The organism is Klebsiella sp. K-Nf6 (genome assembly GCF_002806655.1).
In the GTDB taxonomy this organism is placed as follows: domain Bacteria; phylum Pseudomonadota; class Gammaproteobacteria; order Enterobacterales; family Enterobacteriaceae; genus Klebsiella; species Klebsiella variicola.
This window is the reverse complement of record NZ_PIBN01000014.1, coordinates 1-113,771: the sequence shown is the minus strand read 5'-3', so window position 1 is coordinate 113,771 and position 113,771 is coordinate 1. Positions and strand designations below refer to the sequence as shown.

Annotated in this window: 102 protein-coding genes and 4 pseudogenes (1 of these 106 running past the window's edge); 69 read left to right on the top strand and 37 right to left on the bottom strand. The window is 57.7% G+C overall.

What is annotated here, in order from left to right; translation table 11 throughout:
- Window positions 1–1,141 carry the 5' portion of an NO-inducible flavohemoprotein gene (gene hmpA, locus CWM61_RS21050; protein WP_100631865.1) on the bottom strand. The gene continues 50 nt to the left of window position 1, outside the view, so only the first 1,141 of its 1,191 coding nucleotides appear in the window; its start codon is at window positions 1,139–1,141; its stop codon lies beyond the left edge, outside the window.
- Between the two features lie 325 nt (window positions 1,142–1,466).
- On the opposite strand from hmpA, the gene glyA reads away from it, so the two are divergent.
- Window positions 1,467–2,720, top strand: coding sequence for a serine hydroxymethyltransferase (gene glyA, locus CWM61_RS21045; protein ID WP_061153655.1), 1,254 nt, complete (start codon window positions 1,467–1,469; stop codon window positions 2,718–2,720).
- A 55-nt stretch (window positions 2,721–2,775) separates the two neighbouring features.
- On the opposite strand, the gene CWM61_RS21040 is transcribed toward glyA, so the two are convergent.
- The gene (locus tag CWM61_RS21040) at window positions 2,776–3,198 is read right to left on the bottom strand and encodes a DoxX family protein (protein WP_100631864.1); all 423 of its coding nucleotides are present in this window, start codon (window positions 3,196–3,198) and stop codon (window positions 2,776–2,778) included.
- A 299-nt stretch (window positions 3,199–3,497) separates the two neighbouring features.
- Here CWM61_RS21040 and CWM61_RS21035 point away from each other — a divergent pair, with 299 nt between their 5' ends.
- A complete protein-coding gene (locus tag CWM61_RS21035; RefSeq protein ID WP_100631863.1) occupies window positions 3,498–4,634 on the top strand; it encodes a 3-phenylpropionate MFS transporter in 1,137 nt (378 codons plus the stop codon).
- On the opposite strand, the gene csiE is transcribed toward CWM61_RS21035, so the two are convergent.
- Window positions 4,631–5,908 carry a stationary phase inducible protein CsiE gene (csiE, locus tag CWM61_RS21030; protein ID WP_074387851.1) on the bottom strand — a complete coding sequence of 426 codons (1,278 nt, stop codon included), beginning with the start codon at window positions 5,906–5,908 and terminating at the stop codon, window positions 4,631–4,633. The two genes, CWM61_RS21035 and csiE, sit on opposite strands and share 4 nt — an antisense overlap.
- Before the next feature lie 124 nt (window positions 5,909–6,032).
- Between csiE and CWM61_RS21025 the strand changes: the two genes are divergently transcribed.
- The 3 genes from CWM61_RS21025 to CWM61_RS21015 all read left to right on the top strand — a co-directional run bounded on the left by CWM61_RS21025 (window position 6,033) and on the right by CWM61_RS21015 (window position 8,578).
- Window positions 6,033–6,671: a DUF1007 family protein gene (locus CWM61_RS21025; protein ID WP_074387852.1), complete on the top strand. Its 639-nt coding sequence runs from the start codon at window positions 6,033–6,035 to the stop codon at window positions 6,669–6,671.
- The gene (locus CWM61_RS21020) at window positions 6,662–7,642 is read left to right on the top strand and encodes a nickel/cobalt transporter (RefSeq protein ID WP_100631862.1); all 981 of its coding nucleotides are present in this window, start codon (window positions 6,662–6,664) and stop codon (window positions 7,640–7,642) included. Before CWM61_RS21025 ends, CWM61_RS21020 begins: the two co-directional genes overlap by 10 nt.
- A gap of 99 nt (window positions 7,643–7,741) precedes the next feature.
- Window positions 7,742–8,578 (top strand): hypothetical protein, encoded by an 837-nt coding sequence (locus CWM61_RS21015; protein ID WP_100631861.1) that lies wholly within the window; start codon window positions 7,742–7,744, stop codon window positions 8,576–8,578.
- Between the two features lie 46 nt (window positions 8,579–8,624).
- On the opposite strand, the gene suhB is transcribed toward CWM61_RS21015, so the two are convergent.
- On the bottom strand, window positions 8,625–9,428 hold the full coding sequence (suhB, locus tag CWM61_RS21010; protein WP_074387855.1) for an inositol-1-monophosphatase: 804 nt from the start codon (window positions 9,426–9,428) through the stop codon (window positions 8,625–8,627).
- A 120-nt stretch (window positions 9,429–9,548) separates the two neighbouring features.
- Here suhB and trmJ point away from each other — a divergent pair, with 120 nt between their 5' ends.
- The 11 genes from trmJ to sseB all read left to right on the top strand — a co-directional run bounded on the left by trmJ (window position 9,549) and on the right by sseB (window position 18,415).
- Window positions 9,549–10,283 carry a tRNA (cytosine(32)/uridine(32)-2'-O)-methyltransferase TrmJ gene (trmJ, locus tag CWM61_RS21005; protein WP_032740250.1) on the top strand — a complete coding sequence of 245 codons (735 nt, stop codon included), beginning with the start codon at window positions 9,549–9,551 and terminating at the stop codon, window positions 10,281–10,283.
- Window positions 10,284–10,512: 229 nt separating this feature from the next.
- Window positions 10,513–11,004 (top strand): Fe-S cluster assembly transcriptional regulator IscR, encoded by a 492-nt coding sequence (gene iscR / locus CWM61_RS21000; protein ID WP_012540866.1) that lies wholly within the window; start codon window positions 10,513–10,515, stop codon window positions 11,002–11,004.
- A 179-nt stretch (window positions 11,005–11,183) separates the two neighbouring features.
- The gene (gene iscS, locus CWM61_RS20995; protein WP_061153662.1) at window positions 11,184–12,398 is read left to right on the top strand and encodes a cysteine desulfurase; all 1,215 of its coding nucleotides are present in this window, start codon (window positions 11,184–11,186) and stop codon (window positions 12,396–12,398) included.
- Between the two features lie 26 nt (window positions 12,399–12,424).
- On the top strand, window positions 12,425–12,811 hold the full coding sequence (iscU, locus tag CWM61_RS20990; RefSeq protein WP_002913991.1) for a Fe-S cluster assembly scaffold IscU: 387 nt from the start codon (window positions 12,425–12,427) through the stop codon (window positions 12,809–12,811).
- Window positions 12,812–12,828: 17 nt separating this feature from the next.
- Complete coding sequence (gene iscA / locus CWM61_RS20985) at window positions 12,829–13,152, top strand: iron-sulfur cluster assembly protein IscA (RefSeq protein WP_002913979.1); 324 nt, start codon at window positions 12,829–12,831, stop codon at window positions 13,150–13,152.
- 74 nt (window positions 13,153–13,226) lie between these two features.
- Entirely contained in the window at window positions 13,227–13,742 is a 516-nt protein-coding gene (gene hscB / locus CWM61_RS20980; RefSeq protein WP_074387856.1) for a co-chaperone HscB, read from the top strand.
- 15 nt (window positions 13,743–13,757) lie between these two features.
- Window positions 13,758–15,608 carry a Fe-S protein assembly chaperone HscA gene (hscA, locus tag CWM61_RS20975; protein WP_061153664.1) on the top strand — a complete coding sequence of 617 codons (1,851 nt, stop codon included), beginning with the start codon at window positions 13,758–13,760 and terminating at the stop codon, window positions 15,606–15,608.
- A gap of 1 nt (window position 15,609) precedes the next feature.
- Window positions 15,610–15,945 carry an ISC system 2Fe-2S type ferredoxin gene (fdx, locus tag CWM61_RS20970; protein WP_004201872.1) on the top strand — a complete coding sequence of 112 codons (336 nt, stop codon included), beginning with the start codon at window positions 15,610–15,612 and terminating at the stop codon, window positions 15,943–15,945.
- 1 nt (window position 15,946) lies between these two features.
- Window positions 15,947–16,147, top strand: a complete 201-nt coding sequence (gene iscX, locus CWM61_RS20965) for a Fe-S cluster assembly protein IscX (protein ID WP_002913954.1) — start codon at window positions 15,947–15,949, stop codon at window positions 16,145–16,147.
- Between the two features lie 106 nt (window positions 16,148–16,253).
- Window positions 16,254–17,540, top strand: coding sequence for an aminopeptidase PepB (pepB, locus tag CWM61_RS20960; protein ID WP_100631860.1), 1,287 nt, complete (start codon window positions 16,254–16,256; stop codon window positions 17,538–17,540).
- Window positions 17,541–17,638: 98 nt separating this feature from the next.
- Window positions 17,639–18,415 (top strand): enhanced serine sensitivity protein SseB, encoded by a 777-nt coding sequence (gene sseB, locus CWM61_RS20955; protein ID WP_012540874.1) that lies wholly within the window; start codon window positions 17,639–17,641, stop codon window positions 18,413–18,415.
- A gap of 70 nt (window positions 18,416–18,485) precedes the next feature.
- Here the strand turns inward: sseB and CWM61_RS20950 are convergent, their stop codons facing one another.
- The 3 genes from CWM61_RS20950 to sseA form a co-directional block, all read right to left on the bottom strand.
- Window positions 18,486–19,328 (bottom strand): hypothetical protein, encoded by an 843-nt coding sequence (locus tag CWM61_RS20950; RefSeq protein ID WP_074387859.1) that lies wholly within the window; start codon window positions 19,326–19,328, stop codon window positions 18,486–18,488.
- Window positions 19,329–19,430: 102 nt separating this feature from the next.
- A complete protein-coding gene (locus CWM61_RS20945; protein ID WP_074387860.1) occupies window positions 19,431–20,081 on the bottom strand; it encodes a DUF5066 family protein in 651 nt (216 codons plus the stop codon).
- A gap of 165 nt (window positions 20,082–20,246) precedes the next feature.
- Window positions 20,247–21,104 (bottom strand): 3-mercaptopyruvate sulfurtransferase, encoded by an 858-nt coding sequence (sseA, locus tag CWM61_RS20940; RefSeq protein WP_100631859.1) that lies wholly within the window; start codon window positions 21,102–21,104, stop codon window positions 20,247–20,249.
- 206 nt (window positions 21,105–21,310) lie between these two features.
- Here sseA and CWM61_RS20935 point away from each other — a divergent pair, with 206 nt between their 5' ends.
- The 14 genes from CWM61_RS20935 (at window position 21,311) to CWM61_RS20860 (ending at window position 41,166) form a co-directional block, all read left to right on the top strand.
- Window positions 21,311–26,260, top strand: a complete 4,950-nt coding sequence (locus CWM61_RS20935; protein ID WP_100631858.1) for an alpha-2-macroglobulin family protein — start codon at window positions 21,311–21,313, stop codon at window positions 26,258–26,260.
- Window positions 26,261–28,585 (top strand): peptidoglycan glycosyltransferase PbpC, encoded by a 2,325-nt coding sequence (gene pbpC / locus CWM61_RS20930; protein WP_100631857.1) that lies wholly within the window; start codon window positions 26,261–26,263, stop codon window positions 28,583–28,585.
- A 160-nt stretch (window positions 28,586–28,745) separates the two neighbouring features.
- Window positions 28,746–29,177: a nucleoside-diphosphate kinase gene (gene ndk / locus CWM61_RS20925; RefSeq protein ID WP_004114414.1), complete on the top strand. Its 432-nt coding sequence runs from the start codon at window positions 28,746–28,748 to the stop codon at window positions 29,175–29,177.
- A gap of 352 nt (window positions 29,178–29,529) precedes the next feature.
- Window positions 29,530–30,696, top strand: a complete 1,167-nt coding sequence (locus CWM61_RS20920) for a bifunctional tRNA (adenosine(37)-C2)-methyltransferase TrmG/ribosomal RNA large subunit methyltransferase RlmN (RefSeq protein WP_008803802.1) — start codon at window positions 29,530–29,532, stop codon at window positions 30,694–30,696.
- 276 nt (window positions 30,697–30,972) lie between these two features.
- Entirely contained in the window at window positions 30,973–31,965 is a 993-nt protein-coding gene (gene rodZ, locus CWM61_RS20915) for a cytoskeleton protein RodZ (protein ID WP_074387864.1), read from the top strand.
- 26 nt (window positions 31,966–31,991) lie between these two features.
- A complete protein-coding gene (gene ispG, locus CWM61_RS20910) occupies window positions 31,992–33,113 on the top strand; it encodes a flavodoxin-dependent (E)-4-hydroxy-3-methylbut-2-enyl-diphosphate synthase (RefSeq protein WP_074387865.1) in 1,122 nt (373 codons plus the stop codon).
- A gap of 91 nt (window positions 33,114–33,204) precedes the next feature.
- Window positions 33,205–34,479, top strand: a complete 1,275-nt coding sequence (gene hisS, locus CWM61_RS20905; RefSeq protein WP_074387866.1) for a histidine--tRNA ligase — start codon at window positions 33,205–33,207, stop codon at window positions 34,477–34,479.
- Window positions 34,480–34,513: 34 nt separating this feature from the next.
- Window positions 34,514–35,134 carry a YfgM family protein gene (locus tag CWM61_RS20900; protein WP_061153675.1) on the top strand — a complete coding sequence of 207 codons (621 nt, stop codon included), beginning with the start codon at window positions 34,514–34,516 and terminating at the stop codon, window positions 35,132–35,134.
- 10 nt (window positions 35,135–35,144) lie between these two features.
- Complete coding sequence (bamB, locus tag CWM61_RS20895; protein WP_002913889.1) at window positions 35,145–36,323, top strand: outer membrane protein assembly factor BamB; 1,179 nt, start codon at window positions 35,145–35,147, stop codon at window positions 36,321–36,323.
- Between the two features lie 113 nt (window positions 36,324–36,436).
- Entirely contained in the window at window positions 36,437–37,915 is a 1,479-nt protein-coding gene (gene der, locus CWM61_RS20890) for a ribosome biogenesis GTPase Der (protein ID WP_008803808.1), read from the top strand.
- A gap of 367 nt (window positions 37,916–38,282) precedes the next feature.
- A complete protein-coding gene (locus tag CWM61_RS20880) occupies window positions 38,283–38,975 on the top strand; it encodes a hypothetical protein (RefSeq protein WP_074387867.1) in 693 nt (230 codons plus the stop codon).
- 221 nt (window positions 38,976–39,196) lie between these two features.
- On the top strand, window positions 39,197–39,676 hold the full coding sequence (locus CWM61_RS20870; protein ID WP_048290000.1) for an Hcp family type VI secretion system effector: 480 nt from the start codon (window positions 39,197–39,199) through the stop codon (window positions 39,674–39,676).
- A 184-nt stretch (window positions 39,677–39,860) separates the two neighbouring features.
- Window positions 39,861–40,898, top strand: a complete 1,038-nt coding sequence (locus CWM61_RS20865; protein WP_100631856.1) for a Gfo/Idh/MocA family oxidoreductase — start codon at window positions 39,861–39,863, stop codon at window positions 40,896–40,898.
- A 49-nt stretch (window positions 40,899–40,947) separates the two neighbouring features.
- Entirely contained in the window at window positions 40,948–41,166 is a 219-nt protein-coding gene (locus CWM61_RS20860; protein WP_100631855.1) for a zinc ribbon domain-containing protein, read from the top strand.
- Here CWM61_RS20860 and xseA read toward each other — a convergent pair.
- Entirely contained in the window at window positions 41,150–42,541 is a 1,392-nt protein-coding gene (gene xseA, locus CWM61_RS20855; RefSeq protein ID WP_100631854.1) for an exodeoxyribonuclease VII large subunit, read from the bottom strand. The genes CWM61_RS20860 and xseA overlap by 17 nt on opposite strands.
- 158 nt (window positions 42,542–42,699) lie before the next feature.
- Here xseA and guaB point away from each other — a divergent pair, with 158 nt between their 5' ends.
- Both guaB and guaA read left to right on the top strand, forming a co-directional pair.
- The gene (guaB, locus tag CWM61_RS20850) at window positions 42,700–44,166 is read left to right on the top strand and encodes an IMP dehydrogenase (protein ID WP_061153681.1); all 1,467 of its coding nucleotides are present in this window, start codon (window positions 42,700–42,702) and stop codon (window positions 44,164–44,166) included.
- Window positions 44,167–44,233: 67 nt separating this feature from the next.
- Window positions 44,234–45,811, top strand: coding sequence for a glutamine-hydrolyzing GMP synthase (guaA, locus tag CWM61_RS20845; protein ID WP_008803811.1), 1,578 nt, complete (start codon window positions 44,234–44,236; stop codon window positions 45,809–45,811).
- A gap of 122 nt (window positions 45,812–45,933) precedes the next feature.
- Here guaA and CWM61_RS20840 read toward each other — a convergent pair whose 3' ends face one another.
- Window positions 45,934–47,163 carry an MFS transporter gene (locus tag CWM61_RS20840; protein WP_100631872.1) on the bottom strand — a complete coding sequence of 410 codons (1,230 nt, stop codon included), beginning with the start codon at window positions 47,161–47,163 and terminating at the stop codon, window positions 45,934–45,936.
- A 72-nt stretch (window positions 47,164–47,235) separates the two neighbouring features.
- On the opposite strand from CWM61_RS20840, the pseudogene CWM61_RS20835 reads away from it, so the two are divergent.
- Window positions 47,236–48,148: pseudogene (locus CWM61_RS20835) on the top strand (LysR family transcriptional regulator).
- Window positions 48,149–48,244: 96 nt separating this feature from the next.
- Here CWM61_RS20835 and CWM61_RS20830 read toward each other — a convergent pair.
- Entirely contained in the window at window positions 48,245–48,418 is a 174-nt protein-coding gene (locus CWM61_RS20830) for a YfgG family protein (RefSeq protein WP_064774528.1), read from the bottom strand.
- A gap of 370 nt (window positions 48,419–48,788) precedes the next feature.
- Between CWM61_RS20830 and CWM61_RS20825 the strand changes: the two genes are divergently transcribed.
- Entirely contained in the window at window positions 48,789–51,017 is a 2,229-nt protein-coding gene (locus CWM61_RS20825; RefSeq protein WP_100631852.1) for an EAL domain-containing protein, read from the top strand.
- Window positions 51,018–51,072: 55 nt separating this feature from the next.
- Here CWM61_RS20825 and ppx read toward each other — a convergent pair whose 3' ends face one another.
- The 4 genes from ppx to purM all read right to left on the bottom strand — a co-directional run bounded on the left by ppx (window position 51,073) and on the right by purM (window position 56,524).
- On the bottom strand, window positions 51,073–52,605 hold the full coding sequence (gene ppx, locus CWM61_RS20820; RefSeq protein ID WP_008803823.1) for an exopolyphosphatase: 1,533 nt from the start codon (window positions 52,603–52,605) through the stop codon (window positions 51,073–51,075).
- A gap of 3 nt (window positions 52,606–52,608) precedes the next feature.
- Complete coding sequence (gene ppk1, locus CWM61_RS20815) at window positions 52,609–54,669, bottom strand: polyphosphate kinase 1 (RefSeq protein WP_002913838.1); 2,061 nt, start codon at window positions 54,667–54,669, stop codon at window positions 52,609–52,611.
- Window positions 54,670–54,848: 179 nt separating this feature from the next.
- Window positions 54,849–55,490: a phosphoribosylglycinamide formyltransferase gene (gene purN / locus CWM61_RS20810; protein WP_012540904.1), complete on the bottom strand. Its 642-nt coding sequence runs from the start codon at window positions 55,488–55,490 to the stop codon at window positions 54,849–54,851.
- Window positions 55,487–56,524 (bottom strand): phosphoribosylformylglycinamidine cyclo-ligase, encoded by a 1,038-nt coding sequence (purM, locus tag CWM61_RS20805; RefSeq protein WP_008803825.1) that lies wholly within the window; start codon window positions 56,522–56,524, stop codon window positions 55,487–55,489. The genes purN and purM overlap by 4 nt, the downstream gene beginning before the upstream one ends.
- 263 nt (window positions 56,525–56,787) lie before the next feature.
- On the opposite strand from purM, the gene bglK reads away from it, so the two are divergent.
- The 5 genes from bglK to CWM61_RS20780 all read left to right on the top strand — a co-directional run bounded on the left by bglK (window position 56,788) and on the right by CWM61_RS20780 (window position 62,150).
- On the top strand, window positions 56,788–57,681 hold the full coding sequence (bglK, locus tag CWM61_RS20800; protein WP_100631851.1) for a beta-glucoside kinase BglK: 894 nt from the start codon (window positions 56,788–56,790) through the stop codon (window positions 57,679–57,681).
- A 9-nt stretch (window positions 57,682–57,690) separates the two neighbouring features.
- Window positions 57,691–59,145, top strand: coding sequence for a 6-phospho-beta-glucosidase (locus CWM61_RS20795; RefSeq protein WP_100631850.1), 1,455 nt, complete (start codon window positions 57,691–57,693; stop codon window positions 59,143–59,145).
- 196 nt (window positions 59,146–59,341) lie between these two features.
- Window positions 59,342–59,968, top strand: a complete 627-nt coding sequence (gene upp, locus CWM61_RS20790; RefSeq protein WP_061153688.1) for a uracil phosphoribosyltransferase — start codon at window positions 59,342–59,344, stop codon at window positions 59,966–59,968.
- Between the two features lie 95 nt (window positions 59,969–60,063).
- Window positions 60,064–61,350 carry a uracil permease gene (gene uraA, locus CWM61_RS20785; RefSeq protein ID WP_061153689.1) on the top strand — a complete coding sequence of 429 codons (1,287 nt, stop codon included), beginning with the start codon at window positions 60,064–60,066 and terminating at the stop codon, window positions 61,348–61,350.
- A 98-nt stretch (window positions 61,351–61,448) separates the two neighbouring features.
- A complete protein-coding gene (locus CWM61_RS20780) occupies window positions 61,449–62,150 on the top strand; it encodes a DnaA inactivator Hda (RefSeq protein WP_020947395.1) in 702 nt (233 codons plus the stop codon).
- Here CWM61_RS20780 and CWM61_RS20775 read toward each other — a convergent pair.
- The 3 genes from CWM61_RS20775 to bepA form a co-directional block, all read right to left on the bottom strand.
- Window positions 62,147–63,070, bottom strand: coding sequence for an Rpn family recombination-promoting nuclease/putative transposase (locus CWM61_RS20775; RefSeq protein WP_100631849.1), 924 nt, complete (start codon window positions 63,068–63,070; stop codon window positions 62,147–62,149). The two genes, CWM61_RS20780 and CWM61_RS20775, sit on opposite strands and share 4 nt — an antisense overlap.
- A gap of 127 nt (window positions 63,071–63,197) precedes the next feature.
- Window positions 63,198–63,557 carry an arsenate reductase (glutaredoxin) gene (gene arsC / locus CWM61_RS20770; protein ID WP_061153691.1) on the bottom strand — a complete coding sequence of 120 codons (360 nt, stop codon included), beginning with the start codon at window positions 63,555–63,557 and terminating at the stop codon, window positions 63,198–63,200.
- Window positions 63,558–63,566: 9 nt separating this feature from the next.
- A complete protein-coding gene (gene bepA, locus CWM61_RS20765; RefSeq protein ID WP_100631848.1) occupies window positions 63,567–65,030 on the bottom strand; it encodes a beta-barrel assembly-enhancing protease in 1,464 nt (487 codons plus the stop codon).
- 51 nt (window positions 65,031–65,081) lie between these two features.
- Here bepA and CWM61_RS29415 point away from each other — a divergent pair, with 51 nt between their 5' ends.
- Complete coding sequence (locus CWM61_RS29415) at window positions 65,082–65,198, top strand: hypothetical protein (RefSeq protein WP_012540910.1); 117 nt, start codon at window positions 65,082–65,084, stop codon at window positions 65,196–65,198.
- Window positions 65,199–65,252: 54 nt separating this feature from the next.
- The gene (locus CWM61_RS20760) at window positions 65,253–66,317 is read left to right on the top strand and encodes an AI-2E family transporter (RefSeq protein WP_012540911.1); all 1,065 of its coding nucleotides are present in this window, start codon (window positions 65,253–65,255) and stop codon (window positions 66,315–66,317) included.
- Window positions 66,318–66,378: 61 nt separating this feature from the next.
- On the opposite strand, the gene bcp is transcribed toward CWM61_RS20760, so the two are convergent.
- On the bottom strand, window positions 66,379–66,849 hold the full coding sequence (gene bcp / locus CWM61_RS20755; protein WP_002913805.1) for a thioredoxin-dependent thiol peroxidase: 471 nt from the start codon (window positions 66,847–66,849) through the stop codon (window positions 66,379–66,381).
- A 3-nt stretch (window positions 66,850–66,852) separates the two neighbouring features.
- Window positions 66,853–67,419: a glycine cleavage system transcriptional repressor gene (locus tag CWM61_RS20750; RefSeq protein WP_002913804.1), complete on the bottom strand. Its 567-nt coding sequence runs from the start codon at window positions 67,417–67,419 to the stop codon at window positions 66,853–66,855.
- Window positions 67,420–67,572: 153 nt separating this feature from the next.
- Here CWM61_RS20750 and dapA point away from each other — a divergent pair, with 153 nt between their 5' ends.
- From dapA to ypfH, 6 genes are all read left to right on the top strand, one after another.
- On the top strand, window positions 67,573–68,451 hold the full coding sequence (dapA, locus tag CWM61_RS20745; protein WP_100631847.1) for a 4-hydroxy-tetrahydrodipicolinate synthase: 879 nt from the start codon (window positions 67,573–67,575) through the stop codon (window positions 68,449–68,451).
- Between the two features lie 16 nt (window positions 68,452–68,467).
- Window positions 68,468–69,502 (top strand): outer membrane protein assembly factor BamC, encoded by a 1,035-nt coding sequence (gene bamC / locus CWM61_RS20740; RefSeq protein ID WP_061153694.1) that lies wholly within the window; start codon window positions 68,468–68,470, stop codon window positions 69,500–69,502.
- A 231-nt stretch (window positions 69,503–69,733) separates the two neighbouring features.
- A complete protein-coding gene (purC, locus tag CWM61_RS20730) occupies window positions 69,734–70,447 on the top strand; it encodes a phosphoribosylaminoimidazolesuccinocarboxamide synthase (protein WP_061153695.1) in 714 nt (237 codons plus the stop codon).
- 121 nt (window positions 70,448–70,568) lie between these two features.
- Window positions 70,569–71,444, top strand: coding sequence for a neutral zinc metallopeptidase (locus CWM61_RS20725; protein ID WP_061153696.1), 876 nt, complete (start codon window positions 70,569–70,571; stop codon window positions 71,442–71,444).
- A 9-nt stretch (window positions 71,445–71,453) separates the two neighbouring features.
- Complete coding sequence (locus tag CWM61_RS20720; RefSeq protein WP_100631846.1) at window positions 71,454–73,457, top strand: tRNA(Met) cytidine acetyltransferase TmcA; 2,004 nt, start codon at window positions 71,454–71,456, stop codon at window positions 73,455–73,457.
- Between the two features lie 76 nt (window positions 73,458–73,533).
- Window positions 73,534–74,229 carry an esterase gene (ypfH, locus tag CWM61_RS20715; RefSeq protein ID WP_074387881.1) on the top strand — a complete coding sequence of 232 codons (696 nt, stop codon included), beginning with the start codon at window positions 73,534–73,536 and terminating at the stop codon, window positions 74,227–74,229.
- A gap of 48 nt (window positions 74,230–74,277) precedes the next feature.
- Here ypfH and CWM61_RS20710 read toward each other — a convergent pair whose 3' ends face one another.
- The 3 genes from CWM61_RS20710 to CWM61_RS20700 are packed head-to-tail and all read right to left on the bottom strand — an operon-like array spanning window position 74,278 to window position 75,992.
- The gene (locus CWM61_RS20710; RefSeq protein WP_002913768.1) at window positions 74,278–74,481 is read right to left on the bottom strand and encodes a YpfN family protein; all 204 of its coding nucleotides are present in this window, start codon (window positions 74,479–74,481) and stop codon (window positions 74,278–74,280) included.
- A 26-nt stretch (window positions 74,482–74,507) separates the two neighbouring features.
- Window positions 74,508–75,635 (bottom strand): succinyl-diaminopimelate desuccinylase, encoded by a 1,128-nt coding sequence (gene dapE / locus CWM61_RS20705; RefSeq protein WP_061153699.1) that lies wholly within the window; start codon window positions 75,633–75,635, stop codon window positions 74,508–74,510.
- A gap of 3 nt (window positions 75,636–75,638) precedes the next feature.
- Window positions 75,639–75,992, bottom strand: coding sequence for an ArsC family reductase (locus CWM61_RS20700; protein WP_008803838.1), 354 nt, complete (start codon window positions 75,990–75,992; stop codon window positions 75,639–75,641).
- A 366-nt stretch (window positions 75,993–76,358) separates the two neighbouring features.
- Here CWM61_RS20700 and ypfM point away from each other — a divergent pair, with 366 nt between their 5' ends.
- Complete coding sequence (ypfM, locus tag CWM61_RS20695; protein ID WP_100181659.1) at window positions 76,359–76,418, top strand: protein YpfM; 60 nt, start codon at window positions 76,359–76,361, stop codon at window positions 76,416–76,418.
- Between the two features lie 127 nt (window positions 76,419–76,545).
- Here the strand turns inward: ypfM and acrD are convergent, their stop codons facing one another.
- Window positions 76,546–79,659, bottom strand: a complete 3,114-nt coding sequence (gene acrD, locus CWM61_RS20690; RefSeq protein WP_074387882.1) for a multidrug efflux RND transporter permease AcrD — start codon at window positions 79,657–79,659, stop codon at window positions 76,546–76,548.
- Between the two features lie 373 nt (window positions 79,660–80,032).
- Between acrD and aegA the strand changes: the two genes are divergently transcribed.
- The 3 genes from aegA (at window position 80,033) to CWM61_RS20675 (ending at window position 83,780) form a co-directional block, all read left to right on the top strand.
- A complete protein-coding gene (gene aegA / locus CWM61_RS20685; protein ID WP_074387883.1) occupies window positions 80,033–82,015 on the top strand; it encodes a formate-dependent uric acid utilization protein AegA in 1,983 nt (660 codons plus the stop codon).
- Between the two features lie 58 nt (window positions 82,016–82,073).
- Window positions 82,074–82,670, top strand: a complete 597-nt coding sequence (gene nudK, locus CWM61_RS20680) for a GDP-mannose pyrophosphatase NudK (RefSeq protein WP_074387884.1) — start codon at window positions 82,074–82,076, stop codon at window positions 82,668–82,670.
- A 63-nt stretch (window positions 82,671–82,733) separates the two neighbouring features.
- Window positions 82,734–83,780: a DUF1176 domain-containing protein gene (locus tag CWM61_RS20675; protein WP_100631845.1), complete on the top strand. Its 1,047-nt coding sequence runs from the start codon at window positions 82,734–82,736 to the stop codon at window positions 83,778–83,780.
- Here the strand turns inward: CWM61_RS20675 and tkt are convergent.
- On the bottom strand, window positions 83,770–85,764 hold the full coding sequence (gene tkt / locus CWM61_RS20670; RefSeq protein WP_100631844.1) for a transketolase: 1,995 nt from the start codon (window positions 85,762–85,764) through the stop codon (window positions 83,770–83,772). The two genes, CWM61_RS20675 and tkt, sit on opposite strands and share 11 nt — an antisense overlap.
- 16 nt (window positions 85,765–85,780) lie before the next feature.
- Window positions 85,781–86,737 carry a transaldolase gene (gene tal, locus CWM61_RS20665; RefSeq protein ID WP_061153706.1) on the bottom strand — a complete coding sequence of 319 codons (957 nt, stop codon included), beginning with the start codon at window positions 86,735–86,737 and terminating at the stop codon, window positions 85,781–85,783.
- A 294-nt stretch (window positions 86,738–87,031) separates the two neighbouring features.
- Between tal and maeB the strand changes: the two genes are divergently transcribed.
- From maeB to CWM61_RS20650, 3 genes and pseudogenes are all read left to right on the top strand, one after another.
- Window positions 87,032–89,311 carry an NADP-dependent oxaloacetate-decarboxylating malate dehydrogenase gene (gene maeB, locus CWM61_RS20660; RefSeq protein ID WP_074387886.1) on the top strand — a complete coding sequence of 760 codons (2,280 nt, stop codon included), beginning with the start codon at window positions 87,032–87,034 and terminating at the stop codon, window positions 89,309–89,311.
- A gap of 75 nt (window positions 89,312–89,386) precedes the next feature.
- Window positions 89,387–89,599: pseudogene (locus tag CWM61_RS20655) on the top strand (BMC domain-containing protein); the annotation flags it as partial.
- Window positions 89,592–89,831: pseudogene (locus CWM61_RS20650) on the top strand (helix-turn-helix domain-containing protein); the annotation flags it as partial. The pseudogenes CWM61_RS20655 and CWM61_RS20650, both read left to right, overlap by 8 nt.
- 30 nt (window positions 89,832–89,861) lie before the next feature.
- On the opposite strand, the gene hemF reads toward CWM61_RS20650, so the two are convergent.
- Window positions 89,862–90,761, bottom strand: a complete 900-nt coding sequence (hemF, locus tag CWM61_RS20645) for an oxygen-dependent coproporphyrinogen oxidase (RefSeq protein WP_074387898.1) — start codon at window positions 90,759–90,761, stop codon at window positions 89,862–89,864.
- The gene (gene amiA / locus CWM61_RS20640) at window positions 90,761–91,633 is read right to left on the bottom strand and encodes an N-acetylmuramoyl-L-alanine amidase AmiA (protein WP_008803861.1); all 873 of its coding nucleotides are present in this window, start codon (window positions 91,631–91,633) and stop codon (window positions 90,761–90,763) included. Before amiA ends, hemF begins: the two co-directional genes overlap by 1 nt.
- 211 nt (window positions 91,634–91,844) lie before the next feature.
- Here amiA and CWM61_RS20635 point away from each other — a divergent pair, with 211 nt between their 5' ends.
- The 4 genes from CWM61_RS20635 (at window position 91,845) to CWM61_RS20620 (ending at window position 94,337) form a co-directional block, all read left to right on the top strand.
- Window positions 91,845–92,270 carry a GNAT family acetyltransferase gene (locus tag CWM61_RS20635; protein ID WP_002913637.1) on the top strand — a complete coding sequence of 142 codons (426 nt, stop codon included), beginning with the start codon at window positions 91,845–91,847 and terminating at the stop codon, window positions 92,268–92,270.
- Complete coding sequence (locus CWM61_RS20630; RefSeq protein ID WP_061153720.1) at window positions 92,257–92,706, top strand: DUF2919 domain-containing protein; 450 nt, start codon at window positions 92,257–92,259, stop codon at window positions 92,704–92,706. The genes CWM61_RS20635 and CWM61_RS20630 overlap by 14 nt, the downstream gene beginning before the upstream one ends.
- A 61-nt stretch (window positions 92,707–92,767) precedes the next feature.
- On the top strand, window positions 92,768–93,343 hold the full coding sequence (locus CWM61_RS20625) for an RpoE-regulated lipoprotein (protein ID WP_100631843.1): 576 nt from the start codon (window positions 92,768–92,770) through the stop codon (window positions 93,341–93,343).
- 94 nt (window positions 93,344–93,437) lie between these two features.
- Window positions 93,438–94,337 carry a Dyp-type peroxidase gene (locus tag CWM61_RS20620; RefSeq protein ID WP_061153722.1) on the top strand — a complete coding sequence of 300 codons (900 nt, stop codon included), beginning with the start codon at window positions 93,438–93,440 and terminating at the stop codon, window positions 94,335–94,337.
- 95 nt (window positions 94,338–94,432) lie between these two features.
- Here CWM61_RS20620 and CWM61_RS30205 read toward each other — a convergent pair.
- Window positions 94,433–94,519 (bottom strand): annotated as a pseudogene (locus CWM61_RS30205) (DNA-cytosine methyltransferase); the annotation flags it as partial.
- Window positions 94,520–94,877: 358 nt separating this feature from the next.
- On the opposite strand from CWM61_RS30205, the gene cysP reads away from it, so the two are divergent.
- The 5 genes from cysP (at window position 94,878) to cysM (ending at window position 99,716) form a co-directional block, all read left to right on the top strand.
- Window positions 94,878–95,894 (top strand): thiosulfate/sulfate ABC transporter substrate-binding protein CysP, encoded by a 1,017-nt coding sequence (gene cysP / locus CWM61_RS20610; protein WP_100631842.1) that lies wholly within the window; start codon window positions 94,878–94,880, stop codon window positions 95,892–95,894.
- A complete protein-coding gene (cysT, locus tag CWM61_RS20605) occupies window positions 95,894–96,727 on the top strand; it encodes a sulfate/thiosulfate ABC transporter permease CysT (protein ID WP_074387901.1) in 834 nt (277 codons plus the stop codon). Before cysP ends, cysT begins: the two co-directional genes overlap by 1 nt.
- A complete protein-coding gene (cysW, locus tag CWM61_RS20600; protein WP_008803867.1) occupies window positions 96,727–97,602 on the top strand; it encodes a sulfate/thiosulfate ABC transporter permease CysW in 876 nt (291 codons plus the stop codon). The genes cysT and cysW overlap by 1 nt, the downstream gene beginning before the upstream one ends.
- Window positions 97,592–98,686 carry a sulfate/thiosulfate ABC transporter ATP-binding protein CysA gene (cysA, locus tag CWM61_RS20595; protein WP_100631841.1) on the top strand — a complete coding sequence of 365 codons (1,095 nt, stop codon included), beginning with the start codon at window positions 97,592–97,594 and terminating at the stop codon, window positions 98,684–98,686. The genes cysW and cysA overlap by 11 nt, the downstream gene beginning before the upstream one ends.
- A gap of 118 nt (window positions 98,687–98,804) precedes the next feature.
- Window positions 98,805–99,716, top strand: a complete 912-nt coding sequence (gene cysM / locus CWM61_RS20590) for a cysteine synthase CysM (protein WP_012540938.1) — start codon at window positions 98,805–98,807, stop codon at window positions 99,714–99,716.
- Here the strand turns inward: cysM and CWM61_RS20585 are convergent.
- From CWM61_RS20585 to ptsJ, 3 genes are all read right to left on the bottom strand, one after another.
- Window positions 99,713–100,108, bottom strand: coding sequence for a YybH family protein (locus CWM61_RS20585; RefSeq protein WP_100631840.1), 396 nt, complete (start codon window positions 100,106–100,108; stop codon window positions 99,713–99,715). The genes cysM and CWM61_RS20585 overlap by 4 nt on opposite strands.
- Window positions 100,095–100,505: a YfeK family protein gene (locus CWM61_RS20580; RefSeq protein ID WP_100631839.1), complete on the bottom strand. Its 411-nt coding sequence runs from the start codon at window positions 100,503–100,505 to the stop codon at window positions 100,095–100,097. The genes CWM61_RS20585 and CWM61_RS20580 overlap by 14 nt, the downstream gene beginning before the upstream one ends.
- Before the next feature lie 173 nt (window positions 100,506–100,678).
- The gene (gene ptsJ, locus CWM61_RS20575; RefSeq protein WP_100631838.1) at window positions 100,679–101,977 is read right to left on the bottom strand and encodes a transcriptional regulator PtsJ; all 1,299 of its coding nucleotides are present in this window, start codon (window positions 101,975–101,977) and stop codon (window positions 100,679–100,681) included.
- Between the two features lie 82 nt (window positions 101,978–102,059).
- On the opposite strand from ptsJ, the gene pdxK reads away from it, so the two are divergent.
- Both pdxK and CWM61_RS20565 read left to right on the top strand, forming a co-directional pair.
- On the top strand, window positions 102,060–102,926 hold the full coding sequence (gene pdxK, locus CWM61_RS20570) for a pyridoxine/pyridoxal/pyridoxamine kinase (protein WP_074387905.1): 867 nt from the start codon (window positions 102,060–102,062) through the stop codon (window positions 102,924–102,926).
- Window positions 102,923–103,162, top strand: a complete 240-nt coding sequence (locus CWM61_RS20565) for a hypothetical protein (RefSeq protein ID WP_012540941.1) — start codon at window positions 102,923–102,925, stop codon at window positions 103,160–103,162. The genes pdxK and CWM61_RS20565 overlap by 4 nt, the downstream gene beginning before the upstream one ends.
- Window positions 103,163–103,203: 41 nt before the next feature.
- On the opposite strand, the gene crr is transcribed toward CWM61_RS20565, so the two are convergent.
- The 5 genes from crr to cysZ all read right to left on the bottom strand — a co-directional run bounded on the left by crr (window position 103,204) and on the right by cysZ (window position 108,073).
- Window positions 103,204–103,713, bottom strand: a complete 510-nt coding sequence (gene crr, locus CWM61_RS20560; protein ID WP_008803873.1) for a PTS glucose transporter subunit IIA — start codon at window positions 103,711–103,713, stop codon at window positions 103,204–103,206.
- Window positions 103,714–103,755: 42 nt separating this feature from the next.
- Window positions 103,756–105,483, bottom strand: a complete 1,728-nt coding sequence (ptsI, locus tag CWM61_RS20555) for a phosphoenolpyruvate-protein phosphotransferase PtsI (protein WP_061153731.1) — start codon at window positions 105,481–105,483, stop codon at window positions 103,756–103,758.
- Window positions 105,484–105,527: 44 nt separating this feature from the next.
- Window positions 105,528–105,785 carry a phosphocarrier protein Hpr gene (ptsH, locus tag CWM61_RS20550; protein ID WP_002913505.1) on the bottom strand — a complete coding sequence of 86 codons (258 nt, stop codon included), beginning with the start codon at window positions 105,783–105,785 and terminating at the stop codon, window positions 105,528–105,530.
- 380 nt (window positions 105,786–106,165) lie between these two features.
- Window positions 106,166–107,137 (bottom strand): cysteine synthase A, encoded by a 972-nt coding sequence (gene cysK, locus CWM61_RS20545; RefSeq protein WP_012967478.1) that lies wholly within the window; start codon window positions 107,135–107,137, stop codon window positions 106,166–106,168.
- Window positions 107,138–107,311: 174 nt separating this feature from the next.
- Window positions 107,312–108,073 carry a sulfate transporter CysZ gene (gene cysZ / locus CWM61_RS20540; protein WP_061153732.1) on the bottom strand — a complete coding sequence of 254 codons (762 nt, stop codon included), beginning with the start codon at window positions 108,071–108,073 and terminating at the stop codon, window positions 107,312–107,314.
- A gap of 230 nt (window positions 108,074–108,303) precedes the next feature.
- Between cysZ and zipA the strand changes: the two genes are divergently transcribed.
- The 3 genes from zipA to CWM61_RS20525 all read left to right on the top strand — a co-directional run bounded on the left by zipA (window position 108,304) and on the right by CWM61_RS20525 (window position 111,658).
- The gene (gene zipA / locus CWM61_RS20535; RefSeq protein ID WP_064171320.1) at window positions 108,304–109,353 is read left to right on the top strand and encodes a cell division protein ZipA; all 1,050 of its coding nucleotides are present in this window, start codon (window positions 108,304–108,306) and stop codon (window positions 109,351–109,353) included.
- A gap of 69 nt (window positions 109,354–109,422) precedes the next feature.
- Complete coding sequence (gene ligA, locus CWM61_RS20530) at window positions 109,423–111,438, top strand: NAD-dependent DNA ligase LigA (RefSeq protein ID WP_100631837.1); 2,016 nt, start codon at window positions 109,423–109,425, stop codon at window positions 111,436–111,438.
- A 1-nt stretch (window position 111,439) separates the two neighbouring features.
- Window positions 111,440–111,658 carry a DUF3820 family protein gene (locus tag CWM61_RS20525; RefSeq protein WP_002913440.1) on the top strand — a complete coding sequence of 73 codons (219 nt, stop codon included), beginning with the start codon at window positions 111,440–111,442 and terminating at the stop codon, window positions 111,656–111,658.
- Here the strand turns inward: CWM61_RS20525 and CWM61_RS20520 are convergent.
- On the bottom strand, window positions 111,655–112,653 hold the full coding sequence (locus tag CWM61_RS20520; protein ID WP_074387906.1) for a bile acid:sodium symporter family protein: 999 nt from the start codon (window positions 112,651–112,653) through the stop codon (window positions 111,655–111,657). The genes CWM61_RS20525 and CWM61_RS20520 overlap by 4 nt on opposite strands.
- 88 nt (window positions 112,654–112,741) lie before the next feature.
- Here CWM61_RS20520 and CWM61_RS20515 point away from each other — a divergent pair, with 88 nt between their 5' ends.
- Window positions 112,742–113,668: a LysR family transcriptional regulator gene (locus CWM61_RS20515; protein WP_049152906.1), complete on the top strand. Its 927-nt coding sequence runs from the start codon at window positions 112,742–112,744 to the stop codon at window positions 113,666–113,668.
- Window positions 113,669–113,771: the final 103 nt, after the last annotated feature.

Sequence of the window (113,771 nt, the reverse complement as noted above, 5' to 3'; positions counted from 1 at the left end):
TGACCCCTAATTCTACCAGCTGCTTCGCTGCAAACTGCATAAACGCTACCGGGCCGCAGAGATAGAACTGCATCTGCGGGTCGCGAATATTGTCCGCCACTGCCGCTAAATCCATCAAACCTTCGCTATCAAAACGTCCTGCCTGACGGTCGGCTTCGCTCGGGTTGTGATACCACACGTGAGAGGTAAACGCCGGCAGCGCCGCGCCAAGCGCACTCACTTCATCGGCAAAGGCGTGAACGTCGCCATTTTCTGCCGCATGGAACCAGTTCACCTGACCTTGATGACCGCTCTTCGCCAGCGCATCCAGCATCGCCAGCATCGGCGTTTGCCCGACGCCGCCGGAGAGCAGGGTGACCGGTGTCTGCGGTTCAACGTTAAGGAAGAAGTCCCCCGCCGGCGCGGCTAAATAGACCACATCGCCTTCGCTGGCATGGTTATGCAGCCAGCTGGAAACCTGACCGCCGTCCTCACGTTTTACCGCGATGCGGTAGCCTTTGCCGTCTGCTTTGCGGGTTAAAGAGTATTGACGAATTTCCTGATAGTCGAAGCCTTCCGGTTTCAGCCAGATGGCCAGGTACTGCCCCGGCTGGTAATCGGCGACCGGCTGGCCGTCGACCGGCGCCAGTTCAAAGCTGGTGATGAGCTGGCTACGCGGGGTTTTCTTCACGATGCGGAACGCGCGGGTCCCTTCCCAGCCGCCGGTTTTACTGGCGTTTTGCTGATAAATCTCGGCTTCGCGGCCGATAAAGACGTTCGCCAGCACGCCGTAAGCTTTCCCCCAGGCATCAAGCACTTCCTGACCCGGGCTGAACATTTCATCGAGGGTCGCCAGCAGATGGCTGCCAACGATGTTGTACTGCTCCGGTTTGATCTGGAAGCTGGTGTGTTTCTGGGCGATTTTTTCCACCGCCGGCAGCAGGGCGGGCAGGTTATCGATATTGCTGGCGTAGGCGGCAATGGCGTTGAATAACGCTTCGCGCTGATCGCCGTTGCGCTGGTTGCTCATGTTGAAGATCTCTTTGAGCTCCGGATTATGCGCGAACATACGATCGTAGAAATGGGCGGTGAGCTTTGGGCCGGTCTCTACCAGCAGGGGGATGGTGGCTTTGACCGTGGCGATGGTTTGAGCGTCGAGCATAGCGTGCTTCCTTGTGTGTTATCTTATTGATGTATTTTAAATGCATCTTATAGAAATAACCCTGCTATGTAAATGGTTCTTTAACACTTAGCCCCGATGCCGTTACAACATGAAGAATTTGCATCACAAACCTGAAAAGAAATCCGTTGATAATGAGAGAGACGTTATTGCTCAAAGCCTTGTATCATGCGGAGCCAATCGTTTGCGTAAAATCCTTTGTCAAGACCTGTTATCACAGAATGATTAGGTTATACTGTGGGCCGTTGTCCAATCGGACCGCCTTTTTAGGCCGAAATTTTATTGTTAGCTGAGTCAGGAGATGCGGATGTTAAAGCGTGAAATGAACATTGCCGATTATGATGCCGAACTGTGGCAGGCTATGGAGCAGGAAAAAGTACGTCAGGAAGAGCACATCGAACTGATCGCCTCCGAAAACTACACCAGTCCGCGCGTCATGCAGGCGCAGGGCTCTCAGCTGACCAACAAATATGCTGAAGGGTATCCGGGCAAGCGTTACTACGGCGGCTGTGAATATGTCGACGTGGTTGAGCAACTGGCTATCGACCGCGCGAAAGAACTGTTCGGCGCTGACTATGCTAACGTCCAGCCGCACTCCGGCTCTCAGGCTAACTTTGCGGTCTACACCGCGCTGCTGCAGCCGGGCGATACCGTACTCGGTATGAACCTGGCGCAGGGCGGCCACCTGACTCACGGCTCCCCGGTTAACTTCTCCGGCAAACTGTACAACATCATCCCTTACGGTATTGATGAGTCCGGTAAAATTGACTATGACGACATGGCGAAGCAGGCTCAGGAACACAAACCGAAGATGATCATCGGTGGTTTCTCGGCTTACTCCGGTATCGTTGACTGGGCAAAAATGCGTGAAATCGCCGACAGCATCGGCGCCTACCTGTTCGTCGATATGGCGCACGTGGCTGGCCTGATTGCCGCGGGTGTGTATCCGAACCCGGTTCCGCATGCTCACGTTGTGACCACCACCACCCACAAAACCCTGGCGGGTCCGCGCGGCGGCCTGATTCTGGCGAAAGGCGGTAGCGAAGAGCTGTACAAAAAACTGAACTCTGCCGTGTTCCCAAGCGCGCAGGGCGGCCCGCTGATGCACGTTATCGCGGCGAAAGCGGTGGCGCTGAAAGAAGCGATGGAGCCAGAGTTCAAAGTTTACCAGCAGCAGGTTGCGAAAAACGCGAAAGCGATGGTGGAAGTGTTCCTGAGCCGCGGTTACAAAGTGGTTTCTGGCGGAACTGAGAACCACCTGTTCCTGCTGGACCTGGTGGATAAAAACCTGACCGGTAAAGAAGCTGACGCCGCCCTGGGCCGCGCCAACATCACCGTGAACAAAAACAGCGTGCCGAACGATCCGAAGAGCCCGTTCGTGACTTCCGGTATCCGTATCGGTTCTCCGGCTGTGACTCGCCGCGGCTTTAAAGAAGCGGAAGTCAAAGAGCTGGCTGGCTGGATGTGTGACGTGTTGGACAATATCAATGACGAAGCCGTCATTGAACGTGTGAAAGGCAAAGTGCTGGATATCTGCGCACGTTTCCCGGTTTATGCGTAAGCGTTAACGTTGCAATAAAAAAGGCCGCGATTGCGGCCTTTTTTGTGTCTGCCGATTAGCGGCGGTCGAGTGAAATCGCGCCGGGGCCGGTAATCGCCAGCAGCAGAAAAGCGCCGGCAATACTGACGTTTTTCCAGAAATTAATCATGTTCGGCAATACTGCATCACCGGTCATATCCCAGTAATGATGGCCAATCACCGCCGTACCCAGCGTATAAAAAATAAAGATGACCGCCAGCGGGCGGGTGAAAAAGCCCAGCACAATTAAGATCGCCGCAGGGACCTCCATAATCACAGCGATAATCGCCGCCAGCGTCGGCATTGGCGCGTCGGAGGCGGCCATGTACTGCACCGTGCCGCCAAAGCCCAACAGTTTCGGATAACCAAAAAGAATAAACAGGACCACCACGGCGATGCGGGCGATGAGCAGCAGCAAGGAGCGGGAAGCGCCAAAATCAAAATAGCGGAGTGTGTTCATAATCAGCTCGTTATGAGAGAAGTGTGATCTAAACGTAATACACAAATTTGCCCGCCGCCACGGTGAGAACATAATAATGTTGCGCTTCGTTTCATCAGGATTTGGCTGCGGGGTTGCTCGCACTTTGATGCCCGGTTATCGGATTTTATTTATACAACCGGCGATGGGATGGTGCTCGCTCTGTGATGTGCGTCACGATTTAAAGACAAATGTACTCAACTTCCATATAGAGAGTGAGACACCGGTTTACTCAAGATGGGGTTTATCGCCAGACTGTCGCCACCATTCGGGAGGAAATCATGGTCTTGCACTCCACGCGCTGGCTGGCGCTCAGTTATTTCACCTACTTTTTTAGCTACGGTATTTTTCTGCCCTTCTGGAGCGTCTGGCTGGCAGGCAACGGATTAACGCCGGAAACCATCGGCCTGTTGCTTGGCGCCGGCCTGGTGGCCCGTTTTCTTGGGAGCCTGCTGATTGCCCCGCGGGTCAGCGACCCCTCCCGGCTCATTGCCGCGTTGCGCGTGCTGGCCCTGTTAACCTTGCTTTTCGCGCTGGCCTTCTGGGCCGGCAGCCACGTGGCATGGCTGCTGGCGGTCATCATCGGCTTCAACCTGTTCTTTTCGCCGCTGGTGCCGCTGACGGATGCCCTGGCCAATACCTGGCAAAAGCAGATCACCATGGACTATGGCCGGGTGCGGCTATGGGGCTCCATTGCCTTCGTTATTGGTTCGGCGCTGACTGGCAAGCTGGTGAGTCTCTTTGACTACCGGGCGATCCTGCTGATATTAAGCCTGGGGACTGCCTCGATGCTGCTCGGTATGTTGCTTAAGCCGTCGGTGATGCCCCAGGGGGAGTCGCGCCAGCAGCAGGGGGCCGGACTGACGGCCTGGCTGACGCTGGTGCGCCAGAGCTGGCGCTTTCTCGCCTGCGTCTGTTTGCTGCAGGGGGCGCACGCCGCCTACTACGGCTTTAGCGCCATCTACTGGCAGCAGGCCGGCTATTCTGCCTCGGCGGTCGGTTATCTGTGGTCGTTAGGTGTGGTGGCGGAAGTGGTGATCTTCGCGTTGAGTAAAAAGGTGTTCCGCCGCTTCAGCGCGCGCGACCTGCTGCTGCTCTCCGCCGTCTGCGGACTGATCCGATGGACGCTAATGGGCTGGACCACGGCGCTGCCGGGACTCATCCTTGCGCAGATCCTTCACTGCGGCACCTTCACGGTGTGCCATCTGGCGGCGATGCGCTATATCGCCGCTCGTCAGGGCAGCGAAGTGATCCGCCTGCAGGCCGTCTACTCCGCGGTGGCGATGGGTGGGAGTATTGCCATCATGACCGTCTTCGCCGGTTTCCTCTATCAGCACCTGCACCAGGGCGTGTTCTGGGTGATGGCCCTGCTGACGATCCCGGCGCTGGTTATCCGGCCAAAAACAGTGGCGGCCTAGTCTTCGAGCATCGCGCAGATATGCTGCTGCTGGCGTTCAGTGAAGCAGTTTTCCGCGTGGATCAGCGGCGGCGAAAACAGCGGTAGCGCCGTCGCATAAGGGGTGACGATAAGCGTCACCCCTTTGGGCGCACCTTCTTTCTGAAAGCGCTGCACGCTCTGGTATTTGATATTCAGCGGCAGCAGCGTGAGTTCGCGCAATTGCTGTTCCAGGGCCTCTTCTATAGCCGGGTTGTCATCGGTCAGCAACAGCACCTGCTTCTCGTGCAGATCGCTTTTCTGCATCAGCCAGGCGCCAAAGATCACCGCGATTAAGCCGGTCTCTTCCTCATTAAAACGGATATGCCAGGCCTCCTCGAATTCGCTCAATGCCGCCTGGGTAGTGCGCAGTAAGCGAGGATAGAGTCGACTCACTTCCTCCGTGAGCGTGCTGTCGATGCCGATGGCAAACACGCTGCGGATCAACGCCTGCGATAAATGAATATAGAGTTGATCGCTCAGCCCCTGCTCATCACTGAAAGCCCTGCCGGCGATGACCTGGAAGCGATGGATCAGGCCGGAGATAGCCAGCCGCAGGCGGCGATCGTGCGGGTGACCGTCGCGGACCGGGTCGGGGGTTTTGAGCAACATAAACAGCAGCGAGAGGAAGAAGGGCTCCCCAACATGCGGCGGAGCGCCGACCCGACGCTGCCAGTGGCGGACAATCTCCTGCGCCAGGGTAAACTCGGCGGCGGTCTGGGCCCAGCGCTGCTGTTCATCATTGAAGTCCGGAGAGTATCCCCGGTGATGCTCGAGCAGACAGTACTGCAGATACAGGCGCAGAAACTGGACATCGCGGCAGTCAAACTGACGATTGAGTGCCCGCGCGCAGCGGTTCACCAGCGCCTGCAGGTTGGTATCATCGTATAAGGTGCGGGCAATGCCTTCCTGTTTAAGCTGCGTTTTCAGGGCCGGGGTAAAATGATGGTTAACGAATTGGGGGCAGAGGCGCAGCCCCCGCCGCAGCGCATGCAGCAGGCATAAACGTTGGTCGAGCGCGGCGCCTTCAATCCGATAGCTGCCGTCCACCTGTGACCGGAGAGTCAAACGGTGGTAACGCTGAATTTCGCGTCCGGTCTCCTCAATATCCTGCCGGGCCGTGGACTCATCAACGAGGTTGATCCTGCCAAGCCGTTCAGTCGTCACCGACTGCCCGGGCAGATAAAACATCAGGAGCACCTGGCTACGGCGCTGTGGACTGGAAAGCGCAGATGGTGGTTCAATGACGGTCATCATCTGGTAAGTTCCAGTTAGGGTTTTCGCTAAGAATAGACAATGGCAGAGGCGGGGGCAGGGCGAAACGCCCGCTTTAGCTCAGGATTGCTGGTGAAGTTCACAGAATTTTTCACGTGAGGAACAGATGAACAGAGTGAAACAATGCACCAGCGCGGCGTTTTTCATGGTTTTATCATTTTCAGCCGCCGCGCATCCGCATAGCTTCATTAGTTTGCAGAGCGAGCCGGTGGTCAAAGACGGTCTGCTGAGCGGGTTTAAAATGCGCTGGACCATGGATGAAATTACTTCATCGGATCTGCTCTATGATGCCGGTAACGCCAAACCGGGCAGCGAAGTATGGAAAAAGCTGGCGGCGGAGGTGATGGCCAACGTGCTCGGCCAGCACTATTTCAGCGAGCTGTGGCACAACGGCCAGCGGGTGAAATTTGAAAATCGTCCCGACGGCTATGGCCTCGAGCGTGACGGACTGCAGGCGGTACTGACCTTTATGCTGCCGCTGGCGACGCCGCAACCTGTTGCCGGGCAGACGTTTACCTTTTCCACCTTTGACCCGACCTACTACGTCGACATGTTTTATGACAAGGATAGCGATTTTTCCCTGCCCGCCGCGCTGCGGGCCGCCTGTAAGGCAACGGTGATGACGCCAAAACCGAACGACAAAATGCTCTCGTACGCCCAGTCGCTGGATAAAGCGGATGCGCCGCCGGAGGATATGGCGCTGGGCAGCTATTTTGCTCAGAAGGTGACCCTGACATGTCAGTAATTATTACCCCGCGCGCGCGATCCTCGCGCTGGAAAGCGCTGTGGCCGCTGGCGCTGTTGCTGGCTGTGAGCATCATCGGCGGCATGTGGCTGTGGCGGGCGTGGCCGCTGGTGCTGATGCAGAGCACGGTCTGGCAGCGCTCGTTGAATCTGGAACTCAGCCGCCTGCTGCAGGCGGTGGCGGAGAACCCGGCAGCGGCGGGCCTGTCGCTGCTCGGGTTCAGTTTCGTTTATGGTGTGCTGCATGCCTTAGGGCCCGGCCACGGCAAAATTGTCATAACTACCTGGCTCGCCACCCATCCCTCGAAGCTGAAATCGAGCATTAACCTGACGCTGGCCGCCTCTTTATTACAGGGGCTGGTGGCCATCGTGCTGGTGGTCGTGGTGCTGGCGCTGCTGCAGCTGCCGGCGCGCCAGCTGCATCTCAGCAGTTTCTGGCTGGAGAAGGGCAGCTATCTGCTGGTTGGCGCATTAGGCTTGCTGCTGTGCTGGCGGGCGTTGAAAAAGCTGTATCGGCTGCTGAGCCGGCCAAGGTTTACCGCTTTTACCCCGCATCATGTGCATCATGACCACTGCGGTTGCGGCCACCAGCATCTCCCGGCGCCGGATCAGCTTCAGAGCGGCGACGACTGGCGGGCACGCGCCGCGATCGTCCTGTCGATGGGCATGCGCCCCTGCTCGGGAGCGATCATGGTGCTGCTGTTCAGCAAGGTGATCGGGGTGTTCAGTTGGGGAATGGCGGCGGCGCTGGCGATGGCGGCGGGAACCTCATTAACCATCACCGCGCTGGCGTTGCTGGTGCACAGTTTTCGTCAGCTGGCGGTGAAGCTGGGTCAGCACCAGGCGCCGCCGCTGTGGCGTCAGGTGGGCTGGCTGACGCTGGCGCTGGCCGGCGGCGTGATTTTGCTGGCGGCGGCAGGAGTGATGTGGTTCACCGCGGTCCCGGCCGGCGGTGGGATCCGCCCGTTTTAGTCAGACGCCGGGCGCAAATCCGAAAGTGGGCGCCTGTGCTTGCCGCTGGTGAAGCGATGCTCTAGTTTTCCGCTTTTCGGCGGATGACAAGGAGTCGCTATGGCCGCAAATATCGTTTCTCCCGCGCAGAGCGGGCGGTTTTATTATGGCTGCGCCGGTGCCGCCGGGCTGCTGGCGGGGCTGGCGATCGTCTACTGGTTTCCGGTGCTGGCCAGCTGGTGGCCGTCAGATCTGGTGCGCGTCTACCACGCCATGTCGTATGTCATGGGATTCGGGGTGTCGCGCATCGGGGATATCCCGCTGGTGGCCTACGCCACCTTAACGCTGTCGGGTTTCGTCATGGCTTTTTGCCATCCCGGGCACAGTAAACTGCCCATTGTTGCCTGGGCCGTGCATAATCAGCCCTCGCCGCGGGAAATGGTCGACTGGATCCTGCGCAGCTGGATATTGCAGTTCGGTTTCCTGGTGATCATTTTCTGGCGTTTCGCTTTTATGGGGAAGTTGACCAGCTATCGGCTGATGCAGATCGTGGGCATCTTTAACGACGTCTGCTATCTGGCCACGCTGGTGCTGGCTGGAATACTGCTGCGCGATAGCTGGCGCGGCGTTAAAGGCGTTTCCGCATCGGCAAGCAATATTCGCATTCCGCTGATCTTTGCCCTGAGCTTTTATCTGCCGTTTCAGCTGGTGTGGATCTTACTCAGTGCGCAACAGTTCGAGTTGCCGCTGTGGGGATGGCTGCTGCTGATCCCGGCGATGGTCGGCGTGCTGTTAGCTCGACTGGCGACGGTGGGAATAGCGCTGTGCCTCCGGCACTGGCTGGGGCCGCAGGGCTGCCTGCGCTGGCGCGGACCGCTGGCCTTGTTTAGCGGCCTGACGGTGCTGTGCATCGGCGGCAATGCGGTGATTCGCCAGATCCTCAACATGATAAAATGACATAAAAAAAGGAAGCCGCGGCTTCCTTTTTGACATCAGTAAGAGATTAACGCTTCAGCGCATCGCTCAGCTGCTCACGCATATTCGCCAGCATCGCTTTCACCACGCGCGGGTTACCGGCAACGATGTTGCCTGTCAGCAGGTAGTTATGGCCACCGGTGAAGTCGCAAACGATAGCGCCTGCTTCACGAGCGATCAGCTCGCCTGCGGCGAAATCCCAGGGTTTCAGGGCGATTTCAAAGTAACCATCAACGCGGCCAGCGGCAACGTAGGCCAGATCCAGCGCGGCGGAGCCGGTGCGACGGAAGTCGGCGCACTCGGTAAACAGGTTGCCAAGAATATTCATGTAAGTGGTCGCGTGCTGCTTCGCTTTGAACGGGAAGCCGGTAGCGATGATGGTGCCGTCGAGGTCGCGAGCGTTGCTGCCGCGCAGACGGTAGCCGTTCAGCTGTGCGCCCTGGCCGCGGGTCGCGGTGAACAGTTCGTTACGCATGGGATCGTAAACCACCGCGACTTCAGTACGGCCTTTGATGCGTACGGCGATGGAAACAGAGAAGTGCGGCAGACGTTTAACGAAGTTGGTGGTGCCATCCAGTGGATCGATAACCCATTGAACATCCTGATCTTCACCAGCGTGTTCACCGCTTTCTTCGGTGATAATGGTGTGCTGCGGGTAAGATTTGCGAATGGTTTCGATAATAATCGCTTCGGCGGCTTTATCGACGTTGGTCACAAAATCATTGCTGCCTTTCTGGCTGGTTTCTACGGTGTCTGGCGTTTCGTAGTGCTTGGCAATTAAATTACCCGCCTTGCGCGCTGCGCGCACGGCGATGTTCAGCATCGGATGCATCGGTCTCTCTCACTGGATGTTAAAGAACGGGAAAAAACGGCGCATATAATAACAGCGAAATCTGCTTATGTCTCCGTTTTATGGTAGCATGCCCGAATAATCTTTAGCCGAAGAACCATAATGCTGCAAAATATTCGAATCGTACTGGTAGAAACCTCCCACACCGGCAATATGGGCTCTGTAGCCCGCGCGATGAAAACCATGGGCTTAACTAACCTGTGGCTGGTCAACCCGCTGGTCAAACCCGACTCACAGGCGATAGCCCTCGCCGCGGGTGCCAGCGATGTGATCGGCAATGCGCAGATCGTCGATACCCTTGATGAAGCCCTGGCGGGCTGCAGCCTGGTGGTGGGTACCAGCGCGCGCTCCCGCACACTGCCGTGGCCAATGCTCGATCCGCGCGAATGCGGCCTGAAAAGCGTCGCCGAGGGTCAGCATGCGCCGGTGGCGCTGGTCTTTGGCCGCGAACGCGTTGGCCTGACCAACGAAGAGCTGCAGAAGTGCCACTACCACGTGGCGATCGCCGCGAACCCGGAGTACAGCTCGTTGAACCTGGCGATGGCGGTGCAGGTTATTGCTTATGAAGTGCGGATGGCCTGGCTGGCGACGCAGGAGCAGGCGCAGCCGTCGGTTGACCATGAAGAGGCGCCGTACCCGCTGGTGGACGATCTGGAGCGTTTCTACGGCCATCTTGAGCAGACGCTGCTGGCGACGGGCTTCATCCGCCCGAATCATCCGGGGCAGGTGATGAACAAGCTGCGTCGTCTGTTCACCCGCGCGCGTCCGGAAAGCCAGGAGCTGAACATCCTGCGCGGGATGCTGGCGTCTATTGAGCAGCAGAATAAAGGTAAGTAAGCGTGTTAACGCCGGATGGCGTTTCGCTTATCCGGCCTACGAATCTACATCGCTGTTGTAGCCCGGGAGCGGCTCTAAATCAATAACGGCACGGAAAGCCAAATACCTGACTAAAACAGTCAAGTAAATAGTTGACCAAATTACTCGGGAATGTCAGACTTGCCCCTGCTATGCAATACCCATATTAATAAAAAGCCCGGCCAGGGGCGAGTTTGAGGTTAAGTAAGACATGAGACTGACATCTAAAGGGCGTTATGCCGTGACCGCGATGCTTGACGTTGCGCTCAACTCTGAAACGGGCCCGGTACCGTTGGCAGATATTTCTGAGCGTCAGGGAATTTCGCTTTCCTATCTGGAACAGCTGTTCTCTCGCCTGCGTAAAAATGGCCTGGTTTCCAGCGTTCGTGGTCCAGGCGGTGGTTATCTGTTAGGTAAAGATGCCAGCAGCATCGCCGTTGGCGAAGTGATCAGCGCGGTAGACGAATCCGTTGACGCGACCCGTTGCCAGGGCAAAGGCGGCTGTCAGGGCGGCGATAAATGCTTGACTCACGCGCTGTGGCGCGATTTGAGCGAACGCCTGACCGGCTTCCTGAACAATATCACCCTGGGTGAACTGGTGAATAACCAGGAAATCCTTGATGTGTCCGGTCGTCAGCATCAGCACGAAACCCAGCGCAATGCGCGCACCCAGGACGCGATCGACGTTAAACTGCGCGCCTGAGTGACCCGTCCCGTTTCGGACTGCCGCTGACAGGGCGAGGCAGCACGAAACGGTCGGGACAACGATTATAAAGAGCTTTCAGAATCAGGCCGGGATGCTCCAACATTCCGTGTACTCGGTCGTACATCAAGCCGGTTGCCTGATTCCTTGCATTGAGTGATGTACGGAGTTTAAGAGCAATGAAATTACCGATTTACCTCGATTACTCCGCAACCACGCCGGTGGACCCGCGTGTTGCCGAGAAAATGATGCAGTTCCTGACCATGGACGGGACCTTTGGTAACCCGGCCTCCCGTTCTCACCGTTTTGGCTGGCAGGCTGAAGAGGCGGTTGATATCGCCCGCAATCAGATTGCCGAGCTGGTCGGTGCCGACCCGCGCGAAATCGTCTTTACCTCTGGTGCGACTGAATCCGACAACCTGGCGATCAAGGGTGCAGCCAACTTTTATCAGAAAAAAGGCAAGCACATCATCACCAGCAAAACCGAGCATAAAGCGGTTCTGGATACCTGCCGTCAGCTGGAGCGTGAAGGCTTCGAGGTGACCTACCTGGCGCCGCAGCGCAACGGGATTATCGATCTCAAAGAGCTGGAAGCGGCGATGCGTGACGACACCATCCTGGTTTCCATCATGCATGTGAATAACGAAATCGGCGTGGTGCAGGATATCGCTACCATCGGCGAGATGTGTCGCGCCCGCGGTATCATTTACCACGTAGACGCCACCCAGAGCGTGGGCAAGCTGCCTATCGATCTGAGCCAGCTGAAGGTGGACCTGATGTCCTTCTCCGGCCACAAAATCTACGGTCCGAAAGGCATTGGCGCGCTGTATGTTCGCCGTAAGCCGCGTATTCGTATCGAAGCGCAAATCCACGGCGGCGGCCACGAGCGCGGTATGCGTTCTGGTACTCTGCCTGTTCACCAGATCGTCGGCATGGGTGAAGCTTACCGTATCGCCAAAGAAGAGATGGAAAGCGAAATGGCGCGTCTGCGCACCCTGCGCAACCGTCTGTGGAACGGCGTGAAGGATATGGAAGAAGTTTATCTCAACGGCGACCTCGAGCAGGGCGCGCCGAACATTCTTAACGTCAGCTTCAACTACGTTGAAGGTGAGTCGCTGATTATGGCGCTGAAAGACCTGGCGGTTTCCTCCGGTTCAGCCTGTACTTCCGCGAGCCTTGAGCCATCCTACGTGCTGCGCGCGTTAGGTATGACTGATGAACTGGCGCACAGCTCTATTCGTTTCTCTTTAGGTCGTTTCACTACCGAAGAAGAGATTGACTACACCATCAATCTGGTTCGCAACTCCATCGGCCGTCTGCGCGACCTTTCTCCGCTGTGGGAAATGTTCAAGCAGGGCGTGGATCTGAACAGTATTGAATGGTCACATCACTAATTCGGCACCGATAAGGAGAATTCAACATGGCATACAGCGAAAAAGTCATCGATCATTACGAAAACCCGCGCAACGTCGGCTCTTTTGACAACAGCGACGAGAACGTCGGCAGCGGCATGGTCGGTGCGCCGGCCTGTGGCGACGTGATGAAGTTGCAGATTAAAGTCAACAATGAAGGTATCATTGAAGACGCGCGCTTCAAGACCTACGGCTGTGGTTCCGCCATCGCTTCCAGCTCCCTGGTCACCGAGTGGGTGAAGGGCAAATCCCTGGACGAAGCGCAGGCGATCAAGAACACCGATATCGCCGATGAACTGGAACTGCCGCCGGTGAAAATTCACTGCTCTATTCTGGCGGAAGACGCGATTAAAGCCGCGATTGCGGATTACAAAAGCAAACGTGAAGCAAAATAATTAGTTGAGGTTTTGTTATGTCGATTACTCTTAGCGACAGTGCTGCAGCGCGAGTCAATGCCTTTCTGGCGAACCGTGGTAAAGGGTTTGGCCTGCGCCTGGGCGTGAGAACCTCCGGCTGCTCGGGTATGGCCTATGTACTGGAGTTTGTTGACGAGCCGGCGGCTGAAGACACCGTGTTTGAAGACAAAGGCGTGAAGGTCGTGATCGACGGCAAAAGTCTGCAATTCCTCGACGGCACTCAGCTGGACTTCGTCAAAGAAGGCCTCAACGAAGGGTTCAAGTTCACCAACCCTAACGTCAAAGACGAGTGCGGCTGCGGCGAAAGCTTTAACGTATAATCGGTCATCCCCAACCCCACCGCGGTCACGCCGCGCGTGGGGTTTTCATTTAGATGCATGACCCTGAGGTTACTATGGACTATTTCACCCTCTTCGGGTTACCAGCCAGCTATACCCTCTCGCTTGAACAACTGGCTGTCCGGTATCAGGATCTGCAGCGCCAGTACCATCCGGATAAATTTGCCAGCGCGCCTGCTGCGGAACAGCTGGTAGCGGTTCAGCACTCCGCCACCATTAACCAGGCCTGGCAAACTCTGCGCCATCCGCTGACCCGTGCGGAATATCTCCTTTCGCTGCACGGCTTCGACCTCGCCAGCGAGCAACATACCGTCCGCGATACCGCGTTCCTGATGGAACAGCTGGAACTGCGTGAAGAGCTCGATGAGATCGGTAAGGCGAAAGACGATGCGCGGCTGGAAGACTTTATCAAACGAGTGAAAGCGCTGTTTGATACCCGCCATCAACTGATGGTTGAACAATTGCATAATGAGAGCTGGGAGGCGGCGGCGGACACGGTACGTAAGCTCCGTTTTCTCGATAAACTGCGCAGCAGTGCTGAAGAACTCGAAGAAAAACTGCTCGATTTTTAATTTTCGGAAGCAATTATGGCCTTATTACAAATTAGTGAGCCCGGCCTGAGCGCCGCGCCGCACCAGCGTCGTCTGGCGGCCGGCATCGACCTGGGCACCACCAATTCTCTGGTGGCTACCGTGCGTAGCGGCCAGGCCGAAACCCTGCCCGATCATCAAGGTCGCTATCTGCTGCCGTCGGTGGTGAACTACCACGCCTCGGGACTGACTGTCGGCTATGAAGCCCGGCTGAATGCCGCTCAGGATCCGGTGAACACCATCAGCTCGGTGAAGCGAATGATGGGGCGCTCCCTCGCCGATATTCAAAACCGCTATCCGCATCTGCCGTATCAGCTGCAGGCCAGTGAAAACGGTCTGCCGATGATCCAGACCGCCGGCGGCCTGCTGAACCCGATTCGCGTCTCCGCCGATATCCTTAAAGCGCTGGCCGCCCGGGCGACCGAAGCGCTGGGCGGCGAACTTGATGGCGTGGTGATCACCGTTCCCGCTTACTTCGATGATGCTCAGCGTCAGGGGACCAAAGACGCGGCGCGTCTGGCGGGGCTGCACGTGCTGCGCCTGCTCAATGAGCCGACCGCGGCGGCTATCGCCTACGGCCTCGATTCCGGTCAGGAAGGGGTGATTGCGGTCTATGATCTCGGCGGCGGCACCTTTGATATCTCTATTCTGCGCTTAAGCCGCGGGGTGTTTGAAGTGCTGGCCACCGGCGGCGACTCGGCGCTCGGCGGCGATGATTTTGACCATCTGCTGGCGGACTACCTGCGTGAGCAGGCGGGCTTCAGCGACCGCAGCGATAACCGCCTGCAGCGCGAGCTGCTGGATGCCGCCATCGCGGCGAAAATCGCCCTCAGCGATGCTGAGGTGGCGCACGTCGAGGTTGGCGGCTGGCAGGGCGATATCACCCGTAGCCAGTTTAACGATCTGATTGCCTCCCTGGTAAAACGTACTTTACTGGCCTGCCGTCGTGCGCTGAAAGACGCCGGCGTTGAGGCGCAAGAGGTACTGGAAGTGGTGATGGTCGGTGGTTCCACTCGCGTGCCGCTGGTGCGCGAACGCGTTGGCGAATTCTTTGGCCGCACCCCGCTGACCTCCATCGATCCGGACAAAGTCGTTGCCATCGGCGCGGCGATTCAGGCGGATATTCTGGTCGGCAACAAGCCGGACAGCGAGCTGCTGCTGCTCGACGTTATCCCGCTGTCGTTAGGGCTGGAAACGATGGGCGGTCTGGTGGAGAAAGTCATCCCGCGTAATACCACTATTCCGGTGGCTCGCGCGCAGGAGTTTACCACCTTCAAAGATGGTCAGACGGCAATGTCTATTCACGTGATGCAGGGCGAGCGTGAGCTGGTGCAGGATTGCCGCTCGCTGGCGCGTTTTGCGCTGCGCGGTATCCCGGCGCTGCCGGCGGGCGGGGCGCATATTCGCGTCACCTTCCAGGTCGATGCCGACGGTTTGCTGAGCGTCACGGCGATGGAAAAATCGACCGGCGTGGAAGCCTCTATCCAGGTGAAACCGTCTTACGGTCTGACCGATGGCGAAATCGCCACCATGATCAAAGATTCGATGAGCTATGCCGAACAGGATGTCCAGGCGCGTATGCTGGCTGAGCAGAAAGTGGAAGCCGCCCGCGTTCTGGAAAGCCTGGTCAGCGCGCTGGCCGCCGATGCCGCGCTGTTAAGCGCCGCGGAGCGTCAGGCTATCGATGCCGCCGCGGAGCAAGTGCGCGCCGCTGCGGCAGGCGACGATGCCGACGCCATTAAAGAAGCGATTAAAAATATCGACACACAAACCCAGGAATTCGCCGCCCGCCGTATGGATCAGTCGGTCCGTATCGCGCTGAAAGGCCAATCCGTGGACGAGGTTTAAAATGCCAAAAATTGTATTTCTGCCGCACCAGGACCTGTGTCCGGATGGCATCGTTGTGGAAGCTGAGACCGGTGAAACCATTCTGGATGCGGCGCTGCGTAGCGGCATCGAGATTGAACACGCCTGCGAAAAATCCTGTGCCTGCACCACCTGCCACTGCATCGTGCGTGAAGGCTTTGACTCGCTGGCGGAAAGTACCGAAGATGAAGACGATATGCTGGATAAAGCCTGGGGACTGGAACCTGACAGCCGCCTGAGCTGCCAGGCGCGCGTCACCGACGAAGATCTGGTCGTTGAGATCCCGCGTTACACCATCAACCACGCACGCGAGCACTAATATGGCACTGAAATGGACCGACAGTCGTGAAATCGGCGAAGCCTTGTACGACGCTTACCCGGATCTCGACCCGAAAACCGTTCGCTTTACCGACATGCATCAGTGGATTTGCGATCTGGAAGAGTTTGATGACGACCCAAACGCATCCAATGAAAAAATTCTCGAGGCGATTCTGCTAGTCTGGTTAGACGAAGCCGAATAATTTTCGCGTCATGATTTATGCGGCAGTTTAAGTCGGATGAATCATCGAGTGAGAGAACTTTACGGGCTGCCATACGGTGGCCCGTTTGCTAAGAAGGATAATGATAATGACCGAAGCCATGAAGATTACGCTTTCTACTCAGCCAGCCGATGCGCGCTGGGGAGAAAAGGCGTCTTACAGCATTAATAACGACGGCATCGCCCTGCACCTCAACGGCAAAGACGACCTGGGCCTGATTCAGCGCGCGGCGCGTAAAATTGACGGTATGGGCATTAAACATGTCGCGTTAAGCGGCGAAGGCTGGGACACCGATCGTGCCTGGGCGTTCTGGGCCGGCTACAAAGGGCCGAAGGGGAAGCGCCAGGTCGAATGGCCGACGCTGGACGATGCGCAGCGCAGTGAGCTGGATCATCGCCTGACGATTATCGACTGGGTGCGCGACACCATCAATGCCCCGGCGGAAGAGCTGGGTCCTGAGCAGTTGGCGCAGCGCGCCGTCGACCTGCTGTGCAGTGTGGCGGGCGAGAAGATGAGCTATCGCATCACCAAAGGTGAAGATCTGCGTGAGCAGGGCTATCTTGGTCTGCACACCGTGGGCCGCGGCTCCGAGCGTCCGCCGGTCCTGCTGGCGCTGGACTATAACCCAACCGGCGATAAAGAAGCCCCGGTATACGCCTGCCTGGTGGGCAAAGGCATTACTTTTGATTCCGGCGGCTACAGCATCAAACAGAGCGCCTTTATGGATTCAATGAAATCCGATATGGGCGGTGCGGCGACCATCACCGGCGCGCTGGCTTTTGCCATTTCCCGCGGGCTGAACAAGCGCGTGAAGCTCTACCTGTGCTGCGCCGACAACCTCATCAGCGGTAACGCCTTTAAACTTGGCGATATTATTCATTATCGTAATGGCAAAACCGTTGAAGTGATGAACACTGACGCCGAAGGCCGCCTGGTGCTGGCGGATGGCCTGATTGACGCTTCGGCGCAGAAGCCGCAGCTGATCATCGATGCCGCCACTCTGACCGGCGCGGCGAAAACCGCCCTGGGTAATGACTACCATGCGCTGTTTAGCTTTGACGATGCGCTGGCGAATCGCCTGCTGGCGAGCGCGCAGGCGGAAAACGAAGCCTTCTGGCGTCTGCCGCTGGCCGAGTTCCACCGCAATCAGCTGCCGTCGAACTTCGCAGAACTGAACAATACCGGCAGCGCGGCCTATCCGGCTGGCGCCAGTACCGCGGCGGGTTTCCTGTCCCACTTCGTGGAAAACTACCATCAGGGCTGGCTGCATATCGACTGTTCGGCAACCTACCGTAAATCTGCCGTTGAGCAGTGGTCGGCGGGCGCGACGGGTCTTGGCGTGCGTACCATTGCTAACCTGCTGACGGCCGAGTAACGGCTTTGCCGGGTGGCGCTACGCTTACCCGGACTGGAAACTCGTATGCCCGCGTGGACGTAGCGCCGCCGGGCAATTCATTGTGAAGTAGCCAAACTATGTCTGATACGAAAAATGAATTAGAAACCTTGCTGGAAAAGGCGGCGACCGAGCCCGCCCACCGTCCGGCATTTTTCAGCGCGCTGCTTGAGGCGACCGTCTGGGTTCCGGGCAGTGCAGCCGATGGTGAGCAGATTGTCGAAGACAGCGCGCTGGATCTGCAGCACTGGGAAAAAGATGACGGCAGCTCGGTGATCCCGTTCTTTACCTCGCTGGAGGCGCTGCAGCAGGCGGTGGAAGACGAACAGGCTTTCGTGATGATGCCCGCCCGCACACTGATGGCGATGACGCTGGGCGAATCGCTGTTCCTCAACCCGAAGCTGCCGAGCGGCAAAGAGTTCACCCCGCGGGAGATCAGCCATCTGCTCGGTGAAGAGGGCAGCCCGCTCAGTACCCAGACGGTACTGGAAGGCGGCGAAGCGCTGCTGCTGTCTGAAGTCGCCGACCCGCCGGCGCAGATGGTGGATTCCCTGACCACGCTGTTCAAAACGCTGAAGACCGTCAAGCGGGCGTTTCTGTGCTCGATTAAAGAGAGCGCCGACGCGCCGGCCAACTTGCTGATCGGCATTGAAGCGGAAGGGGATATTGAATCCGTTATCCAGACCACCGGCAGCGTGGCCACCGATACCCTGCCAGGCGATGAGCCGATCGATATTTGCCAGGTGGTAGAAGGCGAGAAGGGCATCAGCCATTTTATGATTGCCCATATCACGCCGTTCTATGAAAAGCGCTGGGGCAGCTTCCTGCGCGATTTCAAACAAAACCGCATTATCTGACAGCGGGGGCGGCTGCCCCCGCTGTTTCTTTATGCTTCCAGTGTGAGGCTGAAAATCGGCTTTGCCAGGGTTAATGCAGCGCAGCAAAGATCCGCGGATAGGCTGACACCATGTTATAGAGGAGAAATCCCGTCACACACAGCGTGACAATGCCGTTGAAGAGCGCCATATCCCCACGCCATGCCCGACATCTCTCTTCGCCCAGCAGAGAACGTAGCGCTGCCACCAGCCCGCCGACCAGCATAAACGCCAGTAACACCCCTGCCATTTGCGCGATAACAATGTACCAGCCCAGCGGTGTATTCACGCCCCGAGCGCTCATCAGCGCGATCTGTGCAGGCAAGATCGTCTGGAACCCCAGAGTGAATATCATGAGAAGGTGCAGGTCCGCCAGCGGAGCGTCAAACGTGCGGGCCAGACGTCGGGCGTCACGCAGGAGCAGCACCCCTGACGCCACCGCCGCGGCAACGCTGACATGCTGGAGAATAAAAATATATAACGCCAGGGTTCCGGATCCGACCCGGGACAAAAAGAACAGATTGCAAAAGACGATGACCAGCAGGCCAAATTTTATGCCCCAGGCGCGGAGTATCTCGCCGGGCCAGCGCCGGCTTGACGCTGGGTTATGCACCATCCACGCGGCAAGGGTCGATTTTCCGTAACCGGGCGCGAGCAGCACCATCAGGAAACCCAGCAGCGCCTGATGGCCATAGGTGATCAGCGGAACCTCTTCCAGAGTGACCCCGAGAAACTGGGTATACACGGAGACCGGCGCAGGAACCACGCTTAACCATGCTCGGTTCCATTGCGGCCAAAAATAAAGGATCGCGCCGCCTGCCAGCAGGCCAGCTATGCCTCCCAGCCAGGGAAGGCGCGGCGAATAAGCAGAATGCGGGTTGGAGACTAATGCCATTTTCACTCCTTGTAGTGACATCAGGTTACGGATAAAACGCTCCCTCCTGGAGCAGGCCCCGGCGGCGCGCGTTTATCGCGCCATCCGGGGTGAGATGGTGAATTAGTCAGGGCAGCCTTCGAGCCTGGCGTAAAGATCCTCATGAATATATTCCAGCTCCAGCAAGGCGCCATCGCGTGCCTCATTGAGGGTCTGCTGATGCTGCCATTCGTCGTGGCTCTCCTCGCTGCCGGCAAAGATCCCCTGCAGATATTCTATCAGTGACGATTCCGCCAGCCAGAGATCATTCTCTTTACCTTCGAAGCGGACAACAGGATATTCACCTTGTTCATCACGTTCAGTGACATAGATAAATACCTGCTGATCTCCGGGATGGCAGAGGCGAATCAGGGCAGGAAGACGCGGATCGTCGTTCCAGATTGGCGTCAGCTCTTCAAAGTCCAGCCCGGCCATATCAAGACCATTCATGTAATAAGCATCTTCATCCAGCGAGTCGGAAAGCAGGACGCCATGTTGATCAATGGAGTCCAGAACCGATTCCAGCACCAGCTGTCCGTGGGGGCTTTTCAGTTGGCAATCGTAGGCCAACAGCGCTTTCAGACTCTCCGGAAGCGCCACGGTTTCGCTATTTTGCGGGTCACGATATTTCCGTACCCGCAGGCGATCCACTTCGTCTACGGACAATGGTTTCGGGGTGGGATTACGGTTGTGCTTGTGTACGACATCCATGAGATCCGGTAATGAAAATGCCATTATTCAATTTCCTTATATAGTGAGTGGCAGTAAAGCGAATACGGCAGGTACAAACCCTGCGGCAGCACAGAGTAACCGGTTTAGCGGCAGGCCGGAGAAAGAGGGAGGGAAAATCAGAAATTATTTAGTGACCGCGGGAGGGAACCACCCGCGGTCAGGCCGTGTTTACTGAGCGGCAGAGGCCAGTTCAATCGGCAGATCGGTCCGTGCGCCCCATTCGCTCCAGGAGCCGTCATACAGGCAGACGCCATTCACGCCAAGCGTGGTGAGGGCCAGCACGACCACCGCCGCCGTCACCCCTGAACCGCAGCTGGCGATGATTGGCCGTTCAAAATCGACACCCTGACGCAAAAAGATGTCGTTCAACTCGTCGACGGTTTTCAGTTCGCCGTTAATCACCAGCTCAGTCCACGGCACGTTAAGCGCGCCGGGGATATGCCCGCGACGCAGGCCCGGGCGCGGTTCGTCGGCCAGGCCGTTAAACCGGGCCGCCGGACGCGCATCGACAATCTGCGCCGAACCTTCATGGCTGACCAGCAGGACGTCGGTCAGGCGCTTAATTTGCTGGGGATCGAAACGCACGTCGAATTCCCCTTCAGCTACTTCCGGCACGCCTTGCTCCAGCGGCAGTTCGTCGCGCCGCCAGCCCTCCAGCCCACCGGCCAGTATGGACACCTTCTCCACGCCAAAGGTGCGCAGCATCCACCAGGCGCGAGGCGCGGAAAACAGATTGCCTTCGTCATAAACCACCAGGTGCTTATCGCTGCAGACGCCCAGCTCGCGCATGGCGACGGCAAACGCCTCGGCGCGCGGCATCATATGCGGCAGCGGGCTGGTGTGATCGGACAGCGCCTCGATATCGAAAAACAGCGCGTTCGGCACATGACCGGCGCGGTATTCCGCTGCCATATCGCGCAGGGCCTCCTGCCCGGCGGGCGCCATGCGGGCGTCGATAATCTGGATCTCCGGGTCATCAATATGTTCTGCCAGCCAGTCGGCGGCGATAAAAAACGAGGTGGACATGGGTGCCTCCGTTTTACGATTCATGACTGAATTGTCGGCGTTTTATCTCACGCTGACAAGTTAAGGACGTCAGAGTGGGGACGACGTCACGGCACTTTTCTGATTAATCGGCAGAAACCCGCGTCATCACTGTTGAGAAGTGCCGCCTTAACGCATAATAAAAAGTGATAATTTGCATCAGGCCCACCGGCCGAGGGGTTAGAAGGATGAAACCATTTCGTTTAGCGGCGCTGTCACTGGCGCTCCTTACCGCATTTTCATTAACCGGGTGTGATGACAGCGGTACGCCGCAGGCCACTGCCCCGGCGCCAGCTGCGGATAGCAGCCCAGACACGACGACAAAACCGGACAGCGCCCAGCTGGCGGCGCTGGCGGAAAAAAGTCAGGGCAAAGCGCTGACGCTGATCGACGCCTCGGAAGTCCAACTGGATGGCGCCGCGACCCTGGTGCTGACGTTTTCCGTGCCGCTGCAGCCGGACCAGGATTTCTCCCGCAGCGTACATCTGGTCGACAAGAAAAGCGGTAAGGTGGACGGTGCCTGGGAGCTGGCGCCGAATCTGAAAGAGCTGCGTCTGCGTCACCTTGAGCCAAAGCGCGAGCTGATTGTCTCGGTCGACCCGACGCTGACCGCCCTGAACAAGGCTACGCTCGACAAACCGTTCGAGAAGACCCTGGCCACCCGCGATATCGCACCGAGCGTTGGTTTCGCCAGCCGCGGCTCGCTGCTGCCGGGCAACGTGGTCGCCGGGCTGCCGGTGATGGCGCTGAACGTTGATAATGTCGACGTTAACTTCTTCCGTATTAAGCCGGAATCACTCTCCGCGTTTGTCAGCCAGTGGGAATACCGCAACTCGTTAAGCAACTGGGAGTCTGATGAGCTGCTGAAGATGGCGGATCTGGTCTATACCGGCCGCTTCGATCTCAACCCGGCACGCAATACCCGCGAGAAGCTGCTGCTGCCGCTGAACGATATCAAGCCGCTCCAGCAGCCGGGCGTCTACGTGGCGGTCATGAACCCGGCGGGCCATTATAGCTACAGCAACGCGGCGACACTGTTTACCCTCAGCGATATCGGCGTCTCGGCGCACCGCTACCATAACCGGCTGGATGTTTTTACCCAGAGCCTGGAAAACGGCGCTGCCCAGTCGGGCATTGAGGTGCAACTGCTCAATGCCAAAGGGCAGACCCTGGCGCAGGCGAAAAGCGACAGCCAGGGCCATGTCACCCTGCAAACGGATAAAGAGGCGGCGCTGCTGCTGGCGCGCAAAGAGGGGCAGACGACGCTGCTCGACCTCAAGCTGCCGGCGCTGGATCTGGCTGAATTCTCTATCGCAGGGGCGCCCGGCTTTAGCAAACAGTTCTTTATGTTTGGCCCGCGCGACCTTTATCGCCCGGGTGAAACCGTCATCCTTAATGCGCTGTTGCGCGATAGCGACGGCAAGCCGCTGGCGGAGCAGCCGGTGAAGCTGGAGGTGGTTCAGCCGGACGGCCAGGTGATCCGCTCGGTGATGAGCAAACCGGTGAATGGTCTGTACCAGTTCACTTATCCGCTCGACAGCGGCGCGGCCACCGGTATGTGGCACATTCGCGCCAGCACCGGCGATAACCAGCCGCGCGAATGGGACTTCCACGTCGAAGACTTTATGCCGGAACGCATGGCCCTGAACCTGACGCCGCAGGCGGCGCCAGTCGCGCCGGATGCCGACATCACCTTTGGCGTCCGCGGCGCTTATCTCTACGGTGCGCCGGCCAGCGGCAATCAGCTGCAGGGCAAGCTGTTCCTGCGCCCGCTGCGCGATGCCGTTGCCGCGCTGCCGGGCTTCCAGTTCGGCGATATCGCGGAAGAAAACCTCTCCCGTAGTCTGGATGAAGTCCAGCTGACACTGGATGAAAAAGGCCGTGGCGAAGTGACCACCTCAAGCCAGTGGCAGGATAGCCACTCGCCGCTGCAGGTGGTGTTGCAGGCGAGCCTGCTGGAATCCGGGGGGCGTCCGGTGACCCGTACCGTACAGCAGCCGATCTGGCCTGCCGAGGCGCTGCCGGGGATCCGCCCGCAATTTACACTGAAGGACGTTTACGATTACCGCACCGACACCACGGTGAAGCAGCCGGTGGTCGATGAGAACAGTAACGCCGCGTTTGACATCGTCTATGCCGATGCCAGGGGCGAGAAAAAAGCGGTCTCTGGCCTGCAGATACGGCTGATCCGCGAGCGGCGCGACTACTACTGGAACTGGTCCGATAGCGAAGGCTGGCAGTCGCAGTTCGATCAAAAAGATCTGCAGGAGGGCGAGGAGTCGCTGGATCTGCAGGCCGGACAAACCGGCAAAGTGAGCTTCCCGGTAGAGTGGGGCTCCTATCGCCTGGAGGTGAAAGGGCCGGACGACGTGGTCAGCAGCGTGCGCTTCTGGGCCGGCTATAGCTGGCAAGATAACAGCGAAGGTACCGGCGCGGCGCGTCCTGACCGGGTCACTATGAAGCTGGATAAACCGAGCTATAAACCGGGCGACACCATCAAGCTGCACATTGCCGCCCCGGCGGCGGGTAAAGGCTACGCGATGGTGGAATCCAGCGAAGGGCCGCTGTGGTGGCAGGAGATTGACGTCCCTGCCGAGGGGATGGATCTGTCTATTCCGGTGGATAAAGCCTGGAACCGCCACGACCTCTACCTCAGCACGCTGGTGGTTCGCCCCGGCGATAAATCCCGCTCGGCGACGCCAAAACGCGCGGTGGGCCTGCTGCATCTGCCGCTGGGCGATGAAAACCGCCGCCTGACGCTGGCGCTGGAAGCGCCGGACAAAATGCGCCCCAACCAGCCGCTGACGGTGAAAGTGAAAGCCAGCGTCAAAGAGGGCGAGGCGCCGAAACAGGTCAACGTGCTGCTCTCGGCGGTGGATAGCGGGGTGCTGAATATTACCGATTACGCCACCCCGGATCCGTGGAACGCCTTCTTTGGCCAGAAGCGTTACGGCGCAGATATCTATGACATCTACGGCCAGGTGATCGAAGGGCAGGGGCGTGTGGCCAGCCTGCGCTTCGGCGGCGATGGCGACGAGTTAAAACGCGGCGGCAAACCGCCGGTCAACCACGTGACGATCGTCGCCCAGCAGGCGCAGCCGGTGGTGTTGAACGATCAGGGCGAAGGCACGGTGACGTTACCCATCGGTGATTTTAACGGCGAGCTGCGGGTGATGGCCCAGGCGTGGACGGCCGATGACTTCGGCAGCAGCGAAGATAAAGTGGTGGTGGCCGCCCCGGTTATCGCCGAACTGAATACCCCGCGCTTCCTCGCCAGCGGCGATACCACGCGTCTGGCGCTGGATCTCAGCAATCTGACCGATAAACCGCAAACTCTGCAGGTACATCTTGCCGCCAGCGGGCTGGTGACCTTGACCGAGGGTCAGTTGCCGCCGGTGCAACTGGCGCCAGGGGCGCGCAGCACGCTATTCGTGCCGGTCAGCGCACTGGCGGGCTTCGGCGATGGTCAAGTGAGCGCGACCATCAGCGGCCTGAGCCTGCCGGGTGAAACCTTCGCCCCGCTGCGAAAACAGTGGAAAATCGGCGTCCGTCCGGCGTTCCCGGCCCAGACCGTCAACAGCGGCGCGGTGCTGCAGCCCGGCGAAAGCTGGCAGGCGCCGGCGGCGCAGAGCCAGGGCTTTGCCCCGCAAACGCTGCAGGGCCAGCTGCTGCTCAGCGGTAAACCGCCGTTGAACCTTGCCCGCTATATCCGTGAGCTGAAAGCCTATCCTTACGGCTGCCTTGAGCAGACCGCCAGCGGCCTGTTCCCGTCGCTGTACACCAGCGCGGCGCAGCTAAAAGCGTTGGGCATCAGCGGCGATAGCGATGAAAAACGCCGCGCGGCAATCGATGTTGGTATCTCGCGCCTGCTGCAGATGCAACTGGAAAACGGTGGTTTTGCACTGTGGGATAAAGAGGGGCCGGAAGAGTACTGGCTGACCGCCTACGCTATGGACTTCCTCGTCCGCGCGGGCGAGCAGGGCTATAGCGTACCGGTCAACGCCATTAATAAAGGTAACGAACGCCTGCTGCGCTATCTGCAGGAGCCGGGGCTGATGACCGTGCGCTACAGCGATGATGCCCAGGCCAGCCGCTTTGCCGCCCAGGCGTATGCCGCGCTGGTGCTGGCGCGTCAGCAAAAAGCCCCGCTCGGCGCATTGCGTGAAATCTGGAGCCGTCACGACCAGGCGCGCTCCGGCTTGCCGCTACTGCAGCTCGGCATTGCGCTGAAAACCATGGGCGATGCGCCGCGCGGCGACGACGCGATGAAGCTGGCGGTTGCCACCCCGCGCCAGGATGAGAATCGTTGGCTGGGTGATTACGGCAGCCCGCTTCGCGATGACGCCCTGAAGCTGGCGCTGCTGGAAGAGAACAAGCTGCTGCCGGAGGTGCAAAATAAGCTGTTGAGCACGCTGTCGGAAGAGGCCTACGGTCAGCGCTGGCTGTCGACCCAGGAAACCAATGCCCTGTTCCTTGCCGGACGTTCGCTGGCGGACCTGCCGGGCAACTGGCAGGCGCAAACCTCACTGCAGGCCGAGCCGCTGGCCGGCGACAAAGCGCAAACCCGCAACCTCGACGGCGATCGGCTGGCGGCGCTGCAGGTGAGCAATACCGGCAGTCAGCCGCTGTGGCTGCGCCTGGACAGCAGCGGCTATCCACAAAGCGCGCCGCAGCCAGGCGGTAACGTCCTGGGGATTGAACGCACTATTTTCGATACCCAGGGTCAGCAGAAATCGCTGACCTCGCTGCGCAGCGGCGAACTGGTGCTGGTGAAGCTGGAGGTGACCGCCAAACGCAACGTGCCTGACGCGCTGGTCGTCGACCTGCTGCCAGCCGGTCTCGAGCTGGAAAACCAGAATCTGGCCAACAGCAGCGCCAGTCTGCAGGAAAATGGCGACGCGGTGCAAAACCTGCTCAACCAGATGCAGCAGGCGGATATTCAGCATATCGAGTTCCGTGACGACCGTTTCGTCGCCGCTGTCGCTGTCAATGAAGGCCAGCCGGTGACGCTGGTCTATCTGGCGCGGGCGGTGACGCCGGGCACTTATCAGGTTCCGCAGCCGCAGGTGGAATCGATGTATGTGCCGCAGTGGCGGGCGACCGGGGCGGCCAGCGGTCCGCTCACCGTGACGCCGTAAATGCGCGTATTGCCTCGGGTAAAACGCCGCTGGCGCTGGCTGGCGGCGTTTATTTTTCTGCTGTGGCTGGCGGTGCTGGCCGCCGATCGCCTGTGGCCGCTGCCGCTGCAGGAGGTCACCCCTGCCCGGGTGGTGGTGGCGGAAGACGGGACGCCGCTCTGGCGCTTTGCCGATGCGCAGGGCGTCTGGCGTTATCCGGTGACTCTCGCCGACGTGTCGCCGCGCTATCTGCAGGCGCTCATCCAGTATGAAGACCGCTGGTTCTGGAAACATCCAGGGGTCAATCCCTTCGCGGTGCTGCGCGCCGCCTGGCAGGATTTAACCTCCGGGCGGGTCATTTCTGGCGGCAGCACGCTCACCATGCAGGTGGCGCGTCTGCTCGACCCTCATCCACGCACCTTCGGTGGCAAGCTGCGCCAGCTATGGCGGGCGCTGCAGCTGGAGTGGCATCTGTCAAAAAGCGATATTCTAACCCTGTATCTGAACCGTGCGCCGTTTGGCGGCACCCTGCAGGGGATCGGCGCGGCCAGTTGGGCTTATCTCGGTAAACCGCCCGCTCAGCTCAGCTACGGCGAGGCGGCGCTGCTGGCGGTCCTGCCGCAGGCGCCCAGCCGTTTACGTCCGGACCGCTGGCCGCAGCGGGCCCAGGCGGCGCGCGATAAAGTCCTTACTCGCATGGTCAGCCAGGGCGTCTGGCCGCAACGGGCGGTGAAGGAAGCGATGGAGGAGCCGGTGTGGCTGTTTCCGCGCCAGATGCCGCAGCTGGCGCCGCTTTTTTCACGCCGGGCGCTGGCGACCAGTCGGGATGAAAAGGTGGTGACGACTCTTGATGCCGGGCTCCAGCGGCAGCTTGAGGATCTGGCGCTGAACTGGAAATCGCGCCTGCCGCCGCGCAGCTCACTGGCGATCGTTGTCGTCGATCACACGGATATGAAAGTCCGCGGCTGGGTGGGCTCGGCGGATATCACCGACGACAGCCGCTTCGGTCATATTGATATGGTCTCGGCGGTGCGTTCGCCGGGATCGGTGCTGAAACCCTTTGTCTACGCGATGGCAATGGATGACGGGCTGATTCATCCGGCATCGTTGTTACAGGATGTTCCACGGCGTTTTAGCGATTATCGGCCCGGCAATTTTGACAGTGGTTTTCATGGCCCGGTGAGCGCCAGCGAAGCCCTGGTGCGCTCGCTGAATTTGCCGGCGGTGCAGGTGCTTGAAGCCTACGGACCCAAACGTTTCGCGGCGAATTTACGCAACGCCGGGCTGCCCCTGATGCTGCCCGCTGGCGCTGAGCCGAACCTGTCGCTGATCCTCGGTGGGGCCGGGGCACGGCTGGCAGATATCGTCGCGGCGTACAGCGCCTTTGCCCGTCACGGCAAGGCGGCGCGTCTGCGCATGAAACCTGACGCGCCGCTGGTGGAACGGGCGCTGATGTCACCCGGCGCGGCGTGGATTGTCCGGCGCATTTTGGCCGGCGAAGCGCAACCGGTTCCCGATGCCTCACTGCCGCAAGTGGTCCCGCTGGCGTGGAAAACCGGCACCAGCTATGGCTATCGCGATGCGTGGGCGGTCGGCCTCAATGCGCGATATCTGATAGGTATCTGGACCGGACGGCCTGACGGTACGCCGGTGGTGGGCCAGTTTGGCTTCGCCAGCGCCGTGCCGCTGCTCAATCAGGTCAATAATCTGTTGCTGGCGCGCCAGGCGATGAGCCGCGGCGGCCTGCCGGTCGACCCGCGCCCGCAAACGGTGAGCCGCGGGACTATATGCTGGCCAGGCGGGCAGGATCTACCGGCCGGTGACCGCAACTGCCGCCGGCGCTTAGCCAGCTGGCTGCTGGATGCCAGCCAGCCACCGACGCTGCTGCTGCCCGGGCAGGAGGGTGTGCGCGGGATCCGCTTCCCGGTGTGGCGCAACGCAGCAGGGGAAAGGGTGGCCGCGGATTGTCCGGGTGCGACAGAAACTTCTATTGATGTCTGGCCGCTACCGCTGGAACCCTGGCTGCCGGCCAGCGAGCGCCGACGTGCGCGTCTGGGACCGGTATCGACAGCGTGTCCGCCGCTGCAAACTCAGGATGCCGCACCGCTGGTGCTGTCAGGTATTCGCGAAGGGGCGGTAATAAAACGTCTGCCGGGTGAGGTGCGGGTGGTGTTACCCCTGCAAACCAGCGGTGGGGAAGGGCGACGCTGGTGGTTTATCAACGGCCAGCCGTTAGACGCTACCGGTGCGACAACCACGCTAACGCTGGATAAGCCCGGCGAGTGGCAGCTGGTGGTCATGGATGAGGCAGGACAAACGGCGGCCACCAGTTTCACCCTGCAATAACCAGGGTAAATTTGTTGTTGGCAGTTTGTGTTTCCAATACTCATCTTATTTTAACAAAATGTTACCTTCATCCGTAGGCATCGCCGACGTTGCTCATTATAATGCGCGCCAGGCCATACGATCGTATGCGCAACAACAGAACATTTAATTAGAGGTAATCATGGCTATTGAACGTACTTTTTCCATCATCAAACCAAACGCGGTGGCAAAAAACGTTATTGGCGGCATCTTTTCTCGCTTTGAAGCTGCAGGGTTCAAAATCGTCGGCACCAAAATGCTGCATCTGACCGTTGAGCAGGCTCGTGGTTTCTATGCTGAGCACGAAGGTCGTCCGTTCTTCGACGGTCTGGTTGAATTCATGACCTCCGGCCCGATCGTGGTTTCCGTACTGGAAGGCGAAAATGCGGTTCAGCGTCACCGTGACCTGCTGGGCGCCACCAACCCGGCGAACGCTCTGGCCGGTACCCTGCGCGCTGACTACGCTGACAGCTTCACCGAGAACGGCACCCACGGTTCCGATTCTGTAGAATCCGCTGCTCGCGAAATCGCGTTCTTCTTTGCTGAAGGCGAGGTTTGCCCGCGCACTCGCTAATCTCCTGCGTCTTTCACGCCACCGCTTTGTTGGCTTCATTCGCGCACCCCGGTCACATAGTTATCTATGCTCCCGGGGATTTGCGAATTCGCCGCCTCGCGGTGACCTGAAATACTTTGGAGATATAAACCTCGTCTTTTCGATCGTCGCGGCGTTGGCCTGACAATCGAAAAGCCTTAGAGGATTGAGCAGTCAGTAACAGATTTTTTCATCATTGACTGCGCGCAGGCATGGCTTCCATGCGCCAGAATTTGTAGAATATAGCGCCCCTGGACGAGCAGTCGCTCTCCGGGGCGTTTCTTTTTCAACCCACCTGGGGCCATAACGTGTAATAACGAGGCCGGAAAATATTATGTCTGAACAAATTGTCACGCCTGATACCGCCGCTCTGACGGTGCCGAACAAAGATGCCAAAATCAACCTGCTGGATTTAAACCGTCAGCAGATGCGCGAGTTTTTCAAAAACATGGGCGAGAAGCCTTTCCGCGCCGATCAGGTGATGAAATGGATGTATCACTACTGCTGCGACGACTTTGATGAAATGACCGACATCAACAAAGTCCTGCGCGGCAAACTGAAAGAAGTCGCCGAGATCCGCGCCCCGGAAGTGGTTGAAGAGCAACGCTCAACCGACGGGACCATCAAGTGGGCGATTGCCGTTGGCGATCAGCGCGTCGAGACCGTCTATATCCCGGAAGAAGACCGCGCCACCCTGTGCGTATCTTCTCAGGTAGGCTGCGCGCTGGAATGTAAATTCTGCTCCACAGCTCAGCAGGGCTTTAACCGCAACCTGCGGGTTTCCGAAATTATCGGCCAGGTCTGGCGCGCGGCGAAAATCGTCGGCGCGGTGAAGACCACCGGCGTGCGTCCTATCACCAACGTGGTAATGATGGGCATGGGCGAGCCGCTGCTGAACCTCAACAACGTCGTCCCGGCGATGGAAATCATGCTGGATGACTTCGGTTTTGGTCTCTCCAAACGTCGCGTGACCCTGTCGACCTCCGGCGTGGTGCCGGCGCTGGATAAACTCGGCGATATGATCGACGTCGCGCTGGCGATTTCCCTGCACGCGCCGAACGACACCATTCGTGACGAAATCGTCCCGATCAACAAAAAATACAACATCGAGACGTTCCTCAACTCGGTGCGTGGTTATATTTCGAAGTCCAACGCCAACCAGGGTCGGGTGACCATCGAGTACGTCATGCTGGATCACGTCAACGACGGTACCGAGCACGCCCACGAACTGGCGGCGCTGCTGAAGGACACCCCGTGCAAGATCAACCTGATCCCATGGAACCCCTTCCCGGGGGCGCCGTATGGTCGCAGCTCCAACAGCCGCATTGACCGTTTCTCCAAGGTACTGATGGAGTACGGCTTTACGACCATCGTGCGTAAAACTCGCGGCGATGATATCGATGCCGCCTGTGGTCAGCTGGCGGGCGATGTTATTGACCGAACCAAGCGTACGCTGCGTAAGCGGATGCAGGGTGAAGCGATTGACGTAAAAGCGGTCTGATAAATGATGACCCGCGCGGCACAGGCGGCGCGGGTCATATTTATGACCAATAACCAGGCGAAATACGCTGATTCGGTTAATAATTACGGTGCGTTTTTGTCGACTTTGAGGCAGTATGTAGCGGCACAACAACCGCTTAGCATTCAATTTTGATTCGTCTCTGTGATCGCGCGCCTGACAGTCCTATACTGTGAGGCTGACGTACCACAGATGTCTCGCGGCGCCGGCGTTTTCCCGCGCTGAACTTTAAATTTCACGTACCAGTAGTTGTAGCGAATGAATACTGAAGCCACTCAAGATCATCAAGAAGCAAACACCACGGGCGCGCGTCTGCGTCACGCCCGCGAACAACTCGGACTTAGCCAGCAAGCGGTGGCCGAACGCTTATGCCTGAAGGTGTCCACGGTTCGTGATATTGAAGACGATAAGGCACCTGCCGACCTCGCCTCCACCTTCCTGCGCGGGTACATCCGCTCCTACGCCCGCCTCGTACATATTCCTGAAGAAGAGCTGCTGCCGATGATGGCCAAGCAGGCGCCTATCAGGGCGGCGAAGGTGGCGCCAATGCAGAGCTTCTCTTTAGGCAAGCGTCGCAAAAAGCGCGATGGCTGGCTGATGAGCGTTACCTGGCTGGTGCTGTTTGTGGTCATTGGCCTGAGCGGTGCCTGGTGGTGGCAAGACCATAAGGCGCAGCAGGAAGAGATCTCGACCATGGCCGATCAGTCTTCCGCTGAGCTGAACGGCGGTGACGCCAACAGCCAGAACGTGCCGCTGGATACCAGCGCGCCGGTAGACTCAGGCACCGATAGCGCCGCGAACAGCGCGCCAACCGATACCGCCAGCGCACCGACCACCAGCGCCCCGGCTCAGACGCCAGCGGACAATAACGCGGTCGTGGCACCTTCTCAGGCTAATGTCGATACCGCCGGAACGGCCCCGACGACCCCGGCAACGCCGGCCTCGCCGTTACCGACCGATCAGGCGAACGTCACGACCCCAGCGGCGTCGGCACAGGATCTGGTGATGAACTTTTCCGCCGACTGCTGGCTGGAAGTGAGCGATGCCACCGGTAAAAAACTGTTCAGCGGCCTGCAGCGTAAAGGCGGCAACCTGAACCTGAGCGGTCAGGCGCCGTATAAACTGAAAATTGGCGCCCCGGCAGCGGTACAGATCCAGTTCCTCGGCAAGCCAGTCGATTTGAGTCGTTTTATCAGAACTAACCAGGTTGCGCGTCTGACCCTTAATGCCGAACAATCACCGGCGCAGTAACAGACGGGTAACGCGGGAGATTTTTCATGCATAACCAGGCTCCGATTCAACGTAGAAAATCTAAACGTATTTACGTTGGTAATGTGCCAATTGGCGATGGGGCTCCCATCGCCGTCCAGTCAATGACCAATACGCGCACCACCGATGTGGCCGCGACGGTAAGCCAAATCAAAGCGTTAGAGCGCGTGGGCGCGGACATCGTCCGCGTCTCTGTTCCGACGATGGACGCCGCCGAAGCGTTCAAACTGATCAAACAGCAGGTTAACGTGCCGCTGGTCGCCGATATCCACTTTGACTACCGTATTGCGCTGAAAGTCGCGGAATACGGTGTTGACTGCTTGCGTATCAACCCAGGCAACATCGGCAACGAAGAGCGCATCCGCATGGTCGTGGACTGCGCGCGCGATAAAAACATTCCTATCCGCATCGGCGTCAACGCCGGCTCGCTGGAAAAAGATCTGCAGGAAAAATACGGCGAGCCGACGCCACAGGCGCTGCTTGAATCCGCCATGCGTCACGTCGATCATCTCGATCGTCTGAACTTCGATCAGTTTAAAGTCAGTGTTAAAGCGTCTGACGTCTTCCTGGCGGTGGAATCCTATCGTCTGCTGGCGAAACAGATCGATCAGCCGCTGCATCTCGGGATCACCGAAGCGGGTGGCGCACGTAGCGGCGCAGTGAAGTCCGCGATCGGTCTGGGCCTGCTGTTATCAGAGGGGATCGGCGATACGCTGCGCGTCTCGCTGGCGGCGGATCCGGTGGAAGAGATCAAGGTCGGCTTCGATATCCTCAAGTCCCTGCGCATTCGTGCTCGCGGCATTAACTTCATCGCCTGCCCAACCTGCTCGCGCCAGGAGTTTGACGTTATCGGTACGGTGAACGCCCTGGAGCAGCGTCTGGAAGACATTATCACTCCGATGGATGTTTCGATCATCGGCTGCGTGGTGAATGGTCCGGGCGAAGCGCTGGTCTCCACCCTCGGCGTGACCGGCGGCAACAAGAAAAGCGGTCTGTATGAGGACGGCGTGCGTAAAGATCGACTGGATAACGACGACATGATCGACCAGCTGGAAGCGCGTATTCGTGCTAAAGCTTCGATGCTCGATGAAGCCCGTCGTATTGACGTTCAACAGCTTGAAGCAAAATAACGTGTTGGGAAGCGATACGCTTCCCGTGTATGATTGAACCTGCGGGCGCAAGGCGCCGGGGTTCATTTTTGTATATATAAAGAGAATAAACGTGGCAAAGAACATTCAAGCCATCCGTGGCATGAACGATTATCTGCCGGGCGAAACCGCTCTCTGGCAGCGCATTGAAGGCTCACTGAAGCAGGTGCTCGGTAGCTACGGTTACAGCGAAATCCGTTTGCCGATTGTAGAGCAGACCCCGTTATTCAAACGCGCGATCGGCGAAGTGACCGACGTGGTTGAGAAAGAGATGTACACCTTTGAGGACCGCAACGGCGACAGCCTGACGCTGCGTCCGGAAGGGACGGCGGGCTGCGTACGTGCCGGCATCGAACATGGTCTGCTGTACAATCAAGAACAGCGTCTGTGGTACGTCGGGCCAATGTTCCGCCACGAGCGTCCGCAGAAAGGTCGCTACCGCCAGTTCCACCAGATCGGCGCCGAAGTGTTTGGCCTGCAGGGCCCGGACATTGATGCCGAGCTGATTATGCTGACCGCGCGCTGGTGGCGTGAGCTGGGCATTGCCGATCACGTCAGCCTTGAGCTGAACTCCATCGGTTCGCTGGAAGCGCGTGCCAACTACCGCGACGCGCTGGTAGCTTACCTGGAGCAGTTTACCGATAAGCTGGATGAAGACAGCAAACGCCGGATGTACACCAACCCGCTGCGGGTGCTGGACTCCAAGAACCCGGACGTGCAGGCGCTGCTGAACGACGCGCCGGCGCTCGGCGACTACCTCGACGAAGAATCGAAAACCCACTTTGCCGGCCTGTGCGCGCTGCTCGATGATGCCGGGATCCGCTACAGCGTCAACCAGCGTTTGGTACGCGGCCTCGACTACTATAACCGCACCGTGTTCGAGTGGGTAACCACCAGCCTCGGTTCCCAGGGCACCGTCTGCGCCGGCGGTCGTTACGACGGCCTGGTTGAGCAGCTGGGCGGTCGTGCCACCCCGGGCGTGGGCTTTGCTATGGGGCTGGAACGTCTTGTTTTACTGGTCCAGGCAGTGAATCCGGAATTTAAAGCCGATCCTGTTGTCGATATATACCTGGTAGCCTCCGGGACCGATACTCAGTCTGCTGCAATGCGTCTGGCTGAGCAGGTTCGCGATGCGCTGCCCGGCGTGAAGCTGATGACCAACCACGGCGGCGGCAACTTTAAGAAGCAGTTTGCCCGCGCCGATAAATGGGGCGCCCGTATCGCCCTGGTGGTCGGTGAGTCAGAGATCGCTGACGGAAACGTGGTAGTGAAGGATTTACGCTCAGGTGAGCAAACTACCGTAACGCAGGAGAGCGTTGCCGCGCATTTGCGCACACTTCTGGGTTAATCTCCCGGGAATTATTAGTCAGGAGAAGGACTGCGTGGAAACTTTTAACAACGAGAACGATCAGGTCGATGCGCTGAAGCGTTTCTTTGCCGAAAACGGCAAAGCGCTGGCGGTCGGGGTGATTTTAGGGGTTGGTGCGCTGGTTGGCTGGCGCTACTGGACCTCCCATCAGCAGGATACGGCCAGAGATGTTTCGCTGGCTTACGAACAGGCGACTTCCGCGCTGAAATCGAATACGCCAGAAGTGCTGTCAGGGGCGGAGAAGTTCGCGGCTGATAATAAAAATACCTACGGCGCCTTCGCTTCCCTCGAGCTGGCACAACATTTTGTTGAACAGAACGATCTGCCGAACGCCGAAAAGCAGCTTCAGCAGGGGCTGGCGGCCGCGTCTGATGATAATCTGAAATCGGTTATCAATATGCGTCTTGCCCGCGTTCAGCTGCAGATGAAGCAGGCTGATGCGGCGCTGAAAACCCTCGACAGCATCAAAGGTGAAGGCTGGACCGCGATTGTGGCTGATTTGCGCGGCGAAATTCTGTTGAGCAAAGGCGATAAGCAAGGGGCCCGTGCGGCGTGGGAAGCTGGCGTGAAAAGCGATGCTTCTCCTGCGCTCAGCGAAATGATGCGTATGAAAATGAATAATTTGTCCATCTGAGAGGGACTCGATGCAATTGCGTAAATTACTTTTGCCAGGGCTGCTTTCCGTTACCTTGCTGAGCGGGTGTTCGCTGTTTAATAGCGAAGAAGATGTGGTGAAAATGTCACCGCTGCCGACGGTAGAAAACCAGTTTACGCCGTCCACGTCCTGGAGCACCTCGGTTGGCGATGGTATCGGCGAATTTTACTCTAACCTCCATCCGGCCTTCGCCGACGGCGTAGTGTATGCCGCTGACCGTAAAGGCACCGTCAAAGCGCTGAACGCGGACGACGGCAAAGAGGTGTGGTCTGTGAACCTGGCGGAGAAAGATGGCTGGTTCTCGCGCACGCCAGCGCTGCTTTCCGGCGGTGTGACCGTCTCTGGCGGCCATGTTTATATTGGCAGTGAGAAAGCGCAGCTGTATGCGCTGAATACCAGCGATGGTACCGTTGCCTGGCAAACCCGCGTTGCTGGCGAGGCGCTGTCGCGTCCGGTGGTGAGCGATGGCATGGTGCTGGTGCATACCAGTAACGGCCAGCTGCAGGCGTTGAATGAGACCGATGGTGCCGTGAAGTGGACCGTTAACCTCGATATGCCGGCACTCTCCCTGCGCGGCGAGTCTGCGCCTGCGACCGCTTATGGCGCGGCGATCGTCGGCGGCGACAATGGCCGCGTCAGTGCAGTATTGATGCAGCAGGGGCAGATGATTTGGCAGCAGCGTATTTCTACGGCCACCGGCCCGACGGAAATTGACCGCCTGAATGACGTCGACACGACGCCGATCATCGTTAACGGTGTGGTTTATGCGCTGGCTTATAACGGTAACCTGACCGCGCTGGACCTGCGTAGCGGCCAGATTATGTGGAAACGCGAGCTGGGTTCGGTGAATGATTTCATCGTCGATGGTAACCGTATCTACCTGGTTGACCAGAACGATCGCCTGCTGGCACTGACCACCGATGGTGGTGTGACCCTGTGGACGCAAAGCGATCTGCTGCACCGTTTGCTGACCGCGCCGGTGTTGTATAATGGCAATCTGGTCGTCGGTGATAGCGAAGGCTACATGCACTGGGTGAATCCGGAAGATGGCCATTTTGTGGCACAGCAGAAAGTCGATAGTTCCGGCTTCCTGACCGATCCGGTGGTTGCAGATGGTCGACTGCTGATCCAGGCGAAAGACGGTACGCTGTACGCGATTACGCGTTAATTACCGCTGTCGTGAGTGATTAAGAAACGGCCCCTGGCAGACAGGGGCCGTTTTGACTTTTTTAAAAACGTCGTTAAGACGATGTTGCTTAGTGATTGTATGAGGCATTTAACATGATACCTGTGGTCGCGCTTGTCGGGCGCCCTAACGTTGGAAAATCCACGCTCTTTAACCGCCTGACGCGCACTCGTGATGCGCTGGTTGCGGATTTCCCGGGGCTGACTCGTGACCGTAAGTACGGTCGGGCCGAAGTCGAAGGCCGCGAATTCATCTGTATCGATACCGGTGGTATTGATGGTACGGAAGAGGGCGTGGAAACCCGGATGGCGGAGCAGTCGCTGTTGGCTATCGAAGAGGCCGATGTGGTGCTGTTTATGGTCGATGCGCGCGCAGGCCTGATGCCGGCGGACATCGCCATCGCTAAACATCTGCGCTCTCGTGAAAAGCCCACCTTCCTGGTGGCCAATAAAACCGACGGCATCGATGTCGACCAGGCGATGGCGGACTTCTGGTCCTTAGGCCTGGGTGATATCTATCCTATCGCTGCTTCGCACGGCCGTGGCGTGACCAGCCTGCTGGAGCAGGCCCTGCTGCCATGGGTGGATGAGATCAGCCCGCAGGAAGAGGTGGATGAAGACGCCGAATACTGGGCAAAATTCGAAGCCGAGCAGAATGGTGAAGCGGAAGAAGAGCCGGAGGACGACTTCAATCCGCAGGATCTGCCGATCAAGCTGGCGATTGTTGGACGCCCTAACGTCGGTAAATCAACCCTCACCAACCGCATCCTCGGTGAAGATCGCGTGGTGGTTTACGATATGCCGGGCACCACCCGCGACAGTATTTACATCCCGATGCAGCGTGACGAGCGTGAATATGTGCTCATCGATACCGCCGGGGTACGTAAGCGCGGGAAAATCACCGACGTCGTAGAAAAGTTCTCGGTGATCAAAACGCTGCAGGCGATTGAAGACGCCAACGTCGTGCTGCTGGTGATCGATGCTCGCGAAGGGATCTCCGATCAGGACCTGTCGCTGCTGGGCTTTATCCTCAACAGCGGTCGTTCGCTGGTGATCGTTGTCAACAAGTGGGATGGCCTGAGTCAGGAAGTGAAGGAGCAGGTGAAGGAGACCCTCGACTATCGTCTGGGCTTTATCGACTTTGCCCGGGTGCACTTCATCTCCGCCCTGCACGGCAGCGGCGTCGGCAACCTGTTTGAATCGGTACGCGAAGCCTATGACAGCGCCACCCGCCGCGTAAGCACCGCGATGCTGACCCGGATCATGAACATGGCGGCGGAAGATCATCAGCCGCCGCTGGTGCGTGGCCGTCGCGTGAAGCTGAAATATGCCCACGCCGGAGGCTACAACCCGCCTATCGTGGTGATCCACGGTAACCAGGTGAAGGATCTGCCGGATTCGTATAAGCGCTACCTGATGAACTACTTCCGTAAATCCCTCGACGTGATGGGTACGCCAATCCGGATCCAGTTCAAGGAAGGGGAAAACCCGTTCGCCAACAAGCGCAACACCCTGACGCCGAACCAGATGCGTAAACGTAAGCGCCTGATCAAGCACATCAAGAAAAGCAAATAAGCTATCAGCAAGATTTACCCACCAACATGAATCCTTCAAAGCCCGCATCTGCCGGGCTTTTTTATTAAGGGCGATTGTAGCGACGCAACAACGCGCATGATTGGCATGTATAACTGCACGTATCCTATGAAATTTCTCATTTGTTAGCTTCGCTTGCCCAAGCAATTTTTTGAGTACGCTTTGATAATATATACGTAGAAAGTTATCGCAATGATAAGAGAGAAAACGCTTCTGGATATGTTGGGGGAATTCCACGGTGCCGTTTTCCTGTAATGCGGGAGAAACTGGAGAGTCTACTTTATGGCTGAGTATTATGGTAAGTTAGGTTTCTTCACAGGAGGGTGAAATTAATCAGCAAGGAGTGATAATGTATTACAGCAATGTCGTCATCAGCTATTTGCAGGCCAATAAAATTCTCGCAATGAAACTTGAACGCGCTGTTTCAGGCATAGAACAACGGGTTTCCAGTCAGGTTAAAACAATAGGCGCTGGCGTAACTCGGACCCTGTATTATACATCCTGTTTTACTGATGAGTATCAGGATGTATGTAAAAAGCAGAAGAATGAGGATGTTAGATTTGCTAAAGGTATCTACCATCTTTTACAGCGTAATGATATTGTATATGAAATGCTTCAAATATATTTTGAAGAAATATTTAGGCACAAAACAACAGAGCAGTTAGAGCATATTAAAAGAGTTCTGATGGCTGTTAACATTCATATCGCTGCAGACTCTCTAACCAAATCTGGATTTGTTATAGCTACGGCTACCTGTGTTTCGGTAGGCATGAAACTAAGCCTTGATATGGGAGCGATTGCTGGGCGTTCTGCGGGGGTCGCCGTTACAGTGGCTGGCGTGTATGGCGTTGTGCAGAAGGCTGCAGATAGCGCTGAGCGTCTCCGAATCTGTTATCCGGCATTCTTTTCTATACTATACGAACAAGAGCTTGAAATGATGTATTTCCTGGTGGCGCCATTATTTGAACATGCCGACGCTTTTAAAGCTCAATGGGCTTCAGAGGCAGAGATCGCTAATATCATCGAAAGAATGATTAGGTAGTGATGATGTCATTTATTAAAAGAGCGCTTTTGTGGTTGTTCCAGCAATTAATTTCGCTGTATGCCCCACCACTTTGTATTGTCATATTTGCAGTGGTTTTTTTTCAAATTTTTCCTGAGGGGCCAGTTTGGCCTGTTGGTATATTCGCTGTACTTATAATTATTATCTTTGGGCGCTATGTGAAATGGTAATTCTAACGTTATTTATGATAAGGAAATTATATGTCTACTCCCGCACATTTATGGCTTGAAGATGAAAACGGTTCTCCGATCATTGGAAGCTGCATGATGTCAACGCGTCTTGGATCTATTGAGTTAAAATCATTCTCTCATGGTATTACTATTCCAGTTGATCCAAGCTGGGGAAAACTGACAGGTACGCGTATACATCGTCCTGTGTCGATAGTGAAGGAATTCGATCAGACAACACCGCTTTTGTATCGTGCCGTGTGTGAGGGGCGCCCGATGAAGAAGGCGATTATAAAGATGTATCGCATTCTGGAGGCGGGCATTGAGGCCGAGTATTTCAACATCATCCTGGAGAACGTCAAAGTCACTACGGTTGCGCCGTATTTATCACCTACTGGTATGAGCAGTACCCACCTGGAAACGCTCGAGATGCGTTATGAGGCGATCACCTGGAAATACATGGACGGAAATATTTACTACCGCGACTCATGGAATGACCGTTGTTGTGCATGACTCCATTATTTTCACGCAAAAAATGCCAGGTATCTCGTAGTAGGTACAATTTTATACATCATTTCAAAATTGAAATTCATATTGGCGGGTTTTTTGTGGCCGCCATGCCGGTAAATGTCAAAACCTTCCGCCATAATCCCGCGATACTTCGCGGGGAACAGAGCGGCTCAAAGGTGGACTTACTATGCAGATTGGTTTTATCGGCCTTGGCGCGGTGGTGGAAACCGCCTATTTACCGGTGCTGCGTCGCCTGGGGTACGCCATCGACAACTGCTGGGGTTATGACCTCGACAGCAGCAGAGCGCTGCCGGGGATCCAGCGCTGTAGTTCGCTGTCGGCACTGCTGGCCAAACCTCTGGATACGCTCTTCATTACCACCTCATCACTTCAGCATCTGCCCGTGCTGGAGAGGGCGTTAGCCAGCGGCATTTCCCGCATTGTGGTGGAAAAGCCGATTGTGGCCAACCTTGAGCAGGCCGCCCGGCTGCGGGCGCTGCTGGCGCCGCCTGAGCAGGCCGCGCGGGTGCTGGCTCTTGACCACTGGATGGCGCGGGGCGTTGCGCTGAATGCGATTACTTCGCCGTGGCGGGCGGAAGAGATCGTCTGGCTCGAAGGCTATTTACAGGAGCCAAGCGGCTTTAACGCCGCCGGTGAGCCGGTTGCACTCAATTTTGCCACCGGGGAGCTGGATACCCGGCAGCTGCGCCACCCTGATGGGGTGATCCTCGATATTGGCACCCATGTTCTGGCGATGCTGCGCGAAACCCTGCACGCCAGCGGAAGCGATACGGCGCTGAGCCTTTCCCTTCGGGTGGCGAAAGACCGCCTCGGCCATGACATTGCCCCTGGGGATACGGTCACCGCAGAGGGGGAGGCGCATCTGCAGGGAACCCTGGGCACTATCCCGCTTAATATCTGGCTAAACAAATACGCGGGCCCCGCGGGCGGGCAAAAGGGAATGCGGATAGGGCTGCGGGACGGGCGAATCCTCATCCTCGACCGCTGCCCTGAGGGCGAAGTGGTGACGCTGCACGACGGCGAGCGGATCCAGCGCTGGACCCGCCCCGGGACGATCTATGCGCACTGTCTCGATGAGCAGATCCTCGGCGCGGATAATCTGTTTATCCGGGCGCCCGAAAGCGTGGCCGGATTGGCGCGACGTCGGCTTGAGGAAGTGGAATGGCTGCTCAGGTTGCAGCAGCAATTACGCGGCCCTCATTGAACCCGGAACATGATAAAATAGGTGCAGATAAATGTTGAAAGGAATGGTTATGGAACTTGATTGCCCTCTGTGCCACGCGCCGTTAGATGTCAAAGGCAGCAGCGCGCATTGCGCCCAGTGCGAAAGGGTATTTGCCCTCGAGGCCCGCTGCCCGGAATGCCACCAGCCGCTGGAGGTGCTCAAGGCGTGCGGCTCGGTGGATTACTTTTGTCAGCACGGGCACGGCCTGATCTCGAAAAAACGGGTGGAATTTATTCCGCTGGTTTAGTGGGTGAAGGCTTTCTGGCTCGCGTTTTTTTTACCGGCGCGATCTGCTTCACTTCGCTTTCGACCCAGCCGTCTTTCAGGCGTGTGGTGAGCAGATCGCCGGTTTTGACCTGTTTTGTCTGCTTTAGCACCGTACCGTCATTCACCGAGGTGACGCTGTAGCCGCGCGCCAGGGTGGCTAAGGGACTCACCGCCTCCAGATGGGTCACCGCGTTGCCAAACCGTTCACGCCGCTCGCTGAGGCGGCCACGCATAGTTTCCGCCAGCCGGTATTCCAGCTGCTGGATCCGCGATTGCGCCCGGTGGATCCGTGGCTGCGGGTTGTAGTGATCCAGACGTTGAACGGTGCGCTTTTGCCGCTGTTCGGCGCGCTTAAGCTGCGATTCCACGGCGATGCGCATCCGCTGGCGCAGGCGTTCCAGGGCGGTCTGCTGGCGGGCCAACCGCAGCTGCGGATGCTGTTGCTGCAGGCGATGGAACAGCTGGGTAAAGCGGCGCTGACGATTGGCGAGGAAATAGTCCATCGCCATCTCCAGACGCTGCTGTCCTGACTGCAGCTGGCGCAGCAGCTCCTGCTGATTGCGGCTGACGATCTCCGCGGCGGCAGAAGGGGTCGGCGCTCGCAGGTCGGCAACAAAATCGGCGATCGTGACGTCGGTTTCATGGCCGACGGCGCTAACGATAGGGATCTGGCTGGCAAAAATAGCCCGCGCCACCCGCTCATCGTTAAAACTCCACAGATCCTCCAGCGAACCGCCGCCGCGTCCGACAATCAGTACGTCACACTCCTGGCGCGCGTTGGCCAGCGCAATGGCGCGCACAATCTGCCCGGGGGCATCGTCACCCTGGACCGCGGTTGGATAGATGATCACCGGCAGCCCGGGATCGCGGCGCCTGAGAACATGGAGAATATCGTGCAGCGCCGCACCGGTTTTCGAGGTGATGACGCCGACGCAGTGGGCGGGTGAGGGGAGCGCCTGCTTATGTTTTTGCTCGAACAGTCCTTCCGCCGTTAACTGCGCTTTGAGCTGCTCATACTTCTGCTGTAACAACCCTTCGCCGGCGGGCTGCATGCTTTCGACGATAATCTGGTAGTCGCCGCGCGGCTCATACAGGGTGATGTTGGCGCGAACCAGCACCTGCTGCCCGTGCTGTGGGCGAAACGTCACCCGGCGGTTGCTGTTGCGGAACATCGCGCAGCGCACCTGGGCGTTATCGTCTTTTAAGGTGAAGTACCAGTGGCCGGAAGAAGGCTGGCTGAAGTTAGAGATCTCGCCACTGATCCACACCTGGCCCATTTCGCGCTCAAGCAGCAGACGCACCGTCTGATTGAGGCGGCTTACGGTAAAAATTGCGGGGGATTGAGAGGGTAACATGTGAGCAAGATCAAACTTTAAATCAGCAGGTTATTCAGTCGATAGTAACGCGCTCAGAGGGGATGGCAAGTATTATTTGCAAAAAAGGGTAGATGCAATCGGTTACGCTCTGTATAATGCCACGGCAATATTTATCCACCCTGGTCGAGATATTGCCCATGCTACGTATCGCTAAAGAAGCCCTGACGTTTGACGACGTCCTCCTCGTTCCCGCTCATTCTACCGTTCTGCCGAATACTGCCGATCTCAGCACTCAGCTGACGAAAACCATTCGTCTGAATATTCCTATGCTCTCCGCAGCCATGGATACCGTAACGGAAGCGCGTCTGGCTATTGCCCTGGCACAGGAAGGCGGCATCGGCTTTATTCACAAAAACATGTCCATCGAGCGCCAGGCGGAAGAAGTTCGTCGCGTGAAGAAACATGAGTCCGGCGTGGTCACCGACCCGCAGACCGTTCTGCCGACCACCACCCTGCGCGAAATGAAAGAGCTGACTGAACGTAACGGCTTCGCCGGTTACCCGGTGGTGACTGAAGACAACGAACTGGTCGGTATCATCACCGGCCGCGACGTGCGTTTCGTCACCGATCTGAACCAGCCGGTCAGCGTCTACATGACGCCGAAAGAGCGTCTGGTTACCGTTCGTGAAGGCGAAAGCCGCGAAGTGGTCTTCGCTAAGATGCATGAAAAACGCGTTGAGAAGGCGCTGGTCGTGGATGAGAGCTTCCACCTGCGCGGCATGATCACCGTTAAAGATTTCCAGAAAGCAGAACGTAAACCGAATGCCTGTAAAGATGAGCAGGGCCGTCTGCGCGTAGGCGCGGCGGTCGGCGCCGGTGCCGGCAACGAAGAGCGCGTAGACGCGCTGGTCGCCGCGGGCGTTGACGTTCTGCTGATCGACTCCTCGCACGGTCATTCTGAAGGCGTCCTGCAGCGCATTCGTGAAACCCGCGCGAAATACCCGGACCTGCAGATCATCGGCGGCAACGTGGCCACCGGTGCAGGCGCGCGCGCGTTGGCGGAAGCCGGTTGCAGCGCAGTGAAAGTGGGTATCGGCCCGGGCTCCATCTGTACGACCCGTATCGTCACCGGCGTAGGCGTGCCGCAGATCACCGCCGTTTCCGACGCGGTGGAAGCGCTGGAAGGGACCGGTATTCCGGTTATCGCTGACGGCGGTATCCGTTTCTCCGGCGATATCGCCAAAGCCATCGCTGCCGGCGCGGCCGCGGTGATGGTCGGCTCTATGCTGGCGGGTACCGAAGAGTCCCCGGGTGAAATCGAACTCTACCAGGGCCGTTCTTACAAATCTTACCGCGGCATGGGCTCTCTTGGCGCGATGTCTAAAGGCTCCTCTGACCGCTACTTCCAGAGCGATAACGCTGCTGACAAACTGGTGCCGGAAGGTATCGAAGGCCGCGTGGCCTATAAAGGTCGCCTGAAAGAGATTATTCACCAGCAGATGGGCGGTCTGCGTTCCTGTATGGGTCTGACCGGCTGTGGTACCATTGACCTGCTGCGTACCAAAGCTGAATTCGTACGCATCAGCGGTGCGGGCATTCAGGAAAGCCACGTTCACGACGTGACCATCACCAAAGAGTCCCCGAACTACCGTCTGGGCTCCTGATTTCTTCGCCCGACCTAGCGTCGGGCGATTTATTTACTCTGTTTCACTTGCCTCGGAATTAGCGTCAATGACGGAAAACATTCATAAACATCGCATTCTCATTCTCGACTTCGGCTCTCAGTATACTCAGCTGGTGGCGCGTCGCGTGCGTGAGCTGGGCGTCTACTGTGAGCTGTGGGCGTGGGATGTCACAGAAGCACAGATCCGCGAATTCAATCCAAGCGGCATCATTCTTTCCGGCGGCCCGGAAAGTACTACCGAAGAGAACAGCCCGCGCGCGCCGCAGTATGTGTTTGAAGCCGGCGTGCCGGTATTTGGCGTCTGCTACGGCATGCAGACCATGGCGATGCAGCTGGGCGGCCATGTGGAAGGTTCTAACGAGCGTGAGTTTGGCTACGCGCAGGTTGAAGTGGTTAACGACAGCGCGCTGGTGCGCGGTATCGAAGACTCCCTGACCGCGGACGGCAAACCGTTGCTGGACGTGTGGATGAGCCACGGCGACAAAGTCACCGCCATCCCGTCTGACTTCGTCACCGTCGCCAGCACCGACAACTGCCCGTTTGCCATTATGGCCAACGAAGAAAAACGCTTCTACGGCGTGCAGTTCCACCCGGAAGTGACCCACACCCGTCAGGGGATGCGTATGCTGGAGCGCTTCGTGCGCGACATCTGCCAGTGCGAAGCGCTGTGGACCCCGGCGAAAATCATCGACGACGCCGTCGAGCGTATCCGCCAGCAGGTTGGCGATGACAAAGTGATACTCGGCCTCTCCGGCGGCGTGGACTCCTCCGTGACCGCGATGCTGCTGCACCGCGCCATCGGCAAAAACCTGACCTGCGTATTCGTGGATAACGGCCTCCTGCGTCTGAATGAAGCGCAGCAGGTGATGGACATGTTTGGCGACCACTTTGGTCTGAACATTGTTCACGTCGAAGGCGAGCAGCGCTTCCTCGACGCGCTGAAAGGCGAGAACGATCCGGAAGCGAAACGTAAAATCATTGGCCGCGTCTTCGTGGAAGTGTTCGACGAAGAAGCGCTGAAGCTGGACGACGTCAAATGGCTGGCGCAGGGTACCATCTACCCTGACGTTATCGAGTCTGCCGCTTCCGCTACCGGTAAAGCACACGTCATTAAATCTCACCACAACGTGGGCGGCCTGCCGAAAGAGATGAAGATGGGGCTGGTTGAGCCGCTGCGTGAGCTGTTCAAAGACGAAGTGCGTAAGATCGGTCTGGAACTGGGCCTGCCGTACGATATGCTCTACCGTCACCCGTTCCCGGGCCCGGGCCTCGGCGTGCGCGTACTGGGCGAAGTGAAGAAAGAGTACTGCGACCTGCTGCGTCGTGCGGACGCTATCTTCATCGAAGAGCTGCACAAAGCTGACCTGTACAACAAAGTGAGCCAGGCGTTTACCGTGTTCCTGCCGGTTCGTTCCGTCGGCGTAATGGGCGATGGCCGTAAATACGACTGGGTCGTTTCCCTGCGTGCGGTGGAAACCATCGACTTTATGACCGCGCACTGGGCGCACCTGCCGTATGATTTCCTCGGCCGCGTCTCTAACCGCATTATCAATGAAGTGAACGGTATCTCCCGCGTGGTGTATGACATCAGCGGTAAGCCGCCAGCAACGATTGAGTGGGAATAATCCCCGGCGTTAGCTGAATGAAACGAAACCCTCTGTTTTTACAGAGGGTTTTTTACTTTATGCCTCTCCTCAATCCCATCATCCCTGGACGCTATCTGGCAGGGGGGCTGTGAATTCCCCGTTTACGGTTCCGGCAGATGTTCAGCTGGCCCATTTTTTGCCGCCGCCGGGTGGAGTGTGGGAAGTTTGCCCGGCTGTGCCTTGCCCGCCCCACGCACCATCGCCAGCGCCAGTCCGGCAACGATCAGCGTTAACCCGGTGGACACCCACATTCCGCCGATAATGCCCAGCCGGTGGTTCAGCCATGCGTAGGCAAAGGGTGAGGCAGCCGCCATCAGTTGCCCGGGGATCAGCAGGATACCGGTGCGGCTGGCATAGCTTTCTGCGCTAAACAGCGCCAGCGGTAGCGTCGCTTTGACAATCGTCACCAGCCCGTTAATCGCGCCATAGCCCAGCACAAACCCGGCTGCGAACCCGGCATAAGCCGTGCTGCTCAATCCAAGGAGAAAACAGAGCGGCATGGCGAGCGCAGTAAAACGCGTCAGCGTGAGTGGGGTGACCCGGGGACCGGCCAGCACTTCCCCCAGCCGGGCGCCGGTCTGGCCAAACCCCCACAGCATACCGACGGCAACCGGCAGACCAAAGTGGCTGATAAACTCCGGCAGATGGGTGGAGGTACCGTTGGAGATGAAGGTGATCAGCGCAATAAAGATCGCGTAACGCACTCCGTTACGCCGATCGCCCTCTGCTGTCGTCGTTGGGGCTATCATTTTCACCGATGTACTGAGTCGCTGGCGCGGCAACTGATAACTCAGACAGGCGCTCAGTACGCCAAACAGCGCATAGATCCGCAGGGCATCCTGCCAGGACATGACGGTTAATAACGCTTCGCCCAGCGGCCAGAAGAGGGCCGAAGCCAGGCCGCCGGCAAGAGTAATGTGGGAAATGGTTTTCCGCGCCTGCTGGCCGTACAGATTCACCACCGCGGCGAACAGCGCATCATACAGCGAGAGCCGCATGCCAATTCCGGTCAGCAGCCAGGCGCCGTACCAGCCGGCAAGTGAAGGACACCAGGCCATGACAGCGCAGCTGACGGCTATCAGTAAGGTTCCGCTGGTGACCACGTGCCGCCCGCCAAAGCGAGCCAGCAGTCTGGCGACGAACGGAGAAACAACGGCCATCATCAGCATGGCGAGCGTCAGGCCAAGATAGATCTGCGGTGACGTCCACCCCTTGTCGGCAGCGATGGCCTGGGCAAAGGTGCCGGGCATATAAAAAGAGATCCCCCAGTTGATCAGTTGCTGACCGCCCGCGGTGAAGGCGAGGCGTCGGGGAATAGCTGGCGTTTCCATGGTTTTCATTCCGTTAAGGCAGTTGTCCTGAGCATACCCGGCAGGCTATTGTTCTGGCATAGCGGCCACCTTATGCGCGGTATAAGAGAAACTTTGCATGACAACACTGAACCTGGGAAACCTGGCGACCTTCCGGCTGGTCGTACAACGCGGCAGCTTTTCAGCCGCCGCCGATGCGTTGGGGATCTCCCAGCCTGCCGTCAGCCTGCAGGTGCGTCAGCTGGAGCAGTTTCTACAGATCCGGTTGCTGGAGCGCACCGGACGCGGGATCAAGGCGACGGCGGCGGGAATGGCATTGCTGGCCCACAGTGAGCAGATCGATCGGGCGGTGAATAGCGCGGTGCAGTCGGTCAGCGCATTCAGTCAGGAAGTTAATGGGTCATTGACGTTAGGGACCGGGGCGACGGCCTGCATTCATCTTCTCCCACCGCTGCTGCAGCATCTTCGTCAACAGCACCCGCTGTTGACGGTGGGGGTGACCACCGGCAACACGCTGGATATCGTCCGGGCGGTGGAGGAAAACCGCCTCGATCTCGGACTGGTTACCCTGCCCGTACAGGGACGCAGTCTGGCAGTGACCTCAGTGGTTGACGAGGAGTTCGTGGTTATCCATGCTCGCCACGAAGCAGCGATGTCGGCGGTTTGTACCCCTGCCGAGCTGCAGGCGCTGCCGCTCATTGCCTTCGAAGCCGGCAGCGGCACCCGGGATCTGATTGACCGCTGGTTCCGCTCGGCGGGAATGGCGGTCACGCCGGTGATGCAGTTGGGCAGCATCGAGGCGATTAAACGGATGGTGCGGGCAGGACTGGGCTACAGCATCGTGCCCCGCATGGCGGTGGAGCAGGAGGAGGATCGCGACGGATTAAGCGTGCACTCGCTGGCGCCGCGGCTATATCGACAGCTGGCGGTAGTCATGCGTCAGGACAAAATTGTGACAAAAGGTATCGCGGAAATGCTGCGCCTGCTGCATGCCGTGCGCTTATAAATCGCCGACGGCAAAACGACTGTATCAAAGGCAGGACATCAGCCGCAGGTCGCTCTGACTGCGGAGTGTGGTGCTTCCTGTATCAGAATCAAAGAATTACTCGCGGGCTGAGGGCTCGACGGTGAGTGAAGACTCCTGCGACGTTTTTTTATCCTGGTGATGGTACCAGGCGCCGATGGAGGAGTAGACAAAGCGTCCAAAGAAGAAGAGAAAGCTGATAAGCAGTACGATACGGGTCATGCGACGGTTAAATCGATGTCGTTTACGCATACTGGGTGCCTGACTCACAAAAGGTTCCTTGAAGTATACCCGAAGATGGGCGATGGGGGTATTAAGGCACAGGAACGAGCTGGGGTCAATTGATGCAGATGTAAAAGTGCCGCAGTGAAAACATTAATTAATGTTATATAAGATAATCATCGTATTTACATGCTCACTTTATTAGCGATAAAAAGGTAAAAAAATAAGTTTTATTAATGTTAGCGTCAGTATTTGTTGATTTATATCAACAGCCCTATTTTCTTGACCACTAAAATCAGCGGACATTACCGTATCGTTATTACTTATGCGGTCAGCATGGGGTGGTTGGATGCCTGCCTGAATATGCCTCGCAGGAGCAGAGGTTCCCTGTAGAGCACCTATGAATTTATTAAAATACTATCAACAATATCGCGACAAGTGGTGGGCTTTACCGCTTGTCCTGCCTGCGCTGTTATTACCTCTTGCCAGATTGGCGAATACCTACACCATGCTGAATGGTCACATGGTATTTCTCTATTATCTTCCCCTGGCATTGGTACTCAGCCTGATGATGTTTTTCGGTTGGGCGGCGATCCCGGGTATCATCATTGGCCTGCTGCTCACGCTGGCCCGAGGAATGACGCCCGAGCAGGCTATCGGCGTGCTGTTTCATTTTCTCATTCCCTGCGTGCTGTGCTGGGGTGGGTATCGGATCTTTGTCCCCCGGCGCCAGCAGGTCTCGCATGGTAACGTCAAACTGATGCCGCATCGTCTGTTCTGGCAAATGCTACTCCCCTCGGTCATTTTTCTGATTCTGTCACAGATCGCTGAATACCTGGGACTGCATCCGCGTACGACGGAGATGACGGGTATTACGCCCTTCAGTTTACGTTCGTTAATCACCTTTCAGGCGCTGATGGTGGGGTGTCTGACGGGCGTGCCGCTGTGTTATTTTCTGCTGCGTTTAATACGCAACCCTTTTCATTTTCGCGGATTTATTTCTCAGGTTCGCTTACAAATTGATCCAAAAATAAAAACCATTGAAATCATTTGCTGGGCGGCGATATTAATCCTGCTGCTGGGTCTATTATTGATGCCACTTAATGATACCAGCACCATATTTAGCACGAATTATACGTTATCATTACTTATGCCGGTCATGCTCTGGGGAGCCATGCGTTTTGGCTATCGTTTTATCTCGCTGATCTGGACGCCGGTGTTGATCGCTGTGATCCATTTTCATTACCGTTACTTACCGGTTTATCCGAGCTATAACACCCAACTGGCGATCACCTCGTCAAGCTATCTGGTGTTCTCGTTTATTGTCGCCTACACGGCGATGCTGGCAACACAGCAGCGTCTGATCTACGCTCGCGTCCGGCAAATGGCTTTCCTCGACCCGGTCGTACATATGCCTAATTTGCGGGCGCTGAGCCGTGCGCTCAATGGCACGAGCTGGTCGACGCTCTGTTTTCTGCGCATTCCTGAGCTGGAACTGCTGGGGCGCCACTACGGGGTTTTGTTACGCATTCAGTATAAGCAAATGCTGGCGAACCACCTGAGTGCGTTGCTGCAGCCCAACGAAGCGGTGTATCACCTTGCCGGCCATGATTTGGTTTTTCGCCTTAACAGCGAAGGGCATCAGGCGCGCATTCATTTAATCGACCGCTCCCTCCGACAGTTCCGTTTTCACTGGGATGGCGTCCCGCTGCAGCCGCGGATCGGCATGAGCTATTGCAACGTTCGCTCACCGGTCAAGCATCTGTATTTGCTGCTTGGCGAACTAAACACGATTGCCGACATGTCGCTGGCCAGCGGCCATCCAGAGAATATGCAGCGCCGCGGCGCCGGCCATGTTCAGCAGGATCTGAAAGATAAAGTGGTGATGATGAATCGCATCCTGAAGGCGCTGGAACAAGACCATTTTGTCCTGATGGCGCAACCTATTCAGGGCATCCGCGGCGATAACTACCATGAAGTATTGCTGAGGATGGAAGGGGTATCAGGCGAACTGACGGGGCCAAACGCGTTCCTGCCAGTGGCGCACGAGTTTGGCCTCTCCACCCGCGTCGACCAGTGGGTCGTTGAGCACACGCTGGCCTTTATGGATACCCACCGCGAGGCACTGCCCGGTCTGCGGCTGGCGATCAATCTCTCTCCGGTCTCGCTGAGCCGCAGCCAGTTTCCTCAGGAGGTCGAGGCGCTGCTGCAGACGTACAACATTGAGCCATGGCAGATTATTTTCGAGCTGACCGAGAACTATGCGCTCAGTAACCCTGAGCTGGTCTGTCAGACATTAGAGCATCTGCGGGCGCTGGGCTGCCGGGTGGCGATCGATGATTTTGGTACCGGTTACGCCAGCTACGCCCGGTTAAAAACGATGAACGTCGACATTCTTAAAATCGACGGCAGCTTTATTCGCAATCTGCTTGCCAGCAGCCTCGATTATCAGGTAGTGGACTCTATTTGTCGTCTGGCGCGCATGAAGAACATGCAGGTGGTGGCTGAATATGTCGAGTCGCCGGAGATACGCCAGGCGGTTATCGCGCTGGGGATCGATTATTTGCAGGGCTACGATATCGGCGTACCGGTGCCACTGGCGCAGCTGGCGGAGGGGATGACTGCCTGAAGCGGAAAAAAGCCGGGCGCGATGGCCCGGCCTGGAGAATATTCAGGAGCGCGGCTCAGGCGTCTGGCTCTTCTTCAGCAATCTTCAGCAGCCATTCCGGCACACCTTCCCAGTACTGCTGCTCTTTTTCCAGATCCAACAGCACCAACGCATTCTGGCTAAACCAGTTGTGCGGGAAGGTCAGCGTCCAGTGGTGAGCTTCCGTCTGCAGCCGTAGCGTCGGCGGCGTGGTGGTGGCCTGACGCTGGTTATTCAGCAGCACGCCCAGGCGCAGCAGCTGGATCAGCGGCAGAAACTGCTTTTTCCTGAACAGCGTAAAGCGCGGCAGGTCGTCGAGTTTTATCGCTTTGCGATGATAGCGCACCAGGGTGGCCATCAGCATCTGCTGCTCCTGGTTGAAGCCCGGCAGGTCGCTGTTCTGCAGAATGTAGGCCGAGTGGCGATGCATACCGCTATGGTTGATATTCAGCCCTACCTCATGGAGCATCACCGCCCACTTCAACAGCGCCGCAAGGTGCGGATTAGCCAGCTTGGGGTTCTGTTCCTGCCACTGTTCCAGCATATGGGTGGTGGTTTCCAGCACCCGGCGTGCCTGTTCGCGATCGATGTTGTACTGATTCGCCAGACTCTGCGCCGTGCGGCTACGAATATCCTGGTGGCGGAAGCGGCCTTCCATCTCGTACAGCACGCCTTCACGCAGGGCGCCATCGGACAGACGAAGCTCTTTAATGGCTAGCGCGTCAAACACGCCGCACAGAATCGCCAGCCCCGGGGCAAAGACCGCTTTACGATCTTCAGAAAGGCCAGGCAGACTGAGCGCGTCGAAGTTTTTATGCTTCAGCAGCTCACTGACCAGCATTTCGAGGCGTTCCGGCGTAATAAACCCGTCCTTCTCACCCATGGCCACCAGCACTTCCTGCGCAGCTTTAATGGTGCCGGAGGCGCCCAGCGCCACGGTCCAGCCCTGAATACGGAACTGCCAGGCCAGGGTTTCCAGTTTTTGTACCGCCGCCAGGCGAGCTCGCTGGAAATTTTCTTTATTGATTGTCCCGCCAGGGAAGTAGGCCTGCGAGAAGCTCACGCAGCCCATGCGACGGCTTTCCACCAGGCGGGGTTCAAAATCTTCACCGATGACCAGCTCGGTCGAACCGCCGCCGATATCGATCACCAGCTTACGACCGCGCTCTGGCTGCGTATGCTCAACGCCCATAAAAATCAGGCGCGCTTCTTCATTGCCGGAGATGATCTCGATCGGGTAGGGGATCACTTTTTCCGCGCGTTTAAGAAACTCCGCCGCGTTGGTCGCCTGACGCAGCGTATGCGTCCCGACGATGCAGACGCTGGAAGGGGAGAACCCTTGCAGACGTTCAGCAAACAGCGACAGGCAGTTCAGCCCGCGGGTCATCGCTTCTTCGCTCAACACCGAGTTTTCATCAAGGCCATCGGCCAGATGCACGCGCTGTTTCAGGCGTCCAATGATCTGCATGGCGCCATCGACGACACGGGCGATCACCATATGAAAACTGTTCGAACCAAGATCGACCGCAGCGAATTCCTGCGGCCGAGGGGTTATTTCGTTTATTGGCATAGGTTAGTCGGGTTGTTCGAGTGATTTGAGATAATCGTAAATCGCCATCTGTGCGCGTACTTTACGGCGATTGCCGCGCGGCACATAGCGATTACTCAGTTCTTTATCAAGATAGCGTGCTTTTACCGTATCGTTGAACAAGATATCAAAAATATCCAGCACTCGCTGTTTCAGACGCGGGTCGAGCAGCGGGGCAGCAACTTCAATACGGTAATCGATGTTACGCGTCATCCAGTCGGCAGAGGAGAGCCAGACCTGTTTATCGCCACCGTTTTCAAAACAATAGACCCGGTCGTGCTCGAGGAAACGGTCAACGATGCTAATGACGCGGATATTCTCGCTGATACCTTCCAGTCCAGGGATCAGCGAGCACATGCCGCGGATCAACAGATTGACCGGCACGCCGGAGCTGGAGGCGGCGTACAGTCTGTCCACCAGCCCTTTATCCACCAGGTTGTTCAGCTTCAGCGTAATCCCGGAGGGCTGCCCGTTCTGCGCATTGGCGATCTCGCGATCGATCATCTCATACAGCAGACGGCGCGAGTTCTGCGGCGACACCAGCAGGTAATCGAAGCTGACCGGGCGGTAGGGGTTTTCAATAAAGTTAAACACGCGGCGGACTTCATTGGTAATGCGCGCATCGGCGGTTAACAGCGAATAGTCGGTGTAGATCCGCGCGGTCTTCTCGTTAAAGTTACCGGTACCGATGTGGGCGTAGCGCACCACCTCATCGCCTTCTTTACGCGAGATAAGGAACAGCTTGGCGTGGATCTTCAGACCCGGCGCGGAGAAGATAACGTGGACACCCGCTTCCGTCAGGCGTTTCGCCCAGTGAATGTTCGCCTCTTCATCGAAGCGCGCCTGCAGCTCTACCACCACGGTGACTTTTTTACCGTTGTGGGCGGCGTGGATCATCGCGTCAATGATGCGCGAATCCTTGGCCACGCGGTAGATGTTGATTTTGATCGCCAGTACGCTGGGGTCGAACGAGGCCTGACGCAGTAGCTCCAGCACATGCTCAAAAGTGTGATAGGGATAGTAGAGCAGCACGTCGCGTTCGCGAATGGCGTCGAAGCCGTTGCGGAATTTATCAAACCACAGATGACGCAGGCGCGGCATCGGCTTATTGACCAGATTCGCCTTGCCCACGTTCGGGAAGCCGATAAAGTCTTTAAAGTTGTGATAGCGGCCGCCCGGCAGCATCGAGTCGTAGTTGGAGATGGAGAGCTTATCGCGCAGCATTTCGACCATCGCATCCGGCATATCGCGCTGGTAGACGAAGCGAACCGGCTCGGCGGTCAGACGCTGCTTGAGGCTGGAAGACATCAGCTCCATCAGGCTCGACTCCATCTCATGCACCAGATCGTACTCGGCGTCACGGGTCATTTTCATCGAGTAGGCGTTCAGCGCATCGTAATCAAAGAAGCCTTTAAAGATATCATCCAGGCAGTAGCGCAGGATGTTATCCAACAGGATCATTGGCTTACGGCGGCGAGGCGCTTCCGGCGGCAGGTTTACGAAGCGCGGCACTTTGTCTGACGGAATTTCCAGCAGGGCATAGTTGATGTTTTCCCCGCGGATAATCTCCACCGCCAGATAGGTGTAATCATCTTTCAGGAACTGCACGAGGTCCGTTTCGCGGTTAATCAGGATCGGCGAGATATGCTGACGCAAATACTGTTTGAAGTAGTTGCGCAGCCAGGCCTGCTGATTGACAGACAGCTGGCGCTCGTTGATCAGGAAGATCTGGTTACGCGCCATCTCCAGCAGCAGCTCGTTGTACAGACTATCGAATTCCTGATCGGCCTTCAGAACGCGGGCCTGAATTTTGCCTAACAGGTGGCGAGAATGGGCGGTACTGCCTTGTTCTTCACTGATAATAATCCGCCGCTTAAGCTCAGCGAAGCGCACTTTGTAAAATTCATCAAGGTTGTTGGAGTAGATCCCCAGAAAGCGCATGCGCTCAATCAGCGGGTTACTCTTGTCCGCCGCTTCCTGCAGCACGCGCTCGTTAAAAGATAACCAGCTGAGTTCTTTTTCGATGTATAGCTTTTCCTGGCCCATTACCGCTCACACTCCGTTTTACTCACAGGACGTAGACTATTATGACGAATTTTTCTGCATAGCGATTTACTGTGTCACAACTATATGACAGTAAGAAGAATTATTTCTGTGAGATGTTTGATTAATAAACAATTTTAATTAAAAAAAAGCCCCGCGACAGGGACAGGCGGGGCTGTTGTTCATTCTTCAGCGGCATAGCCCTGGGGCGGAAGTTGTCGTTCATCCAGCCAGGCGTGGTTGCCTGCCATGCGCAGACGCCCATCGACGAACCAACTGATGACCAGCGGATAAATGGCATGTTCCTGGGCCTGAACCCGCGCCGTCACCTCATCTTCGCTGTCGCCAGCGAAGACCGGCACCTTGGCCTGCAGGATTACCGGACCGCCGTCCAGCTCATCGGTGACGAAGTGCACCGAGGTCCCATGCTCCTCATCACCGTTTTCCAGCACCTGACGATGCGTATGCAGGCCAGGATACTTCGGCAGTAACGAAGGATGGATGTTCAGCAGACGTCCCTGATAGTGGCTGACGAACGCCGGGCTAAGGATACGCATATAGCCCGCCAGCACCACCAGATCCGGGGCATAGGCGTCGATTTCATGCATCAGTTGCCGATCGAACGCTTCCCGGTCGGCAAACTGACTTTGCGCCAGCGCGTGGGCCGGGATGCCGGCCGCGCGCGCGCGCTCAAGACCGAACGCATCGGCCTTATTACTGAATACCGCACGCAGGGTACCGTTTATCTGTTTACGGCCGCAGGCGTCGATGATCGCCTGCAAATTGCTGCCGCTACCGGAAATCAGCACCACGATGTTTTTCATGCAATGACCACACGCTGTTCGGAATCGGAAGCTTTGATATAACCGATTTTCCACGCGTTTTCACCTTTCTCGTTCAGCAGGGCAATGGCCTTGTCTGCTTCTGCAGCCGGCAGGGCAATAACCATCCCCACGCCGCAGTTAAAGGTACGGTACATTTCATGCTGGCTGACGTTACCGGCGGTTTGCAGCCAGTTGAAGACGGACGGCCACTGCCAGGAGGACTCATCAATGATCGCCTGGGTGTTATCCGGCAGCACGCGCGGAATATTTTCCCAGAAACCGCCGCCGGTCAGGTGGGCGATGGCGTGAACGTCAACGCTGGCGATCAGATCGAGCACTGATTTCACATAGATGCGGGTTGGCGCCAGCAGATGGTCGGCCAGTGGTTTGCCGTCAAGGTCGGTAGTCTGCGGGTCGACACCGCTGACTTCAATGATCTTACGCACCAGTGAATAGCCGTTAGAGTGCGGGCCGCTGGACGCCAGCGCCACCAGCACGTCGCCGTCGGCCACTTTGCTGCCGTCGATGATTTCTGATTTTTCCACCACCCCGACGCAGAAACCCGCTACGTCGTAATCTTCACCGTGGTACATCCCCGGCATTTCTGCGGTTTCACCGCCCACCAGCGCGCAACCGGACTGCAGGCAGCCTTCGGCGATGCCGTTAATGACGCTGGCCGCGGTATCGACGTCCAGTTTACCGGTGGCGTAATAATCCAGGAAAAACAGCGGCTCAGCACCCTGAACCACCAGGTCGTTCACGCACATGGCGACCAGGTCGATACCGATGGTGTCGTGACGCTTCAGATCCATTGCCAGACGCAGCTTGGTACCGACGCCGTCGGTGCCGGAGACCAGTACCGGCTCGCGGTATTTCTGCGGCAGTGCGCACAGCGCGCCGAATCCGCCCAGTCCCCCCATCACTTCCGGGCGACGGGTTTTCTTCACCACGCCCTTAATACGGTCGACGAGAGCGTTGCCTGCATCAATATCCACGCCGGCATCTTTATAGCTGAGAGAGGTTTTGTCGGTCACTGCGAAGTCTCCACGCGTTTGCGGTAAGCAAGAAAAATCGGCGCAATTCTAACAGGGAAAGCAAACGTTTGCGAGCCTGCTTTACAGTCGGCGTGAAACAGCGGATGGATGGTCAAATTTGATACTGCTCACGAAAATGAAACCGGGTACAGTCTTGTGCTTGCCTCAGCGTAAAGGAATCCTCATCATACGACTGAAACCGGTTTCTGTGTTGGTTTGCCACGCATTTTTCCGGTGATTGACGCTGGTCAGGAGAGGGATGAATGAAAATTGCGGCATTCGATATTGGTGGCACCGCATTAAAAATGGGCGTGATGACCCGCGACGGCAGGCTGCTGGAAAGCGCGAAGCAGTCGATCAATGACAGCGATGGCGATCATATTTTACAGGCAATGCTGTCGTGGCTGGCGGCCCACCCGTCGTGTGAAGGGGTAGCCATCAGCGCGCCGGGTTATGTTGATCCGCACAGCGGCTTTATCACCATGGGCGGCGCTATTCGTCGATTTGATAACTTCGCCATGAAAGCATGGCTTGAAGCCCGGACCGGACTGCCGGTCTCAGTTGAAAATGATGCCAACTGTGTGTTGCTGGCCGAGCGCTGGCAGGGCAAAGCGGCGGAAATGGCCAATTTTCTGGTACTCACCATTGGCACAGGCATTGGCGGGGCGATTTATTGCCATCATCAGTTGGTTCACGGGGCGCGTTTTCGCGCCGGTGAGTTCGGTTACATGCTCACCGACCGTCCCGGCGGGCGCGATCCTCGTCGCTATTCGATGAATGAGAACTGCACCCTGCGAGTGCTACGCCATCGCTATGCGGAACATATCGGTGCGCCGCTGGACAGCGTGACAGGCGAAATGATTTTTGACCGCTATGACGCCGGCGACCCGGTTTGTCAGCGCCTGGTCGCTGAGTTCTTCAATGGCCTGGGTCATGGCCTTTATAACCTCGTCAATATCTTCGATCCGCAGACCATCTTTATCGGCGGCGGCATTGTGGAACGTCCAGGATTTCTGGCGCTGCTACAGGAGCATCTGGCCTGGTTCGGCATTGCCGACTATCTCGATACCGTCAGTCACGGCAACGATGCCGGCCTGATTGGCGCGGTTTACCATTTCAATCAGCACTATCGTTCGCCTGGCGACGATCGACATTAGGGAGAGACTATGTCCGGATTTAAAAAAGGTTTTCTGTGGGGCGGCGCGGTCGCGGCGCATCAGTTAGAGGGCGGCTGGCAGGAGGGCGGCAAGGGGATCAGCGTGGCGGACGTGATGACCGCCGGTGCCCACGGCGTGCCGCGTGAAATTACCGACGGCGTGGTGGCGGGGAAAAATTACCCTAACCATGAGGCGATCGATTTTTATCATCGCTATCCGGAGGACCTGGCGCTGTTTGCCGAGATGGGCTTCAAATGTTTTCGCACCTCGATTGCCTGGACGCGTATTTTCCCGCAGGGTGATGAGCTGGAGCCCAACGAGGCTGGCCTGAAGTTTTACGATGATCTGTTCGACGAATGCCTGAAACACGGCATTGAGCCCGTGATTACGCTGTCGCATTTTGAAATGCCTTATCACCTGGTCACTGAGTACGGCGGCTGGCGCAACCGGAAGCTGATCGACTTTTTCGTGCGCTTTGCCAGGGTCGTTTTCACCCGCTATCAACATAAAGTGAAGTACTGGATGACCTTTAACGAGATCAACAACCAGGCCAACTTCCATGAGGACTTTGCCCCCTTCACCAACTCTGGTCTGAGATATTTGCCGGGTGAAGACCGGGAGCCGGTGATGTACCAGGCTGCGCACTATGAGCTGGTGGCCAGCGCCCTGGCGGTGAAAGCGGCGCGCGAGATTAACCCTGCACTGCAGATTGGCTGCATGATCGCTATGTGTCCCATCTATCCGCTGACCTGCGCGCCGGACGATATGATGATGGCGATGAACGCCATGCACCGCCGTTACTGGTTTACCGACGTTCACGTGCGCGGCCACTATCCGCAGCATCTGCTCAACTATTTTGCCCGCCGCGGCTTTACCCTGGATATCACCGAAGCCGATCGCCAGGCGTTAACCGAGGGCTGTGTCGACTACATTGGCTTTAGCTACTATATGTCATTCGCTACCAAAGCCACTGAAGACAACCCCTTGCTTGATTATGATGAAACCACCAGCCTGGTCTCCAACCCGTACGTCAAAAAGTCGGACTGGGGCTGGCAGATTGATCCGGTCGGCCTGCGCTATTCGCTGAACTGGTTCTGGGACCACTACCAACTGCCGCTGTTTATTGTCGAAAACGGTTTTGGCGCGATCGATGTCCGTGAAGCGGACGGCAGCGTCAATGACCAATATCGTATCGATTATCTCTCCGCTCATATCGCGGAGATGAAAAAGGCAGTAGTCGAGGATGGCGTTGATCTGATGGGCTACACCCCGTGGGGCTGTATCGATCTGGTTTCCGCCGGCACGGGGGAAATGAAAAAACGCTACGGCTTCATTTATGTCGATAAAGATAATGAAGGCAATGGCTCGCTGGCTCGCAGCCGGAAAAAGTCGTTTGCCTGGTATCAACAGGTGATTGCCAGCAACGGGGAGAACCTGTCGTCGTCGGGTGGCGCTAACGCTTAACCGACCTACAATACTCGTAGGCCCGCGTAAGCGTATGGACTGCACCCCGCACCCAAGCCGGAGCCTTGCCTCCGGTTTTTTTGTCTCTAAATCACTTTGCTTGATATACGTCAAGCAAGATGGGTATGGCACAATCCGCAAAAAGCGGTATAATCCCGCGATTTTTTTTGTGGCCGCCCCTCAGAGGAGAAAGAGAATGAAGATTGTGGAAGTCAAACACCCACTCGTCAAACACAAGCTGGGCCTGATGCGCGAGCACGACATCAGCACCAAACGCTTCCGTGAACTCGCCTCAGAAGTGGGCAGCTTACTGACTTATGAAGCCACCGCCGATCTGGCGACCGAGAGAGTGACCATCGAAGGCTGGAATGGCCCGGTGGAAGTTGAGCAGATCAAGGGCAAGAAAATTACCGTTGTGCCTATCCTCCGCGCAGGCCTTGGCATGATGGAAGGGGTGCTGGAGCACGTCCCCAGCGCGCGCATTAGCGTGGTCGGTATCTATCGTAATGAAGAGACTCTCGAGCCGGTACCTTACTTCCAGAAGCTGGTGTCCAACATCGATGAGCGTATGGCGCTGGTGGTTGACCCGATGCTGGCAACCGGTGGGTCGATGATCGCCACTATCGATCTGCTGAAAAACGCCGGCTGCACCAGTATTAAGGTGCTGGTACTGGTAGCGGCGCCGGAAGGGATTGCCGCGCTGGAGAAAGCCCACCCGGACGTTGAGCTGTATACCGCCTCTGTCGATAAGGGGCTGAACGAACACGGGTATATCATTCCCGGTCTCGGCGATGCCGGCGACAAGATTTTTGGAACGAAATAAAACATACCGCGAAAAAAGCCGACTTTGAGAGTCGGCTTTTTTTTGAATAAAAGTAATCCACAGCAAATAACAGACGACTCTCAGAGGAATACACTATGACGCGCCGTGCCATCGGGGTGAGTGAAAGACCGCCGCTTTTACAGACAATCCCGCTTAGTTTGCAACATCTGTTCGCCATGTTTGGCGCAACGGTACTGGTGCCTATTCTGTTCCACATTAACCCGGCCACCGTCCTGCTGTTCAACGGCATCGGTACGCTGTTGTACCTCTTTATTTGTAAAGGAAAAATTCCCGCTTATCTGGGATCGAGCTTCGCTTTTATCTCCCCGGTGCTGCTGCTGTTGCCGCTGGGCTACGAAGTGGCGCTGGGCGGTTTTATTATGTGCGGCGTGCTGTTCTGCATCGTCTCCTTTATTGTCAAAAAAGCCGGTACCGGCTGGCTGGATGTGATGTTCCCGCCGGCGGCGATGGGCGCCATTGTGGCGGTTATCGGCCTCGAGCTGGCGGGCGTGGCGGCCAATATGGCCGGGCTGCTGCCGGCGGATGGCCAATCACCTGACAGCAAAACCATCATTATTTCGATGGTGACGCTGGGGGTGACGGTGTTTGGTTCCGTGCTGTTCCGCGGCTTCCTGGCGATTATCCCGATCCTGATCGGCGTGCTGGTGGGCTATGCGCTGTCGTTTGTGATGGGCGTGGTCGATACCACCCCGATTGCCGAAGCGCACTGGTTCGCCCTGCCAACCTTCTACACGCCGCGCTTTGAGTGGTTCGCCATCTTCACCATTCTGCCTGCCGCGCTGGTGGTGATTGCCGAGCACGTGGGGCACCTGGTGGTGACCGCCAATATCGTTAAACGCGATCTGATCCGCGACCCGGGCCTGCATCGTTCGATGTTTGCCAATGGCCTGTCGACGATCATCTCCGGTTTCTTCGGTTCGACGCCCAACACCACCTACGGTGAAAATATCGGCGTGATGGCGATTACCCGGGTCTACAGTACCTGGGTTATCGGCGGCGCGGCGATCATTGCGATTCTGCTCTCCTGCGTTGGCAAACTGGCGGCGGCTATCCAGATCATCCCGGTACCGGTGATGGGGGGCGTTTCGCTGCTGCTGTACGGGGTGATCGGCGCCTCGGGGATCCGTGTACTGATTGAATCGAAGGTGGATTACAGCAAAGCGCAGAATCTGATCCTCACTTCCGTGATCCTGATCATCGGCGTCAGCGGTGCTAAAGTGCACATCGGTGCTGCTGAGCTGAAAGGGATGGCGCTGGCGACCATCGTGGGCATCGCGCTCAGCCTGATTTTCAAGCTTATCAGCGTCCTGCGTCCGGAAGAGGTGGTCCTCGACGCCGCTGATAGCGAAGAGGCTAAATAACGATCTCCTGACCGGGCGGCGATCCCGCCCGGTTCTCTCCTGACCTAAATCTGTGGTAAACTCTCCGCGTTTTTCTGTAAGCCTATGTTGAGGTCCATCTGAACGCACCGGCACAGCTCTCTTTGCCACTGTATCTTCCTGACGACGAAACCTTCGCGAGTTTCTGGCCGGGTGATAATCCTTCCCTACTTGCTGCCCTCCAGAACGTATTGCGGCAGGAACACAGCGGGTACATTTATATCTGGTCACGTGAAGGGGCAGGTCGCAGCCACCTGTTACACGCCGCCTGCGCCGAGCTTTCCCAGCGCGGGGATGCGGTGGGCTACGTGCCGCTGGATAAACGGACGTGGTTTGTGCCGGAGGTGCTGGAGGGGATGGAACAGCTGGCGCTGGTCTGCATTGATAATATTGAATGCGTTGCCGGGGATGAGCCCTGGGAAATGGCTATCTTTAATCTCTACAACCGGATCCTGGAATCAGGCAAAACCCGACTGCTGATCACCGGCGATCGGCCACCGCGGCAGTTAAATCTTGGTCTGCCGGATCTCGCCTCGCGGCTGGACTGGGGGCAGATCTATAAGCTGCAGCCGCTGTCGGATGAAGACAAACTGCAGGCGCTGCAGCTGCGCGCCAGATTACGCGGCTTCGAGATGCCGGAAGACGTGTGCCGCTTCCTGCTGAAGCGGCTGGATCGCGAGATGCGCTCGCTGTTTATGACCCTCGATCAGCTGGATCATGCCTCGATTACCGCCCAGCGCAAGCTGACGATCCCCTTCGTGAAAGAGATCCTTAAGCTCTAGTCCGCCAGTGGGGCCAGCTCCTGCTCCGTCAGTCCGGTCAGATGAGCGACCAGATCGCGCGCCAGGCCACTGTGTAGCATGGCGGCGGCGATACGCAGTGCCTCTTCTTTCCGGCCTTCCTGTCGGCCTTCCTGTCGCCCCTGCGCCAGTCCCCGCTCCAGTCCCTGTTGCTCGAGATATTCCGCAATCGTCATCAACGTCTCCTTATGCTGCGGCGTACGTAACGCCAGTTCGCGAATGAACTTGACCGGCTCGCGCGTATTGCCTGCCTGTACCAGATAGTGCATCAGGGCTTGTACCTGCGATTCCGTCGCCAGTTCAGTCAATAATAATTCGCCCAGTTTGTCGAGGAGCTGCGCCAGATCGCGTTGTCGAATATGTTTTTGCAGTAACTCCAGCGTTGCCATGCGCTGGTGGGTGGCAATGTCGTCATCCGGAATGACGGTAATGTCCGCCAGCGGAAACGCTTCGTGATAAAGACGACTGGCCAGCTCCGGGGCGGTGAATTCATCGAGCCAGCGCAGTGAGAACGGGTAGGGGCTTACCTGACCATGATAGAAGAGGACAGGGATCACCAGCGGCAGACGAGCGTGACCGGCATCGAGATGACGCTGCATGGCGGCGATGGCATAGCGCATCAGACGAAAGGCCATATGCCGGTCGGGCGTGCTCTGGTGTTCGATAAGCGCATAAATATAGCCGTCTCCCGCCGTGGTTTTCAGGGAATACAAAATGTCGGCATAAAAGGGACGCAGATCGTCTTCGACAAAATGCCCCGACTCGAGATGCAGCGTACGCAGATCGCATACTTTAAGCAGCGTTTCGGGCAGATACAGTTGCAGGAAATCGCGGGCGGTATCGGGATGGGAGAGGTAGGTCTTAAACACGGCGTCATGGGGCGTGGAGGTTGGTTTTTTCATGTTCATCCGTCCAGTGGATTGAGCGATAGATGAACAGTAGCACTACCCGGCGGGCGGGAGGGATGGGCGTGGAAGATCTGGAATCGGTCACGTAAAAAAAGCGCCGCGAAAGCGCGGCGCAGGTGGGTTAGCTTACGATCTCAAGGACCTGCTCCGGCGGACGGCCAATACGCGCCTGGCCATGGCTGACGACGATAGGGCGTTCGATGAGCTTAGGATTGTCGACCATCGCCTGAATCAGCGCCGCGTCGCTAAGCGCCTGGTCGGCAAGATTGAGCGATTTGTACAGATCCTCCTTCTGGCGCATGAGCTCGCGGGGGCTCTCCATACCCAGCAGCTGCAGCAGCTGACGCAGCGTATCGGCATCCGGCGGTGTGTCGAGATAGAGCACCACCTCTGGATCGATGCCGCGGCTTTGCAGCAGGCTCAGCGTTTCGCGGCTCTTCGAGCAGCGTGGGTTATGGTAAATTTTTACCGCGTCGGTCATGGGGTCTCCTTACATTTTTTGATAGGGGCGGAAGCGGGCCTGCAGATCGCGTAGCTGGTCGATACGGGCATCGTAACGCGCCTGCTGCAGGCTACCAAGTTTCACCTGCGAGCTGGCGCTACTGAGCAGGGAAATGGCTTGATCCAACTGACCGACCAGCGCCATGCTTTCTGCCCGCGCCGCCAGCTCCTGATCGCGATTGCCCAGCGCGCCTTCCGCCTGGGCCAGCAGGTCCCAGCCGTTGCCATCCTCTTTATTGGTAAAGGTATAACGATTCAGAATGGTCGCCGCTTCCCCGGGCTGTCCACCCTGCAGCAAGGCGTTGGCCAGGTTCAGCTGCAGTACCGGATTGGTGCGCAGCTCGCGGGCGTTTTTAAGGCGGTTGATGGCGTCGCTGGTTTTCTTCTGCCCAAGGTCGATATCCGTGGCCAGGTCAAGATACCAGGCGTTTTGCGGGTCGGCGCTGAGCAGCGGCTGCAGCGTTTTGCGTGCCTGGTCAAAGTTGTTGCTTTCCATCGCCAGCAGGGCGCGGCCATATTGCGCGGCATGCTGTTGGCGGATGTTGCCCTTATCCCAGGCGTTAAGCAGATCGGTGCCCAGTTTATTGTCGCCGTTGGTGTACATCCCAAGGGTACGTGCCTTCGCCAGATAGAAGTCTGCCGAGGACTGCACGACCACCGGGCGCATCTGGTTGGCGCGGTTACGGGCATCGGCCAGTCGGCTTTCCGGCAGGGGGTGGGTGAGCAGCATTTCCGGCGGCCGCGTCGAGTAGCGCGACTCATCAAGCAGTTTACCCATAAACATCGGCATGGCCTGCGGGTCAAAACCCGAGCGCTGTAGAACCTGAATGCCAATCCGGTCGGCTTCTTCTTCATTTTGCCGGGTGAAGCTGATCATACCCTGTTGAGTCCCGGCCAGTGTCCCGGTCAGCGCCGCCATTCCGGCCTGCGGGCTGGCCATCGCCAGCAGAATCGAACCTAGGGCACCGACCCAAGTGAGCGGCGCATTGCGTTTCTGATCTTCCATCGCACGGGCGAGATGCCGCTGCGTGACGTGGGAGATTTCGTGCGCCATGACAGAGGCCAGTTCGCTCTCATTATCAGAGTAGCGGAACAAGGCGGAGTGGAGGACCACGTTGCCGCCAAAGAAGGCGAAGGCGTTGATTTGGTCGTTATTAATCAAATAGAAATGGAACGGGGTGCGCACTGAGTTCGCGTGCGCCACCAGACGCATGCCCAGCCCGTTGATATATTGCACCAGCAGGGGATCGTTAATCAGCGGCGCGCTGCCGCGCAGCTGGCGCACATAGTAATCCCCCATCTGCATTTCCTGACCAATTGACAGCGTGCTTCCTGCAGAGGTCCCCATGTCCGGCAGCGTATCTGCGGAGTCAGCAAAAGCAGGGCCTATCGAACCCAGCGTCAGCGAGGCGATGACGGTCGCCACCAGCGTTTTCTTTAACTGCCTGAACATAACCTCTGTCCTGTAATGTGGGTGTGCCAGTTTGACCGATTGTGCGACGCAATGTTCCCTGGCCGCATCCCAGCGAGTTTAGCTGGCGTTGGCCGCCTTGAAAATATGATCTTCACGGCGGAGAACGGTTTGTCTGCGGCGCATCAAAAAGCGAAGTCTTTTTTGTGACACTTCGATACAATTCCCCGGATTGTCGCCGCTTGGCCCTTCAGGGAAGGTTTTATGCTTGAGATGTTAATGCAGTGGTACCGCCGTCGATTCAGCGACCCTGAGGCGATAGCGCTGCTGGTTATTTTGCTTGCTGGTTTCGGCATCATGTTCTTTTTCAGCGGTCTGTTAGCCCCGTTACTGGTGGCTATCGTACTGGCCTATCTGCTGGAGTGGCCGACGGTTCGTCTGGAGCGGATTGGCCTGTCGCGCACCTGGGCGACCTCGCTGGTTCTAATCCTGTTCGTTGGCATCCTGCTATTGCTGGCCTTTGTGGTGATGCCGGTGGCCTGGCAGCAGGGGATCTATCTTATCCGCGATATGCCGGGCATGCTCAACAAGCTCTCTGATTTCGCTGCTACGCTGCCGCGGCGCTATCCGGCGTTAATGGATGCCGGCATCATCGATGCGATGGCGGAGAATATGCGCAATCGGATGTTGACGGTGGGCGACTCGGTAGTGAAGTACTCCCTGGCCTCGCTGGTTGGGCTGCTCACCCTGGCGGTCTATCTGGTGCTGGTGCCGCTAATGGTCTTCTTCCTGCTGAAGGATAAAGAGCAAATGCTTAACGCGGTGCGCCGTGTGCTGCCGCGCAACCGCGGGCTTGCCGGGCAGGTGTGGAAGGAGATGAATCAGCAAATCACCAACTACATTCGCGGTAAGGTGCTGGAGATGATTGTCGTCAGCGTCGCCACCTGGATAGGCTTTATTCTGTTTGGCCTCAACTACTCGCTGCTGCTGGCTGTGCTGGTGGGCTTCTCGGTGCTGATCCCCTATATTGGCGCGTTTGTGGTGACCATCCCGGTGGTGGGCGTGGCGCTGTTTCAGTTTGGCGCTGGCACCGAGTTCTGGAGCCTGTTCGCGGTCTATCTGATTATTCAGGGACTGGACGGCAACCTGCTGGTCCCGGTGTTATTCTCAGAAGCGGTCAATTTACACCCGCTGGTGATTATCCTGTCGGTGGTGATCTTTGGCGGACTGTGGGGGTTCTGGGGCGTCTTCTTCGCCATTCCGCTGGCCACGCTGATTAAAGCAGTGGTGCATGCCTGGCCGGATGGTCTGGTGGTTGACGACGACTGACGGGGTCGGGATAAAAAAAGACGCCGGGCAAGGATTTCCTCCCCCGGCGTCTTGCTTTGCATCAGGCGTTTTCTTTCAGCCAGTTCAGCACCACGTCGTGGTGATTGCTGGTTTTGAAGTCATCAAAGACATGTTCGATTTTGCCATCGGCATCGATGAGGAAACTAATACGGTGAATACCGTCGTAGGTTTTCCCCATAAAGGATTTTTCGCCCCAGACGCCAAACTGCTCGCACACCTGATGGTTTTCATCAGACAGCAGCGTGAAGTTCAGTAACTCTTTTTCGGCGAAACGCGAAAGCTTTTCCGGTTTATCGGTGCTGATACCCAGCACTTCTACACCGGCTTTCTTCAGGTCGTCCATATTATCGCGCAAGCCGCACGCCTGTACGGTGCAGCCCGGGGTCATGGCTTTCGGGTAAAAATAAACCAGGACACGTTGTCCCTGGAAGTCGGTTAAATTTACTTCCTCGCCGTCCTGGTCCGGTAAGCTAAATTTCGGTGCGATATCACCGGCTTTCAGTGGGGTCATGGGTTAAACTCCATCCTGTTCATCATGCTGTGAATAATTAACGATGTTAATACTGCCTTGTGCGTTGAGTTCTGTACATAGGGCTTTGAACGCTTGTTCGATATTTGCTGCATTTTGCGTCGCAGGACTGTGGGCAGTTATCTGGATAAAAAGCTGCGCGGAATCGCCGTCTCCCGGCTGAGTGCGGGACACCAGTTCCGCGATATTCATATTCCATGTATCGCACAGGGCAGTAAAGCGCTCGATGATATGCGGTGAGTCCGGCACCTCAACCTGGACCCAAACGGTGTTTGGCATAGCCTGCGGCGGGCGCGCGGTGGTGCGTTTCATCACGATCAACAGTTCCAGCTCCGCACCTTTCAGCGGCAGGGTTGATTCGATCAGGTTAATCGCATTCCACGACCCGGAAAGCAGCATGATAAACGTAAACTCATCACCGAGCATGGCCAGCCGGCTGTCTTCGATATTACAACCGCAGCTGCTGACGTGGCGAGTGATCGTATTCACGATGCCGGGACGGTCAGCCCCCAGGGCGGTAATAACCAGATAGTGTTGTAATGAGGCTGTCAAACCTGTTCTTCCTTTAAAAAGGTGAGGTAACATTAGGAAAGCATAAAAAAAACCGCCATACAACATCCCTGATGGCGTCGGGTCTCTTGCTTTTATTGCAGCTCCAAACGTAACATTGAGAATCTTGTCGCACTTCTGCTCTGAGGATGGCCCATGTTCACGGGAAGTATTGTAGCGCTTGTCACGCCGATGGATGAAAACGGTAATGTCTGCCGGACAAGCCTGAAAAAACTGATTGATTACCATGTCGCCAACGGAACCTCGGCGATCGTTTCGGTAGGGACTACCGGTGAATCCGCAACGCTGAGCCATGAAGAGCATGGCGACGTGGTGATGATGACGCTGGAACTGGCTGACGGGCGTATCCCGGTTATCGCTGGAACGGGAGCCAATGCAACCGCAGAGGCGATTAGCCTGACCAAACGTTTTAACGACAGCGGTGTTGTCGGCTGCCTGACGGTCACTCCTTACTATAACCGTCCGACCCAGGAAGGCCTGTTCCAACACTTTAAAGCTATCGCTGAACATACTGACCTGCCGCAAATTCTGTATAATGTGCCGTCCCGTACCGGTTGCGATATGCTGCCGGAAACCGTTGGCCGTCTGGCGGAAATTAAAAATATTGTCGGTATTAAGGAAGCAACAGGGAACTTAAGTCGAGTTCACCAGATCAAAGAGCTGGTTTCAGACGACTTTATCCTGCTGAGCGGTGACGATGCGACCGGTATGGACTTCATGCAGCTCGGCGGTGTGGGCGTGATTTCCGTCACGGCCAACGTGGCGGCGCGTGAAATGGCCGACATGTGCCGTCTGGCGCTGGCGGGTCAATTTGCCGAAGCGCGTGCGATTAATCAGCGTCTGATGCCACTGCATACAAAATTATTTGTCGAACCCAATCCTATCCCGGTGAAATGGGGATGCAAGGCGTTGGGTCTTGTGGCGACCGATACGCTGCGCTTGCCGATGACGCTCATCACTGACCACGGTCGTGAAGCCGTCACCGCCGCGCTGAAGCATGCCGGTTTGCTGTAAAGTTTAGGGAGATTTGATGGCTTACTCAGTACAGAAGTCGCGCCTGGCGAAGGTTGCGGGTGTTTCGCTGGTTCTACTCCTCGCGGCCTGTAGTTCCGACTCGCGCTATAAGCGTCAGGTGAGCGGTGATGAGGCCTATTTACAGGCATCACCGTTGAGCGAACTTCACGCGCCGGCGGGGATGATCCTGCCGATTCAGGTGGGTGATTACAACATTCCGGTGGCCAACAGCACCGGCGCGGTGGGCAAAGCGCTGGACATTCGCCCGCCAGCGCAGCCGCTGGCGTTGGTCAGCGGTGCGCGGACCCAGTTTAATGGCGATACCGCGACGCTGATGGTTGAGAACGGCCGCAGCGGCTCGCTGTGGGCGCAGGTCACCAGTATCCTTCAGTCGAAGAACTACGTTATCGCGAAACGCGATGATGCGAGCCAGACGCTGAACACCGACTGGGTTGAGTGGAACCGCCTTGATGAAGATCAGCAGTATCGCGGTCGTTATCAAATCTCCGTCAAACCGCAGGGCTATCAGCAAGCGGTGGTCGTTAAGCTGGTGAATCTGGAGCAGGCGGGTAAACCGGTTGCCGATCCGGCGTCACTGCAGCGCTACAGCACCGCCATGCTGAACGTCATTTCGGAAGGCCTTGATGCGAGCGCCACCAGCGCCCAGAACGCGGCCCAGCGCAGTGCTGGCGCCACCTTCGACGTGCAGAGCGCTGCCGACGATACCGGCCTGCCGATGCTTGTCGTTCGCGCACCGTTTAACATGGTGTGGCAACGTCTGCCGGGCGCCCTCGAAAAAGTGGGAATGAAAGTGACCGACAGCACGCGCTCTCAGGGCAGCATGGCGCTGACCTACAAGCCGCTGTCTGACAGCAGCTGGCAGGAGCTGGGTGCACGCGATCCGCAGCTGGTTTCCGGTGACTACAAACTGCAGGTCGGCGACCTCGATAACCGCAGTAGCCTGCAGTTCATCGACCCGAAAGGCCACACCCTGACGCAGTCGCAAAATGACGCCCTGGTAGCCGTATTCCAGGCCGCATTTAACAAGTAATCAAAAGGGCTGGAGCAATCCGGCCCTTTTTAATGTATAGTGACGCAAACGTGTGCGTATACACATTATCCTTCAAATCGCCTCTTTGTTGGCTGCCTTCGTTCACCCCAGTCACTTACTTCTGTAAGCTCCCGGGGATTCGCTCAGTTGCCGCCTCGATGCACTTTGAATGCTTTTGTGTATAGGCTGCGACGTATTTTTTTGGGCTTAATATCACTGGAGTGGTGAAAGATGAAAAAGCTAGCTGAGTTGTATCGTGGTAAAGCGAAGACCGTTTACAGCACCGATAATCCGGACCTGCTGGTACTGGAATTCCGTAACGATACGTCAGCAGGTGATGGCGCGCGCATCGAGCAGTTCGATCGTAAAGGCATGGTGAATAACAAGTTCAACCATTTCATTATGAGCAAACTGGCAGAAGCGGGCATCCCTACCCAGATGGAAGCGCTGCTTTCCGATACCGAATGTCTGGTGAAAAAACTGGATATGGTGCCGGTAGAGTGCGTGGTGCGTAACCGTGCGGCAGGCTCGCTGGTAAAACGTTTAGGCATTGAAGAAGGTATCGAGCTGAACCCGCCGCTGTTCGACCTGTTCCTGAAAAACGATGCTATGCACGATCCGATGGTCAACGACTCCTACTGCGAAACCTTCGGCTGGGTGAGCAAAGAGAATCTGGCGCGGATGCGCGAGCTGACCTACAAAGCCAACGACGTGCTGAAAAAGCTGTTCGATGACGCCGGTCTGATTCTGGTGGACTTTAAGCTGGAGTTTGGTCTGTTCAAAGGCGAAGTGGTGCTGGGCGATGAGTTTTCGCCGGACGGCAGCCGTCTGTGGGACAAAAACACCCTCGATAAAATGGACAAAGACCGCTTCCGCCAGAGTCTTGGCGGCCTGATTGAAGCCTACGAAGAAGTGGCTCACCGCCTGGGTGTTAAGCTCGACTAACCCGCCCGCCGCCAGAAGATAGCTTCATCTTCTGGCGCGCTTCCTGCTGTTTCCTGTGGTAATCCTGCGCTGAACCGCCTACGATCTCTGCTATTGATACATAACAGGGAATGAGGTGCTTATGCGCTGGCAAGGGCGTCGCGAAAGCGACAATGTTGAAGATCGACGTGGTCAATCAGGCTCGCCGTTTGGCGGTGGTGGAGGCGGTGGCTTCCGTCTGCCGAGCGGGAAGGGCGGCATTGTGCTGCTGATTATCGTGCTGGTGGCGGGCTACTACGGCGTGGATTTGACCGGCATGCTGACCGGGGAGCCGATGCCGCAGCAGCAGACCTCCACGCAGCGCTCCATCAGTCCGAAAGACGATGAAGCAGCGAAGTTTACTTCCGTGATTCTGGCCACCACCGAAGATACCTGGGGACCGATCTTTGAAAAGATGGGCCGCCAGTACCCGCAGCCAAAACTGGTGCTCTACCGCGGCGCGACCCGTACCGGTTGCGGCACCGGCCAGTCGGTGATGGGGCCGTTCTATTGTCCTGCCGACAGCACGGTCTATATCGATCTGTCCTTCTACGATGAGATGAAAAATAAACTGGGCGCCGACGGCGACTTTGCCCAGGGGTACGTTATTGCTCATGAGGTGGGTCACCATGTGCAAAAACTGCTGGGCATTGAGCCGAAAGTTCGCCAGCAACAACAGCATGCCACTCAGGCCGAAGCCAACCGCCTGTCGGTTAAGATGGAGCTTCAGGCGGATTGTTTCGCCGGCGTCTGGGGTCATAACATGCAGCGGCAGGATATTCTGGAAACCGGCGATCTGCAGGAGGCGCTGAATGCCGCCGAGGCCATCGGTGATGACCGTCTGCAGCAGCAGAGCCAGGGGCGCGTGGTGCCGGACAGCTTTACTCACGGCACGTCAAAACAGCGTTATACCTGGTTCAAACGCGGTTTCGATAGTGGCGATCCGGCGCAGTGCAATACTTTCGGCAGCGCGCTGTAATCCTCGCCCATGATGGACACGCTGCTTAACCTCACCGCGCAGATGGCGCGAGAGGGGATCCGTCGCCTGCTGGTGCTCAGCGGCGATGAGGCCTGGACGCAGCAGCAGGCGCAGGCGCTACGGGAGCGGCTCGGCGGCGATGGTCTGTGGGTAGGCTCCGATCCGGTTTTTGCGCCCTGCGTGGCGCCCGGCGCCCTGAAGACGCTGCTGGGGCGGGAAGTGATGCACGCCTTTTTCGATGCCCGGCGCGGGTGTGACGTGGCGGCCCTGGCGGCCCTGAGCGGAACGCTGCGGGCGGGAAGCTGGCTGGTGCTGCTGACGCCCCCCTTCGCCGACTGGCTGACCCGGGCGGATGAGGACTCCCTGCGCTGGAGCGATACTCCCGACCCTATCGTTACCCCCAACTTTGTTCACCGCTGCTGCCGGCAGTTTATCGCCGATCCGGAGGTGCTGCTCTGGCAGCAGTCGGACCGGCCGCGCTTCCCGCTGGCCGCCCCGCGCCCTGACTGGCATCCCGCCGATGGCCACCCCCAGGCCGAGCAGGCGCTAATCCTGGAGCAACTGTCGCGGCTGCCGCCCGGTATCGCGGCGGTGACGGCAGAGCGCGGGCGAGGGAAATCCGCTCTCGCGGGCATGCTGCTGCGCCAGCTTGGGGGCGAGGCCATCGTCATCGCCCCAACGCGTAGCGCCGTCGAGGTGCTGGCGAGCTTTGCCGGCGAGGCGTTTCGCTTTATGGCGCCGGATGCGCTGTTGGCGTCGCAAGAAACGGCGGCCTGGCTGATTGTCGATGAGGCCGCGTCGATCCCGGCTCCGCTTCTCCGGCAGCTGGTAAGCCGTTTTCCCCGCACGCTGCTCACCACGACGGTACAGGGTTATGAAGGCACTGGTCGCGGATTCCTGCTGAAATTTTGCGCCAGCTTGCCCCATCTGCAGTCATTCAGCCTGAGCGCCCCGATCCGCTGGGCAGCGGGCTGTCCGCTGGAGTCAGCCATCCGTCAACTGCTGATCTTTAATGATGAGGCATTTCGCGACGCGCCGACGGGGGAGGTGGTGCTGGAGGCGGTCAATCAGTCCTGCTGGCAATCGCTGCCTGCGCTACCGGAGGCGATGTATCAGCTATTGTCCGGGGCGCATTACCGGACTTCCCCGCTCGATCTGCGGCGCATGATGGATGCCCCGGGCCAGGCTTTTCACTGTGCTCGCGCCGGCGGCGCGGTGGCGGGCGCGCTGTGGCTGGTGGCCGAGGGGGGACTTTCTCCCGAACTCAGCCGGGCGGTGTGGGCAGGGTTTCGCCGGCCGCGCGGTAATCTGGTCGCTCAGTCGCTGGCGGCCCATGGCGGCAGTCCCCTGGCGGCGACGCTGTCCGGGCTGCGGGTCAGTCGGATCGCTGTCCATCCTGCCCGTCAGCGCGAAGGTCTCGGGCAGAAGATGATCGCCGATATCGCCGCCGCTGCCGCAGGCTATGACTATCTGTCCGTCAGCTTCGGCTATACCCCTGAGCTGTGGCGCTTCTGGCAACGCTGCGGGTTTATCCTCGTGCGGCTGGGAACCCATCGCGAGGCCAGCAGCGGCTGCTATACCGCGATGGCTCTGTTCCCGCTGACCGCGACGGGGCACCAGCTCGCGCAGCGGGAGGCGCAGCGGCTGCAGCGCGATGAACACTGGCTTCGCCCATGGCGGGAGGAATCCGCGCCGCTGCCGGCCGTCGCAGACGCTATGCTTAGTGATGAAGACTGGCTGGAAGCGGCGAGCTTTGCCTTCGCCCATCGCCCGTTGGCCGCGGCGCTGGGCTGCCTCAACCGCCTGCTGATGCAGGTCGACATGCCGTTACCGGCCCTGCGCGGGCGTCTGCAGGGAGAAGAGGAAGCTGCGCTGTGCGCTGCGCTGCGGCTGACGGGGCGTAAAGCCCTGCTGGCGAGATGGCGTGTTGAGGCCGCTGACGCCTTATGCTTCCTCGATGCAGCACGTGCTGAGGCGCTGCGTCAGCAGGTGGCGCATCTGCAATTTTTTTAACTAACTCATTCAGTTAAATGACATGGTCATATCTGGCGAGCGGCGTAAACTGCCCGCATACACTAAGGAGACAGCCATGAAACACGATCATTTTATTGTTCAAAGCCCTGCGACGCCTGCGCAACAGCTGTTGCTGCTGTTTCATGGTGTGGGTGATAACCCGGTCTCTATGGGGCAAATCGGCAGCTGGTTCGCGCCGCAGTTTCCCGATGCGCTAATTGTCAGCATCGGCGGGGTCGAACCTTGCGGCCCCAACGGTCGGCAGTGGTTTTCGGTGCAGGGAGTGACGGAAGAGAATCGTCAGCAGCGCATTGATGCCATTATGCCGACCTTCATTGACATTGTGCGCTACTGGCAGGAGAAAAGCGGCGTCAGCCCACTGGCCACCGCGCTGATCGGTTTCTCTCAGGGGGCGATTATGTCGCTGGAGAGTATCAAAGCGGCGCCGGCTCTGGCTTCAAGAGTGATTGCCTTTAATGGCCGCTACGCGACGCTGCCGGTGACGGCAACGACAGCCACCACCATTCACCTGATCCACGGGGGCGAAGATCGGGTTATCGATCTGGCGTGGGCGGTGTCGGCTCAGGAGGCATTACAGCAGGCGGGCGGCGACGTGACGTTAGATATTGTTGACGATCTGGGGCATGCCATTGACGATCGCAGCATGCAGTTCGCGATCGAACGTCTGCGTTATACCGTGCCGAAGCACTATTTTGATGAGGCGCTGAGCGGCAGTACGCCAAAAGGGGACGATATCATCGAAATGCTGTAACCCCGGCGGACGGGGTTACAGGCGGGCTGTACCGCGATAAAGGCAAACTTACGGTTTCTTCGACTGGTCGTGCTTCGGCCAGTCGTCGTCATCGTCCCATTTATCGTTAAAATCGCGGTGCGGCGGCAGATCGGGTTTGTTGTTAAGGAATTTTTTGTGGTCAACGCGGTTCAGATCTTTGATCACGTTGATAATCACCCCCACCAAAAAGACCAGAACCAGAATCCACCAGTGTTTAATAAGCCATTCCATGCGCGCTTCCTCTTTACGTCAATTCGTCAGGCGACCAGCTGTTCCATTACGCGTTGATACATCCGTGCCAGCAGTTGCAGGTCGGCGGCGTTCACACATTCATTAATTTTGTGAATGGTTGCGTTCACGGGGCCCAGCTCAACCACCTGCGCCCCCATGCGGGCGATAAACCGTCCGTCAGAGGTGCCGCCGTTGGTCAACAGCTGCGGTTTGATCTCATTATAGTGCTCAATTGCGCTCACCACCGCATCCACCAGCTTGCCGCGCCCGGTGAGGAACGGTTGGCCGGAGAGCCACCACTCCACGCTGTAACGCAGCTGGTATTTTTCCAGCAGGGCGACCACGCGGGCTTTGATCATCTCGTCCGTCAGTTCCGTACTGAAGCGGAAGTTGAACTGGACGAACATATCGCCGGGGATCACGTTGTTGCTACCGGTACCGGACTGCACGTTGGCAATCTGCATGCTGGTTGGCGGGAAAAATTCATTGCCTTTATCCCACTCGATATTGACCAGCTCCGCCAGCATCGGCGCCGCGCGATGGACAGGGTTATCGGCAAGGTGCGGATAGGCGACATGGCCCTGCACGCCGTGAATGGTCAGGTTGCAGGTCAGCGAGCCGCGGCGGCCGTTTTTCACCACATCGCCGACCACCTCGGTACTGGAGGGTTCGCCGACCAGACAGTAGTCCAGACGCTCATTACGCGCCATCAGCGTTTCCACCACTTTGACGGTGCCGTTTTTGGCGCTGGCCTCTTCATCTGAGGTGATCAAGAACGCCAGTCTGCCGCGATGATTCGGGTACTGCGCGACAAAACGTTCCGCCGCCACCACCATCGCCGCCAGCGAGCCTTTCATATCTGCTGCACCGCGGCCGAACAGCATGCCGTCGCGGATGGTCGGTTCGAACGGGGGGTTGATCCAGCGGTCAGCGTCGCCCGGCGGAACCACGTCGGTGTGGCCGGCGAAGGCCAGCGTCTCACCGTGGCCGCGCCAGGCCCAGAAATTCTGTGTATCGCCGAAATCCATCGGTTCAACGGTAAAGCCGATCGCACGCAGGCGTTCAATCATTAACGCCTGGCATCCCGCATCATCGGGGCTAAGGGAAGGGCGGCGAATAAGCTGCTGAGCCAGCTCAATGACCGGGCAAGACATAGACTATACCTCGTTAAACTGCTGATAACTTGCTTCACTAAAACCCAGCAGCATAGGACGACCGGGCGCGCAGAGCAATGGGCGTTTGATAATCGCCGGCATTTCCAGCATCAATGCGGCGGCAGCGTCGGCATTATCGATGCTGTTGCGCAGCGACTCGTCGAGTTTGCGCCAGGTGGTGCCGCGGGTATTCAGCAGCGCCTGCCAGCCCAGTTCGGCAATAAAAGTATCCAGTTGCGCGCGGTCAAGGCCATCGGCGCGGTAGTCATGAAACTGATACGCAATCTGATGCGCTTCCAGCCAGCGACGGGCTTTTTTAATGGTATCGCAGTTTTTAATTCCGTACATGGTGAGCATAGATAACCCTTTTACATTCAATTAAGCGGTTAACTCAGATATTTCCGAATATATAAGTCTTAATGAAATAATACGTGATTCAGATGAATAAATATAACTTTTTACCGGGGATCTCAGACAATGGACTCAGGTGATTAATTTTTGCCCACTCACGGGCGTGATGTGAGGTCATTAACAATATTGCAAAAATGTGGTTTGAGGGTGCTCTGTGTCACATAATTTTTACATGCGAGGCGGCATAGTGGCGGCATCCAGAGGTTTTATCTCTGTCAGCGGTCCACTAGACAATCAGAGCAATAGGGGAGCACAACTTCCCATCAGCAATGAAGTTATATAGAATCGACCATAATAATAAGAGAGGCTATTATGATTGAACATGAACTGGGGAACTGGAAAGATTTTATTGAAGGCATGCTTCGTAAATAAATTTCCGCAATGTGAGCAGGGGAATAACGCGAAGTAAATAAGCGCGTCATGGTTCTGAACACATAAAGAAGGCGACCTTAATGGTCGCCTTTTCTGTTATTACGCCTCGCCGCCAACGCCCGAGGTTTTATTGCGCACGCTCTTTCAGCGGAAAGCGACGGCGTACCAGCACAAAGAACAGCGGCACGAAAAAGATGGCCAGTACGGTAGCAGAGATCATCCCGCCCATCACCCCGGTACCGACCGCATGCTGGCTGCCGGAGCCGGCACCGGTGCTGGTCGCCATCGGCAGCACGCCGAAGATAAACGCCAGCGAGGTCATCAGGATGGGGCGCAGACGCTGACGGCAGGCCGACAGCGTGGCGCTGAGCAGATCCTGGCCTTTCTCGTTCAGCTCGTTGGCGAACTCAACGATCAGAATGGCGTTTTTCGCCGACAGGCCGATCACCGTCAACAGGCCCACCTGGAAGTAAACATCATTCTCCAGGCCACGCATCCAGGTCGCCAGCAGGGCGCCAATCACCCCGAGCGGGACCACCAGCATCACCGAGAACGGCACCGACCAGCTCTCGTACAGCGCCGCCAGGCACAGGAACACCACCAGCAGCGAAATCGCGTACAGTGCCGGCGCCTGAGCGCCAGAGAGGCGTTCCTGGTAGGACATGGCGGTCCATTCGAGGCCAAAGCCGGTTGGCAACTGCGCGGCCAGCTTCTCCATCATGTCCATCGCGGTGCCGGTACTGATACCCGGCGCCGCCTCACCGACGATCTCCACCGCCGAGTAGCCATTGTAGCGTTCCAGACGCGGTGAGCCTGTCTCCCAGCGTGAGGTGGCGAAGGCCGAGAACGGCACCATCGTGCCGCTGCTGTTGCGGACATACCAGAGATTAATATCGTCAGGCAGCATCCGGTATTTCGCCGCTGCCTGGACGTAGACTTTCTTCACTCGGCCGCGATCCATAAAGTCGTTGACGTAGCTCGACCCCCACGCGGTTTGCAGCGTATCGTTGATGTCGTCAATGGAGACGCCCAGCGCCTGCGCTTTACGCTGATCGATATCGACCTGCAGCTGCGGGCTGTCGTCGAGCCCGTTATGGCGGACGCGGGTCAACAGCGGGTTTTTGCCGGCCAGTTCAAGCAGCGTATCGCGTGCCGCCATCAGCGCGTCGTGCCCCTTACCGGCGTGATCCTCCAGCTCCATATCGAAGCCTGCCGAACTACCGAGGCCGCTGATGGCCGGCGGGCTGCTGGCGATGACTCGCGCTTCGTTGATCTGATTAAACGCTTTGGTGGCGCGTTCAATAATGGCAAAGGAGGAGCCGGTTTCCGGGTCGCGCTGGTCCCAGTCTTTGAGACGCACAAACATGCGGGCCACGTTCTGCCCGTTGCCGCCGGGGCCGGAACCGACGGTGGCAAATACCGACTCGACGTTCTGCTTCTCATTATTGAGGAAGTAATCTTCCGCTTTTTGCACTACTTTCAGCGTCTGCTGCTGAGTAGCGCCGCTCGGCAACTGGACCGAGGTGGTGAACATCCCGCGATCTTCCAGCGGCAGGAACGAGGTGGGCAGATGCAGGAACAGGAACACCATCCCGCCGAGCAGGACGACGTAGATCAGCATCCAGCGCAGCGAGCGGTGAAGAATTTTGCCGACAAAGGTTTCGTAGCGGCTGGCGCTGCGGTTGAAGGTGCGGTTGAACCAGCCGAAGAAGCCTTTTCTTTCATGAGATTCACCAGGCTTAACCGGCTTGAGCAGCGTCGCGCAGAGGGCCGGGGTGAGGATCATGGCCACCAGCACTGAAAGGACCATCGCCGCGACGATCGTGATCGAGAACTGGCGATAGATGGCCCCGGTGGTGCCGCCGAAGAAGGCCATCGGCACAAACACCGCCGACAGCACCATGGCGATCCCCACCAGCGCGCCCTGAATTTGCCCCATCGATTTGCGGGTCGCCTCGCGCGGCGACAGGCCTTCCTCGCTCATGATGCGCTCGACGTTCTCCACTACCACGATGGCGTCATCCACCAGCAGGCCGATTGCCAGCACCATTGCGAACATCGTCAGGGTATTGATGCTGTAGCCACAGGCATACAGCACCGCGAAAGTGCCCATCAGCACCACCGGTACGGCAATAGTAGGGATCAGGGTCGCGCGGAAGTTCTGCAGGAACAGATACATCACGAGGAAGACCAGCAGGATCGCCTCCAGCAGCGTTTTGACCACGTCGGTGATAGAGGCTTTCACAAAGGAGGTGGTCTCGTAGGCAACTTTATATTCCAGACCGTGGGGGAAAAACTGCGACAGCTCATTGAGGCGATTGATCACGCGCTCCGCCGTGGCCATTTCGTTGGCGCCGGAAGCGAGCTTTATTCCCAGACCAGAAGCGGCCTGACGGTTGTAGCGGCTGAGGTAGTCGTACTTTTCTGCCCCCATCTCGACGGTGGCGACATCGCCCAGCGTCACCTCTGAACCATCCTGATTGACGCGCAGGGTGATATCACGGAATTGCTCCGGGGTTTGCAGCAGCGATTGCGAGTTGATGGTGGCGTTTAGCGCCTGCTTATCGACCGAAGGCGTCCCGCCTAGTTGGCCGACGGCAATCTGGGCGTTCTGCGAACTGATGGCGTCGGTCACATCCTTGGTGGTCATCTGGTAGCTGTTGAGCTTCGCCGGGTCGAGCCAGATGCGCATTGAGTATTGCGAGCCGTAGGCGTCGATATCCCCCACGCCGTTGACGCGGCTGAGCGGATCCTGGATGTTACTGGCGACGTAGTCGGCAATATCTTGTTTATCCATGCTGCCGTCGGTGGAGACGAAGGCAAGGGTCAGGATATTGGTGTCACCGGTCTTGCGCACCGTCACCCCCTGGTTTTGCACCGCCTGCGGCAGTTTACGCATCGCCGACTGCAGCTGGTTCTGAACCTGCTGCACGGCTTCATCCGGGTCGGTACCGGCGGTAAAGCTGAGCGTGATCGTCGCCTGGCCAGTGGCGCTGCTCTGGGATGACATATACATCAGGTTATCGAGGCCGGTCATATTCTGCTCGATAACCTGGGTGACGGTATTTTCCAGGGTTTGCGCGGAGGCTCCGGGATAGTTAGCGGTGATCCGCACGTTCGGCGGGGCCAGGTCGGGATACTGTTCAACCGGAAGCGACAAAATGGCAAGGGTGCCCGTCAGACATAACAGGATTGCCAGCACCCACGCAAAAATGGGGCGATCGATAAAGAAATTCGCCATCAGAATAAAGACCTCATATGCACATTTTTTTGTTATTGCACAGCCTGTGCCACTTTAGCGCCAGCGCCTCCGGCAATCGTGGAGAAATTAAGGAGATAGTGTAATTTATCATGTTGCTTTTGCCGTATCGTAAAGAAACATCGAACTTTCCTGTCAGCAGGCAGACATTCAGCTTCTCTGCCGCAGCCGGGGCGCATTATCCCTTGCCGGTGTGAAACCTCATTTCAGTTAAGTCAAAAAAATTGATCCAAAACGGATTCTCTCCAGAAAAAGTTTATCCTGGGCATTTGGACATTGTTCCGGCGCCGTCTTGTCGGGTAATAAATAGGCATGCGTATTGAGGGGTTATTCACCAATAAGACAAAAGGAAGCCATGAACCACTTTATTTTGAGCGATAGTCGAAAATGTATCGGCTGCCAGGCCTGCGAAGTGGCCTGCGTAATGGCGCATAACGAGGAGCAACACGTGCTGACCCCGCAGCGCTTTTTGCCACGTATCACCGTCATCAAAGCGGAGGGCCAGCGTAACGCTATCACCTGCCGCCACTGTGAAGACGCCCCCTGCATCCGCAGTTGTCCCAACGACGCTATCGCCCAGTCCGGCGACAGCGTTCAGGTCAGTCAGGAGAAATGCATTGGCTGTAAATCCTGCATGGTGGCCTGCCCGTTCGGGGTGATGCAGGTGGTGGTGACGCCGCAGGCTGCAGGTCAGGTAAAGGCCAGCGCGCAGAAGTGCGATCTGTGCCAGGGCCGCGAGGCGGGACCGGCCTGTGTGGAAAACTGTCCCGCGCAGGCGCTGACCCTCGCCGACGATGAGACATTGACCGCGCTGGCGAAGCAGCGGCGTTTGCGCTCGGCATGCCAGGAGGCGCAGCCGTGGCAGCGCGGTACGCCGCCCTGCAGCCAGCCCAATGCTGGCGCGAAGGCCAGGCAAATGGCGATGACGCCGCCGCGCGGGGAGCCGGATAAGCTGGCGGCGGAGGTGCGTAAGAGCCACTTTGAGGAGATCTATCAGCCGTTCACCCCGACGCAGGCGCAGCAGCAGGCCGCCCGCTGCCTCACATGTGGGGAACACAGTATTTGCGAATGGACCTGCCCGCTGCATAACCATATTCCGCAGTGGGTCGAGCTGGTTAAGGCGGGGGATATCGCCGCCGCGGTCGCGCTTTCCCATCAGACCAATTGCCTGCCGGAGATCACCGGTCGCGTCTGCCCCCAGGACCGGCTGTGTGAAGGTGCCTGCACCCTGCGCGATGAAAGCGGCGCAGTCACCATCGGCAACATTGAGCGCTATATTTCCGACCAGGCGCTGGCCAGCGGCTGGCGTCCGGACCTCTCGCAGGTTAAGCCGAGCGGTAAGCGGGTGGCGATTATCGGCGCCGGGCCGGCCGGGCTGGCCTGCGCCGATGTGCTGGTGCGTCACGGCGTCCAGCCGGTGGTCTTTGACCGTCATCCGGAGATCGGCGGTCTGCTGACCTTCGGCATCCCGGCGTTCAAGCTGGATAAATCGCTGCTGGCCCGGCGGCGGGGAATTTTCAGCGAGATGGGTATCCGCTTTGAGCTCAATTGTGAGGTGGGGAAAGATATCCCCATGGCGACGCTGCTGGCCGATTATGACGCGGTGTTCGTTGGCGCCGGAACTTATCGCTCCATGAAGGCGGGGCTGCCAAACGAAGAGGCCCCCGGCGTCTACGATGCGCTGCCGTTTCTTATCGCCAACACCAAACAGGTGATGGGGCTGGCGGCATCGGCTCAAGAGCCCTATATCAACACCGCCGGGCTGAACGTCGTCGTGCTGGGTGGTGGCGATACCGCGATGGACTGCGTGCGAACCGCGCTGCGCCACGGCGCCCGCCAGGTGACCTGCGCCTATCGGCGGGATGAAGCCAACATGCCGGGCTCGAAAAAAGAGGTCAAAAACGCCCGCGAAGAGGGGGCGGTCTTTGAGTTTAACGTCCAGCCGGTGACCCTGGAGCTGGACGAGAGCGGGCGGGTGAATGGGGTACGTTTTCTGCGCACCGAACTGGGCGCCCCGGACGCGGGAGGAAGACGCCGCCCGACGCCGATCCCCGGCAGTGAGTTTGTTATGCCGGCAGATGCGGTGATCATGGCCTTTGGCTTCCACCCGCACCGCATGCCCTGGCTGGAAGCGGCGGGCGTGGCGCTGGACAGCCAGGGGCGCATCAAAGCCGGCGTCGAGAGCCGTTACCGTTACCAGACCAGTCAGGAGAAGATCTTTGCCGGCGGCGATGCCGTGCGCGGCGCAGACCTTGTAGTGACGGCGATGGCGGAAGGCCGTCACGCGGCGCAGGGGATTTTGGACTATCTGGCGCTGAAAACGACGCCGCTTCACTGACGACAAACCCGGTCCCGCAGCGTAGTATGAGGACGTCCTTTTACGCTGTGGGGTCGGTATGTCACTCAATATTCACGTCATTAAAGATAAAATCCTCTCTGAAAACTGGTTCGTGTTACGCAACATGACCTATGAGCTGACGCGCGAGGATGGCAGCGTCGTGCGCCATAAACGCGAGGTCTACGATCGTGGCAACGGCGCTACCGTGCTGCTGTACAATCGCCGCAAGCAAACGGTGGTCCTGGTGCGTCAGTTTCGGGTCGCCACCTGGGTCAATGGTAATCATGACGGCATGCTGATTGAAACCTGCGCCGGGCTGCTGGACAACGACGAACCGGAAGCGTGCATTCGTAAAGAGGCGGTGGAAGAGACCGGCTATGAAGTGGGTGAGGTGCGTAAGCTGTTTGAGCTGTTTATGTCGCCAGGTGGCGTTACCGAAGTGGTGCATTTCTTTATCGCTGAGTACAGCGATGCGCAGCGAACCACCAGCGGCGGCGGGGTGGATGATGAAGCCATCGAGGTGCTTGAGCTGCCCTTTAGCCAGGCGCTGCAGATGGTTGCTAATGGGGAGATCCGCGACGGTAAGGCGGTTATTCTGCTGCAGTATCTGCAAACCTCCGGCCTGATGTCGGGGAACTCTGACAAATCCGATTGAGTAAGCGGCTGCCGTTGTCCAGGATAGGCGCCGTGGTCGGGTTTATCTGGGGTCGGGCGGTTCATGCTTTTTCGCATCATTTATTTCCTCTTTCTGGCGGTGCTGCCTTGCTCGCAGGCATGGTCGGCACCGACGCAGCAGCGCTTCAACGACTGGCAGGTCACCTGTAACAACCAAAATTTCTGCGTCACCCGCAACGTGGGGCTGCATTATGGGCTGGTGATGACCCTCAGCCGCAGCGCCGGGGCGGTGACTGACGCCAGCCTGCGTATCGAACTGGGTGGCACCGGCAATCCGGTGGCGACGCTCGCGCCAATAGCGCCGCGCCTGCTGCTGGATGGCAAGCCGTTGTCCCTGACCGACAAGCGCTGGCACATTGAAGATAAGCTCATTAAAACCAGCGACAGCGTGACGATCGATGCGTTTCTCCAGCAGGTTCAGGAGGGGAAAACGCTCTCGCTGGCCAATGGCCTGCAGAGCATCTCCCTGCAGGGGCTGAAAGCGGCCCTGTTTTTTATCGACGATCGGCAAAAACGGGTAGGCAGCGAAACGGCCTGGGTCGGCAAAGGGGAAGAGCCACCGCTCAGTGTACCGCCGGCTCCGGCGCTGCGCGCGGTGGCGACCGCGGAAACAGCGCAGTCGCCGCTGGGGCGTGAGGAGCTCAACGATCTGATGGACTACGGTAATGAGCGGATGAACAACAGTAACTGCTCCCTCGATCCCTTCCGCCGCGAAATTCGCGTTACTGCGCTGACGGATGACAAAGTGCTGCTGATGACCAGCTGCGAATCCGGCGCGTACAACACCGTCTGGCTGGCCTGGCTGGTCTCCCGCCAGCGGCCCTATGTCGCCCGTCAGGTGCGGCTGACGCTGCCGTTTCAGCCGCCGGGCGAGGCGCCGCGGGAGATTGAGCTTATCAACGCCAGCTACGATGATCGCCGCCATGAGCTGGTGACCCTGGATAAAGGCCGCGAGGCCGGCGATTGCGGGATCCAGACCCGCTGGCGTTTTGACGGCCAGCGGTTCAGTCTCTCCCGCTACGCGCAGCAGCCGACGTGTGATAACTGGCAGGGGCCAGACGCCTGGCCCACGCTGTGGATCACCCGTTAAGCACCTGCTCCGCAGTGGTGACGATATGGTCGACCGTAAAGCCAAAGAACGGGAACAGCTGCTCCGCAGGCGCGGATTCACCATAGCCGGTCATACCGACGATCTTGCCTTTTAAGCCGACATATTTATACCAGTAGTCTGCTATCCCGGCCTCGACCGCCACCCGGGCGCTGACGTCCGACGGCAGTACCGACTCGCGCCAGGCCTCATCCTGGGCATCAAACACATCGGTGGAAGGGAGCGAGACCACCCGCACATTCACCCCGTTCGCCAACAGTTTTTCTGCGGCCAGCACGGTGATCTCCACTTCCGACCCGGTGGCGATGAGGATCAGGTCGGGTTTACCGCCGGCATCTTTCAGCACGTAGCCCCCCCGGGCGATAGCCTGCACCTGATCCGGGGTGCGCGGCATCTGCGCCAGGTTTTGTCGCGACAGGATCAGCGCCGTTGGCCCATTCTGGCGCGCAATGGCCGCCTGCCAGGCGACGGCGGTCTCCACCTGATCGCAGGGGCGCCAGGTGCTGAAGTTCGGCGTCAGACGCAGACTGGCCAGCTGTTCCACCGCCTGGTGGGTCGGGCCGTCTTCCCCCAGACCGATGGAGTCATGGGTATAGACCATGATCTGCCGGGCCTTCATCAGGGCCGCCATGCGCGCGGCGTTGCGGGCGTACTCCACGAACATCAGGAAGGTCGAGGTATAAGGGATGAAACCGCCGTGCAGGGCGATGCCGTTGGCCACTGCGGTCATGCCAAATTCGCGCACCCCGTAGTGGATATAGTTGCCCGCAGGATCGTCTTTAATCGATGTCGAGCCAGACCAGATGGTCAGGTTACTCGGCGCGAGATCCGCCGAACCGCCCAGCAGTTCCGGAAGATGTGGGCCGTAGGCGTTCAGCGCGTTTTGCGAGGCCTTGCGGCTGGCGATTTTCGCCGGCTCGGCCTGCAGCTTCGCCACGTAGTGATGGGCCGTCGCGGCAAAATCTTCCGGCAGGGCGCCATCCATGCGGCGGGTCAGCTCAGCGGCCAGCTCCGGGAACTGCTGCTGGTAGGCGGCGAATTTCTCGTTCCAGGCGTGCTCGGCTTTCTCGCCACGCGGACGCGCATCCCAGCCCTGGTAGATCTCTTTCGGGATCTCAAAGGGCGGATATTTCCAGCCCAACTGCTGGCGGGCCAGGGCCACCTCTTTTTCGCCCAGCGCCGCGCCGTGAGACTCTTCCGACCCCGCTTTGTTGGGCGAACCGAAGCCGATAATGGTCCGGCAGATGATCAGCGACGGCTTATCTTTCACCGCCTGTGCTTCCGCAATGGCCTGTTTAATGGCCTGTGGATCGTGGCCATCAATGTCGCCAATAACGTGCCAGTGATAGGCGCGGAAGCGTTCCGCCGTATCATCGGTAAACCAGCCGTCGGTTTTGCCATCGATGGAGATGCCGTTGTGATCGTAAAAACCGATCAGCTTACCGAGTCCGAGCGTGCCGGCCAGCGAACTGGCCTCATGGGAGATCCCCTCCATCAGGCAGCCATCGCCCATGAAAACCCAGGTGTAATGGTCAATAATCTCATGCCCAGGACGGTTAAACTGCGCCGCCAGGGTGCGTTCGGCGATGGCCATGCCGACGGCGTTCGCCAGCCCCTGGCCCAGCGGGCCAGTGGTCGTTTCCACCCCGGGAGTATAGCCATGCTCCGGGTGGCCCGGCGTTTTAGAGTGCAACTGACGGAACTGCTTGAGTTCTGACAGCGGCAGATCGTAGCCGGTCAGGTGCAGCAGGCTGTAGAGCAGCATCGACGCGTGGCCGTTGGACAGAATAAAGCGGTCGCGGTCCACCCAGCCAGGGTTCTGCGGATTGTGCTTGAGAAAATCGTTCCACAGCACTTCGGCAATGTCTGCCATCCCCATTGGCGCACCGGGGTGGCCGGAATTGGCTTTCTGCACCGCATCCATACTCAGGGCGCGGATGGCGTTGGCAAGCTCTCTTCGGGACATAGTTTTCTCCGTGAGACTAAAGTGACAGTTTGGCGGCAAGCAGATCTTCCAGTTTGCGTTGATCGACAGCGAACAGGCGGATCCCCTCCGCCAGCTTTTCGACTGCCATCGGATCCTGATTATGTTCCCAGCGGAACTCCGCCTCGCTGAGCGGCACCGGGCGCGGCAGGATCTGGCTGGCAGGGATCAGTTTGCGCACCACCGGGGCGTCGCTGGCCTGCAGCTCTTTTAACAAGGGCGGGGCGATGGTCAGCCGATCGCAGCCGACCAGGGCGAGGATCTGTTCGGTGCGGCGGAAGCTGGCGCCCATCACGATGGTGGTGTATTTATGCTGTTTGAAGTAGTCATAGATATTGCGTACCGATTTCACCCCCGGATCTTCCTCAACCACGTAAGGATCCAGCGGTTTACGCGCCTGATACCAGTCATAAATACGCCCGACGAAAGGGGAGATCAGATAGACCCCAGCTTCGGCGCAGGCCCGGGCCTGGGCGAAAGAAAACAGCAGCGTCAGGTTGCAGTGGATCCCCTCTTTCTCCAGCGTCTCGGCGGCGCGGATCCCCTCCCAGGTGGATGCCAGCTTGATCAGGATCCGCGACTTATCAATGCCCATCTCCTGATACAGCGCCACCAGGTGGCGCGCTTTCTCGATACTCTTCTCCCGGTTGAAGGAGAGCCGGGCGTCCACCTCGGTGGAGACCCGGCCCGGAATACTTTTGAGGATCTCCGCGCCAAAGTTCACCGCCAGCTTATCGCAGGCGTGAGCCACCTGCGCTTCGCGTCCGCCTCCTTGTTTTTTGGCCCAGGCGATGGCGTCGTCGATAAGCCCGCTATAGGACGCCAGCCCGGCGGCCTTCAGCAGCAGAGAGGGGTTGGTGGTGGCGTCTTCCGGATGATAGTGGCGAATGGATTCGATATCGCCGCTGTCGGCGACTACGGTAGTAAATTGCTTGATGCTGTCTAGCTGATTCATGGATAAGTCCTCCTGGAACAAGGTGTTACATGAGTGCTTGCCGGTATGCGGTATAAATATTGATGAGGTACATAACCAAAAAGCATAGCAGACGGGGCTATTATTGGCGGCGAATCCGGGTAACATAACCGCTATAAATTGATAACAACCAGATCATAGCGATGACCAGAGTTTGGCGGTGTTCAAAGTTTATCGCCCCGCCAGGAGGGATACTGTCTGCCACTGAAAGGTGAACGACAGGATGGTCATCACGCTTTTCCCCTACGAACGATACGTGAAAGAAAGGAATATAAAATGGATGAGCAGTTAAAACAGAGCGCCCTCGACTTCCACGAATTTCCGGTTCCCGGAAAAATCCAGGTCTCGCCGACCAAACCTCTCGCCACCCAGCGCGATCTGGCGCTGGCCTACTCGCCGGGCGTCGCGGCCCCCTGTCTGGAAATCGAAAAAGATCCGCTGGCGGCCTACAAATACACCGCCCGCGGCAACCTGGTGGCGGTCGTCTCCAACGGCACCGCGGTGCTGGGGCTGGGCAATATCGGCGCGCTGGCCGGCAAGCCGGTGATGGAGGGTAAAGGCGTCCTGTTTAAGAAATTCGCCGGCATCGATGTGTTTGATATCGAAGTCGATGAGCTGGACCCGGACAAATTCATTAACGTCGTCGCCGCCCTCGAGCCGACCTTCGGCGGTATCAACCTGGAAGATATTAAAGCGCCGGAGTGTTTCTACATCGAGCAGCAGCTGCGCGAGCGCATGAATATTCCGGTTTTCCATGACGATCAGCACGGCACGGCGATCATCAGCACCGCGGCGATCCTCAACGGCCTGCGCGTCGTTGAGAAGAACCTGTCCGACGTGCGGATGGTGGTCTCCGGCGCGGGCGCGGCGGCTATCGCCTGCATGAACCTGCTGGTGGCGCTGGGCATGCAAAAGCACAACATCGTGGTCTGCGATTCGAAAGGCGTCATCTACAAAGACCGTGAGCCTAACATGGCGGAAACCAAAGCCGCCTACGCGGTTGAAGACGACGGCAAACGCACGCTCGACGATGTGATCGACGGCGCGGACATTTTCCTCGGCTGCTCTGGTCCGAAAGTGCTGACCCCGGAGATGGTGAAGAAGATGGCGCGTGCGCCGCTGATCCTCGCTCTGGCTAACCCGGAGCCGGAAATTCTGCCGCCGCTGGCGAAGCAGGTCCGCGATGACGCCATCATCTGTACCGGCCGCTCCGACTATCCTAACCAGGTCAACAACGTGCTCTGCTTCCCGTTCATCTTCCGCGGCGCGCTGGACGTCGGCGCGACGGCGATCAACGAAGAGATGAAGCTGGCGGCGGTGCATGCCATTGCCGAGCTGGCCCATGCCGAGCAGAGTGAAGTGGTGGCCTCCGCCTACGGCGATCAGGATTTAAGCTTTGGCCCGGACTACATCATTCCGAAACCGTTCGACCCGCGGCTGATCGTCAAAATCGCCCCCGCGGTGGCGAAGGCGGCGATGGACTCCGGCGTGGCAACGCGCCCGATCGCCGATTTTGACGCCTATATCGAGAAGCTGAGCGAGTTCGTCTATAAAACCAACCTGTTTATGAAGCCTATCTTCTCTCAGGCGCGCAAAGAGCCGAAGCGCGTGGTGCTGGCGGAAGGGGAGGAGACCCGGGTGCTGCACGCCACTCAGGAGCTGGTGTCGCTGGGGCTGGCCAAACCGATTCTGGTGGGGCGCCCGAGCGTGATTGAAATGCGCATCCAGAAGCTGGGTCTGCAGATCAAGGCCGGCGTTGACTTTGAGATCGTCAATAATGAATCCGACCCGCGGTTTAAAGAGTACTGGAGCGAGTACTACCAGCTGATGAAGCGCCGCGGCATTACCCAGGAGCAGGCGCAGCGGGCGGTGATTAGCAACACCACGGTGATTGGCGCCATCATGGTTCATCGCGGTGAAGCGGATGCGATGATCTGCGGAACTATCGGCGAGTACCACGACCACTACCGCGTGGTGCAGCCGCTGTTTGGCTATCGCGGTGGCGTCAGCACCGCCGGGGCGATGAATGCGCTGCTGCTGCCGAGCGGCAACACCTTTATCGCTGACACCTATGTGAATCACGATCCCTCGCCGGAAGAGCTGGCGGAGATCACCCTGATGGCGGCGGAAAGCGTGCGTCGCTTCGGTATTGAGCCGCGGGTGGCATTGCTGTCGCACTCCAACTTTGGTTCCGCCGACTGCCCGTCAGCCAGCAAGATGCGCAAAACCCTTGAACTGGTGAAGGCGAGCGCCCCGGAGCTGATGATCGATGGTGAAATGCATGGCGACGCCGCGCTGGTGGAAAGCATCCGCAACGATCGCATGCCGGACAGCCCGCTGAAGGGGTCGGCCAATATTCTGGTGATGCCGAATATGGAAGCTGCCCGTATCAGCTACAACCTGCTGCGCGTCTCCAGTTCGGAAGGGGTGACCGTCGGGCCAGTGCTGATGGGGGTGGCGAAGCCGGTGCATATTCTGACGCCGATCGCCTCCGTACGCCGCATTGTGAATATGGTGGCGCTGGCCGTTGTCGAAGCGCAAACCGAACCGCTGTAATCTCTTTTTTTCATGTTAATGCGCGGAGAGTTTTCCGCGCACAATATCAGGCAGGCCGGCGAGTAAAAACGCTGAGCCTGCCTTTTTAATCCGCCGCTGGAGGCGACGTTCGGCATCGATGCGGCGATGAAGTCGGCCGACGTTCGGCTGGTGACCTACGTCCCGCCGCCGTCGGAAACCAACTATTCGGCCGCCTTTTTGACGGGAAGCCCGGCGGCCTGTAAAGCCGCCTGCAACGCCTTTACCGATGCCGTTCTCGATATTGCCCGTCATCCTGTTCAGCGTGCAAAACGCCTTCCATGCGATTCTGGGGATTGGTCCCAACGCCTGGCTCAAACGGATCCGCCTGAACGCCGTACGCCGGGAGCTGATAAGTCCCTGGTCAGAGCGGGAGACGGTCAAGGAGGCTGCCATGCAGTGGGGATTCTGGCATTTGGGGCAGTTCGCCACCGACTATCAGCAGCTGTTTGCTGAGAAACCGTCGATGACGCTGCACCATCGCCTGCGCCAGTGGGTGTGAGCGAAGCGACGCCGCTGCCGGATCTGGCCGTTACAGCCAGTCGCGCACCTGAATAAACTCGCTCAGCGCCGCCTCGGGACTGCCGGGCTCGGGCTGATAATCATATTCCCAGCGCACCAGCGGCGGCATCGACATCAGAATCGACTCCGTACGCCCGCCGGTCTGCAGGCCGAACAGGGTGCCGCGGTCCCAGACCAGATTGAACTCGACGTAGCGGCCGCGGCGATAGAGCTGAAAGTGGCGCTCGCGCTCGCCGAACGGCGTGGCTTTCCGGCGTTCGACGATGGGTAAATAGGCGTCAGCATAGCCGTTACCAACCGCCTGCATAAAGGCGAAGCAATGGTCAAAATCCGGGGTGTTCAGGTCGTCAAAGAACAGACCGCCGATACCGCGCTGCTCCTGGCGGTGCTTCAGATAGAAGTAATCATCGCACCATTTTTTATAGCGCGGATAGACGGCTTCGCCGAACGGCAGACACAGATCGCGGGCGGTACGATGCCAGTGGACGGCATCCTCTTCAAAGCCGTAGTAGGGGGTTAAATCAAAACCGCCGCCGAACCACCACACCGGGTCGGCGCCAGGTTTTTCGGCAATGAAGAACCGCACGTTGGCATGGCTGGTGGGCACATAGGGGTTCAGCGGATGAACCACCAGCGAGACGCCCATGGCTTCAAAGCTGCGTCCCGCCAGCTCCGGGCGATGGGCGGTTGCCGAGGCGGGCATCGCATCGCCATGGACGTGAGAGAAGTTAACCCCGGCCTGTTCGAACACGTTGCCGTCGCGCAACACCCGGCTGCGCCCGCCGCCACCGCCTTCGCGCTGCCAGGCGTCTTCAATAAACGGTGCGCCATCGACAGCGCTCAGCTGCTGGCAAAGGCTGTCCTGGAGCTGGAGCAGAAAGGTTTTAACCTGCGCGGCATCGGGTTTCATTAACGTCTCTTCGAATGGGCTTTCTGGTTATCGAACCAGTGGAAATAACTGATAATGCCGTTGGCAATCGCGGTGGCGATTTTCTGCCGGAAAGCGGTGGTGCCGAGCAGTTTCTCCTCGTTTGGGTTAGTGATAAACGAGGTTTCCACCAGCACGGACGGAATGGAAGGCGACTTCAGCACCACGAACGCCGCCTGCTCGGTATTGCGGCTGTGCAGCTTATGCACCGGTTTGATCTTTTTCAGGATATGCGAGCCCAGCGTCAGGCTGTTTTTAATGGTGTCGGTCTGCACCAGATCGAACAGCACCTGCTGTAGCAGATGATCTTTATCGGTCGCTTTCTTACCGGCAACTTCATCGGCGCGGTTTTCGCGATCGGAGAGGTATTTTGCCATGGCGCTACTGGCGCCGCGGTTTGACAGCGCAAACACCGAGGCGCCGGCGGCGCTTGGGTTGGTGAAGCCGTCGGCATGGATCGACATAAACAGATCGGCGCCGTGCTGATGGGCAATCTCCACGCGGTCGTACAGCGGGATAAAGGTATCGCCGGTGCGGGTCAGGCGGGCGTCGATGCCGTTGCTGCGCAAAATGCTGCGCACGTTCTTAGCGATCGCCAGCACCACATGCTTCTCTTTCGAACCGTTATGACCGATAGCCCCAGTGTCGATACCGCCGTGGCCCGGGTCGAGCATCACAACGCGGCGGGCGCCGGCCTTTTTAGCGGCAGGTTTGCTGTGTCCATTTGATGTTTTCAGTGGCTGCTCTTTTGCGCTGACCTGCGCGGCGACGCCGCTCAGCGTCATCGCAGCCAGCCCGGCTTTCAGCACCTGACGGCGCGAAGCAAGTATTTTTAAGGGTTTAAAAGTGCTCATTCGGCCTGAATTGTAAACAAGTGATGTCCAATGTTATATCGTATCGCGTTTGCCGTTACGACCATTCAAAATAAGAATTGTTTTACTTTTCATTTCAATACATGACAAAGTCATATTATGCCATTTTTTGCCGCTGATTTCGCCTGATATTGGCTATCAGTTATATTCGCGCCATAATCACTGTTTTTAACCGTCAATGGTGGGGAATACCATGGAGATTCGCGTTTTTCGCCAGCAGGATTTTGAAGAGGTTGTGACGCTGTGGGAGCGCTGCGATCTGCTGCGCCCGTGGAACGATCCGGAGATGGATATTGAGCGCAAGCTGAATCATGACGTCAGCCTGTTTCTGGTGGCGGAAGTGAATGGCGAAGTGGTCGGCACGGTGATGGGCGGATATGACGGTCATCGCGGATCGGCCTATTATCTCGGCGTCCATCCGGAATATCGTGGCCGGGGTATCGCGAACGCGCTGCTCAACCGGCTCGAGAAAAAGCTCATTGCCCGCGGCTGCCCGAAAATCAACATTATGGTCCGTGAAGACAACGACGTGGTGCAGGGAATGTATGAGCGGCTGGGCTATGAATACGCCGATGTCCTGACCCTGGGCAAGCGCCTGATCGAAGATGAAGAATACTGAGTTTATCCCCGCCGATTTTGATGCCCATGGCCGTCTGCGCCTGCCTTTGCTCTTCTGGTGCGTGCTGTTGTTGCAGGCGCGCACGTGGGTGCTGTTTTTGATGGCCGGCGCATCGCGCCAGCAGGGCGACGCGATTCTTAATCTGTTCTATCCCGATCACGACCGCTTCTGGCTCGGTTTACTCCCCGGCGTGCCGGCGGTGCTGGCCTTTTTGCTTAGCGGCTATCGTCAGCGCCTGCCGCGCGTGTGGCGGGCGATGCGCTGGCTGCTGGTGCTATCGCAAGTGCTGCTGTTGCTGTGGCAGCCGATGCTATGGCTGAGCGGCGAATCTCCCTCCTCGCTAACTATCGGGCTGCTGGTGGCGGATGGTTATGCCCTGTGGTGGCTGTTAACCAGCCGTCGCCTGGGCGCCTGTTTTCGCCAGACCACCTTTTAAGGGCACTTTTTGCCGATCGTGAACTCCAACATGCGTTGAATGACTCAGAAAGGATTGTGATATGAAATCGCTACGTTTAATGCTCTGTGCGCTTCCGCTGGCGCTGACCGGCTGCTCCACGATGAGCGCAGTCAACTGGTCGGCGGCCTATCCGTGGAACTGGTTTGGCTCTTCCACCGAGGTGACCGAGCAGGGAGTGGGTAAACTGACGGCTTCCACGCCGCTCAACGAACAGGCCATTAGCGATGCGCTGGGGAGCGACTACCGTTTACGCAGCGGGATGAAGACCGATAAGGGCAATATCGTCCACTACTTTGAAGCGCTGAAAGACAACAGCGTGGCGCTGACCATCAATGGCGACAACGGTACCATCAGCCGGATTGACGTGCGTGATGCCGAAATCAAAACCGCCAGCGGCGTGAAAATCGGCACACCGTTTAGCGACCTGTACAGCAAAGCCTTCGGCAACTGCCAGAAAGGCAGCAATGACAATGGCGCGGTCGTCGAGTGTCAGGCCGAGGGGAGCCAGCATATCAGCTATGCCTTTACCGGCCACTGGAGCGGCCCGGACGAGCTGATGCCCTCCGACGATACCCTGAAAAACTGGAAGGTCAGCAAAATTATCTGGCGTCGCTAAATTGATCTGAAGAGACACGACGGCCCTGAAAAACGGTTACAATGGCGCGTTAGCAACGCGACAGCGTTGTGGTTGCATCATTTCAGGAGGAGCGATGTCTCAGGTTCAGAGCGGCATTTTGCCGGAACATTGCCGCGCGGCGATTTGGATTGAAGCCAATGTCAAAGGGGACGTTAACGCCCTGCGCGAAGCGAGCAAAAATTTTGTCGATAACGTGGCCACCTTCCAGGCTAAATTCCCCGACGCCAAACTCGGGGCGGTGGTGGCGTTCGGCAATAACGTCTGGCGTCAGTTGAGCGGCGGCGAAGGGGCGGAAGAGTTAAAAGATTTTCCGGTCTACGGCAAAGGGCTGGCGCCGTCCACCCAGTATGACCTGCTGATTCATATTTTATCCGCCCGCCATGAAGTTAACTTCTCGGTGGCGCAGGCCGCGATGGCCGCCTTTGGCGACGCTATCGACGTGAAAGAAGAGATCCACGGTTTCCGTTGGGTGGAAGAGCGTGACCTCAGCGGCTTCGTCGACGGCACCGAAAACCCGGCGGGGGAAGAAACCCGCCGCGAAGTGGCGGTCATTAAAGACGGTGTGGACGCGGGCGGCAGCTACGTGTTTGTCCAGCGCTGGGAGCATAATCTCAAACAGCTGAACCGCATGAGCGTACCGGATCAGGAGATGATGATCGGCCGTACCAAAGAAGCCAACGAAGAGATCGATGGCGACGAGCGTCCGGTCACCTCGCACCTGAGCCGCGTTGACTTAAAAGAAGATGGCAAAGGACTGAAAATCGTCCGTCAGAGCCTGCCGTACGGCACGGCCAGCGGCACTAACGGTCTCTACTTCTGTGCCTACTGCGCGCGCCTGTATAACATTGAGCAGCAGCTGCTGAGCATGTTTGGCGATACCGACGGTAAACGCGACGCGATGCTGCGCTTCACCAAACCGGTGACCGGCGGTTATTACTTCGCGCCGTCGCTGGAGCGTATCCAGGCGCTGTAATTTCCCCCCTCACCCTAACCCTCTCCCCAGGGGGGAGAGGGAACCGTTCGGTGCGGTTATGGAATCGGCATACGGACTCTCTTTCTCCCTCTCCCTCAGGGAGAGGGGCGGGGTGAGGGCATCGGCGACTCAAGCGCTTCAAGTATTCTCTCCATCACCGCATCCTCATACTCTTCAAACTCATTATTCCAGAAGCGTAAAACCCGCCATCCCTGGCTCTGTAGCCAGGGCGAAACTTGTCGCTAGCAAAATGGCGGTTGCGCAGTCAGTACCCTAGTCGACGTTCTGTTGGCGTTAAGCTACGTCTGAGCTGACGAGCAAATATCGGTGTGTTTTTCATATAAACACCGTGCACGCCTGGCTGCCGTTTGTCACAATGACACGTCTAATCTGCGAGCCGCTTTCAGCAAAGCTTTGCCAGTTGCTTATTCTCTTTTCGACTTCCAAATCGCCAAACGGTATATAAAACCGTTACTCCTTTCGTACCCGTTATAAATATGATGATCATCAGAAAATGTTCAACGTTGATAAGGGTGCGCAATGGCCGTTAAATCACTGAAAAAAGGATATCTGGCGCTGGCGGCTTCCATGCTGCTGGCCGCGCAGGCGCAGGCGACGGAGCTGCTGAACAGCTCCTATGATGTCTCCCGCGAGCTGTTTGCCGCCCTTAACCCGCCTTTTGAGCAGCAGTGGGCGAAGGACAATGGCGGGGACACGCTGACGATTAAGCAGTCGCATGCCGGCTCATCCAAGCAGGCGCTGGCTATTTTGCAGGGCCTGAAGGCGGACGTGGTCACCTACAACCAGGTGACGGACGTGCAGATCCTGCATGACAAGGGCAACCTGATCCCGGCCGACTGGCAAAGCCGCCTGCCGAACAACAGCTCACCGTTCTATTCGACGATGGGTTTCCTGGTGCGTAAAGGCAACCCGAAAAACATTCATGACTGGAACGATCTGGTTCGCTCTGACGTCAAGCTGATCTTCCCGAACCCGAAAACCTCGGGTAACGCCCGATACACCTACCTGGCGGCATGGGGCGCGGCGGATAAAGCCGATGGCGGCGATAAAGCCAAAACCGAACAGTTTATGACCCAGTTTCTGAAGAACGTCGAAGTCTTTGATACCGGCGGACGCGGGGCGACCACCACTTTTGCTGAACGCGGCCTGGGCGATGTGCTGATTAGCTTCGAATCGGAAGTGAACAATATTCGTAAGCAATATGAGGCGCAGGGATTTGAAGTGGTGATCCCGAAAACCAACATTCTGGCGGAGTTCCCGGTGGCCTGGGTGGATAAAAACGTCAAAGCCAATGGCACGGAAAAGGCGGCGAAAGCCTATCTAAACTGGCTCTACAGCCCGCAGGCGCAGACCATCATTACCGACTACTACTACCGGGTAAACAACCCGAAAGTGATGGACTCCCTGAAGGATAAATTCCCGCAGACCGAGCTGTTCCGCGTAGAGGATAAGTTTGGCTCCTGGCCTGAGGTGATGAAAACCCACTTCGCCAGCGGCGGCGAACTGGACAAACTGCTGGCGGCGGGGCGTAAGTAATGTTTGCTGTGTCGTCCAAGCGCGTGCTGCCGGGCTTTACCCTGAGCCTCGGCACCAGCCTGCTGTTTGTCTGTCTGATTTTGTTATTACCGCTCAGCGCGCTGGTGATGCAGCTGGCGCAGATGAGCTGGGCGCAATACTGGGATGTGATCACCAATCCGCAGGTGGTGGCGGCCTATAAGGTGACGCTGCTGTCGGCGTTTGTGGCCTCGATTTTTAACGGCGTCTTTGGTCTGCTGATGGCCTGGATCCTCACTCGCTATCGTTTTCCGGGCCGCACGCTGCTGGATGCCTTAATGGACCTGCCGTTTGCGCTGCCGACGGCGGTGGCCGGCCTGACGCTGGCTTCGCTGTTTTCCGTTAACGGAATTTACGGTGAATGGCTGGCGAAGTTCGATATTAAAGTGACCTATACCTGGCTCGGCATCGCCGTGGCGATGGCCTTCACCAGCATCCCGTTCGTGGTACGTACCGTGCAGCCGGTGCTGGAAGAGTTGGGGCCCGAGTATGAGGAAGCGGCGGAAACGCTGGGCGCGACGCGCATGCAGAGCTTTCGCAAAGTGGTGCTGCCGGAGCTGTCGCCGGCGCTGCTGGCGGGTATTGCCCTGTCGTTTACCCGTAGCCTCGGCGAATTCGGCGCGGTGATTTTTATCGCTGGCAACATCGCGTGGAAGACAGAGGTGACCTCGCTGATGATCTTTATTCGTCTGCAGGAGTTTGACTATCCGGCGGCGAGCGCGATTGCCTCGGTGATCCTTGCCGCCTCATTGCTGCTGCTGTTTTCCATCAATACCCTGCAGAGTCGCTTTGGTCGACGCGTGGTAGGTCACTAATGGCGGAAGTTACTCAATTGAAACGCTACGACGCGCCCCGCATCAACTGGGGGAAATGGTTTCTGATTGGTGTCGGGATGGTGGTCTCCGCCTTCATCCTCGTGGTGCCGATGCTCTATATTTTTATCCAGGCCTTCAGCAAAGGGCTGATGCCGGTGCTGGAAAACCTGGCCAACCCGGACATGCTGCATGCCATCTGGCTGACGGTGATGATTGCGTTAATTACCGTCCCGGTGAACCTGGTGTTCGGTACGCTGCTGGCCTGGCTGGTGACACGTTTTACCTTCCCCGGCCGCCAGCTGCTGCTGACGTTACTGGATATCCCGTTCGCCGTCTCGCCGGTGGTGGCCGGTCTGGTGTATCTGCTGTTTTATGGCTCTAACGGCCCGCTGGGCGGCTGGCTGGATGCGCATAACCTGCAGATCATGTTCGCCTGGCCGGGCATGGTGCTGGCGACCATCTTTGTCACCTGTCCGTTTGTGGTGCGCGAGCTGGTGCCGGTGATGATGAGCCAGGGCAGTCATGAAGATGAAGCTGCGGTGCTGCTGGGCGCTTCCGGCTGGCAGATGTTCCGTCGGGTGACGTTGCCGAATATTCGCTGGGCGCTGCTGTACGGCGTGGTGTTGACCAACGCCCGCGCTATCGGCGAATTTGGCGCGGTGTCGGTAGTCTCCGGTTCGATTCGTGGAGAAACGCTGTCGCTGCCGCTGCAAATTGAACTACTGGAGCAGGATTACAATACCGTTGGCTCGTTTACCGCTGCGGCCCTGCTGACGTTAATGGCTATTCTGACCCTGTTTTTAAAGAGTATGTTGCAATGGCGTCTGGCCAATCAGAAAGAACGCGCGCAACAGGAGGGAAATCATGAGCATTGAGATTGCCAATATTAAGAAATCGTTTGGTCGCACCCAGGTGCTGAATGATATCTCGCTGGATATCCCTTCCGGACAAATGGTTGCGCTACTGGGGCCCTCGGGCTCCGGAAAAACTACCCTGCTGCGGATTATCGCCGGGCTGGAGCATCAGACCAGCGGTCATATCCGCTTCCACGGCACCGACGTCAGCCGGTTGCACGCCCGCGACCGTAAAGTGGGCTTCGTTTTCCAGCACTATGCGCTGTTCCGCCATATGACGGTGTTCGATAACATCGCCTTTGGCCTGACCGTGCTGCCGCGCCGCGAACGCCCCAATGCGGCGGCGATTAAAGCCAAAGTGACCAAACTGCTGGAGATGGTGCAGCTGTCCCACCTGGCGGAACGTTACCCGGCGCAGCTGTCCGGCGGCCAGAAGCAGCGCGTGGCGCTGGCGCGCGCCCTGGCGGTGGAGCCGCAAATTTTGCTGCTGGATGAACCCTTCGGCGCGCTGGATGCTCAGGTGCGTAAAGAACTGCGCCGCTGGCTGCGTCAGCTGCATGAAGAGTTAAAATTCACCAGCGTGTTTGTCACCCACGATCAGGAAGAGGCGCTGGAAGTCGCTGACCGGGTGGTGGTGATGAGCCAGGGCAACATCGAACAAGCTGATGCCCCGGAGCGCGTGTGGCGTGAACCGTCGACCCGTTTTGTGCTGGAGTTTATGGGCGAAGTAAACCGCCTGCAGGGCATCATCCGCGGTGGACAGTTCCACGTTGGCGCGCACCGCTGGCCGTTAGGCTATACCCCGACATATCAGGGGCCGGTGGATCTGTTCCTGCGTCCGTGGGAAGTGGACATCAGCCGCCGGACCAGCCTGGATTCCCCGCTGCCGGTGCAGGTGCTGGAAGCCAGCCCGAAAGGGCACTACACCCAATTAGTCGTTCAGCCTCTGGGGTGGTATGACGAACCGCTGAGCGTGGTGCTGGCGGGCGATGAGGCGCCGTCCCGCGGCGAACGCCTGTTCGTTGGCCTGCAAAACGCGCGTTTGTATAACGGTACCGAGCGTATCGAGCCGCGCAGCGAGCTTGCTCTGGCGGAGTCGGCCTGATAGCTTATTGAGCAGGTCTATCGCCCGGTAAGGCTACGCTTTCCGGGCCTGGAATTTTTACGCGTCTTGTAGGCCGGGTAAGCGAAGCGACACCCGGCTTTTTTATTGAGTAAAAATCGTGAATACACTCGAACACACCATCGGCAATACCCCTCTGGTCAAGCTTCAGCGTCTGGGTCCGGACAACGGCAGTGAAGTTTGGGTCAAACTCGAAGGCAATAATCCGGCCGGCTCGGTGAAAGACCGCGCCGCGCTGTCAATGATCGTCGAAGCGGAAAAGCGCGGCGAAATTCAGCCCGGCGACGTGCTGATCGAAGCGACCAGCGGTAACACCGGTATTGCGCTGGCGATGATCGCCGCGCTGAAAGGCTATCATATGAAGCTGCTGATGCCCGACAACATGAGCCAGGAGCGCCGGGCTGCGATGCGTGCCTACGGCGCCGAGCTGATCCTGGTCACTAAAGAGCAGGGAATGGAGGGGGCCCGCGACCTGGCCCTCGAGATGGCGCAGCGTGGAGAGGGCAAACTGCTCGATCAGTTTAACAACCCGGATAACCCCTACGCCCACTACACCACCACCGGGCCGGAAATCTGGCAGCAGACCGCGGGGCGTATCACCCACTTTGTCTCCAGCATGGGGACCACCGGCACCATTACCGGCGTATCGCGCTTTTTGCGCGAACAGAGTAAACCGGTGGCCATTGTCGGCCTGCAGCCGGAAGAGGGCAGCAGTATTCCCGGGATCCGTCGCTGGCCGGCGGAGTATATGCCGGGGATCTTTAACGCTTCGCTGGTGGATGCGGTGCTGGATATTCATCAGCAGGATGCCGAGAACACCATGCGTCAGTTGGCGGTACGGGAAGGCATTTTCTGCGGGGTCAGTTCAGGCGGGGCGGTGGCGGGCGCGTTACGCATTGCCCGCGAAAATCCTGGCGCGGTGGTGGTGGCGATCGTCTGCGATCGCGGCGATCGCTACCTCTCCACCGGCGTGTTCGGCGAGGAACACTTTAGCCAGGGGGCAGGGATCTAAGCATCGAGCAGGTCGGTGCCGTAGGAATTATCGACGGTGCACAGCCAGCGCTCGCCCTGTTTCTTAAAGACATAGGTGGCGCGCCGCGTAACCTGGGATATCCCGTCCGCCGTCGGGATATCCAGCCGGGTCTCCATAATCACCAGCGCATTGCCGCCGCCTTCAATAACCTCCATTTTCCCCTGAGTCACCACCAGTCGGTGCTGGAAATAGTCGGCAATGGCGATAAAGGCTTTGCGGATATTCTCTTTCCCTCTGACCACCATGCCCGGTTTGACGACCAGCGCGGCGTCTTCTGCGTAATAGGCCATCAGGGTATCGTAATCTTCCTGCGAGATAGCGCGGTCGCAGGCTTCAATGACCGCTTTCAGTGCCAGGTCAGTGTGATGCATCTCTGGTGCTCCTTCTTGTGAGCGATTTGTCCGCCACCGGGACTGTTTTATCCGTCCGGGCGAGCAGGGTATGCAGGTAAGACTGCGCCTGTTGATCGTTTTCCCCGGGGATCCTGACGATATAGGGCTTGCCGGTGATAGACGACGATGATGCCACCTTATCAATAAATTGTTCTGCAGTATCGATACGGTTCCGCGTATTGCTTAATTTCAGCCGCAGATGTGCCACCGCCTCTTCACAACTGTGGGGATCGCCATTACGCACGAAGGTCAGCTCGTGTTTTTGCGCGAGAGCGTCCAGCATCGCATTGATGCGCGCTTGCTGGTAGGCATTGAGTTTGGCAATGACGGGAAAAGAGAGTAACAGCGCCATGACCGCGCAGAGTAGGTTTTTCATTTTGCGTCCCTTCCTGATTGGGTTGTCCGGTAAAGTCTACTCTCTTCGCGCCAGGCAAATTTCGCTTTCAGAAAAGCGCCTGTTTCCGGTTATTTTTCCGTCAACTTGTCGGAGGACGTCCATCACTCACCGATGTGGTCGGCGGGTCAACATGCCGAATGATAAGGCCTGCGTCAGGAGTGGTTTAAGACCAGCGCAATATCGGCCGCCAGGCGGGAAATCTCAGCGTCACTCAGACGGCCCAGCGACAGGCGCAGCCCGTGCGCAGGCGTCCGGACACCAAATACTTCCCCCTCGCGCACCAGCCAGCCGGCGCGGGCCAGGCGTAAGGCGTAGGGCTGGCTCGCCGCTGGCAGCGGCAGCCAGAAATTGAGGCCATCGCCTGGCGTAGCATGGCTGTAGCCGTGCCGGGCCAGCGCCGCCGCCAGTTTCTCATTCTGCTGGCGATAGTGACGACGGGTCTCCGTCATCGAGGCGATAAACGCCTCATCGGTCAGACACGCCAGCGTCAGGTCCTGTAGCAGATGGCTGACCCACTGGCTGCCGGCGTTAAGCCGCAGGCGCAGCGCCGCTGAGGTATCGGCATCGCTGGCGATAAAGGCCAGCCGCAGGTCTGGCCCGAGGGTTTTTGACATTGAGCGCACCAGTGCCCAGCGTTGCGTGCTTGCAGGAAGAGGGGAGTACCATGGGGTGGCCGACAGCAGGGCAAAATGGTCATCGACGATCGCCAGCACCTGCGGATAGCGGGCCAGCACCTCCCGCAGGGCATACGCCCGATTTTCCGTCAGACTACAGCCGGTAGGATTGTGTGCGCGTGGGGTTAAGATCACCGCCCGCGCGCCGTTGCGTAACGCCTCCTCCAGGCCGTCAGGATCCATCCCCTCAGCATCCACCGCCACCGGGCAGGGGGTAAAGCCGGCGTAACGCACCATATTGATGCTGCTGAGAAAACAGGGATCTTCGACCACCACACCGTCGCCGGGCAGCAGCAGAGCGCACAGCAGACGCTCCAGGGCGTCAATCGCCCCGCTGGCGAGATTCACCGTAAAGGGAACCGCTATCTCTTCGGCAAACCACGCCTCGGCCCATTGACCAAGCCGCGGCTCGATGGGAGCATCGCCATACAGGCGTGGTGTGCGGGCAAGCTGGCCCAGATAATGGGTTAATTCAGGCAGTCTGGCGGGGTCCGGGTTGCCGCTGGAGATATCGTTCAGCGGCGTCGTTGGGTCACCGCCCTCCAGCGCCGGTAGCGGATCCCGTGCTTTAATGGCCGTGCCGTTCCGTCCCTGGCTGACGGCCAGCCCGGAGGTGACCAGCCGTTTATAGGCGGCGGCGACGGTATTGCGATTCACCTCCAGCTGGCTGGCGAGCTCGCGTACCGGCGGCAGAACCTCTCCGGGCCGCAACCCGCCGCTCTGCACCAGATGGCGGATATGATCGAAGATATCGCTGGCGGTTTTTCCGGCAAACATTATTGACCTATGACAAAATGAAATTTAGCATAGGACGAATCATAATCAGTGCGTGACCCGCTGTCCAGCGGGGGGAGAAAAGATGGGCCAGCAAGATGACATACAATCAGTGCTCTTTCACGACAAAAGCCGGGCGTCGGAAGTCGATATCGTCGCCGTGCAGTCCCAGGTAGTCTATGGCAGCGTTGGCAACAGCATCGCGGTTCCGGCGATTAAACAGCACGGTTTGCGCGTGCTGGCGGTGCCGACGGTACTGTTCAGCAATACGCCCCATTATGAGACGTTCTATGGCGGCATTATCCCGGAGGAGTGGTTTGTCGGGTATCTGCAGGCGCTGGAGGAGCGCGACGCGTTGCGTGAACTGCGTGCGGTGACCACCGGCTATATGGGCAACGCCGTGCAAATCGAACGTCTGGCGCAGTGGCTGACGCGGGTGCGGGCCCGCCATCCCGGGCTGTGCATTCTGGTGGATCCGGTCATCGGCGATGTCGACAGCGGCATCTACGTTAAGGCTGAGATCCCGGACGCTTATCGTCAGCATCTCCTGCCGCTGGCGCAAGGGATCACCCCCAATCTGTTTGAGCTGGAGACGCTGAGCGGCAGGCGCTGTCGCAATCAGCAGGAGGCGGTCGCCGCGGCGCGAAGCCTGCTGTCAGATACCCTGAAATGGGTGGTGATCACCAGCGCGCCGGGAGAGGCGCGTTCGACGATAAATGTGCTGGTGGTGACGGCCGATGCGGTGGAGGTGGTGACCCACCCGCGGGTGGAAACGGACTTAAAGGGAACAGGCGATTTGTTCTGTGCAGAGCTGGTGAGCGGTCTGCTCACCGGCCTGGCGCTGGGGGCAGCGACGCAGGCTGCCGCCCGGCGCGTGCTGGAGGTCATGAACTGGACTGCCGCACAGGGGTGTGACGAACTGATCCTGCCGCCACGGGAGAAAAACAGATGAAAAGCTATCGGTTAGTGATTCGCCAACAGGGGCGCATTGTCGGTCATTTTGATACCACAGGGGAGGCGGCGCTGGAGGATGCCTGCGTGGCGCGGTCGCTGTTCGGCCTGGCCGGAGGGTACCAGTGCGATCTGCTGGTCTCTGACAGTGAGCGTCGTATTCTGGAGAGCACGCCGGAGGGATTGCGCATTTTGTCCCGGGAGAAATGCTATCAGCCGGTGACCAGCGCGATATAAAAAAAATGGCGCCTTTCGGCGCCATTTTTATGCAGCAAGCATTACTTCTTGATGCGGATAACCGGGGTTTCACCCACAGTCACGCTACCGGACAGTTTGATCAGTTCTTTGATCTCGTCCATGTTGGAGATAACCACCGGAGTCAGGGTAGACTTGGCTTTCTCTTCCAGCAGCGGCAGATCGAATTCGATAACCGGGTCACCGACTTTCACGCGCTGGCCTTCTTCAGCGATACGCTTGAAGCCTTCGCCTTTCAGTTCAACGGTATCAATACCGAAGTGAACGAACAGCTCGATGCCGCTATCAGATTCAATAGAGAACGCATGGTTGGTTTCGAAAATTTTACCAATGGTACCGTCTACCGGCGCGACCATTTTGTTGCCGGTCGGTTTGATGGCAATCCCATCGCCCACAATTTTTTCCGCAAAAACCACATCCGGCACGTCTTCGATGTTGACGATCTCACCGGAGAGGGGAGCAATAATCTCAATAGTTCCGGTGTCTTTCTTGTCATCAGAAACCAGAGATTTCAATTTATCAAACAAACCCATGATCTTCTCCTAAGCAGTAATTTGGGCCGCGCATCTCTTGGATTAGCAGATTGTTTTTTCTTCAATGAACTTGTTAACCAGCGTCATTAACTCGTCCGTTGTCGGTTGAGCAAGAGCCTGCTCTGCTAATACTTTCGCATCTTCGAAGTTCGTATTACGAATAATCTTCTTGATGCGCGGGATGGAAATGGCGCTCATAGAGAATTCGTCCAGCCCCATACCCAGCAACAGAAGTGTAGCACGTTCATCGCCCGCAAGCTCACCGCACATGCCAGTCCATTTACCTTCAGCGTGAGAAGCATCAATAACTTGCTTAATCAGATTCAGTACAGACGGTGACATCGGCTGGTAAAGATGTGAAATCATATCATTACCACGGTCAACTGCCAGAGTATATTGCGTTAAATCATTGGTGCCGATACTAAAGAAATCAACTTCTTTGGCCAGATGACGAGCAATGGTCGCCGCAGCCGGTGTTTCCACCATCACGCCGATCTCAATGGATTCGTCAAATGCTTTACCTTCGTCACGCAGTTCCTGTTTGTAGATTTCGATCTCTTTCTTCAGCGCACGCACTTCTTCAACAGAGATGATCATCGGGAACATAATGCGCAGTTTACCGAAAGCGGAGGCACGCAGGATGGCGCGCACCTGATCGCGCAGGATCTCTTTACGATCCATCGCGATACGCACGGCACGCCAGCCGAGGAACGGGTTCTCTTCTTTCGGGAAGTTCATGTACGGCAGCTCTTTGTCGCCGCCAATGTCCATGGTACGCACGATAACAGCCTGAGAGCCACAGGCTTCAGCCACCGCTTTATAGGCCGCAAACTGCTCTTCTTCAGTTGGCAGCGCGTCACGGTCCATGAACAGGAATTCAGTACGATAGAGGCCTACGCCTTCGGCGCCGTTGCGCTCAGCACCTTCGACATCGCGAACGGTACCAATGTTGGCGCAGACTTCAACCTGATGGCCGTCGAGGGTAATCGCCGGCAGATCTTTCAGTTTCGCCAGTTCGGCTTTTTCTTCCGCAACCTGAGCCTGCAGATTACGCAGCGCTTCAATTTGCTCGTTAGACGGGTTGACCAGAACCTGGTTGTTCACCGCGTCGAGAATCAGATAGTCGCCGTTTTTCACCTGCGCCGTGATGCCGCCGGTGCCCACGATGGCCGGCAGTTCCAGGGAACGCGCCATGATGGAGGTGTGAGAGGTACGGCCGCCCGCGTCGGTGATGAAGCCCAGCACTTTTTTCAGGTTCAGCTGTGCGGTTTCAGACGGGGTCAGATCGGCGGCGACGAGGATGACTTCATCCTGAATCGCGCTCAGATCGATAATCGACAGACCAAGGATGTTGCGCAGCAGGCGCTTACCGATGTCACGTACGTCAGCCGCACGTTCTTTCAGGTATTCATCGTCCAGCTCTTCCAGGGCAGTGGCCTGACCTTCGATAACTTCATTGGCTGCCGCGTCGGCAGTCATGTGCTTATCTTTAATCAGGGCTATGATTTCCTGCTCAAGCTCCTCATCTTCCAGCAGCATGATATGCCCTTCGAAGATGGCTTCTTTTTCTTCACCGAAAGTTTCACCAGCTTTGGTTTTGATGACCTCCAGCTGGGCGGAGGCCTTGGCGCGGCCGCTCAGGAAACGTTCGACTTCCTGATCAACCTTATCGGCAGAAATTTTCTTCCGGTCGATGACAATTTCATCTTCCTTCAGCAGCAGTGCTTTGCCGAAGGCGATACCCGGGGATGCTAAAATGCCTGAAATCATAACCCTACCTTACTTGTGACTGATATGAAAAAGAACCCGTGAACTTACTCGAGTTCAGCCATCAGTTTAACCAGATGCTCAACAGCTTTCTGCTCATCTTCGCCTTCAGCGGAGAGGGTCACTACGGTGCCCTGGGTCAGGCCCAGAGTCTGCAGTTTGAACAGGCTTTTGGCGCTGGCGCTTTTGCCGTTGGAGGTTACAGTGATCTCAGAAGTGAAGCCTTTAGCTTCTTTAACAAACTGAGCAGCAGGGCGGGTGTGCAGACCGTTCGGAGCGGTAATGGTAACTTCTTGCTGGAACATTATATTTCCCCAACTTATAGGTTTAGTGTTGTGGACCTAAAGTCTAGTCTAACGACTCGACTTTAGCCTGTATTGTTAGCGCCGGCGTTACGTTTCCGGCCTTGGCGTCGGCAGCGCCTGGCGCTGCGAAGACCTGCGGGCCATTGACGTCTAGCACGTCATTAAACATTATGCCGCGAAAGGAAGACTTGAACCAAATCATAAAATCGATTCAGCTGGCGGAAATCCTCTTCTGAATAATTTCGCGCATCAAAATAAATGTGCTGGTTAAATACCAGACCCTACGAGGTGAATCAATGCCAGGAGGGGTAAAACTTTGACGTATGCCACAAAAAAGCACCTGAAAAGGTGCTTTTTTACACATTATTTACAAGCTGGCACTACTGTTGCAGTTCTTTCTCAGTGAAGAGATCGGCAAATAGCGCGGTGCTTAAATAACGCTCACCAGAGGAAGGCAGGATAACCACAATATTCTTATTGGTAAAGGCCTCATCTTGCTGCAGCTTCAGCGCGGCGGCAACGGCGGCCCCGGAAGAGATACCCGCCAGGATGCCTTCTTCTTCCATCAGACGGCGCGCCGTGGAGATAGCTTCCTCGTTGGTAATGCCGATCACTTTGTCCACCAGCTTCAGATCCAGGTTGCCAGGAATGAAGCCGGCGCCGATACCCTGAATTTTGTGCGGACCCGGCTTGAGCTCTTCACCTGCCAGCGCCTGGGAGATGACCGGCGAATCGGTCGGTTCGACCGCGACGGTGATCAGATCTTTTTTGCCCTTGGTGTTTTTAATGTAGCGGCTGACGCCGGTCAGCGTACCGCCGGTGCCTACGCCAGAGATAAAGACATCCACCTGACCATCGGTGTCTTCCCAGATTTCCGGGCCAGTGGTCTTTTCGTGGATTTCCGGGTTAGCCGGGTTGCTGAACTGCTGCAGCAGCAGGAATTTTTCCGGGTTGCTGGCGACGATCTCTTCCGCTTTCTGAATGGCGCCTTTCATGCCTTTTGCGCCTTCGGTCAGTACCAGGTTGGCGCCCAGCGCTTTCAGCAGCTTGCGGCGCTCGATGCTCATGGTTTCCGGCATGGTTAGCGTTAGCTTGTAACCACGGGCCGCCGCCACGTAGGCGAGGGCGATACCGGTGTTGCCGCTGGTCGGTTCGACCAGTTCCACGCCAGGTTTCAGAACGCCGCGCTTTTCAGCATCCCAGATCATATTGGCGCCGATACGGCATTTTACGCTAAAGCTCGGGTTACGAGATTCTACCTTTGCCAGGATACGGCCGTTACCAATGCGGTTCAGTCGTACCAGCGGCGTGTGACCGATAGTCAGGGAGTTGTCTTCAAAAATCTTACTCATGGCCCGTCCTTAACTGTATGAAATTTGGGGGTACGGCATCAGCATACCCGCTTAAAGAATATGCGGAAGTAAGGATTTAGCATATCTATATGCGGAAGGGAAATAATGATAAGCAAGAAGGAATAAGCGAGATATAAGGAGCGGCCTCAGCCGCTCCCGGGCAGACGCGTGACGCTACTTCCAGACCGCGTGCTTATCGCGATAGCAATCGACCCACATCGCGGTGGCGCCGCAGATGGCCACCGGCAGGATCACCAGGTTTAACACCGGGATCATGGTAAACAGGCTGGTGAGCGCCCCAAACTGCATATTTATCACTTTGCGGCTGCGCAGCGCTTCGCGCATGGTCTTGAAGGGGACCTTGTGATTATCAAAGGGATAATCGCAGTATTGAATCGCGAGCATCCATGCGCTGAACAGGAACCAGAGTACCGGCGCGACGGTCTGCCCCACGCCGGGAATAAAGTAGAGCAGCAACAGCACGATGGCGCGGGGCAGGTACCAGGCCAGCTTCTGCCACTCACGCTTCATGATGCGCGGAATATCCTTCATGATGCCAAAGACGCCGACGTCCGGCGGGGTGGCGCCAGTCAGACGCGCTTCCAGCTGTTCCGCCAGCAGGCCGCTGAACGGCGCAGCTATCCAGTTGGCGATAGTCGAAAAGAAGTAACCAAACACCAGCAGAATCGAGAGCACCACCACCGGCCACAGCAGGTAGTTAAGCCACTGCAGCCAGTCCGGCACATGGCTCATCAGCGACGGGATCCAACTGTCGAGACGGGTAAACAGCCACCAGAAGGCTCCGCCCATCAGCAGCACGTTAACCAGCAAAGGCAAAAAGACATAACGCCGTATGCCCGGCAGCCCGATGAGTTTCCAGCCCTGCGAAAAATAATAAACGCCGCTACGCGGGGTCGGTGCGGATGATGAAACCATAGCCAGGCAATGCTCCTTTTTTAACATCCAGTGTGAATGCTCGCTTATTTTATCGGGTCGCCAGACAATAACCAGTTAGGAAATGTTCGAAAAAACAGCAAAAAGCACGATTTAGTTCATCTTTATGTGGTGAAAGCCACCGACGCACTTGCACTTGAGGTAATCGGCAAATACTCTTAGTGAGTAAATGTTTGCCGTGGTGGCAAGGTGTTAGAACAACAGAGAATATAATGATGCAGGATTTGCGTCTGATATTAATCATTGTTGGCGCGATCGCCATAATCGCTTTACTGGTACATGGTTTCTGGACCAGCCGTAAAGAACGTTCTTCGATGTTTCGCGATCGCCCACTGAAACGTATGAAGTCGCGCGACGATGAGTCGGAAAACGAAGACTTTGATGATAATGTTGAAGGCGTAGGTGAAGTCCGCGTTCATCCGGTCACTCACGCCCCGCACGGCGCGCATGGGGAGCATGAAGCCCCTCGTCAGGCGCCGCAGCACCAGTACCAGCCGCCTTACGAGCGCCAGATGCAGCAGCCTGTGCGTCCTGAAGAACCGGTTCGCCAGCCGCAGCAATCGCCGCGTCAGGCCCCGGTTCAACCGCAGGGACAGCAGCCTGCGCCGCATGTGGCTGCGCAGCCTGGCTGGCAACAGCCGCAGCCCGCGCAGCCGCCCGTGCAACCCCAACATCAGCCGCAGCCCGTTGTGCAGCAGCCTGTCGCACCGCAGCCGGTGACGCCGACCGTCGCTCAGCCGCAGCCCGCTGCCCCGCAGCAGCCTGCGCCACAGCCTGTTGCCACGCCGCAGCCAGCCGTCGCCGAACCGCAGCCGGTAGAGCCGCCGCAGCCGAAAGAGCGTAAAGAGACGGTCATTGTGATGAACGTCGCCGCCCATCATGGCGCACAGCTTAACGGCGAGGTGCTGATCAACAGCATCCAGCAGGCCGGCTTCAAGTTTGGTGAAATGAATATTTTCCACCGCCATCTGAGCCCGGATGGCAGCGGTCCGGTGCTGTTCAGCCTGGCCAACATGGTGAAACCGGGGACGTTCAATCCGGACAGCATGGCGGACATGATGACCCCTGGGGTGACTATCTTTATGCAGGTCCCTTCCTACGGTGATGAACTGCAGAACTTCAAGCTGATGCTGCAGTCTGCGCAGTATATCGCCGATGAAGTGGGCGGCGTGGTGCTTGACGATCAGCGTCGCATGATGACGCCGCAAAAACTGCGTGAATACCAGGATCGTATTCGCGAAGTGAAAGACGCGAACGCCTGACGTCCCGCGTTATCTCAACTCCTTCTCAACCCCCGCCTGTCGGGGGTTTTTTATCATTGATGGTGTGATATGGAACTGATCGAACAACAACTGACTGAACTGCGAACCACGCTTCGCCATCATGAATATCTGTACCACGTTATGGACGCGCCCGAAGTGCCCGATGCGGAATATGACCGCCTGATGCGCGAGCTGCGTGAGCTTGAGAGTCAACATCCGGAGCTGATTACCCCGGACTCGCCGACTCAGCGGGTGGGGGCGGCACCACTGACTGCCTTCAGCCAGATCCGCCATGAAGTGCCGATGCTGTCGCTGGACAACGTGTTTGATGAAGAGAGCTTTCTCGCCTTCAACAAGCGGGTACAGGATCGCCTGAAAAGCACTGACGATCTCACCTACTGCTGCGAGCTTAAGCTCGACGGCCTCGCGGTGAGTATTCTCTACGAAAACGGCGTACTGATGCAGGCCGCGACCCGCGGCGACGGTACCACCGGCGAGGATATTACCTCCAATGTGCGAACCATTCGCACTATCCCCCTCAAGCTGCATGGCGAGAATATCCCGGCACGTCTTGAGGTGCGTGGTGAGGTTTTCCTTCCGCAGGCCGGGTTTGAAAAAATCAATGAAGAAGCGCGCCGCACCGGCGGAAAAGTGTTTGCTAACCCGCGTAATGCGGCGGCGGGTTCGTTGCGCCAGCTCGATCCGCGCATCACGGCGAAGCGACCGCTTACTTTCTTCTGCTACGGCGTTGGCGTGCTGGAGGGCGGTGAGCTGCCGGCCAGCCACTCGGCCCGTTTGCAGCAGTTCAAAGCCTGGGGACTGCCGGTGAGCGATCGCGTCACCCTGTGCCATACTCCCGAGGAAGTGCTCACTTACTATCGTAAAGTCGAGGAAGATCGTCCTCATCTGGGCTTTGACATTGATGGCGTGGTGATCAAAGTCGATTCGCTGGCGCTCCAGGAGCAGTTGGGTTTCGTGGCCCGCGCGCCGCGCTGGGCCGTGGCCTTTAAGTTCCCGGCACAGGAGCAGATGACTTTCGTCCGGGATGTGGAGTTCCAGGTTGGGCGCACCGGGGCGATCACGCCAGTGGCGCGCCTGGAGCCGGTCCATGTCGCCGGCGTGCTGGTGAGCAATGCCACCCTGCATAACGCCGATGAAATCGAACGCTTAGGTCTGAAAATCGGCGACAAGGTAGTGATTCGCCGGGCAGGCGACGTGATCCCGCAGGTGGTCAATGTGGTGCTTTCCGAGCGTCCAGCGGATGCCCGGGATGTGGTCTTCCCGACCCACTGCCCGGTATGTCAGTCTGACGTTGAGCGAGTGGAAGGCGAGGCGGTAGCCCGCTGTACGGGCGGCCTTATCTGCGGCGCGCAGCGTAAAGAGTCGCTTAAGCACTTCGTTTCCCGTCGCGCGCTGGACGTTGACGGCATGGGCGACAAGATCATCGACCAGTTGGTGGAGAAAGAGTACGTCCATACTCCGGCGGATCTGTTTCGCCTGAGTGCCGGGAAACTCACCGGGCTGGATCGGATGGGGCCGAAGTCCGCGCAAAATGTGGTCAATGCTCTGGAAAAAGCCAAAGAGACGACCTTCGCACGCTTCCTCTACGCGCTGGGTATTCGCGAGGTAGGCGAAGCGACGGCGGCGGCCCTGGCGGCGCATTTCGGCACTCTTGAAGCCCTGGAGCAGGCTTCCATTGAGGAGCTGCAAAAGGTCCCTGATGTTGGCATCGTGGTTGCCACCCATACCTTCAACTTCTTTGCCGAAGAGAGCAACCGCGATGTCATCGCACAGCTGCTGGCCGAAGGCGTTCACTGGCCAGCGCCAGTCGTGGTGAAAGCGGAAGAGATTGATAGCCCGTTTGCGGGTAAAACCGTGGTCCTGACCGGCAGCCTGAGCCAGCTGTCGCGGGATGACGCCAAAGCGCGTCTCGTCGCGCTGGGGGCGAAGGTGGCAGGTAGCGTGTCGAAGAAAACTGACCTGGTAATTGCCGGCGAAGCGGCGGGTTCTAAGCTGGCGAAAGCGCAGGAGCTGGGCATTGAGGTGATTGATGAAGCCGAAATGATGCGCCTGCTGGGAGAATAACGTGGATAAAGCGCAGTTGGTCGAAATAGCCAATACCGAGATGCCGTTCGGTAAATACAAGGGACGTCGTTTAATCGATGTCCCGGAAGAGTATTTACTGTGGTTTGCGCGTAAGGATCAGTTTCCTGCCGGTCATCTCGGCGAGCTGATGGCGTTGACCCTGCTGATTAAAACCGAGGGGCTGAGCGATCTGGTTCAGCCCCTGAAGAAAGCGCGTTAAGCTTTGGCGGCGTTGGCCTTTTCCTCAGCGAGACGCGCATCGGTTTGCTGCTTGTAGCGCCGCGCCAGCACCGCGCAGACCATCAGCTGGATTTGGTGGAAGATCATCAGCGGCAGCACCATGATGCCGAGGATGGAGGTCGGGAAGAGAATATTGGCCATCGGGATGCCGTTGGCCAGACTCTTTTTCGAACCGCAAAAGACGATAGTAATCTCATCGGCTTTGTTAAAGCCGCAGCGGCGGGCGACGAACACGTTAACGGCGATGACAATGGCCAGCAGCACCAGGCTGACCACCACGATAAACAGCAGCGATCCCAGACCGACTTTATGCCAGATGCCATTCACCACCGCCTCGCTAAAGGCGGAGTAAACCACCAGCAGAATCGAGGTCTGGTCGGTCTTACCAATCCACTTCTTATGCTTCGCCACCCAGTTGCCGATCCACGGCCGTGATAAGTGACCGAGTACGAAAGGCAGCAGCAGCTGCAGCATGATTTTACCGACCTGCTCGAGGCTGCCGCCTGCGCCATGAAGGTTCATCAGGACGCCCACCAGCAGCGGTGAAACAAAGATCCCCAGCAGGCTGGAGGCCGAGGCTGAGCAAACCGCCGCCGCGACGTTGCCTCCGGCCAGCGAAGTAAAGGCGATAGCGGATTGCACGGTGGCCGGCAGAATGCACAGATAGATAAAGCCGCTGTAGAGCATCGGATCGACATTCACCGGCGCCCACCAGGCAAACAGAACCCCGAGTACCGGGAAGAGAATAAAGGTGCTGCACATCACCCACAGATGCAAACGCCAGTGGCCTCCGCCGGCGATAATCGCTTCCCGGGAGAGTTTAGCGCCGTGCATAAAGAACAGCAGGGCAATGGCGGCGGTGGTCAGATGTTCAAAGAAGGGAACGAAAGCGCCACGGGCGGGGAAGAATGAGGCCAGCAGGACAACGGTGACCAGGGTTGCCGTAAACGGATCGAGAATGCGGAAAAGTTTCATAAACGCTCCTGAAAAGAGATGCGCTATTGTGCTTTTTTTCATTTGAGAAATAAAATTGATTTATTGCATCTATTCATGAATAAAAAAGATGAATTACTCTCTGCGTCAGTTAAAAGTATTCGTCACCGTCGCCCGGGCCAGAAGCTTCAGCCGGGCAGGGGAGATGATTGGCTTAAGTCAGTCGGCCGTCAGCCATAGCGTCAAGGAGCTGGAGCACCAGACCGGCGTCCGGCTACTCGACCGTACCACTCGCGAAGTCGTGCTTACCGAAGCGGGTCAGCAGCTGGCGGGGCGACTGGAGCGTTTGCTCGATGAGTTGACGATTACCCTGCGTGACGCCGGGCGCGTCGGCCAGCAGATGAGCGGTACCGTCAAGGTCGCCGCCAGTCAGACGATTTCCGCCCACCTGATTCCGCAGTGTATTGCTCACAGCAACCGTCGTTATCCTGATATCGATTTTGTGTTGCACGACCGGCCACAGCAGTGGGTGCTGGAGAGTATTCGCCATGGGGAAGTGGATTTCGGCATTGTGATTGACCCTGGCCCGGCGGCAGATCTGCAATGTGAAGTGGTCCTCGCGGAACCCTTTTTGCTGCTCTGCCGGGAGGATCATCCTTTTGCCAGCCTGACGGAGGTGCCGTGGCAAGCCCTGCAGGATGAGAGACTGATCCTGCAGGACTATGCCTCCGGCAGCCGTCCGCTGATTGATGCGGCCCTTAGCAGGCTGGCTATCCGGGCGAACATTGTGCAGGAGATTGGTCACCCGGCAACGCTGTTTCCGATGGTAGAATCGGGAATTGGCATCAGCGTTCTGCCGGCGCTGGCGCTGCCGTTACCGCAGGGGAGCCATCTGACGGTGAAGCGGCTGACCCCGGTGATGGAGCGGCAGCTGATGCTGGCATGCCGGAAAAATCGCTCGCTGTCGACCGCCGCTCAGGCGTTATGGGAAATTGTGCGTGAAGAAGGGGCAAACTTAACCGCTGCGAGGGTGGAAGATCCGCTGTATCAGCGCTGACAGGGGGAGTGCTGCGGGGTGAACTCGCGGCAGGGCCGCAAACTGCGCATAGCAAAAAGGCGCCTTTAGGGCGCCTTTTTACATTGGTGGGTCGTGCAGGATT

What these genes read in the sequence shown, in the direction of transcription:
- glyA (WP_061153655.1), top strand. Translation starts at nt 1,467, where the DNA reads ATGTTAAAGCGTGAAATGAACATTGCCGATTATGATGCCGAACTGTGG.
- CWM61_RS21040 (WP_100631864.1), bottom strand. Translation starts at nt 3,198, where the DNA reads ATGAACACACTCCGCTATTTTGATTTTGGCGCTTCCCGCTCCTTGCTG.
- CWM61_RS21035 (WP_100631863.1), top strand. Translation starts at nt 3,498, where the DNA reads ATGGTCTTGCACTCCACGCGCTGGCTGGCGCTCAGTTATTTCACCTAC.
- csiE (WP_074387851.1), bottom strand. Translation starts at nt 5,908, where the DNA reads ATGATGACCGTCATTGAACCACCATCTGCGCTTTCCAGTCCACAGCGC.
- CWM61_RS21025 (WP_074387852.1), top strand. Translation starts at nt 6,033, where the DNA reads ATGAACAGAGTGAAACAATGCACCAGCGCGGCGTTTTTCATGGTTTTA.
- CWM61_RS21020 (WP_100631862.1), top strand. Translation starts at nt 6,662, where the DNA reads ATGTCAGTAATTATTACCCCGCGCGCGCGATCCTCGCGCTGGAAAGCG.
- CWM61_RS21015 (WP_100631861.1), top strand. Translation starts at nt 7,742, where the DNA reads ATGGCCGCAAATATCGTTTCTCCCGCGCAGAGCGGGCGGTTTTATTAT.
- suhB (WP_074387855.1), bottom strand. Translation starts at nt 9,428, where the DNA reads ATGCATCCGATGCTGAACATCGCCGTGCGCGCAGCGCGCAAGGCGGGT.
- trmJ (WP_032740250.1), top strand. Translation starts at nt 9,549, where the DNA reads ATGCTGCAAAATATTCGAATCGTACTGGTAGAAACCTCCCACACCGGC.
- iscR (WP_012540866.1), top strand. Translation starts at nt 10,513, where the DNA reads ATGAGACTGACATCTAAAGGGCGTTATGCCGTGACCGCGATGCTTGAC.
- iscS (WP_061153662.1), top strand. Translation starts at nt 11,184, where the DNA reads ATGAAATTACCGATTTACCTCGATTACTCCGCAACCACGCCGGTGGAC.
- iscU (WP_002913991.1), top strand. Translation starts at nt 12,425, where the DNA reads ATGGCATACAGCGAAAAAGTCATCGATCATTACGAAAACCCGCGCAAC.
- iscA (WP_002913979.1), top strand. Translation starts at nt 12,829, where the DNA reads ATGTCGATTACTCTTAGCGACAGTGCTGCAGCGCGAGTCAATGCCTTT.
- hscB (WP_074387856.1), top strand. Translation starts at nt 13,227, where the DNA reads ATGGACTATTTCACCCTCTTCGGGTTACCAGCCAGCTATACCCTCTCG.
- hscA (WP_061153664.1), top strand. Translation starts at nt 13,758, where the DNA reads ATGGCCTTATTACAAATTAGTGAGCCCGGCCTGAGCGCCGCGCCGCAC.
- fdx (WP_004201872.1), top strand. Translation starts at nt 15,610, where the DNA reads ATGCCAAAAATTGTATTTCTGCCGCACCAGGACCTGTGTCCGGATGGC.
- iscX (WP_002913954.1), top strand. Translation starts at nt 15,947, where the DNA reads ATGGCACTGAAATGGACCGACAGTCGTGAAATCGGCGAAGCCTTGTAC.
- pepB (WP_100631860.1), top strand. Translation starts at nt 16,254, where the DNA reads ATGACCGAAGCCATGAAGATTACGCTTTCTACTCAGCCAGCCGATGCG.
- sseB (WP_012540874.1), top strand. Translation starts at nt 17,639, where the DNA reads ATGTCTGATACGAAAAATGAATTAGAAACCTTGCTGGAAAAGGCGGCG.
- CWM61_RS20950 (WP_074387859.1), bottom strand. Translation starts at nt 19,328, where the DNA reads ATGGCATTAGTCTCCAACCCGCATTCTGCTTATTCGCCGCGCCTTCCC.
- CWM61_RS20945 (WP_074387860.1), bottom strand. Translation starts at nt 20,081, where the DNA reads ATGGCATTTTCATTACCGGATCTCATGGATGTCGTACACAAGCACAAC.
- sseA (WP_100631859.1), bottom strand. Translation starts at nt 21,104, where the DNA reads ATGTCCACCTCGTTTTTTATCGCCGCCGACTGGCTGGCAGAACATATT.
- CWM61_RS20935 (WP_100631858.1), top strand. Translation starts at nt 21,311, where the DNA reads ATGAAACCATTTCGTTTAGCGGCGCTGTCACTGGCGCTCCTTACCGCA.
- pbpC (WP_100631857.1), top strand. Translation starts at nt 26,261, where the DNA reads ATGCGCGTATTGCCTCGGGTAAAACGCCGCTGGCGCTGGCTGGCGGCG.
- ndk (WP_004114414.1), top strand. Translation starts at nt 28,746, where the DNA reads ATGGCTATTGAACGTACTTTTTCCATCATCAAACCAAACGCGGTGGCA.
- CWM61_RS20920 (WP_008803802.1), top strand. Translation starts at nt 29,530, where the DNA reads ATGTCTGAACAAATTGTCACGCCTGATACCGCCGCTCTGACGGTGCCG.
- rodZ (WP_074387864.1), top strand. Translation starts at nt 30,973, where the DNA reads ATGAATACTGAAGCCACTCAAGATCATCAAGAAGCAAACACCACGGGC.
- ispG (WP_074387865.1), top strand. Translation starts at nt 31,992, where the DNA reads ATGCATAACCAGGCTCCGATTCAACGTAGAAAATCTAAACGTATTTAC.
- bamB (WP_002913889.1), top strand. Translation starts at nt 35,145, where the DNA reads ATGCAATTGCGTAAATTACTTTTGCCAGGGCTGCTTTCCGTTACCTTG.
- der (WP_008803808.1), top strand. Translation starts at nt 36,437, where the DNA reads ATGATACCTGTGGTCGCGCTTGTCGGGCGCCCTAACGTTGGAAAATCC.
- CWM61_RS20880 (WP_074387867.1), top strand. Translation starts at nt 38,283, where the DNA reads ATGTATTACAGCAATGTCGTCATCAGCTATTTGCAGGCCAATAAAATT.
- CWM61_RS20870 (WP_048290000.1), top strand. Translation starts at nt 39,197, where the DNA reads ATGTCTACTCCCGCACATTTATGGCTTGAAGATGAAAACGGTTCTCCG.
- CWM61_RS20865 (WP_100631856.1), top strand. Translation starts at nt 39,861, where the DNA reads ATGCAGATTGGTTTTATCGGCCTTGGCGCGGTGGTGGAAACCGCCTAT.
- CWM61_RS20860 (WP_100631855.1), top strand. Translation starts at nt 40,948, where the DNA reads ATGGAACTTGATTGCCCTCTGTGCCACGCGCCGTTAGATGTCAAAGGC.
- xseA (WP_100631854.1), bottom strand. Translation starts at nt 42,541, where the DNA reads ATGTTACCCTCTCAATCCCCCGCAATTTTTACCGTAAGCCGCCTCAAT.
- guaB (WP_061153681.1), top strand. Translation starts at nt 42,700, where the DNA reads ATGCTACGTATCGCTAAAGAAGCCCTGACGTTTGACGACGTCCTCCTC.
- guaA (WP_008803811.1), top strand. Translation starts at nt 44,234, where the DNA reads ATGACGGAAAACATTCATAAACATCGCATTCTCATTCTCGACTTCGGC.
- CWM61_RS20840 (WP_100631872.1), bottom strand. Translation starts at nt 47,163, where the DNA reads ATGGAAACGCCAGCTATTCCCCGACGCCTCGCCTTCACCGCGGGCGGT.
- CWM61_RS20830 (WP_064774528.1), bottom strand. Translation starts at nt 48,418, where the DNA reads ATGCGTAAACGACATCGATTTAACCGTCGCATGACCCGTATCGTACTG.
- CWM61_RS20825 (WP_100631852.1), top strand. Translation starts at nt 48,789, where the DNA reads ATGAATTTATTAAAATACTATCAACAATATCGCGACAAGTGGTGGGCT.
- ppx (WP_008803823.1), bottom strand. Translation starts at nt 52,605, where the DNA reads ATGCCAATAAACGAAATAACCCCTCGGCCGCAGGAATTCGCTGCGGTC.
- ppk1 (WP_002913838.1), bottom strand. Translation starts at nt 54,669, where the DNA reads ATGGGCCAGGAAAAGCTATACATCGAAAAAGAACTCAGCTGGTTATCT.
- purN (WP_012540904.1), bottom strand. Translation starts at nt 55,490, where the DNA reads ATGAAAAACATCGTGGTGCTGATTTCCGGTAGCGGCAGCAATTTGCAG.
- bglK (WP_100631851.1), top strand. Translation starts at nt 56,788, where the DNA reads ATGAAAATTGCGGCATTCGATATTGGTGGCACCGCATTAAAAATGGGC.
- CWM61_RS20795 (WP_100631850.1), top strand. Translation starts at nt 57,691, where the DNA reads ATGTCCGGATTTAAAAAAGGTTTTCTGTGGGGCGGCGCGGTCGCGGCG.
- upp (WP_061153688.1), top strand. Translation starts at nt 59,342, where the DNA reads ATGAAGATTGTGGAAGTCAAACACCCACTCGTCAAACACAAGCTGGGC.
- uraA (WP_061153689.1), top strand. Translation starts at nt 60,064, where the DNA reads ATGACGCGCCGTGCCATCGGGGTGAGTGAAAGACCGCCGCTTTTACAG.
- CWM61_RS20775 (WP_100631849.1), bottom strand. Translation starts at nt 63,070, where the DNA reads ATGAAAAAACCAACCTCCACGCCCCATGACGCCGTGTTTAAGACCTAC.
- arsC (WP_061153691.1), bottom strand. Translation starts at nt 63,557, where the DNA reads ATGACCGACGCGGTAAAAATTTACCATAACCCACGCTGCTCGAAGAGC.
- bepA (WP_100631848.1), bottom strand. Translation starts at nt 65,030, where the DNA reads ATGTTCAGGCAGTTAAAGAAAACGCTGGTGGCGACCGTCATCGCCTCG.
- CWM61_RS29415 (WP_012540910.1), top strand. Translation starts at nt 65,082, where the DNA reads ATGTTCCCTGGCCGCATCCCAGCGAGTTTAGCTGGCGTTGGCCGCCTT.
- CWM61_RS20760 (WP_012540911.1), top strand. Translation starts at nt 65,253, where the DNA reads ATGCTTGAGATGTTAATGCAGTGGTACCGCCGTCGATTCAGCGACCCT.
- bcp (WP_002913805.1), bottom strand. Translation starts at nt 66,849, where the DNA reads ATGACCCCACTGAAAGCCGGTGATATCGCACCGAAATTTAGCTTACCG.
- dapA (WP_100631847.1), top strand. Translation starts at nt 67,573, where the DNA reads ATGTTCACGGGAAGTATTGTAGCGCTTGTCACGCCGATGGATGAAAAC.
- bamC (WP_061153694.1), top strand. Translation starts at nt 68,468, where the DNA reads ATGGCTTACTCAGTACAGAAGTCGCGCCTGGCGAAGGTTGCGGGTGTT.
- purC (WP_061153695.1), top strand. Translation starts at nt 69,734, where the DNA reads ATGAAAAAGCTAGCTGAGTTGTATCGTGGTAAAGCGAAGACCGTTTAC.
- CWM61_RS20725 (WP_061153696.1), top strand. Translation starts at nt 70,569, where the DNA reads ATGCGCTGGCAAGGGCGTCGCGAAAGCGACAATGTTGAAGATCGACGT.
- CWM61_RS20720 (WP_100631846.1), top strand. Translation starts at nt 71,454, where the DNA reads ATGATGGACACGCTGCTTAACCTCACCGCGCAGATGGCGCGAGAGGGG.
- ypfH (WP_074387881.1), top strand. Translation starts at nt 73,534, where the DNA reads ATGAAACACGATCATTTTATTGTTCAAAGCCCTGCGACGCCTGCGCAA.
- CWM61_RS20710 (WP_002913768.1), bottom strand. Translation starts at nt 74,481, where the DNA reads ATGGAATGGCTTATTAAACACTGGTGGATTCTGGTTCTGGTCTTTTTG.
- dapE (WP_061153699.1), bottom strand. Translation starts at nt 75,635, where the DNA reads ATGTCTTGCCCGGTCATTGAGCTGGCTCAGCAGCTTATTCGCCGCCCT.
- CWM61_RS20700 (WP_008803838.1), bottom strand. Translation starts at nt 75,992, where the DNA reads ATGCTCACCATGTACGGAATTAAAAACTGCGATACCATTAAAAAAGCC.
- acrD (WP_074387882.1), bottom strand. Translation starts at nt 79,659, where the DNA reads ATGGCGAATTTCTTTATCGATCGCCCCATTTTTGCGTGGGTGCTGGCA.
- aegA (WP_074387883.1), top strand. Translation starts at nt 80,033, where the DNA reads ATGAACCACTTTATTTTGAGCGATAGTCGAAAATGTATCGGCTGCCAG.
- nudK (WP_074387884.1), top strand. Translation starts at nt 82,074, where the DNA reads ATGTCACTCAATATTCACGTCATTAAAGATAAAATCCTCTCTGAAAAC.
- CWM61_RS20675 (WP_100631845.1), top strand. Translation starts at nt 82,734, where the DNA reads ATGCTTTTTCGCATCATTTATTTCCTCTTTCTGGCGGTGCTGCCTTGC.
- tkt (WP_100631844.1), bottom strand. Translation starts at nt 85,764, where the DNA reads ATGTCCCGAAGAGAGCTTGCCAACGCCATCCGCGCCCTGAGTATGGAT.
- tal (WP_061153706.1), bottom strand. Translation starts at nt 86,737, where the DNA reads ATGAATCAGCTAGACAGCATCAAGCAATTTACTACCGTAGTCGCCGAC.
- maeB (WP_074387886.1), top strand. Translation starts at nt 87,032, where the DNA reads ATGGATGAGCAGTTAAAACAGAGCGCCCTCGACTTCCACGAATTTCCG.
- hemF (WP_074387898.1), bottom strand. Translation starts at nt 90,761, where the DNA reads ATGAAACCCGATGCCGCGCAGGTTAAAACCTTTCTGCTCCAGCTCCAG.
- amiA (WP_008803861.1), bottom strand. Translation starts at nt 91,633, where the DNA reads ATGAGCACTTTTAAACCCTTAAAAATACTTGCTTCGCGCCGTCAGGTG.
- CWM61_RS20635 (WP_002913637.1), top strand. Translation starts at nt 91,845, where the DNA reads ATGGAGATTCGCGTTTTTCGCCAGCAGGATTTTGAAGAGGTTGTGACG.
- CWM61_RS20630 (WP_061153720.1), top strand. Translation starts at nt 92,257, where the DNA reads ATGAAGAATACTGAGTTTATCCCCGCCGATTTTGATGCCCATGGCCGT.
- CWM61_RS20625 (WP_100631843.1), top strand. Translation starts at nt 92,768, where the DNA reads ATGAAATCGCTACGTTTAATGCTCTGTGCGCTTCCGCTGGCGCTGACC.
- CWM61_RS20620 (WP_061153722.1), top strand. Translation starts at nt 93,438, where the DNA reads ATGTCTCAGGTTCAGAGCGGCATTTTGCCGGAACATTGCCGCGCGGCG.
- cysP (WP_100631842.1), top strand. Translation starts at nt 94,878, where the DNA reads ATGGCCGTTAAATCACTGAAAAAAGGATATCTGGCGCTGGCGGCTTCC.
- cysT (WP_074387901.1), top strand. Translation starts at nt 95,894, where the DNA reads ATGTTTGCTGTGTCGTCCAAGCGCGTGCTGCCGGGCTTTACCCTGAGC.
- cysW (WP_008803867.1), top strand. Translation starts at nt 96,727, where the DNA reads ATGGCGGAAGTTACTCAATTGAAACGCTACGACGCGCCCCGCATCAAC.
- cysA (WP_100631841.1), top strand. Translation starts at nt 97,592, where the DNA reads ATGAGCATTGAGATTGCCAATATTAAGAAATCGTTTGGTCGCACCCAG.
- CWM61_RS20585 (WP_100631840.1), bottom strand. Translation starts at nt 100,108, where the DNA reads ATGCATCACACTGACCTGGCACTGAAAGCGGTCATTGAAGCCTGCGAC.
- CWM61_RS20580 (WP_100631839.1), bottom strand. Translation starts at nt 100,505, where the DNA reads ATGAAAAACCTACTCTGCGCGGTCATGGCGCTGTTACTCTCTTTTCCC.
- ptsJ (WP_100631838.1), bottom strand. Translation starts at nt 101,977, where the DNA reads ATGTTTGCCGGAAAAACCGCCAGCGATATCTTCGATCATATCCGCCAT.
- pdxK (WP_074387905.1), top strand. Translation starts at nt 102,060, where the DNA reads ATGGGCCAGCAAGATGACATACAATCAGTGCTCTTTCACGACAAAAGC.
- CWM61_RS20565 (WP_012540941.1), top strand. Translation starts at nt 102,923, where the DNA reads ATGAAAAGCTATCGGTTAGTGATTCGCCAACAGGGGCGCATTGTCGGT.
- crr (WP_008803873.1), bottom strand. Translation starts at nt 103,713, where the DNA reads ATGGGTTTGTTTGATAAATTGAAATCTCTGGTTTCTGATGACAAGAAA.
- ptsI (WP_061153731.1), bottom strand. Translation starts at nt 105,483, where the DNA reads ATGATTTCAGGCATTTTAGCATCCCCGGGTATCGCCTTCGGCAAAGCA.
- ptsH (WP_002913505.1), bottom strand. Translation starts at nt 105,785, where the DNA reads ATGTTCCAGCAAGAAGTTACCATTACCGCTCCGAACGGTCTGCACACC.
- cysK (WP_012967478.1), bottom strand. Translation starts at nt 107,137, where the DNA reads ATGAGTAAGATTTTTGAAGACAACTCCCTGACTATCGGTCACACGCCG.
- cysZ (WP_061153732.1), bottom strand. Translation starts at nt 108,073, where the DNA reads ATGGTTTCATCATCCGCACCGACCCCGCGTAGCGGCGTTTATTATTTT.
- zipA (WP_064171320.1), top strand. Translation starts at nt 108,304, where the DNA reads ATGATGCAGGATTTGCGTCTGATATTAATCATTGTTGGCGCGATCGCC.
- ligA (WP_100631837.1), top strand. Translation starts at nt 109,423, where the DNA reads ATGGAACTGATCGAACAACAACTGACTGAACTGCGAACCACGCTTCGC.
- CWM61_RS20520 (WP_074387906.1), bottom strand. Translation starts at nt 112,653, where the DNA reads ATGAAACTTTTCCGCATTCTCGATCCGTTTACGGCAACCCTGGTCACC.
- CWM61_RS20515 (WP_049152906.1), top strand. Translation starts at nt 112,742, where the DNA reads ATGAATTACTCTCTGCGTCAGTTAAAAGTATTCGTCACCGTCGCCCGG.